Here is a 114,616-nt window from a genome sequence, read left to right as displayed (position 1 = left end):
CGCGTCGGAATCGATCGAACCTGCGATCACCTGCGGCTGATTCGCGACGACCGCCACCGGGTGCCCTCCCAAATGCGCCAACGCGCAGATGATGGCCCGTCCGAAATCGGGTTGCACCTCGAACCAGTCCTTCGTGTCGACCACCGCGTCGATCACGGCTCTCATGTCGTAGGTGCTGCGGTTGTCGCGGGAGATGATGTCGAGAAGCTCGGGAGTGTCGCGCGGCTCGGAGAACTCGTCGGGCTCGGTGGAGATGGGGTACGACCACGCGCTCGGCGGGAAATACGACAGGTAGCGGCGGATCTCGTCGAGCACCTCTTCGTCGGTGTCGGCCACGTTGTGGATCAGTCCGCTGGCCACGGCCACATCGGGACCGCCGAGATCCTCTTTCGAGACATCCTCCCCGGTGGATACTTTCACGACCGGAGGGCCGGCGGTGAAGATCGCGCCCTGACGGCTCATGATGGCGAAGTCCGAGACGGGTGCGATGAGCGCGCCGTGCCCGGCAGAAGGACCCAGAACGGCGGTGACCACCGGCACCTTCCCCGAGCACTGCGCCTGTGCGAGCAGATCGGTCGGGGTTCTGCCGTAGTGATCTCCGGTGGGGCGAAACCCGGCGCCTTCGAGGAGCATGATGAGTGGAACTTTGTTCCGGACAGCCAGTTCCGCCAGTCGGTAGCGTTTGGAATTGCTACCGGGCGAGATCGTGCCGGCCAGCGTGGTGAAGTCCTCGGCCCCGACCATCACCGGCATTCCGTGGATGAGTCCCGAACCGGCGACGATGGCGTCGGCGGCGATCTCACCGCCGACCAGCGTGCCGAACTCGTGGAAGCTGCCCTTGTCGAGCAGGTGATCGATCCGAGCACGAGCATCGAGTTTTCCTTTGCCGCGATGCTTCGCCACTCGCTCCGGGCCGCCCATTCCGTGCGCGTGTGTCCTGCGCCGGGATAGGTCCTCGAGGGTGTCGTCCCAGATCCGCGCCTGTCTCATGTGAGGTCCTTCGGATGTCGTCATGTGGCCGTCGAGTAACGGATCGGCAGGTGCTTGAGCCCGCCGACGAAAGTAGTTGCGGTCAGTTCGGGCTCGCCTGCGAGTTCGATCGATCCGAGGCGGGGCAGCAATTCGGCAAAGAACTTCTTCATCTCCATCCGTGCCAGGCCCGCGCCCAGGCAGAAGTGCACACCGAACCCGAACGCGACATGGTTGTTCGGGTCGCGCCGGATGTCGAATGTGAAGGGATCGTCGAAGACGGCTTCGTCGCGGTTGGCCGAGGCGTAGGACAGCAGAAGGGAATCACCCGCCGCAATGCGAACACCTCGGATCTCGGTATCTTCGGCCGCGGTGCGCATGAATGCCTTGACGGGCGTGACCCAGCGGATCATCTCCTCCACCGCGTGCGGCAGCAGGTCGAGGTCGGTGCTCAGCGCCCGACGTTGGTCTGGATTGTCGATCAGTGCATGAAGACCCCCGGAGATGGAACTGCTGGTGGTGTCGTGGCCTGCGGTCGCGATGATCGTGTAGTACGACATGGTGTCGATGTCGGAGAGCGGTTCGCCGTCGATACGCGCGTTCGCGATCGCGGACGCCATGTCGTCGGTGGGGTTCTCGCGCCGGGATGCCGTGAGAGCGCTGAAGTACTCGAACATCTCGAGGAGCGCGTTCATGGTTTCGTCCGCGGGCTCGGTGCGCTTCAGCTCGTCGTCGTCGCTCCCCACGAGCTCCTGCGTGAGGCGCAGCATTCGGGGAAAGTCGGATTCGGGCACCCCGAGCAGCGACATGATGACGTAGAGGGGGAAGTTCACCGCGACCTCGGATACGAAGTCGCATTCGCCACCGGCCGCGAGCATCCGATCGACGTGATGCTTCGCGAGTTCCTCGATTCGAACCTCCATGGCTTTCATGGCCTTCGGGCGAAACCAATCTGTTGTGATCGAACGAAGCACACGATGTTGCGCACCGTCGAGATGAATGAGGGTGCGAACACCGACCGCGGCCTGCATATCGTCGGACTCGGCTGTCATGAGCACCGGGCGGGGCCAGTTGGTGAAGAGTGTGTTCTCGCGTTCGACGGCCATGATGTCGGCGTGTTTGAGGAGGGCCCAGAACGGCCGATAGGACGGCGCCTGTACCCGAACCACCGGCTCCGTCGCGCGGGCCTCTGCAAGTACCGCATGCAGGTGGCTCTCGTCTTTGTATGCGGCCGGGTCCGCCAGGACCTCGGCACCTTCTCCGACGATTCGCTGGTTCACGAACGATGCTCCGTTCCCGCGCATTGAGGCGGCGTTTTCATCGACGCCGCAGGCCGTCGAACCCTGGCCTTCTTGCCCCAGAGTGATTTATAGTGTGCCTTACTGTCAAGCATTCTATATAGCTTTCGTCGGGTTGTTCCCGGAAAGGCGTGCAGCCACATGGCAACTGATCAGCGCAGGATCGTCGTCGTCGGAGCCGGGTCGGGAATCGGTGCCGCCACCGCCGCACATTTCCACGAACGGGGCGACCACGTACTCGCCGTCGATCTCCGACCGGACGGTGCAGCCGCATCGGACCATGCACAGCTCGACCTACGTGATGCGACACAGATCGAGACACTGCTCGGCACGATCGGAGGAGACTGGGATCTGCTCGCCTACGTCGCCGGAGTGCCCGGAACCGCACCCGCTGCCGACGTATTGAAAGTCAACTACCTCGGTATGCGACTGTTCGTCGAAGGCATGCTGCCGCTGCTACGCGAAGGTGGATCCGTCGTCACCGTCGCATCGGTCGCGGCACTCGGCTGGCAGGACCGCCTGAACGAACTCACCGGGCTCCTCGAAGCGACCGACAGCGAAAGCGTCGAACGCTGGCAGGCAGAGCAGGATCCGAACTACCCCGTGTACAGCACCTCGAAGCAGGCGGCGATCATCTACGCAAAGCGTCTCGCCCCCGCTGCGTGGCAGAAGTACGGAGTCCGGGTGAACACCGTGAGCCCGGGGCCCACCGAAACCCCCATACTCGGCGACTTCGAGGAATCGATGGGCAAAGATGTTCTCGACTCGGTGAAAGCCACCATCGGCCGTCACGCCACCGTCACCGACATCGTGCCGGTCATCGCGTTCCTCGGGTCACCGGCGGCGCGGTGGGTGAACGGTCAGGACATCCATGTCGACGGCGGGTTCGTCGCCCCGCTCACCGTCGGCGCACCGATCCAACTCTGACCACTCTTCGACATCCCGAGGTGACCATGCCCGACAACGCCGTGAGCTCCCCCGGACCGCTCCTCGCCGAACAGCACGCCGGCATCCTGACACTCACTCTCAACCGACCCGAACGGAAGAATGCGATCACGCCCGAGGTGTGGGCGCGTCTCCGCGACCGTCTCCGCGAAGTGAGCGCGAGCAACGAGGTCCGCGCAGTGGTACTCACCGGTGCAGGCAGCACGTTCTGCAGCGGCGCCGACATCGCCGACACCGCGGGCATGGACGAGTTCCCCGACCCGTCCGATCTGATCGACACCATCAACGACACCATCCGCCTACTCCACGAACTTCCGGTACCAACCGTCGCGAAGGTACGCGGGGCCGCAGTCGGGGCAGGCTGGAACCTCACTCTCGCATGCGACCTCGTGGTGGCTGCGTCGGATGCGCGGTTCTCCCAGATCTTCGCGCGACGCGCGTTGTCGCTGGACACGGGCGGGTCGTGGCTGCTTCCACGCCTCATCGGACTTCAGCAGGCGAAACGGCTGACCCTCCTGGCCGAGATGATCGGAGCCGACGAAGCGCATTCACTCGGCCTCGTCACGTGGGTGACACCGCCCGACTCGCTCGACGAGTTCACCAACGACCTCGCGACAAGGCTCGCAGCCGGGCCCCCGCTCGCACTTGCACAAACCAAAGACCTGCTCAACCGCGGACTCGACAGGTCGCTGCCCGAAGCGCTCGAGTACGAATCACGAGCGCAGTCGGCGAACCTACAGGGTCTTGATGTATTGGAGGCTTTCGCCGCATTTGCGGAGAAGCGCAATCCCGACTACACCCGCGCCGCGGCCACGCGGTGAGTTCACCGGACCCCGACCTCGTTGCAGAAGGAAGCACAGTGACGTTCGAGACCATCGAGTACGCAGTCGACGGCCACACCGCGACCCTCACCCTCAACCGGCCGGAGGCACTCAATGCGCTGAGCCCGCACATGATCACCGAGCTGCGTGCGGCGTACGACGAGGCCGAGAACGACGACAAGGTCTGGACTCTCGTCGTCACCGCCAATGGCCGGGCATTCTGCACGGGTGCGGACGTCAAAGAGATTCCCGGCGACGGCAAGGTGATCAACGAGCGACCATATCTGTCCACCTACGAGCAATGGGAAGCGCCGCAGGAAGGCACGCCTCCGTTCCGTTCGATGACCAAACCGATCATCGTCGCCGTCAACGGAATCTGTTGCGGCGCCGGCATGGACTGGGTCACCACCGGCGACATCGTCATCGCCTCCGAGAAGGCCACCTTCTTCGACCCCCACGTCAGCATCGGACTTGTCGCGGGACGCGAGGTGGTGCGCGCCGCACGAGTTCTCCCGCGAACCGTTGCGTTGCGCATGGCTCTGATGGGCAAGCACGAACGGATGACCGTCCAGCGTGCATACGACCTGGGCATGATCACCGAGATCATCGAGCACGACCTCCTGTTGGAGCGGGCACACGAGATCGCCGACATCGTGAACTCCAATGCACCACTGGCGGTTCGGGGAACCCGACTGGCCATCCTCAAGGGCCTGGACATGCCGCTGCACGAGGCCGAGATGCTCGCCGAATCGTTCCGCGAGCGCGTGACGCGTACCGAGGATGCACTCGAGGGCCCCCGCGCATTCGTCGAGAAGCGCGCACCCATGTGGCAGTGCAGATAGACGCCTCAGGGCAGATCGACGGTCACGTGAAATCCGAGCCGCCGTCGATGTTGATGTCGGCTCCGGTGATGTACGAGTTGCGCCGCGAGGCGAGAAATGCCACCAGTGGGCCCACCTCTTCCGGCAAACCCGCACGCGGCATCTGCGCGGGGTGCCCGAAATGCGTTCCGATAGCGTCCATCAAGGCGTATGGATCATTCGACTCGACTCCCACCGACCGCGCCCACTCGATCAGCGACGGGGTGACGATGGTTCCGGGGGAGACGACGTTCACCAGGATTTCGTCGGGCGCCAGGAGTTGCGACAGGTTCTTCGAGGCACTCGACAGCATCGATTTCGCCGCTGTGTATGCCACGAGCGGAACACTCTGTCGCTGAGTGGATTGCGCGGAGAAGTTGACGATGCGTGCCCATTCCGCAGCTCGCAGGAACGGGAGGGACGCCCTCACGCACCGCACCATCGACAACACGCCGTCTTCGACGGCCTCGCGCCATTGGTCGTCGGTCAGGATGTCGAATGCCCCCTGCACGTTCGGCCCCACCGTGTTGACGAGCACGTTGAGCCTCCCACCCCAGCGTTCTCCGAGTTCGGTGAAGAGCCCCGATATCGCATCGCCGTCGCGCGCATCTGCGACGAGTCCGACGGCATCGGGACTTCCGTACTGGGACAGGGCCTCCGCCGCAAGCTTCACATCCTCCCGAGACCGGCCGACGACTGCGACGCGCGCACCCTCTTCTGCCAGGCACCGGGCGGTCGCGAAACCCATTCCACGACTTCCGCCCACCACGACCGCCGCAGCATCTTCCAGCCCGAGATCCATGGGAATCCTTCCCGCAATCGCAATCCAGATCGATACCGAAGACTATACGGTAAGCATATCCACAAGTGAGTGCGTCGGCACACTACAGACGGAACGTACAAAGGCGGCATCCATCATGGCGAAGCGGGCACGGCTCGAGCGAGGGTCCCTCAATCCCGACGACATCCTCCGGGGCGCATTCGAACTCGCGGCGGAGGTCACCGTCGACAATCTGAGCATGCCCATGCTCGCGCGACACCTCGACATCGGCGTGACAAGCATCTACTGGTACTTCCGCAAGAAAGACGAGCTCCTCACCGCGATGGCCGACCACGTGCTGCGCGAATCCACACGTTCCATGCCCGCCGTGGAGGCAGCGAACTGGCGCGACACCCTGCGCACCCACGCACGCACGGTCCGCCGCACGTTCCTCGACAGTCCGATCCTGTGCGACCTCGTCCTGATCCGGCCGTCCCTGAGTTCCAATGCCGCTAGACTCGGTGCCAGACACAACGAAAATGTGATCACCGGTCTCGTCGAGTCGGGTTTCACACTGGCCGACGCGGTGAACGTCTACTCCTCCGTGCAGTTACACGTCCACGGCATGGTCGTACTCCAGCGACTACAGGACAAGAATCGGCAGTCGCAGGAACCGTCCGGGGCGTACTACGAGATCCTGCCGATCTCTCCCGAGACCACTCCCCTGCTCGCAGAAGCGAGCGAGTGCGGTCTCCAGAGTGGCGAGCCCAACGACCGGAACTTCGAATACGGGTTGGAGTGCATCCTCGACCATGCCGCGCACGCTCTCCGGACGCCGAACCATCAGGACGCGATTCGAGCGGCGTCCGAATAGTAGCCCGGCATCAACGCTCCTCCGCCCGGCTCGAGTACATCTCGTGCACGGTCATTTCGCGGTGAAGCGGGTTGCGTCGAGGATCATGACCACGCGGTCGTCGACATCGCCGGGTGGCTGCGGATCGGTCTGGCCGTACCGCCTCGCCAGTGACACGTAGAACGACCCCTCGCGGTCGCCTTCCACCGTCACGAGCCACCCGCGCACTTCGAGGCACCGCTCCCGATCTTCGGGGTCGGTGATCAGGAACGAGTAGTTGGGATTCGCCTGCAGACTCACGAATTTCTTGCGAGGGATGGTGTGACTCACCCTCAGATGCGCCCCATCCCAGGTGAATCGCATCGGAGTCAGGCTCGGCGACCCATCGGGACTGACCGTGCCGAGCACGCCGACGATCGGCCGTTCGAGAAGGTCCTCATACCCCGGCGGCACTTTCGACATCATGTCCCCAAGTTACCGTAAGGCCGACTGTTGACATAACCGTTGTGCGCTGCAAGGCTCGAAATCACACGCGGGCACGAACGAGGAGGCCTCCATATGACCGGGTCCGGCGACGCACCGATCTTCGATGCCGACACGCACATGTACGAGACATCCGAAGCACTGACTCGGTACCTACCCGACAAGTACGCACATGCCGTCCAGTACGTACAGATCGGACGTCGCACCCGCCTGGCGATCAACGGCAAGATCACCGACTTCATCCCGAATCCCACATTCGACCGGGTCGCCGCCCCCGGCGCCCACGAGAAGTTCTTCGCCGGGGAGAACGTCGACGGACTCACACTTCGCGAAATGCAGGGCTCCGCAATCGACTGCCCGCCCGCCACTCGCGGTCCCGAAGAACGCATCGCGGAGATGGACCGGCAGGGAGTACGGGAATCTCTGGTCTTTCCCACACTTGCCAGCCTTGTCGAACACTCCTCCGCCGACGATCCCGAATTGACGCTCGCAATCGTTCACGCCCTGAACCGATGGATGCTCGAGCATTGGGGCTTCGCTCACCAAGGCAGAGTGTTCACCACCCCCGTGATCAACTGCGCGGAAGTCGACGGTGCCCGTCGCGAACTTGCATACCTTCTGGAGAACGGCGCGAAGGTGGCGCTGATCAAGCCCGCTCCGGTCAAGGGCCTGCACGGTTGGCGCTCTCCGGCCCTCCCCGAATTCGACCCCTTCTGGCGCGAGGTCGAAGAATCCGGCCTGCCGATCGCGCTTCATGCGAGCCAGCCGCCGCTCGACGAGTACGTCAACAAATGGGAACCACCGAATACCCAGAACTTCATGTCCATGAGCGCATTTCGCTGGCTGGCACTCGGTCACCGCGAGATCGCCGACATGCTCGGCAGCCTGATCTGCCACGGAACCCTCACCCGCTTCCCTCGACTGCGGATCGCCAGCGTCGAGAACGGAAGTTCGTGGATCCGTCCGCTGTTCCACGACCTCGAAGATCTGACCAAGAAGATGCCTCAGAACTTCCCGGAAGATCCGCTCGAAGTATTCCGACGCAACGTCTGGGTCAGTCCCTTCTGGGAAGGGTCGGTGGCCGATGTCGTCGACATGGTCGGCTGGGACAAGGTCATGTTCGGCTCCGACTATCCACACCCCGAAGGACTTCCCGAACCCAAGGGCTACTGGAAGTACGCGGAGGGAATGGACCGCAGGCGCACATGGGATTTCATGGGCGACAACGCCCGCCGTTTCATGGGCCTGCAGATCGCTAATCCTGATCCGGATGCCGCGCAGCCACCGAAGCTCGCCACAGCAATGTAACCACCGACGAAGTGCACCAGCCCGCGTACGGCCCTCGGAAGGAACGAGCATGGACAAGAACGACATGATCCTGGTCAGCGTCGACGACCACATCATCGAACCGCCCGATATGTTCGCCAACCACCTCCCCAAGAAGTACGTGGACGAGGCACCGCGCCTGGTGCATATGGACAACGGCGCGGACATGTGGAGATTCCGCGACCGCGTCATTCCCAATGTCGCACTCAACGCAGTGGCCGGACGGCCGAAAGAGGAGTACGGCCTCGAACCCGAAGGCCTCGACGAAATTCGACCAGGTTGTTATGACGTGCACGAACGCGTCAAGGACATGAATGCGGGCGGCGTTCTGGCGCAGATGAACTTCCCGTCGTTCCCCGGATTCGCCGCGCGCCTCTTCGCGACAGAGGATTCGGAGTTCTCGCTCGCACTGGTACGAGCCTACAACGACTGGCATCTCGAAGAGTGGTGCGGCGCGTACCCCGGTCGGTTCATCCCGATGGGCCTGCCGGTGATCTGGGATGCCGAACTGTGCGCTCAGGAGGTTCGTCGGCTAGCAAAGAAGGGCGTGCATTCCCTCACCTTCACCGAAAACCCGGCTGCACTCGGATACCCGAGTTTTCACGACGAGTACTGGAATCCATTGTGGAAGGCGCTCGTCGACACCGACACGGTGCTGTCGATCCACATCGGATCCTCGGGCAAGCTCTCGATTCCGTCGACGGACTCTCCGCCGGATGTGATGATCACGCTCCAGCCGATGAACATCGTGAACGCCGCCGCGGATCTTCTGTGGTCGCGGCCGGTGAAGGAATACAAGGACCTCAAGATCGCGCTGTCCGAGGGTGGTACGGGCTGGATTCCGTATTTCCTCGAACGCGTGGACCGCACCTTCGAGATGCATTCGACGTGGACGCTGCAGGATTTCGAGGGCAAGCTCCCGAGCGAGGTGTTCCGGGAGCATTTCCTCACGTGTTTCATCAGCGACCCGCTCGGTGTGAAGCTTCGTCACGACATCGGAATCGACAATATCGCGTGGGAAATGGACTATCCGCACAGCGATTCGATGTGGCCGGGTGCACCCGAGGAGCTGAGCGGTGTCTTCACCGACGAGCACGTGCCCGACGGGGAGATCGACAAGATGACCCACCTGAACGCGATGCGCTGGTATTCGTTCGACCCCTTCGCACATGTCCCCCGTGAGCAGGCAACTGTCGGAGCACTGCGCGCTGCAGCGGCGGGTCACGATGTGAGCATCCGTGCGCTGAGCCACCACCAGACGAGCGCCGAGGAAAAGCTGGCGGCCTGGGAGCAGCAGATCAGCGCCGCCTCCCAGATGCAGCGATCGAGCTGAGCTCACCTCACCGGACCGTCAGGAGCATCCGTTGGACGTACCGTTCACGTGGAAGGTCACCGGCTGGTTCGTCATCGGCTGGTCGGAAGAGTTCGAGTCGGGACGCAGCAGAGCCCTCCGGTACTTCGGAGAAGACCTCGTCGCATACCGGGACGACTCGGACGAACTGCACGTCATGACCGGCCACTGTCGGCATCTCGGCGCACACCTCGGGCACGGCGGGAAAGTCGTGGGTGACTGCATCGAGTGCCCGTTCCACGGGTGGCGATGGGGACCGGACGGCACCAACCGGTACATCCCCTACGACCCCGACCGTCCCAACAAGGCATTGAAGCTGCGGGTCTACCCGATTCAGGAACAGCACGGAATCGTCTACATGTGGCATCAGCCCGACGGAAAGCCCCCGCAGTGGGAACTGCCCGACCCGTTCACGAAGTTCCCTGAGATCACAACCGGGCCCGACAGCTACTACCGCATCTATCCGGAATTCTCACGCCGCGCCGAATACGAACCGGTGCACCCGCAGATCGTGGCCGAGAACGGGCCCGACAGCGCACATTTCCGGTATGTGCACGGCGCGAGCGTGACGCCGGTGTCGCTCGGGTGGGAGGCCGTCGACAACGAATGGCGGTTCCTCACCGGCTGGCCGGACACCACCAGCGACGACCCCGACAAGATGGCTCTTCGTATCCACAGCCACTTCTCAGGACTCGGGTACGCCATGAGTGCATTCGAGGGCACCCAAAACTATCGGCTGATCTTTGCCTGCACACCCGTCGACGACGGACATTCCGATCTCTTCTATTCGATCTGGTGGCCGCGCAACGACGGGGACACATCAGAGGTTCCGCCGCCGGCCGTGCAGGAGAAGGTCGAACGCAGATTCCTTCACACCGTCTTCGAAGATCTCAGCATCTGGCGCTATCAGATCTACATCGAGAATCCCCCGCTCGGTCGTGTCGACGCCAAGCCGTACATGGCGATGCGCCGGTGGGCGAAGCAGTTCTACGAGGTACCGGCTGAGAGCAACGTCGAGGAGCCGGTGTGAGCGCACCGCCGCTGGCCGAGCTCGTGGATCCGGATCGCACAGCGATCGTCACCCAGGAGTTGCAGGGCGCGGTCGTCGGTCCGGATTCCGGAATGCCGGCACTCGCGCAGGAAGCGGGACGTCACGCTCTTCCCAATATCGCCCGGCTCCTGCCTGCGGGGCGACAAGCCGATGTTCGGATCGTGCACTGCCTCGTCCACCGCCGCGAGGACAACCAGGGATCGAACCACAACGCAAGACTGTTCGCGTTCGGGCGCCGCACGACGTCGATGGCCCCTGGAAGTCCGGGAGCAGCCCTTCTGCCGCAATTCGGTCCTGCCCGATCGGATCTGGTGTTGACCCGGATGCACGGTCTCGGTCCGATGGGAGGTACGGATCTCGATGCTGTCCTCCGCAATCTCGGCGTCGACACGATCGTGGCGGTCGGGGTGTCGTTGAACGTCGCGATCCCCAACCTGGTTATGGACGCGGTGAACAAATCGTATCGGGTGGTGGTCCCCCGCGACGCCGTCGCGGGGATCCCCGCCGATTACGGCACCGCGATGATCGACCACACCCTGAGTGTGCTGGCCACCGTCACCACGACCGACGACATCCTCGCCGCGTGGGGACGATGACCTGCGTGGTGCAGGTCCGACGCTCCAAGCGAGTACCCGTCTTGATCATCCGCCTACTCTCCGATTCTCACTCGTCAATGCAATCGGGCCTTCTCCCACCACAGAACCGATCCAGCCGAGGTCGACACCGGCGTCCTTCGCGGCTGCGTCACACGCGGCAACGTCCTTGCGCAGGAACGGAGACGCAACCTCGGAGAATGCTTCGACGCCACCGATCTTCCGGATCGAGGCGAGCGCATGACTGCTGCCACTACTCAACGACACAGCGTCGAGCAGTTCCGTGTGTCCGATTCCGAGCCGATCGCCGAGTTCCACTGCCGCTGCCGCAAGTTGCGCGTTCGCAGCAAAGAGAAGATTGTTGACCAGTTTCAGATTCAACGCAGTGCCGAACTCCCCGGTCCTGATCACCGGATCGGCATAGGCACTGACCACGGGTTCCACCCGGTCCAGCACGTTCTCGTCGCCGCCCAACAGGACGGTCAACGTTCCGGCCGCGATGTCGTCGGCCGAACCGCTCACCGGCGCATCGACAAGCACTGGTCCGCTCGGATGATCGGCGCGGATCTTCGCGAGTGTGCCGACGGTGCCCGTGGTGTGCGATACGACGATCGACGTCTCCTTCGCGTTCTCCATGAAACCGTCGGGGCCGCCGGCCAGGTCGATCAGTTGCTCATCCGAGAACAGGCAGACCAACAGGATGTCGGCTTGTCGTGCCACGTCGGCCACCGAGTCGGCGAGGTATGCGCCCGCGCTCCCGAGACGCATGCGTACCTCCTCGCGGCGGGCGTAGAGGCGGACGTCGTATCCGGCGACGAGAAGTCGGCGGACCATGGGTTCACCCATCTGTCCGGCCCCGAGGAATCCGATGACTTCGGGCATGGCGATACTCATCCTTTCCAGGGCACGGACTTCACATAGCCGCCGGCATCGATCCTCAGCTGGGTTCCGGTGATGAAACGCGACGCGTCGCTCGCGAGGAAGAGCACGGCCTCGGACACGTCGCGCGGTTCGATGTACGGAACACGCATCGCCTGCATGGCCGGAAACGCCATCTCCGCCTCCTCCCGGGTCGGGTGCTCGAGGTCGGGCCTGAACACCCGGTACATGCCCTCGTTGTGGAGCATGTCGGTGTTCACATTCGTCGGGTGCACCGCATTGATTCGGATGTCCTTCTTCGCCAACTGCACTGCGAGGTCGTTGACGTAACGTGCCACCATCTGTTTCGCGAGGCTGTACGCCGAACCGCCCGGCCCCTGATTGGTGGCGCTACCCAACTGTGCGGCCAGAGAGCCGGTCGCGATGATCGACGCGCCATTGCCGAGATGGGGAATGCTGCCCTGCACCACGTTGAATACGCCGGCCAGGTCGGTATCGATGGTGTCGGACCAGGATTGCAGCGTCTGCCCGTCGCCCATCGGGCAGATTCCCGCGTTGGCAACGACGATGTCGAGCCGTCCGAGATCATTCACTCCCTCGGCAATCGCGTGCCACACGTCGCGTCGTTCCCGCACATCGGCGACCACGGGGTGAACACGGACTCCTTCCTTCTCGACGAGACGTGCGGTCTCGTCGAGATCCTCTCGGCGCGCCAGGGGGTATGTGTTGCCGTCGAGGTCTGCGCAAAGGTCGAGAGCGATGATGCTTGCGCCGTCCGCGGCCAGGTGGACCGCGTGAGATCTTCCCTGTCCGCGGGCTGCTCCCGAGACCAGTGCAACCTTGTTGTCCAGCTTGCCCATCCGTATGCCTTTCGTAGCCGTATGATCAGCTCCCGCGCGGCAGCCTGCCTGCGACAGTTTTCGTTTCGAGATACTGATCGAAACCTTCTATCCCGCACTGCCTTCCGATACCGCTGTTCTTGTATCCACCGAACGGCGCGTCGGCCCCGTAGAACATTCCACCGTTGACGCCGACAGCTCCGGTACGCACGCGCCGGGCAAGTGCCATTCCTCGTTCGGCGGTGTCCGACATGACTGCGCCGGCAAGACCGAAGCGACTGTCGTTGGCGAGCCGTACGGCTTCGTCGTCGTCCGCGAACGGGATCAGTATCGCGACCGGACCGAACACCTCGTCCTGGGCGATGGCGGCGCTGTTGTCGACTCCGGTGACGAGGGTGGGCGCGACGAAGTGGCCTCCCCGCAGGTGCTCGGCCAGACCGTCGACCTCACCACCGCCGGTGAGGAATCGCGCACCGTCTGCGCGTGCCTGATCGAGCATGCCGAGCACCTTCTGTTTCTGGGCGGCGCTGATGAGTGGCCCCACGAACGTTCCCGGATCCACCGGGTCGCCGACCGGAATCTGCTGGTACGCCTCGGCCGCACCTGCCGCCAAGTCGTCGAACAAAGACTTGTGCACGAGGATTCGCGTATTGACTGCGCAGGCCTGCCCCGCGTGGGAACACGCGCCGATCGTCGCCATGACAGCCTTCGACAGATCGGCGCCGTCGGTCACGATGAGAGCGGATTTACCGCCGAGCTCGAGAAACGTCCGCTTCATCGTCGCGGCTGCTCGCTGCATCAGAATGCGCCCGACGGCGGTCGATCCGGTGAACGAGATGAGATCGACCCGGGGATCGTCCACGAGTAGACCTGCAACGTCATTGTCGGGTGTGGTCACCACATTGAATACGCCAGGGGGAATATCGGTCTTCTCCGCTACTAGCCGACCCAGACGAGCCGCGTTCCACGGTGTATTCGGATCAGGCTTGAGAATCACAGTATTGCCCGCAGCCAGGGCGGGTCCGATCTTGTTGAGGATCACTTCGATCGGGTAGTTCGACGGCGTGATGGCTGCGACCACTCCGGCGGCTTCCTTGACAACGGTGCGCACATTGCGCGGGCCGAACAGGCCCCCACCGTCGAGGGTCCGCTCCCATTCGAAGGTGTCGATCAGCGACGCAGGGTAACGGAGCGAATCAGTCAGTGGCCAGTCCAGCTGTGCGTCGGAGGTGGCCATCACCGGGCATCCCACCTCCGCGACGAGTTCGGCACGCAGGTCTTCCTTCTCGGATTCGATCGCGGTCTGCAGCTGTTCGAGGCAGTGCCGCCGCAGACCGCGGTCGGTCGACCAGGAAGTCTCGTCGAATGCACGTCGGGCAGCGCCGATCGCCCGTTCCATGTCCGGTGCGCTCGCCGCGGCAGCATCTCCGAGTACGAGCCCGGTGGCAGGACTGAGATTTCGATAGGTCGCACCGCCTGTCGCTTCGGTCAGCGCTCCGTCGATGAACAGACGGGTTTCTGCTCGGTGCGCGACGCGACGGCCCAATTCCACACTTGTCGCGGTCGCGAGGCTGTCAGCGACTCCACTCATACATCCTCCTCGACCCACAGACCGGATGACTAACTGTAATCAATACAGTAATGTCTTGGGAAGCTGTGCAGCCGACTTTCCGCAAGAAGGGAACGCCGATGTCCGATCTCCTCAACGGTGTCACTGTGGTGGAACTTGCTTCCTGGACCTATGTTCCGAGTGCCGGTGTCGTTCTCCGGGATTGGGGGGCCGATGTCATCAAGATCGAAGACACCCACGGCGGCGACCCCTGTCGTTACCTGACTGTCGGTGGCCTCGACCCCGCGGAGTCGCGCGTGAAGGCGAACTTCATGATGGAAATCGGCAACCACGGAAAACGCAGCATCGCGATCGACATCAAGACACCCGAGGGCCGTGAGATCTTTGCCAAGCTCATCGCCAAGGCCGATGTCTTGTTGACGAACTGGCTTCCCGGCGCGCTCGAACGCGCCGACCTGTCGGTGGACACCCTCCGCGCGTACAATCCGAAGCTGATCATCGCGCGTGGCAGCGGCCAGGGTCCCCTCGGCCCCGACCGCGACAAAGGCGGATTCGATGCCTCCGGATATACCGCTCGCGCAGGCGTTGCTTATGCACTCACCCCGGACGGCCAGGAGTTCCCGTTCGCCCAGGGCCCCGCATTCGGCGACTTGCAGGGCGGCAGCACCCTTGCCGGTGGCATCGTCGCCGCCCTGTTCCATCGAGAACGGACCGGAGTTGCACGCACGGTCGACGGATCTCTTCTGGCCCAAGGAATGTGGGCCGTGGCGCCGGACATCTGCGCTGCCGACTACTACGGCATCGACCGCATCCCTGCCTACGCGCCGGGCGAAGCACCGAATCCCGTCGTGAATCGGTACAAGACCCGCGACGACCGGTGGCTCCAACTCGTCTTCCTGCAAGCAGACCGCTACTGGAAGGGATTCTGCGAGCGGATCGGACATCCCGAACTCTCGGACGACGAGAGATTCACCCCGCTGGCCAATCTCATAGCCAACAAAGACGATGCCACCGCCATTCTGCGCAAGATCTTCGCCGAGCGCGATCTCGCAGAATGGCAGGAGATCCTCGCCGACGAGCCCGGCGTATGGGCGCCGCTCGCAACACCGGCGGAAGCACTCACCGACGCGCAGGCCGTCGCAAACGGGTATCTGATGACAGTCGCCGACGACGACGGCGAATTGTTCAAGACGGTCTCCGCCCCGATCCAGTTCGACGAGACGCCCCCGAAACCGGGGCGCTCACCCGAGCACGGGGAACACACCGACCAGATCCTCGAGGAGCTGGGGATGAGCTGGGACGACATCATCGCCGCGAAGGTCTCCGGCGCCGTTCTGTAAACCCCTTACACACAACTCCGGCCGGACCATACTGGTCCGGCCGGATTTCGCGTCGCGACGATTCAGCTCTTCACCGGCGCGTACACCGGCCGACCCAAGCCCAGCATGTACTGGCCGATCATGTTGCGGAACACTTCCAGTGTGCCGCCGTATATTCCACACAGAGGAGCCCACCGGTACAGGTACTCACTCGCGCCGTCGTCGATTGCCCCGTCGGTCTCCACCGGCAACACGGATGCGGGGCCCAGGATGTCCATCAACTCGGGGGCGACATCGCGCATCGTCTGGGCGATCGCCACGCGGCCGTACATGTTCGATGTACTGAGCGCCACCTCGATCCGGGCGACGGCCTTGCCCAGACGGTGTGCGACGGACTCGTCGTCGATGCGTCGCCGCCCGTCTGCCCCGGGGCGCTCGACGATGGTCGCGACCTTGTCGACAGCGGTACCCATGAACATGCCCTGATGCTGGAGGATCGCGATGTCGTCGAGACCGTCGGCGTCCGCCGCGACCACACCGTGCTCAGCGTCGAGCGGGCCGCGCAGAACGGCCCAGCCCCCGTTCACTTCTCCGAGCCGATACCTGTCGGGAATCCGCACCTCGTTGTAATAGACGATGTTGGTGCGATCGCCGTCGACGGTCCGCAGGCCCTGTATCTCGATACCCGGCGTATCCAGCGGGACCAGGAACATCGTCAGGCTCTTGTGCTTCTTCTCCGCGTTCGGATCGGTGTTCGTGATCAGGAAGACATACCGGCAATTGTGCGCGCCGGTGGTGAACATCTTCGAACCGTTGATCACCCACTCGTTGCCGTCGCGCACCGCCCGGGTCTTGCAGGTCGCGATATCCGAGCCGCCCTCGGGCTCCGTGTAGCCGAGGCACATACGCACGTGACCGCTGAAGACTCCGGGCATCACTTCTTCACACAGTTCCGGGGAGCCGTATGCCTCGACGGAATGCGCGACCAGGATGGTGGTTCCCCATGTCACCCACGGAACATGAGAACGTCGACGCTCGAGAGCCCACAGGCGACTTTCGACCCGCGAGAAGCCGCCCTCGTCCGCCTTGCGGTATTCGCGTTCCAGATAGCCGGCTTCGCCCATTGCGAGGTGGACACCCTCATCGAAGTTGTCGCCCGTTTCGCGATCACGTCGCCGGACTTCGTCGGTGACATGCTTGTCGAGAAATGTGCGGATCTCATCGAGAAACGCCTGTTCGTCGCCCGTCAGCTCAACCCGTGAAAAATCCATGGTCCCCTCCTCTACACCGCGACCGGAGCCGCATGAGCACTCGCCGACCGCTTCGCCGCCACGATCCGAGCAACGTGTCGGGCGGTGTCGGCCGGATCTCCGCCCGCCAGCGACCAGCCCCGCGCCCGCACCAGATACGAACTTGCCGCGGCCTCGGTGGATACTCCGAGACCGCCTTGAACATGTACCGACATCGTTGCTGCGCGCGACGCCTCGTCGGCCATGAAAACGAATGCGGCTCCGGCAAGCTCGGGGCGCACCTCCGGCTCGTTGTCGAGGAACCACGCTGCCTTGCGTGCCAGCGCCCGGCCACCCTCGACCGTGATCGCCATATTCGCCAAGGGGTGAGAGATGCCCTGCAGCGACGAGATGGGAACTCCCAGTGTGTAGCGCGACTTGGCGAACTCGGCCGCGATACGCATGGACTGCTCCACCAACCCGACGAGAGCCGAGGCCGTCAGCAGACGCCATTCGGCGAGAGCTCGATCGAATTCTTCGAGGGCAGCGGGCCCGCATGCAAGAGGGGTCCTGCGAGTTGCCTCGGCGGGGTCGACCCACGCCATCGGAAGCTTCCCGAGATTCTCGACCCGGTCCGGAGCGGGGTCGAACGTGAGAAGCACGATGTCGTCGCCGTCGCGGACGATGAGATCGTCGGCGACCGACGCGGTGGGTATCAATCGCGGGCCGGACAAGGCGCCGAGGTGCGGGTCGAGCCCGACGATTCGCTTCCCCGATGCGATCGCACCGAGGTCCTGGACGTCCAGACGCGCCAACAGACGTGCGGCACAGACGTGGTCGATCCACGGCACGGGTGCCAAGTACCGGCCTACTTCCTCGGCGACCAGCGTCAGATCGACCAGGGTCGCTCCGTCGCCACCTGCGTCCTCTGGAAGGGCCATCGTCGTGGCACCGGTCGAACAGAGCCGTTCCCAGAGCACGCGATCGAGCCCGTCGATTTCGGCTGCGTGCACCGTATCGATCGTGCAATGGGTCTCGAAGAACCTCGCATACGCGTTCTGCAGATCCAGTTGGTCCTCGCTCAGGCTGTAGTCCTCGCGCCGTAGCTCGTACCGATCCATCTCTACTCCTCTGTGTCTTGTCGAGATCAGGCTCGTGCCGAGATCAGGTGAGGGGCTCCCGGTCGCCGAAGAAGAATTCCTCCGCGTTGTTGAACAGGTAGTTGTCGAGCACGACCTCGGGTAGATCGAGCTCGAGCGCTTCGGGAACGATCCTGCGCTGCGTAAGAACCGGCCAGTCGGATGCGAAGATCACTTTGTTCTGTCCTCGTGTCCGCATGAAGTGCAGCAGATTCTCCGGCAGCCGCTTCGGCGACCACGCCGATGTCATGAGCCTCAGGTTCGGGAATCTGATCAGCATTCGGATTGCGACGTCCCACCACGGGTCCGCTCCGTGGATCATGCAGAGTTTCAGTTCCGGGAAGCGCACGCACACCTTGTCGAGATGTATGGGGTTCTGTGCTTCAGCGGGGAGCGGCGGGCCCGGGATCCCGGTGTTCACGCACAGCGGCAGGCCCATTTCGGCACACTTCGTGTACAGCGGGTAGTAGACCGCGTCGCTGGGCGGGTAGTCACCGTCGCCCCAGAAACTCGGTCCGATCGCGGCGTAGCTGACCGGCAGGCCCTGTGTTACCGCGGTGAGTTCGCGCAACATCCCGATCGGCCGGAGCAGACTGCCGACCCCCATCGCCAGGGAAAACCGTTCCGGGTGGGCCTCGGCGAATTTCCGGGCGGTCACGCGTGGCGTGACCAGGGAGTCCATCAAGATCGCCTTCTGGACGCCCATCTCGTCCATCTCGTCGAGCAGTTGCGACATGTCGACGGCCTCGAACATCGACTTCGGTCCCTTGAAATAATTGTCGCGGACCGCGGTCATCCACTTCGGTTGCGTCTCCGTCTCCCCGAAGTGGACGTTGACCAGACAGTCGATGACCTTGCGCGGCATATGAACTCCGTTCATGCGGAAGTGTGGACGATCGCGCGATAACCGCTCCTACTGTATACCTATCGGTATGATATACCGCAATATCTGACCAGGTGGCCCGCACGCCACCATTGCCAGTGCCAGCAACCCGAGGACGGACCGTGCAGAGAGCAATCGCCCCAGAGATATCGACTTGGCCCGACGACCGACCACAACTCCTCGCGAGCACGTGCGACGACTGCGGCGCTACGGTTTTCCCCGTGCAGCCGCTGTGCCCCCGATGCAGCCGCGATCAGATGACGGACGTCGCGCTGCCACGCACGGGGACACTCGTCGCCTGGACCACGCAGGGCTTCCTTCCGGGCGCGCCGTATCTCGGCGACGAGACTCCTGAGACATTCGTGCCGTTCGGCGTCGGACTCGTGCAGTTGGGCGACGTGGTCCGAGTGGAGGGGCGGCTCACCCAGAACAGCCCGGCGGTCCTCGAGTTCGGCATGGAGGTGGAACTGACGATGATTCCGCTCGGACACGACGAGAACGGCGACGAAGTCCTCACTTTCGCGTTCCGGCCGATCGATCCGAAGGGAGTATCGCAATGAACGAGGTAGCCATCATCGGAGTCGGGATGCATCCCTTCGGGCGATTCGACAAGACAGCGATGGAGATGGGCACCGATGCCGTCCGCGCAGCCCTCTCCGATGCCGGTCTCGAATGGAAAGACATTCAGTTCGCCGTCGGTGGCAGCTGGGAGGTCGCGAATCCCGACGCGATCGTGGGCCTGATGGGACTCACCGGGATCCCCTTCACCAACGTCTTCAACGCCTGCGCCACGGCGGCAAGCGCCACCGAGGCATGCGCGGATGCGATCCGGCTCGGCAAGTACGACATCGGCATCGCCATCGGACTCGACAAGCACCCCCGCGGCGCCTTCACCGTCGACCCCACCCTGGTCGGGATGCCCTCCTGGTACGGCGAGAACGGACAGTACCTCACCACACAGTTCTTCGGGATGAAGGCGAACCGGTACCTGCACGATCACGACATCTCCGTGCGTACCCTGGCGAAGGTCGCCGCGAAGAACTATCGGAACGGTGTGGACAACCCGAACGCGTTTCGGAGAAAGCCGATATCGGAGCAGCAGATCCTGGATTCTCCGATGCTCAATTACCCGCTCACGCACTACATGTTCTGCGCACCGGACGAGGGTGCAGCCGCGGTGATCATGTGCCGGGCAGACATCGCCCACCGTTTCACTTCGAAGCCGATCTATGTGCGTTCGGTGGAAGTGCGCACGCGGACCTACGGCGCGTACGAGGTCAACACCACCTATGCGCCCGTCGAGGAAGTCCCGTCGCCGTCGGTGTTCGCCTCTCGCGCTGCCTTCGAAGCCGCTGGGATCGCGCCGCAGGACGTCGGCGTTGTCCAACTCCAGGACACCGACGCCGGTGCTGAGGTGATCCACATGGCAGAAGCCGGCTTCTGCGCCGACGGCGACCAGGAGAAGCTCATCGCTGACGGCGCCACGGAGATCGGTGGAAGCCTCCCGGTCAACACCGACGGCGGACTGATCGCCAACGGCGAACCCATCGGCGCCTCCGGCCTTCGACAGCTGCACGAACTCGTTCTCCAGTTGCGCGGCGACGCAGGCCCACGTCAGGTTCCGGGCAGACCGACTGCAGGATTCGCCCTGCTCTACGGTGCTCCGGGCACCGCCGGCGCGACCGTCGTGTCCACATAGGCAGTGTCCACATAGGCCGTGTCCGCTTAGACGCGATCACACCTCACAGCGGGAGTAGACAGAAACAACCTTCCGGGAAGGTTGTTTCTGTCTACTCGCCCTGTGATCACTGTCCGCGTCGCTACCGCCGGGTGCGAACCCTGACCGGCACGTGGTCATACCCCGCCACGTTCTGCATGCTCACGCGGGTGCAGTTATCGAAGTCGACGTCGAACTCCGGCATGAAATCGAGTAGACGGCCGAGAGCAAGGGCGCTTTCCATCCGCGCGAGCGCTGCCCCGAGGCAACTGTGGATTCCCAGGCCGAAAGCGAGACTCGGCGGCCCTGAACGATCGCGCTCGATGTCGAACACGTCGGCGTCCTCGAACGCAGCTGGGTCGCGGTTCGCCGATCCCAGCAGCAGGAACACCGGCTTGCCTGCGGGAATGGTGACCCCGTGCAGTTCGACATCGCGCATCGAATACCGCACGTTGTACTGATTCGGCGACTCGAAACGCAGCAGTTCTTCGACCGCATCCGGAATCAAGGAGCGGTCCTCGCGCAGCTGGGCCCACTGGTCCGGATGTCGAGCAAACGTCACCGGCGCCCCACCTATCAGCTTGGCGACCGTCTCCGCTCCGGCTCCGCCGAGCAGCGACGCGAACATCGCGATCTCCATCGTGGTCAACTGCGGAGGCTGATCGTCGTCGCGTTCGATCTCGGCCGCGATGAGCTTGCTGATCATGTCGTCCTGGGGATTCTCACGACGTTCTTTGACGAGCCCATAGTAGAAGCGCATCACTTCGACGACGGCGTCGGTTCCGGCCTCGCTCATCTCGATCTGACCGATCTCGCGGTGCAGCGACGTATCGGTCCACAGACGCAACTGAGTCCGGTACTCCTGTGGGACACCGAGCATCTCCGAGATGATCTCCATCGGGAAGTATGCCGAGAAGTCCTGGACCATATCGAAACCCGCGGGATCCACACGGTCGAGAAAGCGGACGATCTGCGCGTCGACCATCTCACGCAGGTCGTTGATCGCACGAGGAGTGAACACCTTGCTCACGAGACGTCGCATGTGCCGGTGTTCGGGCGGGTCGAGGACGATGATGGACTTGAACGAGGAGATCTCGCCCTTGCGAACGGTGGCAAGATCGAGCCCCCGCGCCGACGAATAGGTGTCGAAATCTCGGTACGCCGGGGCGACGTCCTCGTACCGGCTCAGCGCATAGAAGTCGTATTCTTCGCTGTAGTAGACGGGGGCCTCGTCGCGCATCCGGGCGTAGGTGTCGTACGGACCGTCGAAGAACTCCTGCGAGAACGGGTCGAAGACGAGCTTCGTGTGGGTCACTGAATCCTCCTGTGGGAACTCACGTCAGGTCCGGTTCCGGGACGTGGAAGTGCTCGTCACGTAGACGGAATGCGTCCTTCGTCCCGTGCTGGGCGCGTGTCTTCACGAAATTGAACTCGCCGGAGGCGAACTGGAGATTGGTGCCGAATGCGTGGAAGAGGTAGCTCGCGACCTCCTCGCCCTGGTACGCCTGACTCTGTTCGACCAGACGGAATGCTTCCTTGGCGATGACGACCCCGTCGGCAGGCATCTTCGCGGCCTTCTCCGCCCAGTACCGTGCGCGTGCCGTCACATGTGCGGCCTCGCAGGTTTCCGTGAATACACCGCGATGCTCGACCGACTCCGCGGTCACGATGTCACCGGTGAGGAGCAATTGTCGCGCCAGGACCGGGCCGAGGCGATGGAAGAACATGTGCAGGCTCCCGAGCGCCGGACCGAGGAAGCGTGTCGCAGGCATGCCGATTCGCGTATCGCGCGCGATGACCGAGATGTCTGTCATCAGGGCCATCTCGAATCCGCCGCCCAGCGCGAATCCGCTGATCTCACCGACCGTGACCTTCGGGAAGCCCAGGAACTCGTGATAGAAGCCGAAGGTCTTGCGGTCCACCGTCAAGCGGCGCCGTTGACTCGGCCTGCGCTTCTCGGACATCGGAGTATCACCATTGCCGTCGCCGTACCAACCGTAGGCGTTGTTCATGTTTGCACCCGTGCTGAACACGCCTTCGGCTCCCCGTAGCAGCACGACGGTGATGTCGTCGTCGTCGACAACGATGTCCAGATACCGCGCGAGGTCGTCGCGCATCGCCTGGTCGTAGGAGTTCCGCTGCGCCGGATTGTTCAATGTGACGGTTGCGATTCGGGTATCGCGATCGATGTCGAACAGCACTCTGCCGTCGGACGCACTGGCCTCGGTCATCTGACAATCCTTCCGAATAGTGTGTTCCTGCGGCGAGATACGGTCGGATGCCGCGTCATCGGCGACAGCCGAAACCCGTGGTCTCCAGGTGATCGATCTGCTTCGCAACCGAGTCGAGTTCGGCGACACACAACACCTCGCCCTCCCGGATGAGACGTGCTTCGGACACGAGGCCTCGCTCGGTGGTCCGGCGGACGACATCGAAATCCAACGTGGTGAGCAACGGAGTGGGTCGCCGGTAACGGATGCTGAGCAAGCGCGTCTTACCCGCGACGCCGACCTCGCAATTGTGTTGCTGGATTACGCAGTCGAAGAACACTGCGAGAAATCCACCGTGGACGAGACCGGGTGGCCCCTCATACACCACGGGGAAATTCACCGTACCGGACGCGGTGTCGGTGTCGAACGTCCGCAGTTCGTATTCGGGAAAGGTCGGGTTGAACGCGCCGATGTCGATGGCATGGTCGAGGTAGATACGCCGCTCGCCGCTGAGGTCGTCGGCGCGGCGGAGCCGAGAACTGGCCGGCACGGCCGCTGCCAGAATCTGCTCCCACTCCGCGAAGCGGGTGAGCATCTCGTCGACCACGTCGTGTTCGTGTTCGAGCGACAGCAGCAACCCGGTGAGCCTGCGGAGTGACGCCGCAGCTTGTTGCGTCTGCGGCAGGGGTGCCTCGCCGAACCGCCCCGGAACATAGCGTCCGCCCGGGTGGGATGTCGGCTCCACCTCATTGCTGGTCATTGCGTCTCTTTCGGCCGACCCGGTTCCGTCGGCCCGGGTTCCTTGCTAACTTGTGTAGAACGCAACGGTACTACATACCGTATACGTAACAGTATAGGTTGTGAGGGGTGGTTGCCACGGTGAGGAACGAAGACGGTTCGCCCGGAAGATCCGGTGAAGTGCGCGTCGAACACGACGGGCAGATCCTGCGACTCACCCTCGATCGCGTCGACTCACTCAACTCGCTGAACCCCGCGATGGTGCAGACTCTCATCCGCGAACTCACCGAGGCGGCACACGATGATTCGCTCCGCGCGGTGCACATCACCGGTGCCGGCCCGAACTTCTGCGGCGGCGCCGACTGGGTCGCGACGAACCGGAAGAATGCGCCCCGACCGCGCGCCGGGAATCTGGTGCGCCGTGTCCCTCACCAGGCTCACCGCATCGTCGAGCTGGTCCACGACCTTCACCTACCCGTGGTCTGCACTGTCCGCGGGTGGGCCGTTGGGCTGGGCTGCAACCTCGCGTTCGCAGCCGACTTCACGGTCGCAGCCGACGACGCGGTGTTCTGGGAACCGTTCATCACGCGCGGGTTCAGCCCCGACTCGGGCGCCACCTGGCTCATCCCTCGACTCGCCGGAACGGCGAGGGCAAAGCAGATGCTGTTGCTCGGCGAGAAGATCGGCGCATCCGACGCGTGCGACTGGGGCCTCATCTACCGCTCGACTCCGGGAGCCGACCTCGACGCTGCCACATCCGAACTGTTGAATCGGCTCGCGTCCGGCCCCACCGTTGCCCTCGGCCTCGCCAAGCAGGCCATCAACCGCAGTCACACGACGTCGTTGACCGACGCCATGAACCAGGAGCTCTACTCGCTGGAGTTGGCGTGTCGTACCGATGATTTCAAAGAGGGACTACGCGCGTTCAAGGAGCGCTCCGAACCCGAATTCCGTGGCCGATAGCCCACAGCCGACCTGATCGAGAATCGGAGACCCGCAATGGCACAACCGACGACCGTCGACGAGTCGACGATTCCCGAGTTCGAGACGATCCTCCTCGAGGTCGATTCCGACGAACACGTCGCCACGATCACTCTGAATCGACCGGATCGGTTGAATTCGTTCGACCGCACGATGTGCAACGAGATGCGCGAGGCGTGGCGCATCGTCAAGTTCGACGAGCGGGTGCACGCGGTGGTCCTGCGCGCCGCCGGTGACCGCGCGTTCAGCGCAGGCCTCGACATCAAGTCCTCCTACGGTCAACCCGACAACATCTGGAACCACGAGGATCCGGGTGAGCTTCTCAGCCCGAAATGGCAGAAGATGTGGAAGCCCGTGGTGTGCGCCGTCCAGGGAATGTGCACGGCGGGCGCGCTGTACTTCGTCAACGAATCCGATGTCGTCATCTGCTCCAAAGACGCCACCTTCTTCGACTCTCATGTCTCGGCCGGGTTGGTCTCCGCTCTCGAACCCGTCGGGTTGATGCGCCGCGTGGGTCTCGCCGAGACCCTGCGGATCGCACTGATGGGCAACGACGAGCGTGTCGGGGCCGAGACGGCCCTCCGAATCGGGCTCGTCACCGAAATCACGTCGCGCGAACAACTGTGGACACGCGCTCGTGAGATCGCTGCCGGGATCGCAGCCAAGCCCCCGACGGCAACGCAGGGGACCGTGAAAGCCATCTGGGAATCCCTCGACAAGCCGTATCGGGCAGCGATGGATCAAGGCCTGATCTACACACGACTCGGCAATCCGATCGCGAAGGACGAACTCGCCACCCGCGACCCCGAGACGCAGGCATCCCGCGTCACACACTCACCGAGGATTCGCTGATGACCCGAACCGTGCTCGGCGAAGCCGTCACCGACCACCGGCTCACCCGCCGCATCGCGGCCGTGCTCGGCCTCGATCCCGGCGCAGGCGCGATCGAGTACGACGGTGAATGGGTCACGTGGGCACAGATTGCCCGGTTCGCCGACCGTATCAACACGATCTGTCGACAGTACGGTCCCGCCGATGGAGCGGGAATCGGCGTGCTGCTGCGCAACCGCCCCGTGCATGTGGCCACGCTCCTCGGAGTGCTGCTCTCCGGGCGGTGCCTCGTGGTCGTCAACCCGTCGCGCGGGGACGAGCGGACCCGCACCGACATCGCGGAGCTGGGCCTACCCGTGGTCATCGGTGAGGCCGACGACCTCGGCGCGCTCGTCGGCAGGCCGCCCGGTACGACCACGGTGACGGTCGGCGAGGTCTCGCACGAACCCGAAGTCGTGCCCGCAACCGAACGCCCGGGACCATCCGAGAACCGCCCCGGGACGGCGGTCCTCATGCTGACCAGCGGCACCACCGGACCCCCCAAGCGCGTCGAACTCACCCACGACATGCTCGTCCACAGTGTGCTCGGGCCTCCCACGGCCGGCGACACGCCTCCCCGCAAGCTCAGCTCGGGTGTTGCGATCGTCAACGCGCCACTCGTCCATATCGGCGGGGTGTATCGAACGTTGCAGTGCATCGTCGCGGCACGACCGTACGTTCTCCTGCCACGGTTCGAACTCGCAGCATGGGCGGACGCGGTCCGCCGACACCGCCCCCGCGCCGTCTCCCTCGTCCCGACGGCACTACGGATGGTGCTGCACTCCGATCTCACCCGCGACGACCTCTCGAGTCTCCGGGTGGTCACCTCGGGCACCGCCCCGCTGTCGGCAGACGACGCCGACGCCTTCACCGACAAGTTCGGTATCCCGGTACTGACGTCGTATGCCGCAACGGAGTTCGGCGGTGGTGTGGCCGGATGGAGTCTCGCCGATCACCGGCAATACTGGTCGACGAAGCGAGGGAGCGTGGGGCGCGCCGAATCCGGCTCTCTGCTGCGCGTCGTCGACGAGTCCGGGGCCGAGGTCGATACCGACACCGTCGGGCTGCTCGAGGTCAAACCCGCGCAACGCGGCGAGGCAACGGAGTGGATGCGGACCACCGATCTCGCACGCATCGATGCCGACGGGTTCCTCTGGATCCACGGTCGCGCCGACCAGGCAATCATCCGAGGCGGATTCAAGATCATGCCGGACGCCATCCGGACAGCACTCGAAACCCACCCCGCGGTCGAGAACGCCGCTGTCGTCGGTCGCCCCGATGAGCGATTGGGAGAAACTCCCGTTGCCATGGTCGAACCCCGCCCCGATGCACACGTCACGTCGGCCGATCTGGTGGTCTACCTGTCCACCCGGCTCGCCCGCTACGAGATTCCGACCGCGATCGCAGTCGTCGACACCATCCCGCGCACCCCCTCGGGCAAAGCAGACCTCACAGCCGTCCGCAGCCGGCTCCTCACACAAGCGCTCGCGGAGGACGGGGCGCAGCATGCCTGATCTTCCCCCGGGGGCCACGGTAGCGTCGCTGCTCCGCACACGGGCATCCGAAACACCGACGAAGGACATGGTGGTGGACCCGGTGAACAGGGTCGGCTACCGCGAACTCGACACCTCCACGCTCCGCATCGCCGCAGCACTCATCGAGGGCGGAGTCAGCGCAGGCACCCGAGTCGGGCTGATCATGCCGAACAACACCGGGTGGGTGCAGATCGCCGTGGCGATCACTCGGATCGGCGCCGTACTGGTTCCGCTGAGCACTCTGCTCACGGGAGCCGAACTCCGCGCACAGATCCGGACCGCGTCGATCGCCCACCTCGTCACCGTCGACGAGTTCCGCGGTCGCCGCTACCTCGACGCCCTCGCCGCCGAAATCGGACTGCCCGAACTCGAACCGCGCGATGTTCTCGACCCCGAACTACCGTCCCTGCGGAGGATCTGGCGAGTCGCGGACCTACTCGACACGCAGCCGGAGGCCCGTTCTCACACGGTTGCCACTGCCATGGGCGACGCCGTGGCGCCGTCCGACACGATGGTCATCGTCTTCACCTCCGGAAGTAGCGGTGCACCCAAAGGCGTCATGCACTCACACGGCAGTGCACTCGGTGCCGTCGCCTCCGGCTTGGCCGTTCGCTGCATCACCTCCGACAGCCGGCTCTATCTGCCGATGCCGTTCTTCTGGGTCGGGGGTTTCGGTGCAGGGATCCTCTCGGCGCTGATGGCAGGCGCCACCCTCGTCACCGAGGAGATACCGGTGGCCGCCACGACCCTGCAACTCCTCGAACGAGAACGGGTGACCTTGTTCCGGGGGTGGCCCGACCAGGCCGAAGCCTTGGCGCGCGCGGTCGACGAAGCGGGAGCCGACCTTTCGTCGTTGCGACCCGGCAGCCTCGCTGCACTGTTACCTGTCGGTGAACGCGGCGAACCCGGATCTCGCGCGAATCTGTTCGGGATGACCGAGACCTTCGGACCCTACGCCGGCTACCCCCTGGACACCGATATGCCGCGACCGTCCTGGGGCAGTTGCGGTATACCGTTCGACGGCATGGAAGTCCGTATCACAGACATCGAATCGGGCACGCAGGCGCTCACCGGCCGAGAGGGCCGGATCGAGGTCCGAGGACCGCATGTCCTGCACGGTATCTGCGGCCGCAGCCGCGAGGATGTCTTCACACCCGACGGCTTCTATCCCACGGGCGATCTCGGCTGTATCGACGATGCGGGTTTCCTCTTCTACTGCGGACGGATCGACGACATGTTCAAGGTCAGCGGAGCTACCGTGTATCCGAGCGAGGTTCAGGCGGCCTTGAAAAGGATCGACGGAGTGGACAACGCCTTCGTCACGCAGGTCGGCGACGACACCGGCCCACGAGTGGCTGCCGCGGTGATCTGCTCACGCCCGTTCGATCCGTCCGAATTACGCTCGGCAGCAAAAGAACTGCTGAGTTCGTTCAAGGTTCCGACGGTGTGGCTCGTACTCGATTCGGACGAGACCATTCCGCGCGGAGGCACAGGGAAAGTCGACGCGACTCGACTTCGGCACCTACTGACGACCGGCAATGCACAAACCACAGCCCGACCAGAGCGAAAGGACGACATGAAGAAACGATTGACCTGCCCATGCGGCGAGTACGTGCGCGGTACCGACGAGGACGATCTCGTCGAGAAGGTGCGGCAGCACCTCGGTGAACGCCACCCCGACCACGAGTACAGCCGCGACGAGATTCTGTTCATGGCGTACTGAACCTGAATTCCACCGATCCGGAAAGGAGTGACACATGCGTGTCGAAGTCGACAGCGACAGGTGCGTCGGACACGGCTTGTGCGAGGCCACCGCGCCAGACGTGTTCGAGGTAGGCGACGGAGGTTACGTGATCATCGATGACGAGGCCGCGTCTTCCTGCGACGAATCGGATCTGCGCACAGCAGTGAACAACTGTCCCTCTGCTGCACTGCGTGCCATCGAATGAGCTGACTTCCCGGCGGTGTTCCGGTATGAGCTACAGTGAGCCACCATGGGGTCGGCAGCACTCGGTGCCACCGGCAGTCCGTACTACCGCGGGCCGCTCCAGGCCTGCGCTGCCCGACTCTGCGGATCAACTGTGGACGGAAGTCGGAGAGCAATGGCGCGAAAAGTAGAACCTCAGAAACGCGAACGGCGTGAGCGCGGATCCATCAACCCCGAGGACATCATCGCCGGCGCGTTCGAACTCGCCGAGGAGATCCCGGTCGACAATCTGAGCATGCCGCAGCTCGCGAAGCACCTCGGGGTCGGCGTCACAAGCATCTACTGGTACTTCCGCAAGAAGGACGAGCTCCTCAATGCGATGACCGATCGCGCCCTCGAGCAGATGCAGGTCGAGGCCGTGATGGGCGACTCGGGTTCGGACTGGCGGGAGCGTCTCTACAATCACGCGCACGCGGCGCGCAAAGCCTTCCTGGAGAACCCGATCCTCTGCGACCTGATCCTCATCAGATCGTCGCTCAGCCCCCGAAACGCCACGTTGGGCGCGCGCGAGATCGAGCACATCATCGCCGATCTCGTGAAGGGCGGGCTGTCGCTCGACGACGCATTCGACGCGTACTCGGCCGTCCAGCTACATGTGCGCGGATCCGTCGTGCTCGCACGTTTGCAGGAGCGCGGCAAGAAGTACGACCCGACATCGCAGGCGTACTACGAGAATTTGGTCATCACCCCGGACAGCACACCGCTTCTGGCGGAAGCCGCAGCACGCGGCCGGGTCGGCGGGGCACCGAACGACTACAACTTCGAGTACGGCCTCAACTGCATCCTCGACTACACGAGCCGACTCCTCGAGCAGGAGAAGCCGGCTGCGAGCAAGACCAAGAAGACCACCGCGCGCGCATCCCGGGCAAAAACCGCGCCCGCAGAATAGGAGAGCAGTGTGTGCTCGCCGGGGGCGAGCACACACTCCCCGGAATCAGCGGGTGTACGAGATACCCAGGTAGTCGAGAACGTTGGTACGCATGATCGCGTCCTTCTCGGTCTCGTCGAAATCGTCCAGTTCTTCGACGAAATCCGTCGGCTTCGCGAGGCCTTCACCGTGCGGCCAGTCGGAACCGAACAGGACGCGATCTGCACCGACGAGGTCGGCCAGCGCTCGAACGTCGTCCTCGTAGTACGGCGCGACCCACAGATGCCGACGGATCGTGTCGGCCGGCGCCTCCGTGAATGCCCACGGGGTCTGGTTCGCCTGTTTGTTCAGTCGCTTGACCAGCAGCTGCACCCAGTCCGAACCGTTTTCGATGCTGGCGATGCGCAGCTTCGGATGGCGTGTGAACACACCGCCGAGGATCAAGCTCGCCATGGTGTCGTGAATGGCGCGATCGGAGACGACGATGTTCGCGAGTGGGTTCGACGTCTTGAACGGCACGAACCGTTCCGGCGCACCCCACGCTCGTGCGATCGAGCCGTTGTATCCACTGTCGCTGAGATGGAACGCGACCGGAATATCGGCTTCTTCCAGTTTCGCCCACACCTTGTCGTAGGTCAGGTCGCCCAGCGACTTCGATGTCCCGTGGCCGGCGGGCACCGGCGCGGGACGGATGTAGACGAGTTTCACGTCGCGTTCGAGAAGCCTGTCGATTTCCGCGACGGCCTCGTCGGGGTCTGCCAGCGCCAGCATGGGCGCGGAGAAGATGCGGCCCTTGTAGTTGAATCCCCAGTCCTCGTCCAGCCACTTGTTGAATGCCGTCACGCTCGCCATGGTTGCGGGGATGTCGTTCTTGAGCGCCTCCTCGACACCGCATGCGAGCGTCGGAAGCAGAATGACCCCTGACATTTCCTGTTGCTCGATCATGTCGAGGCGAACGTCGCGATCCTGGTAGGCGGGGTTGAGCGGCTCTACCTTCATCAGGCTTCGCGGGTCGACATCGTCCGGGACCTGCCCGCGGAACAGCAGGTCCAGCGCTCCGGGGACGATCACAGGATCGAATGTCGGGTTCGGTACGAACTCGAAAAGCTTTCCACCGGCCAGTAATTCGGTGTGGGTGCCACGTTTGATCACTTCGATGCCGCGATCCTTGAATGCAGGATCGAGGTGCCGTGTGAATGCATCGATCTTCTCGTAGTAGTGGTTGTCGCAGTCGACAGGCCGGTCGTACACGACTTCGTCGATGCGGGTTGAATTCTCGGACACGACGGTCATCGTCGTTCACCTCCGGTCGAAGTTTCAGTACACGGTGCGCGCGCAGATCAACCCCCGCGTCGAACCCAGACTACACCCTTACTGTTGTCAATACAGTATGTTGCCCCGCAGGCGCTTTGCGCTGCGGCGTCGGGCAATCCGCATCGTCAGTGACACGATCGCGCGCGGCACCCACCCGAACGGCGGTACAGCGCTCGACGTCGCGAGCATGAACGGGAGATCTGTCCCCACGACAGACCTGTGGTGGCTGAACGTGTCGAAACCCGCCTTGCCGTGATAGGCGCCCATCCCGCTGTTCCCCACACCACCGAACGGCGCGGCAGCCGGAAGCATGTGAATTCCGAACTCGTTTCGCGCCACCCCACCGGTGCGGGTACTACGAACGAACCTGCGGAAGTCCTCGTCATCAGGCCCGAACCAGTAGGCGACGAGCGGTGAAGGGTGCGTGTTCACGTAGTCGGCAACCTCGGAAAGATCGCGATAGGTGAGGAGCATCAGCGCCGGACCGAAGATTTCCTCCTGGGTGATCCGCATGTCGTCCGAGACACACGACACGAGGGTGGGGGGAATTTTGCGCGTCTCCGGATCGGGAAGCCGTTCACCGCTCGGCGCGACCGACTGCACGACCGCACCTCGGGATCGTGCGTCGTCGATCAAATGCACCACGCGACCGTAGTTCGCGGGGTTGACGCACGAGGGATATTCCGGGTTGGTGATCATGGTGGGGAATCTCTTACGCCACGCGGACAGCACTGCCGTGGAAAATCTTTCGGCCTCGCTCTCATGCACCATCACGTAGTCGGGACAGATGCAGACCTGACCGCCGTTGACCATGCGCCCGAGAGCCACTCGTTCGGCAGCCCGCTCTACATGTGCACGTGGCCCCACCACGACGGGGTTCTTTCCGCCGAGTTCGAGCGTGACCGGCACCAGATTCTGCGCTGCCGCGGCCTGGATACGCTTCCCGACATCGGGCGAACCGGTGAAGAAGAGATGGTCGAGCAGGAGAGCCGAGAATGCAGCACCTACGTCGGCGCCGCCGGTCGCGACGGACAGTTCCGCCTCGTCGAAGTACCTCGGAACGAGCGAGGCGAACAGGTCGGAGGTTGCAGGGGTGATCTCGGACATCTTGATCATCACCCGGTTTCCCGCCGCGAACGCTGCCGCTGCGGGCATGATCACGAGATGGAGCGGAAAGTTCCAGGGCCCGATGATTCCGACGACCCCGAGTGGCGACGGCACCACCTCGGCGCGCAATCCTGCCAGTCGTCCCACTCGCATCAGCGGCGCGGTTCTCATCCACTTCGCCACGTGCGCGCGGGTGTGCTCGATCGCGTCGATGATGCCGACGAATTCCATCGACATCGTGCCGATCCGCGATTTACTGCCGAAGTCCCGAACCAGCGCATCGACGAGTGCATCGGCGTTGTCGAGCATGAGTGCGACAAGCCGGTCGATGCGATGGCGCCGTATCTCCGCCGACGGAAACCCGTCGGCGACGAACGCATCCCGCTGCAGAGCGAGGATGCGCGACAACTCCCCGCCGGAATCGCTCGGTGTTGTGCGGTCGAGGTCCTCGATCGTGCTCATCGCAATCCCCGTTCGACTGTGAATCTCCCAGGACCGAACCCTACCGCAAGAGTTGCCGTATACATTACAGTCTGGCTCATAGTTCATGTGACGGGTTAGCTGATATCACAGGAGTCACCTTGACCGACCTCACCGCCCAGTCCGCGACAGTCACCAGAGAATTCACCATCCCGGAGCTCGTGGATGCTGTCGCGTCGTCCATCCCGGACAGAGACGTCGTCGCCTTCCGCGACCGGCGGATCACACAGGCCATGCTGGCCGATCGATCTCGACGACTCGCCGCCTACCTGGCTTCGCGTGGGCTCGGCGCCCACACCGAGCGCGACCGACTCGGCGGACACGAGATCGGCCAGGACACTCTCGGTATCTACGCCTACAACGGCAACGAGTACCTCGAGTCGATGCTGGGTGCATTCCGCTCACGTGTTGCACCGTTCAACGTCAACTACCGCTATGTGGAGAAGGAACTCGAGTATCTGCTTGCCGACGCCGAAGCGAGCGCAATCGTCTACAACGCGGCGTTCGCACCTCAGCTGGCGCGGGTCCTGCCGGCGCTTCCCCACATCGAAGTCCTCATCCAGATCGCCGACGACTCGGGCAACCCGCTACTTCCCGGCGCCGTCGACTACGAGACGGTACTCGCCGAAACCTCGCCCGACGCAGCGCCGACCGCGCAATCACCGGACGATCTCTACATCCTCTACACCGGCGGTACCACCGGCATGCCCAAGGGTGTGCTCTGGCGCCAGCACGACATCTACATGGCTTCGTGCGGTGGCCGGAACGTGTACACCGGCGAGTGCATCACCTCACCCGGTCAGGTGGCGCAGGCCGCGGCCGAGAATGCCGGATTCACGATGCTCGTGCTGCCCCCCTTGATCCACGGCGCTGCTCAGTGGGCGTCACTGACAGGCATCCTCACCGGACAGACCCTGGTGTTCTCACCGGTGGTCGACCGATTGGATCCGGCGGCAGTGGCGCAGACGATCGAAGCGGAGCGTCCCACCGCGGTGATGATGGTGGGCGACGCCATCGCACGACCACTCGCCACCGAGTTCGAGCAGACCGATGCCGACCTGTCGTCGCTGTCGATCCTGGCGAACGGCGGAGCGGTCCTGTCGCCCCCGGTCAAGCAGCGCCTCCTCGACGTCGTACCGGGCGCCGTGGTGATCGACGGTGTCGGTTCCTCGGAGGCCGGAACGCAGATGACGCACGTCTCGAGCGCAGGTTCTGTGTCGACCGGCCTTTTCACTCCCGGGTCGAACACCTGCGTCCTCACAGAGGATCTCGACGGACTCGCCGAACCCGGGCACGACGACCTGGGCTGGCTCGCCCAACGCGGGCATGTTCCGCTCGGCTACAAGGGCGATGCGAAGAAGACCGCGGCAACCTTCCCGGTTGTCGGGGGCGAGCGATTCGTACTGCCCGGAGATCGAGCGCAACGACTCGACGACGGATCGATCCACTTGCTCGGCCGCGACTCGGTGACCATCAACTCCGGTGGCGAGAAGATCTTCGTCGAGGAAGTGGAAATGGCGATCAGTTCGCACCCGGCCGTCGCCGATGTTCTCGTCGCCGGGCGTCCGAGCGACACGTGGGGCGAGGCGGTCGTCGCGATCGTCCAGCTTCTCCCCGACCACGCAGCAACGGCCGGCGAACTGATCGAGCACGCCGCGAAGTCAGTTGCACGATACAAGCTTCCGAAGTCGGTGATCTTCACTGAGGCGATCCAGCGGAGTCCCGTCGGCAAGGCCGACTACCGATGGGCACGGCAGCAAGCTGCATCGCTCGGTACCGAATGACCTCGGATTCATGACCCTCGGAGTATGCCACCAGAGCATGACCCCAGAGTCGGACTTTCCCCCTCTCCTCCGGGTTTCCGCCGGTTCAGAACCAACGGAAACCCGGAGGAGAGGGGGAAACTGCGTTTCGTAGGCGCCTCGTCTCAGCGAGTCTGGAACCGCTGCGCCCCGTCGAGACGCACGACCTCGCCGTTGATGTACGAGTTCTCCAGCAGATGCTGGGCAAGGAATGCGTACTCGTCGGGCGTGCCGAGGCGCTTCGGGAACGGGATGTTCTTGGCGAACTTCTCGAGCCCTTCCTCTCCGATCAGCTCGAGCAGCGGGGTACGCATGGTGCCCGGCGCGATGGAGTTGAGCCGGATCCCGACCGAGCTCAGATCACGGGCGCCCGTCAGCGTCAGGCCGATGACACCTGCCTTCGCCGCCGAGTAGGCCGACTGCCCCATCTGCCCTTCGAAACCGGCGATGGAGCTGGTCATGACGATGGCGCCCCGCTCACCGTTCGGCTTGGGCTCCAGCTTCGCGATCTTCGCCGCGGCCAGTCGGAGCACGTTGTATGTGCCTGTGAGGTAGAGCGAGATCGTGTCGGTGAATCCCTTGCGCGTATGCGGAGTGCCGTCGCGGTTGACGACTTTCTCCAACACCCCGATTCCGCCGTGCGCGATGACCGCGTACCTGAGGGTGCCCAGTTCATCGGCTTTCGCGAGTGTCGCCTCCACGGAGTCGTCGTCGAGCACGTCGGTCCGCATGTATACGGCCTTGTTGCCGAGTTCGTCGGCCAGCTTCTGCGCCTGCTCGTCGGCAATGTCGGCGATCACCACAGACGCCCCCTCGGCGTGCAGCTTCCGTACCGTCGCTGCCCCCAGACCACCGGCGCCGCCCGTGACCAGTACAACTTCACCTTCGAACGACATATGTTCCCCTCCTATGAAATCGACTTCTTGCGTCGGTCAGCTACCGGTCCAGTTCGGTTTCCGCTTCTCCGCGAACGCTTTCGCCCCCTCGGCGGCATCTTTGGACATGAACACCGGGATGAGGAGGTCCATCTGTTTCTTCCACTTCTCGTCGTCCGACCAGCTCCGCGACTCGGCGAGTATCTGTTTGGTTGCGGCCACTGCCAAGGGCCCGTTCTCGGTGATGCGTTCCGCCAACCGGATCGCTTCGGCCAGAGCCTGACCCGGCTCCGATACCACGTTGACGAAACCGTAGCCGGCGCCTTCCTCCGCACTGAATGTGTCGCCGGTCAACGCAAGCTCGACGGCCTTCTGATACGGAATCCGGTCGGGCAGCCGCAGGAGACCGCCACCGCCGGCCACGAGACCGCGCTTGACCTCCGGCAGACCGAACTTCGCGCTCTTCGCCGCGACAACGAGGTCGGTGGCGAGGACGATCTCGGTTCCTCCGGCCAGGGCGTTGCCTTCGACAGCCGCGATCAGCGGCTTCCGGGGTGGCTTCTCGGTGAACCCGAGACCACGACCTTCGACAGCGGCAATCTCACCGGCCGCGTATGCTTTCAGATCCATTCCCGCGCTGAAGTTTCCACCAGCACCGGTGACGATACCGACGGACAGTTCGGGACTCTCGTCCAACTCGTCCATCGCATCGGCGAGCCGCTGACTGACCGCGCGATTCACGGCGTTTCGTGCATCCGGCCGATTGATCGTGGCGATCAGTATGCGCCCGCGGCGCTCGACCAGTACTTCGTCCGACATACGGTTTCCTCTCAACCTTCGACTTCGAACACCACGGCACCGCCCTGGCCGCCACCCGCGCACATCGCTGCGACGCCGATCCCGCCACCACGGCGTGCCAGTTCGTAGACCATCGTCGTCACCATGCGTGCACCCGACGCCGAAATCGGATGCCCTAGGCTGCAACCACTTCCCGACACATTCACGATGTCTTCGTCGATGCCGAATTCTCGGCAAGCAGCAATCGGGACGGATGCGAACGCCTCGTTGATCTCCCACAGGTCGACGTCGGATACGGCGAGCCCGGCGCGGTCGAGGACCTTGCCGATCACCGCCACCGCGCCGAGTCCGCAGTCGCGCGGCGGCACTGCGGATGCCGCCCACGCCTTCACGGTCCCGAGCGCCTTCAGCCCCTTGTCGCGCGCGAGTTCGCGGCTCGCAAGAGCGATGACAGCCGCGGCGTCGTTGATACCACTGCTGTTGCCTGCAGTCACCGAGAACCCCTCGATCTCGGGGTGCAGGACGGGTAGAGCAGCGAGCCGTTCGACCGTGGTATCGCGGCGCGGGTGCTCGTCCACACTGAAATCGACGAGAGAGCCGTCTGCGCCGGCAACCTTGAGCGGCATGATCTCGTCGACGAACTTCCCTGCATCGATTGCAGCAACAGCACGCTGATGCGATCGTGCCGCCCACGCGTCCATGTCCTCACGGGAGATCCCGACGGCTTTCGCGGTGTTCCAGCCCACCGTCACCGCCATATCGAGAGTCGGCGCGTCGGGCGTCTCCGGGTGGCTCGGAGGAATCCACGGCTCACGGTATTCCGTACCACCGGGAGTCGGAACACGCCATTTCATCAGTGGGCCGGTCGACAGTGACTGGACACCGCCCGCGATGAGGGCTCATTCCATACCGGAGCCGATCTGTGCCGAGGCGTTTCCGATCGCGGTCAGGCTGCCCGCGCAGTGCCGATTGACGGCCTGTCCCGGAACACCTTCCAGGCCCGCGGCAACAGCGGCGTACCGGGCGAGGTCGCCCCCGCCATAGTTCGCTTCGGCCAGGATGATGTCGTCGATGTCCGCGGCATCGAGGCCGGACCGGCGAATCACTTCCGGGAGGACGGCGGTGGCCAGTTCCTCCGCTGATGTGTTGACCAGAGAACCTTTGAAGGAACGTGCGATCGGGGTGCGGACTGCACCGACGATGACTGGTTGTGGCATGGGTGAACCTCACGTAGTCGGGGGCGAGTGTGCCCCACCTCGGTTGTCGAAGTCGATCGGTGAGAGGTCAGAGTTTTCTGACCGACATCCTCTTGATTCCGTGAACGAAGTCGCTGTGCACGTATTCGGGCTCGGCTACCTCGATCTCCGGAAGCCTCGACAGGAGCTCTCGGAAGAGGTGTTTCAGTTCCAGGACGGCCAACTGTTTACCGAGACAGAAGTGCGGGCCGCCACCCCCGAAACCGACGTGCGGGTTGGGTGTTCGACCCACATCGAACTTGAGGGGCCGGTCGAAGACTTCGTCGTCGAAGTTTCCGGAGCAGTAGAACATGACGAGCTTCTCGCCTGCCTTGATCGGCGTGCCCGCAACCTCGGTGTCGACCACTGCGTGGCGCGCGAACTCGATCACCGGCGTCGACCATCTGACGAATTCGTCGACGGCCTCCGCGCCGCGTTCGTCCCAGTCGTCCAGCAGCCACGAGATCTGCTCGGGATTGTCGGTCAGCGCCTTGAAGGCGTGAGAGGTGGCCTGTTTGGTGGTGTCGTTGCCGGCGGATGCCAGCAGAACCATGAACGATCCGGCTTCGTCGTCGGTGAGTCGGTGACCGTCGACTTCGGCCTGCACGATGTTGGTCATCAGATCGTCCTGCGGATCGGCCCTGCGCTTCTGCGCGAGTTCGACGCCTGCCTGCGTCAGCACACCGAGTTGGGTCATCATGTGCGTTGCACGCTCTTCGATGCTCGCGTACTCGTCGTCGCTGGTGCTGAACAGCGCTTCCGCTGCGTAGGCGACGGCTTCGTGGTGCGCCGGATCGATACCGATCATCTGCGACACCGTCCTCATCGGCAGTTTCTTGGACACCGACCGGACGAAGTCGACGGGGTCACCCGAGTCGAGTTCGCGGAGAAATTCGTCGACGATTGCCGCGGCGTTCGCGATGATCTGCTCTTCGATCGTGCGCACCTGTTTGGGCGTGAACGCCATGCTGATCAAGCGTCGATAGCGCGTGTGCTCCGGCGGATCCATGGTGAGGAAGAAGCTGATCCCCTTCTGGATCTCGGCAGGCATGGGATCCATACTGATACCCGCCGACGAACAGAACAGCTCGGGATGGGCACTCACATAACGAATATCGGCGTGTCGCGTGACGGCCCAGTAGCCCTGTTCCTCATGGGGGAAGAGCGACTCGGTGGGGCGATGCCAGGTGAGCCCTTCGGCGGCACGCAACCGCGCGAACGTCTTCTCACGCTCGAAGAAATCCTGGTCCCAGAACCACGACGCGGAGATGTCCAGCGAGTGGTACGGCCGAGTCGACGCAGTGGAGACGTTGCTCATGCTACCTCCGGATACCGGTTGGTTATGGCGACGAAGCTGTGGGTGAAGCAACGGGCCCGCGCTCATCCGCGCGGGCCCGGACACCCATACCGTATACCATTCCGTAAGGAAGTCGATAGAACAACGGCTCACATTCTCCCGACCTGCTCCCGCGCGCCTTCCTGCTTCCCACAACGGCTACAACACGTGGCGGAAACTGGAAAGCGCGCGGGAAAGCCGATCGGCAATACCGAACGTCATGCCTCTCGACAGCGGCGCACCAGCCCCTTCGTCATATGCGCGAGCACCGCGCTCAGGCCCGCACCCGCAACCTTGTGCACAAAGGCAGGCCCTACCGGGTCCATCGCCGCACGCCAGGTGAAGCGGGTACCCACACCCTCGGGCTCGAGAATGTAGTCCTCTGCGAAGGCACGACAGATCGGCCGGCTGATGCTGTCGGCGGTGAACGTCATGCGACGGTTCTCGTCCCAGCGGTAGAAACGTTCCTCGACGGTTGCCGCGCCGAGAAGTGTCACGTTGCGAACGGCTCCGACGCCGCGGGTGACCGAGCCGTCCCACTCCGCCTGTGTCACTCCGGGGCTCCACGACTGCACGGCGTCGTCCGCAGACAGTTCCCGCCACAGTCGTTCAGGCGGGACCGGCACGAATGTGGTGTGGGAACCGCGCACAGGAGCCGTGTCGAAGAACGAGTCGTCGGTGGCGGTCAATGAATGCATACCGGTCATAGCGCTGTCCACTTCTGGGAGGTCTGTGTATTCGTCGAGTTCTCGAGGTTCGGAGCACAGGTGCCGACGCAGGAACGCGGCCGCGTCGACGACAGCGGCGTGCGCCTCGGGAAGCCGCCGGCACAGGGAGACGAACGAGTGCACCTGTCCGGGCACGGTGGACGTCGCGCTGGGAACACCCGCGTCGAGTAGCGCGGCATTCAGGCGCGCGGCGTCGGATCCGACGCATTCGGTGGAGCCGACGAAGCTGGCGATGGGTGGCATTTCGGCAAGCATCGACGGCGGGGCGTAGAACACGTCGATGTGCGGCGAGCTCCGATCCTCGTTGCCCACATAGACGTCCGCGCAGCGTTGCGCGAAGACCGGCGGCAGGAACGGGTCCCGGGCCAGGTTGTCGGCGCGCAGAGCCTCCTCACCGGATGTGTCGAGCAGCGGAGAGAACAACACGACCGCGCCGGGCCCGGCTTCGCCGTTCTCGATCAACGTGGTCAACATGCTCATCGCGAGATGCGCTCCGGCCGACACTCCGACGATCGCGATGCGGTCCGGTGAATGGCCGCGGGCGATCAGCGACCGGTATGCGGCGAGGGCATCCGTGCGAGCGGCGGGGAACCGGTGTGCGGGGGCGAGTCGGTAGTCGAGTGCGAGCACCCGCATTCCGGTCGCAATGGCGAGATCCGAGGTGACCGCCCGCTCGAGTCGCGCCGACCCTGCGACGTAACCGCCGCCGTGCAGGTACAGGATGATCTCGTTGTCGAGGGCATGCTCAGGCACGATCATTTCGCCGGGCACGACATCGTCGACGACCGCGGTGCCCGCGGCCGCGCTCAACCCACCGAGTACAGAACCGGCAGCGATCGCGCACCGCAGGATCGCGCGCCCGGGCCCGGACGGGTCGGCGTGCTCGAAGATCGGGCGCAGCAGCATGCGGGTGGTTGCCGCGAGCGCTGTGCTACGGCGACTCACGGTACTACGGCGACTCACGGTCATCGCCGATCGGCTCCGGTCATCGTCCGGCCGACTCACGTCGTTCGAGGTCCTCGATGAGTGTGTGCACCGTGCGGTTCCGCACGACCCACTCGTCGATCAGAGGGTTGACGATCCCACGCAACGCTGAATACGCAGACCACAGTCTCGGCGTGACGACCCGTGGCGCCCGCCGTTCGATCGCGCGCACAGTGACGGCAGCAGCGTGGTCGGGGCCCACCCGCCTGTTCATCGGCCACGGCAACAGCTGGCCGACACGCACTCCCAAGGGATCGCGGTCGAGCGTGTTGCGTGCCAGTTCCGTGTCGACGAATCCGTAGTAGGCCACCGTGACGGTCGCACCGGCGTGGGCCAGTTCGAGTCGCAGAGCGCGTCCGACCTGTTCGACGGCGGCCTTGCTCGCCATGTACGCGGAGCCGCCGAGACCCGGACTGAAGGCCGCAGCCGAGGACACGACGACGACGTGCCCTCTGCGCGCGACGATCCCGTCGAGAGCGGGGTGAATCGTATTTAGTGCGCCGGTGAGGTTGACCGCCATCACGCGGTCGAACTCGGCGAGATCGGAGGAGCGGATGGTCGCGGGCGGCGGGGTGATACCTGCGTTCGCGACGACCACGTCGATCGGCCCGAAGTCCGCCGCGGCTCGGGTGACGACGTCGGCCATCGCGTCACGGTCTGTGACGTCGGCGACTGCGACGAAGGTCGAGTTCACGTCGAGCGTGTCGGCGGCCTTCTTCAGCGTGGTCTCGTCGCGGTCGACGAGCACCACTCGGGCACCCCGTCCGAGAAGCTCTCGGGCCATGGACAATCCGATGCCCTGCGCAGCCCCGGTGATGAGGGCGACTTTGCCTGCCAGGTCAAGTGAGCGCGTCATACCGTCATCTCCTTCGAAGCGCGCCGCGCGGTGGAGCCGAGGACCTTGCCGAGCCGGTAGTCGGCGAGGTCGAATGTCGACATCCGTCGCCGGAACGACGCGTTGAAGCCGGGCCAGAACGTGAAGTTTCGGCCCGACGGACTCAGGTAGTAGCTGCTGCATCCGCCGGAGTTCCACACCGACCCGGTGAGACGACGGTCGGTATCCTCGACGAAATCGTGCTGGACATCGGCGCGTACCTCGACACTGTCGATTTCGGCGGCATCCATGGCATGTAGGCCCGCGAGTAGGTAGTCGATCTGCGTCTCGATGGTGACCACCTGGGAGGTGTAGACCACGGAGTTCGGGCCCAGCAGCATGAACATGTTGGGGAAATTCTCGATCGTCGTCCCCAGGTAGGCGCTCATCTCACCGCCCGCCCACTGCTCCGACAGCAGGCGGCCGTCACGGCCGCGCAGTCGGGAGAAGCCACTGTTGTTCGTGAGCTTGAATCCGGTGCCGAACACGATGGTGTCGACCTCGTGCCTGGCGCCGTCGACGGTCACGACCGCGTCGCGTTCGACGTGATCGATCCCGGCGGTGACGACGTCGACGTTGTCGGACGCGAGAGCCGGGTAGTACTTGTTGGAGAAGGTGGGCCGCTTACATCCGAATGCGTACGTGGGGGTGAGCTTCTCGACCAGCGCCCGGTCTTCGACCTGACGACGCAGGTGCCAACGTCCGAGTGCCGCAGCGCCACTGAGCAATCCGGGTCGGTAGACGAGCCCGGGCACGAGGGCTTCCTGGACGAGATCCAGGGCCTTGCGCGCCGCCCGCTGAGTGGCGGGCACCTTCGCGAAGAGTCGCTGTACACGCGGGGCCACCGGCCGGTCGGGGTGCGGGAGGATCCAGGTGGGTGTCCGCTGGAACACCGTCATGTGCTCGACCTGTGGTTGCAGGCGCGGGATGAACTGCACGGCAGACGCCCCGGTGCCGATCACCGCGACACGGCGTCCCGTGATGTCGTGCTCGTGGTTCCAGTCGGCCGAGTGGTAGGTGGAACCGTCGAACGAGTCGAGGCCGGGCAGGTCCGGCACGGAAGGTTCACTGAAAGGGCCCATCGCAGCCACGAGGATGTCAGCGGTGTAGTTCCCTCGACCGGTTTTCACACGCCAATGTTTCGCTGTGTCGTCCCAGGCTGCCTCGATCACCTCGGTCCCCAGATGCAGGTGGGGGCGAAGTCCGTGCTTGTCGGCGCAGTCCTCGAGGTACTGCTGGATCTCCTCTTGCAGCGGGTAGAGCCTGCTCCAGTCGGGCTTGGGCGCAAACGAGAACGAGTAGAGGATCGACGGTATGTCGCACTGAGCGCCCGGGTAGGTGTTGGCCTGCCAGGTCCCGCCGAGTGTCTCGGCGCGTTCGAAGATCGCAAAGTCGTCGATTCCGTCCTGCAGGAGCCTGATTCCCGCTCCCAGGCCACCGAATCCGGCACCGACGATGGCAACACGCAGGTGTGTATCAGTCATGATTCGGCTCGTTTCACAGATCGATTTCGAGTGCGGACCCCGCCGCGCGCGACACGCACGGGAGCATGGATTCCGCCCGTTGTTCGCCCAAGAGGCGCGTGTCGCGGTGATCGACGTCGCCGGACAGCACACGCACCTTGCAGGTTCCGCAGAACCCTTGCCTGCACGAGTAGGTCGCACCGGGGACGGCACGCCGGATGGCGGAGAGGGTGGTCTCGTCGGCAGCGACCTGGACGGTGCTGCCGGTCCGGGCGAGACGCATTTCGAAGGGTTCTCCTCCGACGACGGGAGGCGGGCTGAATCGTTCGGTGTGCAGCGAGCAGGTGGGCGCCACGAGCGGGGCCTGCTGGTGTGCGTCCTTGGCCAGGGGCGCCGGACCGCACAGGTAGATGGCACCGTGAGGTTGCGCGTGATCGAGTATTTCGGCGATCGGGGTGATGCCGAATTCGTCGTCGGGCCGGATCATGACGTCGCCACCGGGGAGTGCCGACAGTTCGTTCCGGAACGGCATCGTGTCGAGGGAGCGGCCGAGGTAGTACAACTTCCACGGCCTGCCGGCACCTGCGACACTGCGGATCATCGGGAGGATCGGGGTGATTCCGATCCCGGCGGCGACGAAGAGATACGACGGTGCCTCAGCGAGAGGAAAAGCGTTGCGGGGTCCGCGGACTCGGATCGTGCTGTGTTCGGCGATCGTCTCGTGGATCTCTGCGGAGCCCACGCCGTCGTCGACGCGGCGGACGGCGATTCGGTAGCGGGTGCGATCCGCGGGGTCGCCGCACAGGGAATATTGACGCTGTAGACCCGACGCCAGGAAGACATCGACGTGCGCACCGGGAACCCAGCTGGGCAGAACCCCGCCGTCCGGGGAGACCAGCGTCAGAGAGACGACTCCGTCGGCCTCCACGGTGCGCGTCTCGACGCGAAGCACTCGATCGTAGTCGCTGTGCCGCACGGGAGCGGGTCGAGACAGGATGGGCGCGAACCTGCTCTCGCTGAACAGCTTCGAGTAAGCTCTGGTTGCGTGCATCACCGCGCCGAGGAACGGCGACGGGGTGGTTGCGGTGCTCATGCTGCGGCCTCCCTGGCGGCAGGGGACTGCGCGAGGTAGCGAACAGCCTTGTCGATGTCGCCCATCCGCGACGGATGGAAGTCGCGCTTGAGATAGGGCGGGATCTGCTTCGCGAGGAAGGTCAGGGTCGGGATCATCGATGCCTTCGCCGAACGTCGATAGGCGCGGGGCCAGGACACACGACGCGTTTCGGTGGTGTCGATGCGGTACATGTAGGCGGTGGTGCTGAACCACAGGAGCGCCAGGCCCGCGAACGCGATGAATGCGGTGCGCACGCGGCGGGCGTAGCTGCCGTCGACGTACTGGAAGGCGTCGTACGCGACGTTGCGGTGCTCCATCTCCTCGGCGCCGTGCCAGCGCAGCAGGTCGAGCATCGTCGGATCGACACCGCGGCGGTCGAACGGTGTGTTGTCGATCAGCCACTCGCCGACGACGGCGGTGAAATGTTCGGCGGCGGCGTAGATGCCGAGGCGTTCGCGCAGCCAGAACCGTCCCGCGCGCCCTGTGAGGCCGTGGTCGCCGAAGATCTGGTCGACGATGTATCCGATTCGGTCGAGGACGGGCGCGATGTCGACGTCGTGCTCGGCGAGGTACCTGCGGAAGCTCTCGTGGGAGCTCGCGTGCGTTGCTTCCTGGCCGACGAATCCGACGACCTCTTCGTGCAGACGCGGGTCGTCGATGTAGTCCAGGGATCGACCGAAGACATCAGCCATGGCGCGTTCGCCTTCGGGTAGGACGAGGTGCATGACGTTCCAGAACTGCGTGGCGTACGAGTCGCCGGGAACGTACTGCAGGGGCACCCCCGACCAGTCGAAGCGCACGTTGCGGGCGGTGATCGCCAGCGCTTCCTCGGTGTAGGGCGTCGGAGCGCCGTGATGTGACGGCATGACATGTCTCCTCGGTCGGATACGTGTAACCACTCGATACACAGAAGATACATATGTACATGAGATGTTTCAATGTTCCAGCGCGACCGGAGGATAATCTGTATCGATGCCTGCCGAACAACCCGTCACACCCGCGCCACCCGCGATCGGCGCGACGAACCCTCCCGAGATCGAATCGATTCTCGACGCGGCAGAGGTCCAGTTCAGCGAGGTCGGTGTACGGCTCACGACGGTCAATGACATCGCGCAACGCGCGGGAGTCGGGCGGGTGACCGTATATCGCCGAATCGGAGGTCGCGACGAGATCGCGCAGGCCGTGACGGCACGCAGCGCAGCACGCCTGATCGAGGAGGTTGTCGCCACAGCCCGGGCGGCCGAGACCATCGACGACATGATCGGCAATGTATTCGCCGCCACCGTCCTGCGCATGCGTGAGCATCCGGTCTGGAACCGGATGCTCACCCTCGAGGCCGCGAGTTCCCTACCTCGACTGACGACCGACGGGGGCTCGCTCCTGACCACCGCGACCCACGCTGCCGTCGCCATCCTGCAGGAAGCGGTGGAATCAGGGCTGATGCCCGCCGTCGACGACCTCAGCGCACGCGCCGAGGTCGTCGTCCGGGTCGCCCATTCCGTAGTGCTCACGCCGCAGGCGGTGGTCCCCCTCGGATCGCGCGACGAACTGTCGTCCTTCGCAAGATCCCACCTACTGCCGATCGTGTTTCCTCACCGGCCGTGACGCAGCCCCAGCACCCGCCGCAGCACCGGCAGCACATACGCCTTGCGGCGAAGCGCGATCAACTCGAATCCGGGCAACGGGAAGCGCTGACGCACCACACTGCGCGTACGAACGAACTCACGCATCCCGTCGATCCCGTGGACACGCCCGAACCCACTGTCTCCGACCCCACCCATCGGGACTGCACCCATACCCGCGAACGCGACGACAGAGTTGATCGTGACCTGGCCGGCACGCAACCGCTCGGCGATCTCGACACCGCGCCGACGCGAGAACACCGATGCACCGAGCGCGAAGTCGCTCGCATTGGCTGCCTGCACGGCCTCGTCGACGTCCGTGACCGTCCGCACGATCACCACCGGACCGAACGTCTCCTCCCGGACCGCGACCGAGTCCTCGTTCGCATCGAGAATCACGACCGGTTCGATGTACCGCTGACCCACCGACTCGGACCCGCCGAGCAGCAGATGTCCACCGTCCTTCACGGCAGCTGCGATGTGACGACGTACCACGTCGATCTGGGCGGGCATCGTCATCGGCCCGTACGTGGCGTCATCACCATCGCCCGGGCGCACCTGGTCGAGCTGACCACGCAATTCCGCTAGAAACCTGTCTCGGACCTCACGAACGACGTAGACACGTTCGACACCCACACAGGTCTGCCCGGCATTGGAGAATGCTCCCCACGCGATGGCACGCGCAGCCGCCTTCACATCGGCGTCCTCCGCCACCACAGCCGGGTCCTTACCGCCGCATTCGAGCAGCACCGGCGTGAGGGTCTGCGCGCATTGCGCCATGATCTTCTTGCCGGTGCGCGTCGACCCGGTGAATCCGACCTTGTCCACCCCGGCGTTGCAGAGCAGGGCACCGGTCTCCCCGAACCCCGTGGTCAACTCCAGAACACCGGTCGGCGCAGCAGGATTCGCTCGATAGAATGCTTCGACGTACCACGCTGCGACGGCAGGTGTGTACTCACTCGGTTTCAGTACGACGGTGTTTCCCGCGGCGAGCGCGAACGACACCGAACTGTTCGGTGCGTAGAGCGGATAGTTCCATGGCGAGATGATGCCGACGACCCCGAGCGGCCTGTACTCCACGTCTGTCGCGTAATTGGCGAACAGCAGCCCCGGGCCGGACTTCGGCGGACGCAACGCGGCGGCGGCATTGTCCTCGGCCCAGCGCATATGCTCCACGGCCAGAACGACTTCGATGAAGGCGTCGTCGCGCGGCTTGCCGTTCTCCCGGTGGATCAGGTCGATGATCTCGTCTGCGTTGCGCCAGATCCACCTGCGCCACCGTCGCAGGTGGGCAGCCCGACCTCTGATCCCCTGGTGCTGCCACCACGGAAGCGCCGATCTCGCGCGATCGACCCGCAGCCGTACCGCGTGCTCGTCGTGGACCCGGAAACGCTCGACCTCCTCGTCCGTCGCCGGGTCGAGGGAGCGGAATTCTTCCTGCGACAGTCGGATGTCTGCGGTCATCCGATGCTCTCCGGCACTGCGGCGGGCCTCCCCGCGAGCGTTTCCCGGAGCTCACGCTTGAGGATCTTGCCCGCACCCGACATCGGGATGGCATCGACGAAGTCGAAGCTTCGCGGGGTCTTGTAACCGGCGATGTGCTCCTTGCAGAACGCCTGTAGTTCCTCGGCCGTGACCTCGGCACCTGCTGCCAGGATCACCACGGCGTGCACAGTTTCGCCCCAGGTCTCGGACGGCAATCCGATCACCGCGGACTGCGCAACTGCGGGGTGCTTGCTCAGTGCGCTCTCGACCTCGGCGGAGTAGACGTTCTCACCGCCGGTGACGATCATGTCCTTGAGGCGGTCGACGACGAAGACGAATCCGTTCTCGTCGAGGTAGCCACCGTCGCCGGTGTGGTACCAGCCGTCGCGCAGGACGGCGGCGGTCTCGGCAGGCTTGTTCCAGTAGCCCTGCATGACATGGCCACCGCGCACACAGATCTCACCGACCGTGCCGGTGGGAACCGGATTGCCGTCGGTGTCGACGATGCGCAGTTCCGAGTGCGGTGCGGCCTGCCCACCCGAGCGCAATGTGGCACCCTTGTGGTCGTCCGGCAGCAGGAGCGAGGCGACGGGCGCAACCTCGGTCATGCCGTACGCCTGGGTCATTCGCACGCCCGGGAACATCGTCAGGATCCGATTGGCCAATCCCTCACCGATAGGCGAACCGCCGTAGAGGATCCGCTGCATCGCCGACAGGTCGTGCTCGCCGACAGCCGGATGGTCGACGAGAAGCTGCAGCATGGTCGGGACGAGCAGGACGTCGGTGGGGCGATGCTGCTCGATTGCCTTCAGCACCGCAACCGGTTCGAAGAACGGCACGATGATGTGCGGTCCCCCGAGCATGACCTGACCCGCCCACGCGGCCAGGTCCGCGAGGTGGAACATCGGCGCCGCATGCAGGAAACGCGCGTCACCGGACAGCAGTTCACCGGTGGCAACCGTTCCGGCTGCCGAGGTCACCATGTTGGTGTGGCTGAGCATCACGCCTTTGGGGAAGCCTGTGGTTCCACCGGTGTAGAAGATGCCTGCCAGTTCGTCGCCGGAACGTCGTGCGTCCTCGACCGGTTCGTGGGTGGCGATCAGCTCTTCGTATGACACGGTGCCTTCGGGAGCGTCGTTCTCCCCCGCGTACACGACGGTGGTCAGGTCGGGGCATGCGGCACGCAGAGCCGGTACTGCTGCGGCGAATGCGTCGTCGACGAGGAGCACCTTCGTGCCCGAATCATTGAGCGAGTAGGCGATCTCGGCGGGGCTCCACCGGATGTTGACCGGGTTGAGGACCGCGTCGGCCCACGGGACCGCAAGGAGGTATTCGGCGTAACGGTCGCTGTTGAGTGACAGCATCGCGACGCGATCGCCGGAGGTCACACCGAGACTGTGCAGACCGGCGGCGAAACGAGCGATCCGGCCGATGTGTTCGCGGAACGTGTACGTGCGATCGCCGTAGATCGTGGCGGGCGCCTCGGGGGTGCACTGCAGGGCACGGTGCAAGCCTTGGGTCAGGTACATCGAAGCTCCAGGTGTTCGGGAAACGGTGAGGGTCTCAGAGGGAACGGGCGATGATGTCTTTCATGACCTCGTTGGCGCCGGCATAGATTTTCTGTACGCGGCTGTCGGTGAACATGCGCGCGATCGGGAACTCGGTGGTGTACCCGTAACCCCCGAACAGTTGCAGGCATCGGTCGACGATCGCGCACTGCTGGTCGCTGGTCCAGTACTTCGCCATCGCGGCAGTGGGGACATCGAGTTCACCGCGTAGGAACTTGGCGATACAGTCGTCGACAAAGGTCCGTGCGATGCAGGTGACCGTTGCGCACTCGGCGAGCTCGAAGCGGGTATTCTGCATCGCCATCAGCGGCTTGCCGAAGATGTTGCGTTCCTTGGTGTATGCAGTGGTCAGCTCGACAGCGTGCTCCATCATCGCGACGCTTGCCACCGCGCAGATCAGGCGTTCGTTGGGGAGCTGCTCCATGAGCTGGACGAAGCCCCTACCCTCCGCCGGGCCGAGGAGGTTCTCCGCGGGGATCCGAAGGTTGTCGAAGAACAGTTCGGCGGTGTCCTGCCCTTTCTGCCCGATCTTGTCCAGCACACGCCCACGTTCGAAACCCGGTGTGTAATCGGAGACTTCGGCCACGAGCAGCGACATGCCCGACGCGCGCGCCTCGGGGTCGGTCTTCGCAGCGATGATCAACAGATCGCAGTTCCGGCCGTTGGAGATGAAAGTCTTGGCGCCGGAGACGAGGTAATCGCCCCCGGTCGCGACAGCACGGGTGCTGATGGCCTGCAGGTCGGATCCGGTTCCGGGCTCGGTCATCGCGATTGCGCCGATCCACTCCCCCGACGCCAGCTTCGGCAGCCAACGCTGCTTCTGCTCTTCGGTGCCGTACGCGAGAATGTAGTGCGGAACGATCCCGGTGTGCACACCGAGTTGCATCGCACTGTCGCCGGAGCGGATCTGCTCTTCGAACAGGACTGCTTCGTAAGCGAAACTGCCGCCGCCACCGCCGTACTCCTCGGGAACGGACATGCACAGAAGTCCGAGTTCACCGGCCTTGCGGTACACAGATCGGTCGGGATAACCCTGCTCGACGAACTTCGATTCGAGCGGCGCGACTTCCTTGGCGAAGAAATCGCGCGCGAGTTCCCGAACAGCTGCAAGTTCGCTCGCATCGGGTGTGGTGACGACTGCTGTGGACACGCTGCCTCCGGTGTCGCGCGATGATCGGGTTCGCATTCCGTCCCCGTGAATGCACCTAAGGTAATGTCCTTGTTGGCACACTGTCAATAATAGATTTCGGGCAGATTCTCGGCCGCTCCGAACGGTTACGAGCAGAAGTGAGAAGGTATTTTCATGAGCTTGGATGCCGAACCTCGGCGACAGCGTCTAGAACCCGACGCGCGTCGCCGCCAGATCCTCGATTGCGCGATCCGGTTGTTCGGCGAACGCCCGTACGCGTCGGTGTCCGCCACTGAACTGGCGAAAGAAGCCGGGGTCGCGCGGGGCCTGATCAACCACTACTTCGGAGGCAAGCGCGACCTCTACCTCGAGGTCATCAAAGCGATGGTGACCGTGCCACCACCGGACCGAGTCACCGTCCCCGACGGCACTCTCGCCGAGCGGGCGGACGCCTTCATCGATTGGTTCCTGACCATCCTCGAGCGACACGGCAAGACCTGGCTCGTCGCGGTCGCCGGCGGGGGGATGGCAAGCGACCCGGACGTCGGCAAGATCCTCAGCGACGCAGACGACCTTGCCGCAGATCGCCTGCTCGAGGCCCTGGGGCCCACCATCACCGAAGAAGAGTCCCTCGCACTTCACCCGATGATCCGTGCCTACGGCGGCCTGATCAAGTCCACCGGCCGGGAATGGATCGAACGCCGATCATTGACCCGGGAACAGGTGCACACCTTGCTCACCGATACCCTCGTCGTCATCGTCGAATCGACCACCTCGGCATCCCGCTCACCGCGAGGGCATCGTCGGACACACACGGTGGACTAACCTGGAAACATGTCGGATCGGGACCGGACCGCAAACGGGAAACCGCAGAACGCAAGACCTCGCGACGCACTGGGTCGCCCCCTGCCCTACGGCGAGGAAGGGGTCGAGGGAATCCCTGAGGACGCAAGCTTCACCCCCGACGAAGCGATCACCGAGGGTCAACGGCTCTTCGACCACGGATATCCTTTCCACGCACACGAGGTGTTCGAGGCGGTCTGGAAATCCTGCGAACCCGAGGAACGACCGCTGTGGCAAGGACTCGCTCAGCTCTCCGTCGGCCTCACCCACCTGCTGCGCGGCAACCAGAAGGGCGCGACGTCGCTGCTGCAACAGGGGCAAGCGCGGATTCGCCATTACGAGGACGTGCCGCCTCACGGACTCGACATCGACGGCCTGGCCGCGTGGGCCGATCATCTGCTCACCGAGATCGAACGCGGCGACCCGGTCCCCGAACCTCCGACACCCCGGTTGAGGATGCCCTGATGCCGATTCACCCCATGTTTCCGCTGGGTACAGCACTGCTCCCCGGCGACCACCTTCCCCTGCGCGTGTTCGAGCCGCGGTATCAAGAACTGGTCCGCGACTGCATGGCCGCACCCGACGGTCCCCGTTTCGGGGTCGTACTGATCTCCCGCGGGCACGAGGTGGGTGGCGGCGACCAGCGCACCGATGTCGGCACCATGGCCCGCATCATGGTCGACAACGAGCTCGGCGGTGGGCGCCACACACTCGAATGTATTGCCGAAGAACGTATTCGAATCATCGAATGGCTTCCCGACGATCCGTACCCGCGTGCAGAGATCGAGGCGTGGCCCGATACCGGCTCCGGCGCTGTGGATCTGAGCGAACTGGCTGTGCATCTGGGCAGGCTCTACGGCCTGCTCGACAGGCTCACCGAGGGGCGCGCGGCGCCCCCGCCGGACGATCTCCCGACCGATCCCGGAGCGCGGCTGTTCGCTCTCGCTCGGCACATTCCGATGGGCGAGGCCGATCGCTATGCAATTCTCAGCGCACCGGGACCCGAGGAGAGACTCCCTTTGCTCATCGACTCCATCTCGAGCACAATTGATCTCGCGGAGTGGCGGCTGAAGAACGGCTGAACGGTGCCCACCTGACAACCGCGAACGTTACAGACAGATACGCCCCGCCGACGTCGTGTATCTGTCTGCCAGGTACGCGGCGGTATCGCCGAGGTGTTCAGACGATCACGACGTCGAGAGTCCGCGGACCGTGCACACCTTCGACACGTTCGAGTTCGATGTCGGAGGTCGCCGAGGGCCCGCTGATCATGGTGGTGGGCCGCTCGGGGACCAACCTTGCCAGTGCCTCCGGCACGCCCACCTCGACACTGCTCATCGGCACCACGCACACGTGCAGGTCGGGCACCAGCGTCAGAGCCCGGCGGCCCTGATCGGGGCTGCCGTCGAGGAAGATCGTGCCCGTCTCGGCACACGAGACCGTCGATGCCGTCACGACACCGTCGAGACCCTCGAGGGCCGGCGCCGGGACATCGACGCTGTCGACGACCACCTCGCCGTCGAACTGCGACAACCACGAAGAGTCCAGCCCCGCAGGTATTCCCACTCGGCGGACACCTCGGGCGGCCAGCACACGCGCGATCGTGGCGGGTAGCTCCCCGAGGGTACTGCGGTACACGTTCGCCTTGTAGTCGACGAGTCTGTCGACGAACAGTTCGTAGCGTTCGTCGTCGGGAAGCGTTCGACCGGTGCGGTACTCCCGCGGAACCTCCACGGACTCAGGAGGCGCGAGCACCGACGCGTCGCGGATGCGGCCGAGGATCGTCTCGCGCGACGTCATTGCGCGTCTCCGTTCTCGCGCGCCTGCGCGATCGCTGCTGCGCCCTCGTCGGACTGCCACCATTGCCGGAAGGTCTGTTTCGGAGGTGCCGGAATGTCGCGGGCTGCCGTCCATCCCGCGAGCGGGCCGGGCAGATTCGAGATCTTGCCCTTCTTGCCTGCGACGATCCGCAACGCCCCAGCGGCCTTCTGCGCCGCGGTCCAGCGAGCCGACGACGACATTGCCATCGAAGCCGCCTTCATCGCTGCCGCTTCGGGACCGAACTTGGCATGTTCGACCTTCTGGTGCCGCAATTCGACCAGAAGCGAAGGAATGTCGATCTTCACCGGGCAGGCGTCGAAGCACGCGCCACACAGGCTCGAGGCAAACGGCAAGGTCGCGTTGGGATCCCCGGGTTCGCTCATACCCGCCAGTTGAGGACTGAGCACTGCACCGATCGGGCCGGGGTACGTGGAACCGTAGGCATGCCCGCCGGTGCGCTCGTACACGGGGCACACGTTCAGGCACGCCGAGCACCGAATGCAGTGCAGTGCTTCGCGTCCCACGCGGTCGGCGAGTGCTGCGGTGCGGCCGTTGTCGAGGAGCACGAGGTGGAAGTTCTGCGGCCCGTCGCCGGGAGTGACCCCAGTCCACATGGAGGTGTACGGATTCATTCGCTCACCGGTGGACGATCGGGGCAGCAACTGCAGGAACACTTCGAGGTCGCGATACGTGGGCAGCAGCTTCTCGATACCCATGACGGTGATCAGCGTGTCGGGCAGGGTCAAACACATGCGGCCGTTGCCTTCGGATTCGACGACGGCGAGGGTGCCTGTCTCCGCGATCCCGAAGTTCGCACCGGACACCGCGACGGGAACGGTCATGAACTTCTGGCGCAGGAACTTGCGGGCCGCTTCGGCGAGATGCGCGGGGTTGTCGTCGAGATCCGGGTCCACATCGGCCATCTCGCGCAGGAAGATCTCGCGGATTTCGGTGCGGTTCCGATGGATGGCAGGCACGAGGATGTGCGAGGGCTTGTCGTGCCCGAGCTGGACTATGAGCTCGGCGAGGTCGGTCTCGTATGCGTGGATCCCCTCGTCTTCGAGATGCTCGTTGAGTCCGATCTCCTGCGTGGCCATCGACTTGACCTTGATGACCTCGTCGGAGCCGGTCTCCCGGACGAGCCTCGTCACGATGGCGTTGGCTTCTGCGGCATCGGCAGCCCAGTGCACGATGCCGCCGCGCGCGGTCACTGCGGCTTCGAGCTGTTCGAGTAACTCGGGAAGCCGGTTCAGCACATCGGTTTTGACAGCAGCACCGGCGTCGCGCAGCTGCTCCCAGTCGGGTACCTCGCCGGTGACGGCGAGACGTTTGGCGCGGATGGTGTGCGTCGCTTTGCCGATGTTGCGTCGTAGCTGACCGTTTGCGAGCTCGTGATGCGCCGCGGCCGGAAACGTCTCGGTTCCGCGTAGATTGCCGAATCCGCGCGGCGGGATCGAGGGCAGTCCGAGTGCTGTGACCGGGCGGGTCCGGGGGGCGGGTCGAGATGTTGTCATGCCGGAACCGCCTTCGACTCGGTGGCGCAGAGTATCTCCGCAAGGTGAATGGTTCGGGTTCCGGTCTGCAATCGCGACATGCCACCGCCGATGTGCATCAGGCAGGACGAATCGCTCGCGCTGCAGAACTCGGCACCCGTGGTCGAGACGTTGCGGATCTTGTCGGCCAGCATTGCGGTGGAGGTCTCCGCGTTCTTGAGCGCGAAAGTACCCCCGAAGCCGCAGCACGAATCGGCTTCCGGGAGTTCGACCAGGTCGATTCCCCGAACCGCACGGAGAAGCTGCAGTGGTTTGTCTCCGACACGCAGCATCCGCAACGAGTGACACGTCGGGTGGTACGTCACGCGATGCGGGAAGTAGGCACCGACATCGGTGACGCCGAGGACATCGACGAGGAACTCCGACAGTTCGTACGTCTTGGCCTTGACCGTGTCGACACGACCGCACAGGCTCGCGCTGCCGTATCGCGACGCGACGATCTCATGCTGATGCCGCACCGATCCGACGCAGGAGCCGGACGGCGCGACCACGGCATCGATGGAAGGGTCGCCGAACGTACCGGCGTAGTTTTCGACCAGCGGCAGCGCGTCGGGCTGGTAACCGGTGTTGACGTGCATCTGACCGCAGCAGGTCTGCGAGTCGGGGAACACGACCTCGTGCCCGAGCCTGGCCAGCAGAAGAGCTGTGGCTTTGACTGCATTCGGGAACAATGTGTCGCCCAGACACGTGGCGAACAGCGCGACTCGCATGGGAAACTCCGCATCGGCTTGTGTGGTCTGACCACACCCTAGCGGATGAACGTGGACGCCGTCACGGGATTTCGAATTTTCACGATTTCGCCCCCGGGGCTCGATTGTGACACGCATCATGGTGTAGCTTCCCCTGTGGTCTGACCACGTGGTCCGACCACACAGCCAGTCGCCGCACACTGCGGCCGCGATCTCAGGAGCCCCCTTGTGGAAACCGACCTGCTCGCGGTGACCTTCACACCGTCGACGACCGCCGTCGCCGACAGTCTCACCGCCTCCGCACTGCTCGGCCTGGTGCCGCTGCTGACATTCTTCGTCCTGCTCGCGGGATTCAAGCTCAAGGCCTGGTATTCCGGCCTCGGCGCGCTCGCCGTTGCACTGGTCGTCGCGGTACTGGGGTTCGGGATGCCCGCACAGCTCGCCGGACTATCGGCCCTGCAAGGCATTGCGTTCGGCCTGTTCCCCGTGATGTGGATCGTGGTCACCGCGATCTGGTTCTACGAGCTCACAGTCGTCAGCGGCCGGTTCGAAGATCTCCGGCAAGTGTTCAATTCGGTCGGCCGCGGCGACATGCGCGTGCAGGCGATGCTCATCGCGTTCTGCTTCGGCGGAATGCTAGAGGCACTCGCCGGTTTCGGCGCACCCGTGGCGATCACCGGCGCCATGCTCATTGCCATCGGAATGCCTCCCATCCGCGCCGCGGTCACCGTCCTTGTCGCGAACACCGCGCCGGTCGCCTTCGGCGCGATGGCAATTCCGATCACCACCGCCGGCAACCTCACCGGTATCCCGGCCACTGAGATCGCTGCCGTCGTCGGACGCCAGACCCCACTGCTGGCGTTGTTCGTGCCGATGCTGCTGCTCTTCCTCGTGGACGGTCGTCGCGGCTTCCGTCAGGTGTGGCCGATCGCGCTGGTCACCGGCGCTGCGTTCGCGCTTGCCCAGTTCTGGTGCTCGAGCCACTTCTCCTACGAGCTGACCGACGTCGTCGCCTCCCTGGTGGGCCTGGCCGCCGCAGTGATCATGCTGCGCTTCTGGGGCCCTCGCACCCCTGATGACCAACTCTCGCAGGCGTCGGCCGAAGCCATCGGCCCGACCCGCACGATGTTCGCCCTGTTCCCGTACCTGCTGGTGATCGTGGTGTTCGGCATCGCCAAGCTCTGGACACTCGGCGTGGACATCCCGAAGTGGCTGGCATCGACCGATATCAAGATCGAGTGGCCCGGCCTGTACGGGAATCTGCTGAACGAGGACGGCTCCGCGTCGACCGGCGCGATCTACACGCTGCCATGGCTGTCCACTCCGGGCACGCTCCTGCTCATCTCGGGCGCCATCGTCACCGCTGTCTACGCGATATGGAACAACGCCGGAAAGTTCCCGATGGGCGCACGCCTGGCCGTGGTCACCCTCGGGAGCACCGCATGGAAGATGCGCCTGGCCATCGCCACGGTCGCTACCGTGCTCGGCTTGTCGTACGTGATGAATCAGTCCGGGCAGACCGTCGCAATCGGCACGTGGCTCGCGGGCACAGGGGCCGTCTTCGCACTGTTCTCGCCGATTCTCGGCTGGCTGGGTACCGCCGTCACCGGATCCGACACCTCGGCCAACGCACTGTTCGCCCGCCTGCAGCAGGCTGCAGGTCAGACCGCCGGGATCGACCCGACACTGCTGGTTGCCGCAAACACCTCCGGTGGTGTGGTCGGCAAGTTGATCAGTCCGCAGAACCTCACCATCGCGGCCACCGCCGTCGACCGGCCCGGTAGCGAGCCGGAACTGCTGCGCAAGGTGGTCTGGTACAGCATCGGCATGCTCGCCGTCCTGTGTGTGCTTGTGTACCTGCAGTCGACGCCAGTGCTGTCCTGGATGCTGCCCTGACCTGCCCCGACACATAGGCTGTCGAGTCATGTCGCCACAGTCCGAGCCACGCGCGTGGGAACACGTGCTGAACCATCTCGAGCAGATGCTGGTCTCCGGGGAGCTCTCCCCGGGCCAGCGTCTGCCGGGTGAACGCGTACTCGCCGCCGAGCTCGGAGTGGGGCGGTCGTCGGTCCGGGAAGCGCTGCGCGTGATGGAGGCGCTGGGTCTACTCAAGTCGCAGACCGGGTCGGGGCCCACCTCCGGAGCGATGATCGTCTCGCGGCCGACGGGCGGGATGACGATGCTCATGCGGATGCAGGTCGCGGCCCAGAACTTCCCGGTCGCCGACGTCGTGCAGACCCGCCTCGTCCTCGAAACCGAGGTGATGCAGCTGCTCGCCACCCGCAACCCCACACCGGATCTGAGCAACGCCGAAGAACTGCTCGACGCGATGGACGACACCGCGCTGGAGGCGAACGAGTTCCTGGTACTCGACTCGCAGTTCCACATCGCTATGGCAGACGCCGCAGGCAACCAGGTGATCGCGGCGATGATGGCGGGGCTGCGCGAATCCATCGAGGGATACGTCCTGGCCGGGGCACCGCTCGCGATCTGGCCCACGACGTGCGGGCGGCTGCGGCACGAGCATCGTGGTCTGGTCGAGGCAGTGCGTGCGGGAGATGCCGAACTCGCGCGCCGACGGATCGAGGGTCATATCCGCGGGTACTACTCCGAAACGATCGGCGCTCCTCGCCTGTAGAGCGGCCCTGGTAATTGCTCCCCGAAACATCGTGTACTGTAGGTCAGGCAACGCGGGGTGGAGCAGCTCGGTAGCTCGCTGGGCTCATAACCCAGAGGTCGCAGGTTCAAATCCTGTCCCCGCTACCACGACTTCAGGCCCGGCTTCCCACGGAAGCCGGGCCTGAAGTCTTTTTGTGTCCACTCCCGCCGGGTGAATCCGAACGGTCCGCCCTATTACTTATTACTAGCAGTTACTGTAACCTTCGCTCACATGAACAACCGCAGCCGCGCGCACGGGCCGGACCCTTCCGTGAGCACTGTGATGCCCGTCGCACCCGATCGCGTACTCCTGCACGCCCGCGACGTCCATTTCGACTGGAGTGCGTTGCCCGCGCATTGGGTCCCCGGTGATCCGTTCAGCACCCACGTGCTCAACGTGCTGCATCTGCTCCTCCCGGCCGGGGAGGAGTGGTTCGTCGAGACCTTCGAACAAGCGCTCCCCCACATCCACGACGAGGAACTCCGCGAAGACGTCCTCGGGTTCATCGGGCAGGAAGCGGTCCACGCCAACGCGCACCGTGGCGTTCTCGAGCACCTTCATGCCCGAGGACTCGATCCCACACCGTTCACCGACCAGATCCAGTGGCTGTTCGGACGCCTCCTCGGCCCACGCCCCCTAACCGGCTTGCGCGCCGAGAACTACCTCGTCGAGCGGCTCGCCATCATCGCAGCAATCGAGCACGTCACGGCGTTCCTCGGCGACTGGGTCCTCAACGCACGAGGACTCGACGCAGCGGGAACGGATCCCACGATGCTCGATCTACTGCGGTGGCACGGCGCGGAAGAAGTCGAGCATCGCAGCGTCGCCTACGACCTGATGCGCTACTTCGACCCCAGTGAGGCACGCCGCCTGCGGACGCAGATCATCGTCGCCCCAATTCTCACCTGGCTGTGGATCCGCGGAACCCGATTCCTCATGTCGCACGACCCCGAGCTCACCGATGCTTCCGCGAGGGCGCGCACACCGCACGTCTCGGACTGGCTCGCCGCAAGCAGGCGCGGCACCATGCCAGGGCCGTCCGACCTCGTCAGGCGACTGTCCCGGTACTTCGATCGCATGTACCACCCGAGTCGGGAGGGGTCGACTGCCCAGGCCGTCCGCTACCTCGCATCCTCCCCCGCAGCCCGCGGAGCACACCGGTGACCGGCCTGGCTGTTCGGCAGGAACGTCCGCACGACCTCCGTGGACGCAGGCGCCCCGACCGCGCGATGGGACTCCTGAAAGTGCTCGTCGACCGGTACGTCGGCGTGGTCGCCCCACTCGGCAGCGGGACCGGACACCTTGCGCAACCGGACCCGGAGATGCGACTCACCGTGTCGCGCAAGGAGGTCGTGGCCGCCGACGGGGATGTGGTGCAGTTGACACTGCAGGCACCGGATGGCGCCGTGCTGCCCCTGTGGCACCCGGGCGCGCATCTCGACGTGCACCTGAAGTCCGGACGGCGCAGGCAGTATTCACTGTGCGGCGATCCCGCTGACACCGGCAGCTACGTCGTCGCGGTGCGCCGTGTGCCCGACGGCGGTGGCGGCTCACTCGAAATGCACGCGCTCGAACCCGGAGACACAGTGTCGGTGCGGGGGCCCCGCAACGGATTTCCGTTCGTTGCCGACGGACGAGTGCTCTTCCTGGCGGGCGGCATCGGGATCACGCCGATCCTGGCGATGGTGCGCGCTGCCGAGTTCACCGGAATCGACTGGCTCCTGACATACACGGGCCGAAGCCGCAGCGCGATGCCGTTCGTCCGCGAACTCGAACAGCGCTACGGTGAACGGGTTTTCATCCGTCCCGACGACGAATACGGTGTCCCCACCGTCGACGACCTCCTCGGCGCAGCGCCTGCCGGCGGCGCCGTCTACTGCTGTGGACCCCCGCCGATGCTCGACACCGTACAAACCGGATTCGGCAAGACCGGCGCCCACGCGCTGCACTTCGAACGGTTCGGCGCACCTCCCATCGTCGACGGCCGCCCGTTCGAGGTGCAACTGGCGAGCACAGGGGCAGTTCTTCCGGTGTCCGCAAACGAATCTGCACTCGATGTGATCCGCCGACACCGTCCCGATGTCCCCTACTCGTGCAGGCAAGGTTTCTGCGGCACGTGCCGCACACGCGTCTTGTCCGGCAGTCCCGACCACCGCGAGAACCGGCTCACCGCAGACGAACGCCGCGAGGAGATGCTCGTCTGTGTCTCCCGCTCCGATGGCCGGCTCGTACTCGACCTCTGAGGAACCGCATGCGCACACGTATCGTCACCAACGGGCCGATCCGCCTTCACACCGTCGAAGAGGGAAACCCCGACGGGCCGGTCCTGATCCTCGTCCACGGCTGGCCCGACACCCATATGCTGTGGGACCGGGTAGTGCCTCACCTGGCCGATGAATTCCGCATCATCCGATTCGACAATCGTGGTGCGGGCGCCTCCACAGTTCCCCGGGATGTCGCCGCCTACCGGTTGACGCACCTCGCCACCGACCTGTTCGCGGTGATCGACGCGATGAGCCCCGATACCCCCGTTCACCTGCTCGCACACGACTGGGGTGCAGTGCTGTGCTGGGAAGCGGTGTGCGAACCGGGGGCCGCCGAACGCATCGCGTCGTACACCTCGGTGTCGGGGCCCAATCTCGACCATCTCGCGATGTGGATGCGGCGACGCCTCCGGCAAGCACGCCCGCTCGGACCACTCGAGCAAGCACTGGCCTCCGCCTACACCGTTCTCTTCCAGATTCCGGGGCTACCCGTGCCCGCGCTTCGATGGTGGTTCTCCCGGCACTGGCCGGGCTTCGTCGGGGCCTTCGATCGCACCGATCCCGCGGCGATCGGGCCGCTCGCACCCACCGTCGCCGACGACATGGTGCACGGACTGAAGCTGTACCGGGCGAACGTGCGCCGGCATCTGCTCCGGCCGCGCGAACGCCGAACCGACGTTCCGGTGCAGCTCGTCCAGAATCTTCGTGACCTGGCAGTACGCCCTGTCGGATACGAGGACACCGAACGGTGGGTGACGGATCTGCACCGCGAGCCGCTCGACGCGGGGCACTGGTCGCCGCGGTCGCACGCAGGCGAACTGGCGGAGCTCACAACCCGCTTCCTCCGGACTGTCGAAGCCGGTACCGCCGCGCAAAGCAGGAACGCCGAGTAGATTTCGCGTCAGAGCAGATCGCCCGAGGAGGTGCGATGAGCAATGACGCCGATACTGCGGACCGTCCACGTGCGCCTCGGTGGTTACGACCGACGATCATCGCAGTGCTCTTTGCGATCGCGTTCTACCAGATGTCGGGTTGGTTGTTCCACAACCTGAAAGGCTTTCTCGGCCTGATCTTCCTGGCGTGGCTGTTCAGCGTCACCATCGAGCCGATCGTCGACCTGCTGGAGCGTCGAGGCCTCCGGCGAGGGGCCGGTACCGGGTTGGTCATGGTGAGCCTGTTCGTGCTCACCGTCGGGTTCTTCGCGCTGTTCGGCACCATCCTCGCCGAACAGGTGGCACAGTTGCTCACCACACTTCCCGACGCTCTGTCGCGTGTGACCGATTGGGCGAACCGCACATTCGACACCAACTTCAAGACCGGCGACGACCTGCTCCACCTCACGCCGGACACGATCCGCGATCTCGCGCAGCGATTCACACCGGGCGTGCTCGGCGTCGTGAGCACCCTGGTCGGCGCGCTCTTCCAGTTGCTGACGATCCTCCTGTTCGTGTTCTACATGTCTGCAGAGGGCCCGAAGATGCGGCGGGCGATCTCGAGTTGGTTTCCCGCGCGGCAGCAGAAAGTGATCGCGGAGGTATGGGAAACGTCCGTCGAGAAAGCAGGCGGCTACGTCGTGTCGCGGTTGATCCTCGCTGCGGCGAGCACCATCGCGACCGGGATCTTCCTGCTGATCATCGGTGTGCCCTACTGGTTACCGCTCGCGATCTGGACCGGAGTCGTCTCCCAGTTCATCCCGACGCTCGGTACTTATCTGGCGATCGCACTGCCCGCGATCATCGCTGCCGCATCGCAACCACTCGATGGGGTGTGGGTGGTCGTGTTCGGCACGCTCTATCAACAGGTCGAGAACTATGTGCTGCATCCCCGGATCACGGCACGCACCGTGTCGATCCATCCTGCGGTGGCCTTCGGTTCGGTGATCGTCGGGGCGACCCTGTTCGGCGCGGTCGGAGCACTCGTTTCGGTGCCGGTGGTCGCAATCCTGCAGGCTCTCGTCGAGTCCTACGGAACGCGCTACGCGCTGATCGAACAACCCGACTCGACGGCGCCACCCCCCGATCCGGACAGCACAGCGCCTCCGGGCCCAGAGGACCCGAAGGCGCGCTGACGCGGCAAGGCCAGGCCGTCAGACGATGAGCTTCGCGGCCGTCGCAGCGACCACTTCTTCGGTGGTGACACCGGGCGCGGTCTCGACGAGCTTCAGCCCCTCGTCGGTGACATCGATGACGGCGAGATCGGTGATGATCCGCTGGACGCACCGTTTGCCGGTGAGCGGCAGTGCGCATTCCTCGAGAATCTTCGGGTCGCCCTTCTTGGTGACGTGATCCATCATCACGATGACGCGCTTGGCGCCGTGCACGAGGTCCATCGCGCCGCCCATGCCCTTGACCATGGCGCCCGGAATCATCCAGTTGGCGATATCGCCCCTGGCCGAGACCTGCATCGCACCGAGCACTGCGACATCGATCTGACCGCCGCGGATCATGCCGAACGATTGCGACGAGTCGAAGTACGAGGCACCGGGGATCGCGGTGATCGTCTCCTTACCCGCGTTGATGAGCTCGGGATCGAGCTCCTCCTCGGTGGGGTACGGACCGACGCCGAGCACACCGTTCTCTGCGTGCAGGATGACCTCGATGCCGGGCTCGATGAAGTTCGGCACCAGCGTGGGCATGCCGATACCGAGGTTGACGTACTGACCGTCGCGCAGTTCTCCGGCGACGCGCGCGGCCATCTGTTCGCGGGTCATGCCCTTTGCCGACTGTGTCATGAGCGCACCGTCCGATTCTCGATTCCGACCTCGATCTTGCCGACGTGCACCACTCGCTGCACGTGGATACCGGGGGTGTGAATCTCGTTGGGATCCAGTTCGCCCGGCTCGACGAGGTGCTCGACCTGAGCGATCGTGATCCGCCCCGAGGCCGCGGCGGGCGGGTTGAAGTTGCGGGCCGAGGCCCGGTAGACGAGGTTGCCGTGCCGATCGCCCTTCCAGGCGTGCACGAGTGCGTAGTCGGCGGCGATACCGCGTTCCATCACGTAGGTCTGGCCGTCGAACTCGCGGGTTTCCTTGGGCTGCGAGGCAAGCTTGATGCCGCCGTGCCCGTCGTAGCGCAGCGGCAGGCCGCCTTCTTCGACCGCGGTACCGACACCTGCGGGAGTGAAGAACGCGGGGATACCGGCGCCACCGGCCCGCATCCGCTCGGCGAGTGTGCCCTGCGGGGTGAGCTCGACTTCGAGCTCACCCGAAAGGTACTGACGGGCGAATTCTTTGTTGGCACCGACGTACGACGAAATCGTGCGACGGATACGGCCCTTCTCGAGAAGAAGACCCAGACCGAAACCGTCGGTACCGCAGTTGTTGCTGACAGTCTCCAGGTCGGTTGCGCCCTGCTCGAGAAGCGCGTCGATGAGGATCTCGGGGATGCCGACCAGGCCGAATCCACCGACGGCGATGGTCACACCGTCGGGGATGTCGGCTACTGCCTCGGCGGCGGAGGCAACGACTTTGTCCATGCATGCCAGAATAACCGGCGACGTACGTAATGTGAACCCTCGTCCGCAATACGAACATCTCCGCCCAAGACCGTTGCTTCACGCTCAGGACCGCACTAGCCTGTCCGCATAGCGTCCATCCGTCCTCATTGCGAACAAATGGAGCATGCATTGACTGTCACGCTGCACTACGAACAGCACGGAGACCCGTCCGCGCCGACTGTGCTCTTTCTCGGCTCGCTCGGATCCGACCTGTCGATGTGGCAGTCGCAGATCGACGCACTGTCCTCGACCTGGCACGTCGTCGCTGTCGACCACCGCGGGCACGGTTCGTCGCCCACACCGCCCGGCCCCTACACGATGAGCGCACTGGGAGCCGACATCCTCGCGCTGCTCGACTCCCTGGACGTGCAGTCCATGCACTACGTCGGACTCTCCCTCGGGGGTGCCGTGGGCCAGTGGCTCGCGGCGAACCATCCCGAGCGCGTCGACTCGCTCACGCTGTTGTGCACGTCGTCGGCGTTCCTGCCCGCCCAGCCGTGGCTCGATCGCGCCCGCACCGTGCGCGCCGACGGACTAGGCTCCATCGCCGCATCCATCGTGTCGCGCTGGTTCAGTCCCGGTCGCGCCGAGAGCGATCCAGACCTCGTCAGCAGGCACGTCGCGATGGTCGAGGGCACCACCGACGAGGGCTACGCCGCATGCTGCGAAGCCCTCGCGACCTGGGACGGCCGCGACGGTCTTGCCCGCATCACCGCACCCACTCTCGTGATCGCAGGCGAAGAAGACCCCGCCACCCCGCCCGCCGTGATGCAGGCCCTGGCCGACGGCATCGCCACCGCCGAGTTCCACGTCGTCGCACCCGGCGCGCATCTCGCGAACGTCGAACAGGCAGACACGGTCACGCAGCTGATCACCGAGCACTTGAAGAAGAACCTGTCGTGACCGATACCGATACGAGCCCGGTCGCGAAGGACGCCTCCCCCGACTACGTTCAATCCCTCGCCCGCGGGCTGTCCGTCATCAAGGCGTTCGGCGCGGAGAACCCGCGCCGCACCCTGTCCGACGTCGCGCGCGCAACCGATCTCACCCGCGCGACCGCGCGCCGATTCCTGCTCACGTTGACCGAGCTCGGGTACGTGCGCACCGACGGATCCCACTTCTGGCTCACCCCGAGGGTCCTCGAACTGGGATACAGCTACCTCTCGGCCCTGTCGCTGCCCGAGGTCGCGCGACCGCACCTCGAGTCGCTCGCCCAGAGGATCCACGAGTCGACGTCGGTGTCGGTACTCGATCGCGGCGACGTCGTCTATGTCGCCCGTGTTCCGGTCAACCGCATCATGACCGTCACCATCACCCTCGGCACTCGCTTCCCCGCCTACGCCACGTCGATGGGCCGTGTCCTACTCGCAGGCTTGCCCGACGGCGAACTCGACGACTACCTCGCCCACGCCGACCTGGAACCCATAACCGGTACCACCGTGCAGACCCGCGACACGTTGCGCACAGAACTCGAGAAGGTGCGCCGCGACGGATTCTGCATCGTCGACCAGGAACTCGAAGAGGGACTGCGGTCGCTCGCCGCACCGATCCGCGACGCATCCGGCGCCGTTGTGGCCGCGGTGAACATCTCCACCCATGCCGCCCGCTACTCGATCGAAATCCTCCGCGACCGGCTGGTCCCCGCCCTCGTTTCCACGGCGGACGAGATCTCGTCGGATTACGCCCGCACCCAGACGAATTGATCGGAGAGAGAACTGATGACCGACGTAGTGATCTGCGAACCGCTTCGTACCCCGGTGGGCCGCTTCGGCGGCGTCCTGAAGGACATCGCACCGGAAGACCTTGCTGCCACCGTCATCCGCGAGATCGTGTCGCGTACCGGTATCTCGGGATCCGACATCGACGACGTCATCCTCGGGCAGGCGTCCCCGAGCGGCGAGAACCCGGCGATCGGACGTATCGCCGCACTCAACGCCGGCCTCGGCGTCGAGGTTCCGGGCATCCAGGTAGATCGACGCTGCGGCTCCGGTCTCCAAGCGATCCTGCAGGCCATCATGCAGGTGCAGACCGGCGGCAGCGATCTGATCCTCGCCGGGGGCGCCGAGTCCATGAGCCAGGCAGAGTTCTACGCGACCGGGATGCGCTGGGGCGTCAAGGGTGAGGCAGTCGCCCTCAACGATCGGCTCGCGCGTGCCCGTGTCACCGCCGGCGGCCGCGACTTCCCCGTCCCCGGCGGCATGATCGAGACCGCCGAGAACCTGCGCACCGAATTCTCCATCAGCCGTGAAGACCAGGACGCGCTCGCCGTGCAGTCGCACCAGCGTGCCATCGCCGCGCAGAAGAACGGTGTGTTCGCGCAGGAGATCGTGCCGGTGACAGTGCCTCAGCGCAAAGGTGATCCGCTGATCGTCGACACCGACGAGCATCCCCGCGCCGACACCACCGTCGAGACCCTCGCGAAGCTGCGCCCGATCCGGGGCAAGATCGATCCCGAGTCCACCGTCACTGCGGGCAACGCGAGCGGCCAGAATGACGGCGCCGCACTCGCGATCGTCACCACCGCGGACAAGGCCGCCAAGCTCGGCCTGCGTCCCCTCGCCCGGCTCGCGAGCTGGGCGGTGGCCGGAGTTCCGCCGCGCACCATGGGAATCGGTCCGGTCCCTGCCAGCGAGAAGGCGCTGGGCCGTCTCGGCCTGACTCTCGCCGACATGGACGTCATCGAACTCAACGAAGCATTCGCCGCGCAAGCACTCGCCGTGACCCGCACGTGGGGTATCGGTGCGGACGACAGCCGGCTCAATCCCAACGGTTCCGGCATCTCGCTCGGTCATCCCGTCGGCGCGACCGGCGGCCGAATCCTCGCTACGCTGCTGCGCGAATTGGACCGTCGCGAAGGACGTTACGGGCTCGAAACGATGTGCATCGGCGGCGGACAGGGTCTCGCCGCGGTATTCGAGCGCATCGCCTGATCGGTGCCCGGTCGCGCCGGCGCGGACGTCACCGCTCCGGCGCGACCTGCACCAGCAGCTTCCCGAAGTTCTTTCCCTCGAGCAGACCGATGAACGCCTCGGGGGCGTTCTCCAGACCGTCGACGATGTCCTCGCGGTACTTCAGATCGCCGCTACGGACCCAACCCGACGCGTCGTGCAGGAAGTCGCGGTACATCTCGGACACGAACTCCGATTGGATGAATCCCCGGATCGTGAGGCTCTTGACGAGCACGAGCGAGAAGAATCCGGGCAGCCGGTCGCGACGTGCGAGGTCGGCACCGTTGTACTGGGCGACGAGCCCGCACACCGGAATCCGCGCGTAGAGATTCAGCAGCGGCATCACAGCGTCGGCGACGTGCCCGCCGACGTTCTCGAAGTACACGTCGATGCCATCGGGTACCGCGTCGGCGAGTTTCTGCGCGAAGTCGGGGTCGCGGTGGTCGACAGCTGCGTCGAATCCGAATTCGTCGAGCAGCGCCTTGCATTTCTCCGGTCCGCCCGCGATACCCACTGCGCGGGCACCCTTGCGTTTCGCGATCTGGCCGACCGCGGATCCGACAGGCCCGGTCGCAGCCGCCACGACGACGGTCTCGCCTTCCTTCGGCTGCCCGATCTTCAACAGTCCCGAGTAGGCCGTGAACCCCGGCATCCCCAGTACACCGAGTGCCGTGGACAACGGCGCTGCACCGGGGTCGAGCTTGCGCACCTCGTCACCATTGATGACTGCATGGGATTGCCAGCCTGCGCCCGCGAGGACATAGTCGCCGACAGCGAGGCCCGAGTGTCGCGATTCGACGACCTGGCCGACCGTGCCCCCGACCATCACGTCGTCGAGCTCGACCGGCTCTGCATACGACTTGGCGGTACTCATCCGGCCGCGCATATACGGATCGAGAGACAGGTAGACGGTCCGCAGCAGGACCTGCCCGTCGGACAGGGCGGGGAGGCCGACGACCTCGGTTCGGAAGTTGTCGGTCGTGGGCGTCCCGTCGGGGCGAGACGCAAGGACGATACGTGTGCTCTGGATCTCCGACGATGCGCTCATACTCTCGCAGTCTGCCCTAACTGTCTCGTCGACGTCAGGCCGCTCCGGGACGATCACCTCGCGGAGGCTCGTAGTTCGAGAACAAGCGGGAATGGATGGCCTCGGTGAACGAAGGACCGTCGTGCTCGACGGTGCGGTGCGGACGCTGATGCTGGGTCTGCGACCTGACCTTGGCGTTGGACGTGGATCGGATCGACACATCGACTCCTCTCGGATATGGGAGGAGGGTGCTGACTACCGCACACCATGCGTGACCTGGTGTGCGCCCCCCTTTCGCATACATATACCCGGTCGGGTCGCGGGGCGCACACGTCAGTCCCGCACCGCACTCCCATCAGCCGATCAACGTCTCCAAGCATTCACGGCCTCACACGGATTCACGTGCGATAGGCATCGGCGCGGTGGGAAGTCGCCAGCGCACCGAGCGCGCCATCACCAACCGATACCGGTCATCTGGCGGCGTAGTCACTCTCCCGACGACCGGGCATCGCGCATCATCCGGGACAGGTCCTGAGCATCGACTACTTCCCCGCTCTCGACTTCGTCCCGCCCGGTGCGATGCGCCGCCAGCAGGTCGGTATCCGACAACACTGCGATCGTCTCCCGCAACGCGTCGTAGTCGTCGGCACCCAGTAGGACCGCAGCACGGCGTCCGTTGCGGGTGATCTCGAATCGTTCATGGGTGTGTTCGGCCGCATCGACCAGGCGCGACAGCTGCGCCCGGGCATCGGCAACAGGAAGAGTCGACATGTACATAATTCTGGCCTAACCCTCGCGCACGTCGATCCGAACTCAACGGCCGCCTACACAAAACGCTCGGCTGGGATACCCAGCCGAGCGTCTTCGCGATCTGATCACCACCGACCGGCAGCAGTGTCGGGTGGCCCCTTGCAACTGTCTGCGATCGGGCCTCGTTCGTGGAACTTTCGTTGAGGCGCCGGGGTTCCTACGAGACCGGGACAGGTTCCCGTGCGGCCGCCGCAGCCTTCTTCTTCGCCCGTTTGCTCAGGTTCTTGGTTGCGCCCGTCTTGGGCGCAGCAGCCTTCGATGCGTCCGACTTCGGCGCGTCGGCCGGCTTCTCTTCTTCGGCAGGGGCTGCCGGTTCGAGTTCCTGCGCGTAGTAGAAGTGCGGGCGACGGTGGCCGAGGAACGAACCGCACCACGACATCACCGCGATGTACCGGTTGCGGAATCCGACGAGGTACACCAGGTGCACAGCGAGCCACAGGACCCACGCGATGAACCCGGTGAGTTCGATCTTGCCGACGCGGGTGATCGCCCGGAAGCGGTTGATGATCGCCATGCTGCCCTTGTCGCGGTACTGGAACGCGGTCCCCGCGGGCGCCTTGCCGAGGATCAGCTTCGCGACATGCCGGCCGCCCTGCATCGCGAACGGCGACTGCGCGGGCAGGTTGTCGAGCGTGACCATGTCGCCGATGGCGTAGATGTTGTCGGCGCGTCCGACGGTGAAGTCGTTGTCGACGAGAAGTCGCCCGCTCCGGACGGTCTCGCAACCCGTGCGCTCGGCGAGCACGTCGGCGAAATCGTTGGCCTGGATTCCGGCCGACCAGATGATCGTCTCGGCCGTGAGGCGGCGGCTCTCGCCGGTGTCCGCCGTCTTCAAGGTGGCGCCGTGTTCGTCGATGTCGGTGACCATCGTGCCGACAACGACATCGACACCGGCCTTCTCGAGCGATTCCTTCGAATACTCGCTGAGCTTGCCGCCGAACGGCGGGAGCACCTTGTCGGCGCCCTCGACGAGCGTGACGGTGACGTCCTCGCCCTTGATGTTGCCGATCGACTCCGCGAAGTAGCGCTGGGCGAGTTCCTTGATCTGCCCGGCCAGTTCGACACCCGTCGGGCCTGCGCCCACGACGATGAAGCTGAGCAGGTTCTTGCGGAGCTCCGGGTCGGTCGTGATGTGCGCTTCCTCGAAGCAGCGGATGATCTGGCGACGCAGGCGTTCGGCGTCGTCGACCGTCTTGAGAGCGAAGGTCAGGTCGGCGAACTCGTCGCGGCCGAAGTAGGCCTGCCGAGCGCCGGTCGCGGCGACGAGGTGCTCGTAGCCGAGGGTGTGACGCTTGCCGCCGGCCTCGTACACGACGGTGTTGTCGTCGGGGTTCACATCGACCACGCGGCCGAGACGCACATCGGCGTTCGGGTACTTCGCGAGGATGGCGCGCACGGAGGGAGCGATCTCGCCGGGCGAAATGACGCCCGTCGCGACCTGGTACAGCAGGGGCTGGAAAAGGTGCTCGGTGGTCTCCGAGATGAGGACGAACGGCGTGCCTGCCTTGCCGAGCTTCTTCGCCACGGCGAGAGCACCGAATCCGGATCCGACGATCACTACCTCGGTCCGGTCGACGACGGTCGTCACTCCCTTGCCTGCACCACCCATGCTGTCGATACCTCCACATTGAAGTTCATGTATGACCTCCAACCTAGGTATCTACCTCCCTTGGTATCCAGTAACCTGGGATATTCGAAAAACTGTTATCTGTTCTGCTCATAAATGAGGTGAGATGGACTTCCGGCAGCTACGTTATTTCCTCGCGGTCGGCGAGGAGTCCAGCTTCTCCCGCGCGGCCGAGCGGTGCTTCATCTCGCAGTCCGCGATCAGCCACCAGATCGCGAAACTGGAGCATGAGCTGGGCACGAGCCTGTTCGACCGCTCGACGCGATCGGTCAAGCTCACCGCTGCCGGCCTGCGGCTGATGCCGATCGCGTCGGAAGTTCTCAGCCTCGAAGCGCGCGCCTTCGAAGTCGCCACCGAACCTCGCGACAGCATCCGCATCACTGCCAACATGAGCTTCGCAACGCAGAGCCTCGACGCAATCTCCCAGGTCCGCGAGCGTTACCCCCACATCGACGTCGAGTTCGTCATCAAGGATTTCACCGACCGCGTCAACGCTGTCGCCTCGGGCGAAGCCGACCTCGCCCTGATCCGCGGCGAGGTGGATCGCCCGGGCCTCGAAACGGTGCGACTCGGCATCGAGGATCTGGTGATCGTGACCTCGGGCCACCATCCGCTGTCCGCATTCTCGACCGTCGACCTGGGCGAGCTGGCCCACTTTCCCCTGTTGCTGCCGCCGCGGAACAGCCAGGTGCTGCTGCACCGCGTCATAGAGGACGCGTTCGTCGAAGTGGGGCGACGTGTCCGCCTCGGTCCGGCGATCGCAAGCGATCACACGGCCACCCTCGAGGTCCTCACCAATCCGCGCGCCTGGACGGTGCTGTACGCCAGCACCGCCTCCGAGACCCCCAGCAAAGGGCTGAAGTTCATGCGCGACAACCGTCGTCTGCTGCGGGTGCCGGTATGCGGCGTGGTACGGAGCGGCACGGCCCCGACCCCCGAACTCGAGTTCTTGGTCCAGGCCCTCGCGTATTCGATCGTGCCTGCGAGCAACAGTGTTGTTCCCGCGCGCGACGCCGGTAGCTGACTCCTCCGACCGACGGTCCGTCCCCGAAGTCGGGACTTCCAGCTCTGGACGAGTGACCGAGCATCTGACAACATCAATTGTCACAGTTCGGACGCTGAAAGGCTGCGCATGACCACTCCGATTCCGTCGCGCCACCCCGACGCACCATGCGCTGTTCCCACAGGGATCAAAGCGTTCGGCCTGATCATGGGGCTGCGCAAGCCCGACGAGGCACAATTTCGCCGCATGGGCGAATGCCTTCTCGTCGGGGACGCACCCGCCGACCGCCTCGTCGACTGGATGTACTCGGTCGGATCGGCAGACACCAGACCGCTGTTCGAGAAGGCGCTCGCCGACGGCATCGACAGCATCGACGACGCGCCCCCGCCACTCCGAGATTTCTTCACCGAAGTCGAAACCGTGCCCGACTGGGTCGACTGGGACAAGATCGAACTCGGGGCGCGCGTGATGCGCAGCGGCGGCGCCGATGGTCTGTACATCGCCCGCGACGTCGCCTTGCTCGGCGGCTACATGTTCTCCGGATTCAACCGGACACTCCTGCGGACCGGAGCGCTCGAGAAAGGGTCGAACGCGCGATTCGCCGAAACATCCCAATGGGCGATCGACGTCATCAGCCCCGGCGGGCTCACCCCGCGAGGCATCGGTTACCGCTCGACCGTTCATGTCCGGCTCATCCACGCGATCGTCCGGCGCCATGTCTCGGCCATGCCCGACTGGAGCACCGAAACGTGGGGTATACCCATCAATCAGACCGACATGGCCGCGACCCTCGTCGGCGCGCTGGTCGCACCGGTCATGGGCGGAATCGGCATGGGCATGGTGAATCGCCCCGCAGAGTACGAAGCCGTCGCGCACCTGACCCGATACGTCGGGACGCTGATGGGAGTAGCCGACGAGTTCCTGCCCATCGGCTTCCGCGATTGCGTCCGAGTGCTTCTCCACACGTCGTATGCACTGTCGACGCCGGACGAGACCACGAAGCAGCTTTCCGTCCCCATGGCCGACGACCCACTGGCCTGGAACTATCCGACCGGGCAGAGCTTTCGCCGCCGGCTCGCGCGATCGCAGCACCTGTCGATCACGGCGGCCTTCCTCGGCCCCGGCGCCATGCGGGAACTCGGCCTGCCGATGTTCGTCCTGCCCTGGTACCCGGTACTCAAACTGCCACTCAACCTCCTGCGGTCGTGTGCTGCGCTACGCCGTGACGGACGCGAACGTGCCGCCGCGCGGGGTGTGCGCGAACAGCAGCACTTCATGAAGACGATGCTCGACGGGGGCGCGACCATCGGCCACTCGGCGACACTCACCCACCCCGCTGCGTAGGGTCTGCGGCCCGGGCTCCTGTACGAAGCCTTCCGCTCCACTGCTCAGTGCGAGTAGTCCTCTCGTCCTGCCCAGCACCGACTTCGAGATGATGACACCCCATATCAGCCTTCGGATGACATGATCCGACCATGACTGCACCCATCGCACTGCCCCGCATCATGCGTATCGGTGGCGGCGCCGTCGGCGAGATCGGCGACGTCGTCTCGAGCCTCGGCCTGTCACGCCCACTGGTGGTGACCGATTCGTTCCAAGTGGGTACCGGCGCCGCCCAGAAGATGCTCGGCAACCTCGAGGAAGCCGGCGTCACACCACGCCTGTTCGCCGACGCCGTACCCGACCCGACTACCGACTCACTCGCGGCGGGTGTCGTCGCGCTCACCGAGCACGACGCCGACTCGGTGATCGGGTTCGGCGGCGGCAGCCCGATGGACACAGCCAAGGCCCTCGGCATTCTCGGCCGACAGGGCGGGCAGATGCGCGATTACAAAGCCCCGCGCAACAACGTCGGCCCCGCCCTGCCGATCATCGCCGTTCCCACCACCGCCGGTAGCGGTTCGGAGGCAACCCAATTCACCGTGATCACCGACAGCTCGAGCGACGAGAAGATGCTCTGCCCGGGCCTCGCCTTCCTGCCGACGGCTGCGGTGATCGATTACCGACTGACTCTGTCGATGCCGCCGCGACTGACCGCCGACACCGGTGTCGACGCCCTCACCCACGCCATCGAGGCCTACGTCAGCCGCAAGGCCAACCCGTTCTCCGACAGCCTTGCGCTCATCGCCATCGGCACGATCGGCCACATGCTGCGACGTGTGTATGTCGATGGCAGCGACGCCGAAGCACGCGAGCAGATGATGCTCGCTGCTACCCAGGCCGGCATCGCGTTCTCCAACTCGTCCGTCGCCCTCGTGCACGGTATGAGCCGACCCATCGGTGCGCATTTCCATGTCGCGCACGGACTGTCGAACGCGATGCTCTTCCCCGCCGTCACCGCCTTCTCTGTCGGAGCAGCAGAATCCCGCTACGCCGACTGCGCACGAGCACTGGGCGTGGCCACCAGCAGCGACGACGACACAGCCGCGGCGAACAACCTCGTCGAGGCACTACGCGAACTGTGCCGCGATGTCGAGGTCCCGACTCCCAAGGCCTACGGCATCGACAAAGCGCGGTGGGACGAGCTGATCCCCCTCATGGCCGAGCAGGCCCTGGCCTCCGGGTCGCCGAACAACAATCCGCTAATCCCCACCGACGCCGAGATTCGCGAGATCTACGCGCAGGTGTACGGCTGAGAAAGTGTGGATTCGAGCCCGGATTGGACGGGCTCGAATCCACACGACTTCAGGAAGTCCTTTCCAGCTCGAGATGCGGCCAGTCGGCGATATCCCGTCGCAGCTGCCGGTCGTGTGTCGCGAGCACGACCACCGCATCGGTCACTCCGAGCGCCTCGGTCAGCTCGTCGACGAGCGTGATCGACAGATGGTTGGTGGGCTCGTCCAGCAACAGCACATGGGGGCGGGCGGCGAGTACCATCGCGAGATCCAGTCTGCGTTGCTGCCCCATCGACAGATCCCGAACTCGTTGATCCAGGTCATGATCGGTGAACAGACCCAGCTCCTCGAGCGCCACCACCTCCGCGCCCGGCACGACACCTGCGGATTCGAGCGCGCCGACGTGCCTGTCGTAGACGTCTCTCACGGACGCCCCGGACGGCATCTGTGACTCCTGGGCGAGCCGCCCGACCCGCACGTGCTCGACGATCTCCAGATCTCCGGAGGTGGGCGGTAATTCGCCTGCGAGCACACAGAGGAACGACGACTTGCCGGCCCCGTTGGGCCCGGTCACGGCGAGCCGGCTGCCCGCGCCGAGCGTGAGTGAGACCGGCGTGCGGAGACGACCCGACACGGCAACGTCCTCTGCTCGAATCAGCGGGGCGTCGGTACCGATCCCGTCGAGCTCCGCGCCGAGCGCGGGCATCGAGAATTTCAGCGGCGGTGGTGGAGTGGTGACGGCATGCTCGTCGAGCGTCTCCTGTCGTCGATGCACCGACTGCACCAGGGCGGGGGCGCGGGTGGCGCGCTGGTGCTTGCCGGTCCCCTTGTCGGGGCGCCAGCCGGAGACGAGCCGGTTCCGGGCTGCCTCGAGATCGACGGCAAGACGCGCATGCTCCGCCTGCTGACGGTTGTACTCGTCGACCCACCGCTCGTACTCCGCGACTCGCCCCTTGCGATATCCGGCGTACCCGCCGCCGTACAGGCGTGGACGACCGTCGACACTGGGGTCGAGGTCGAGGATCGACGTCGCGACGTCAGTGAGCAGAGCACGATCGTGACTGACGAGGACGACACCACTGCGCGTGCTACGCAGCCGCTCGGTGAGGTACTCGAGCCCTGACGCATCGAGGTGGTTGGTCGGTTCGTCGAGGAGCAGGAAATCGTGCTCGGCGCCGAGCAGAGCAGCCAGCCGAACGCGGTAGCGTTGCCCCACCGACATCTCGGTGAGCAACCGCGACCGATCGGTTATCGCTCCCAGGGCATCGAGGGCGGAATCGACGCGCCGGTCGGCGTCCCACGCTTCGAGCTGCTCGGCTGCATCGAGGACGTCGGCATACACCTCCGCCGCACCCGGTCCCTGCTCGGCGAGGGCAACTGTTGCCTCGTCGAGCAGGCGCAGCACTTCACGAACATGGACGAGCTCGATGTCGATGAGGTCACCGACCGTGCGGGTCTCGGTGACGGCCATCTCCTGCTCGGCGACCCCGAGCGACCCGAAGCATCGCACTGTGCCCGCATCTGGTTCGAGCCGTCCTGCCAGCACATTGATCAGCGTCGTCTTCCCGCGACCGTTGTCGCCGACGACACCGAGCCTCGCACCGGGCGTCAAGGCGAGGTCGACGCCCTGCAGTACAGGACGGCCACCGCGAGCGATGTGCACGCCGGTCGCTCCGAGTTGCGCACGCGCGCGCCGGGGCAGGGTGATAGTGATGGTCATTCTTCCTCCGGATGGAGGCGCGTCGACCACAGCAATATGGACGACTGCGCTTCTGACGAACGGCCGCGTAGGCGGCCTGGGGACACGCGTCGGCCCCGCCCAGCTACATCACGGGTCGCGGGGCTTACGTCGTCAGTTGAAAAGAAGCGCTTGAATCACGTCGTCCAGGGTACGTCCGTCCTGCACCGTGTCAATCGAATTACGCACCGTCGTGGCGCCGCGCATCGAGATTCCTCTGGTCTCGGCTTACTTACAAGACCGCACCTGGTACACGTGCAAGGATGCGAGGACAGCACGTCGACCAGCCGGTAGGAGATGCCCATGCAGCACACCGAGTCCTCGTTCAACGGAGGCAACGACACTCGGATCGTGTACGACCTGTGGTCGCCCGACAACGCCGAGATCGCAGGCGTGCTGGTTCTCACGCACGGACTCGGTGAGCATGCACGCCGCTACGATCACGTCGCGCAGCGCCTTACCGAGCTGGGGCTGGTCGTGTTCGCTCCCGACCACCGCGGCCACGGCCGCTCGGGCGGCAAACGACTGCACGCACGGGAGATGTCGGATTTCACCGACGACCTCGATTCGCTGGTCGATATCGCAACGCAGGCGTATCCGGGCCTGCCGGTCTTCCTGCTCGGCCATTCGATGGGTGGAGCTATCGCGTTGGCGTATGCGCTCGACCACCAGGATCGTCTGACGGCGCTTGCGCTGTCCGGACCGGCGGTGATCGTGACGTCCGGGACGCCGGGCATCGTCGTGGAGATCGGCAAGGTGATCGGCCGGTTGCTCCCCGATCTGCCGGTGCAGAAACTCGACAGCAATGCCGTGTCGCGGGATCCCGCGGTCGTCGCGGCGTACCAGGCCGATCCGCTCGTGCACCACGGATTGGTTCCCGCCGGGATCGCGCGCGTCCTGATCGACAACGAGCAGAGCCTGCCTCAGCGTTTGCCGTCGCTCACGTTGCCGGTGCTGGTGCTGCACGGCACCGCGGACACGCTGGCCGACCCCGCAGGTGCTCAGCTCATCGCCGACCGCGCGGGCTCGCGAGATCTGACTCTGAAGCTTTACGACGGGTTGTTCCACGAGGTGTTCAATGAGCCCGAGAACGACCGGGTGCTCGGAGAGCTCGTCGAGTGGTTGCGTCCTCGCATCTCTCCGGAAAGGTAAGTGACTTTCATGACCCCGCACATGCCGGTGGCGTTCATCGGCCACGGCAGCCCGCTCAACGCTCTCGAATCGAACCGGTACACGCAGGCCTGGGCCGCGTTCGGGAAGTCAGTGCCGACGCCGCGTGCGATCCTGTCGATCTCGGCTCATTGGTTCATCAATGCCACAGCCGTGACGGCTATGCCGTCGCCGCGCACGATCCACGACTTCTTCGGATTCCCGCAGGAGTTGTTCGATGTCGAATATCCCGCACCCGGACTGCCCGAGCTGACAGAGGAGATCGCCGACCTGGCCCGTCCGAAATGGGTGGGTGGCGACGTCGATTCATGGGGCATCGACCACGGCACGTGGTCTGTGCTCACCCATATGTTTCCCAACGCGGACGTACCGGTGGTCCAGCTGAGCCTCAACGCATTCAAGCCTCTCGAGTACCATTTGGAACTCGGCGCGAAACTCGCGGCGCTGAGGGATTCGGGTGTTCTGATCGTCGGCAGCGGCAATATCGTGCACAACCTCCGCATGCTGGATGCAGGTGAACCGAACGAGGGCTTCGATTGGGCGAAGCGGTTCGACGAAGCCGCCGGCGAACTACTTCGCGAGCGACCGGGCGACGCACCGTCGTTGGCCGAGCATGCCGATTTCGCGAAAGCTGTTCCGACACCGGATCACTTCATTCCGATGATGCATTTCGCAGGTCTGCTCGCCGCCGCCGGAGAACAGCCCGACACCCTCGTCACCGGGGTGAACTACGGGTCGTTGTCCATGACGTCGTACACCGCCGGCGCTCAGCATCTTTCGATTCCCGGCAGCGACGACCACAGTGCCGGAATTCCCGATTCGACGGATCCACTCAACACCAACCTGTGACAGATCAGGCGGCGCGTCCATTGTCTACGGCGACGATGGCACGCCGCGCGAATCGGATGCTCAGCCCGATGAGGTCCATCGCCTCGGGCAATGCGCGCGCGAGGACCGGCCACGCGTGGATCTGTTCGCGCCACAGGTGCGTCTCCACCACGTTTCCCGCCTCTGCGAGGCGCTCGGTCATGTCCTCGACGTCGGGCCGGGTGAGTTCGAATTCGGCTGCACACAGGAACATCGGCGGGAAGAGGTCGGGGTCGGCGTCGACAGGGTTCATCTCGCCCTCGATCGCTTCCTGCCCCGCCAGCCAGCGCGGGCGCAGCTTTTCGAGCGCCTCGATCGGCAGGTAGGCATCCTTCTTCATGTACTCGAGGTCGTGACCGGAGTCGTCGAGGTCGAGGCTCAACAGCGGCGAGTAACCGATGACGGCGGCCGGTCGCTGGAGGCCGCGGCGGGCGGCGATCTCCGCGACCTTGACGGCGAGATACCCACCGGCCGAGTCGCCGCCCACGATGATCCGGGTGGGATCGACGGCAGTCTCGAGCAGTGCGGTGTACGCGTTCATTGCGTCGTGGACCGATCCTGCAATGGGAACCGCCGGGACCTGCCGGTAGTCCATCGAGTACACGGGCGCCCCCGAATCGAGCGCGAGTTGCACGCACAGCTGCCGGTGCGTCGACGGCCCACAGAAGATGAAACCGCCGCCGTGGAAGTACAGGATGGTGGCGTCCTCGAGAGGATCGTCGACGGGTTTGGGAGAGATGATGCACTCGCCGGGCACTCCGCCGAGATCGGTGTCGACGATCTCCACCGATCGGGGCCTGGGGGTGACCTTGTCGACCACCCACGAGAGCCTGCCGAGAAGGCCGATACCGAAGTCGTTGCTCGGCCAGATGCTCAGAATCGGCTTGACGAGGATCCGGACGATCCATAGAAGGATCAGCGCGATCCGACTCGTCCGATCATGCCAGGTCACAGAAGCTCTGAAGCTCATGTGCACACACTATGTGACAAATCGGATTGCGGGTACGCGACGTTGCCCACGTCGCGACCCGTTTTGCGGTTCACCACACTCGGCTCCCACTGAAGACCCCCGCTGGTCACTGAAGACGTAGCAGTGGCACGAATAGTTCGTCGTCGGTGAGTGCACCATGTTGTCCGGGCAATTCCGACATCACTCGCTCACCGTCCGTACGGATGACGGACGACTCCCCCCTCCCGATCGCGACGATGTCGCCTATGCGTCCGACGAGCGACGGCGTGGGTTCGGGGCCGAACAAGCCGGCGGCGAGCACGTCGTCGCGGGTGCCGACCCACATGTCGTCGCCGAGTTCGTTCCGCCAGCGTTCGAGCACCTTGCCGACGCTGTCGGTGTAGACGTGCCGGCAGCGAGGTTCACCGGCGATGACGCTCACCTCCTCACCCAGTCCCGAAGTGTGGTCGAAGTCGACGCGACGCCCTCTGGAGGCATCGATCATGCCGTGGTCTGCGGTGACGAGCAGACGCGCGTCGCGGGGCAGCGCAGCGGCGAGTTGCTCGACGAACCGGTCGACGACGGTGAGCTGCGCGAGCCACGCATCCGATTCCGGCCCGTACACGTGGCCGAGCGTGTCGACCTCGCCGAGGTAGCAGTAGACGAGGCTGCGTTCGTCGGCTCCGATCGCCGACACTACGCGCGCGAGGAGATCACCGTAGGCGGAGACACCGACGAACGTGCCGCCGCGCAGAACCGCGCGGGTCAGGCCGCTGCCGTCGAAATGCCTCGGCACGACGGTGGTGACGGCGATCCCCGCATCAGTGCCGCGCTCGAACGCAGTCGGGTGCGGTTGCACGTCCTCGGGGACCAGTTCGTCGCGCTTGTCGATGGCGGTGCCCGCGAGTGTCCAGCGCAACCAGTTGACGGGTGCTTCGATCTCGTCGACGTACGACTGGTAGCCGGTGATGCCGTGGCGGCCCGACGGAAGGCCGGTGCCGAGCGACGCGATGCTCACCGCGGTTGTGGTAGGGAACCCGGCGCGGATCGAGTGTCCGGGGGCCGAGGTGAGGAACGGGGCTGCCTTCCTGTTCCGTTGCAGTAGCTCCCACCCCATACCGTCGACGAGCAGGACGACGGTCCGGGAGCACTCGGCAAGTCCGAGGCGGTTCATCTCACCGGCAACACCCGCGGAGGCGAGCACCGACGGCAGGAGGTCGGCGAGAGTGGGTTCGTCGTACACGTCGCGCAGCGGCAGGCTCATACCCCGAGTATGGCCCGAGCTCCCGCATGCCGTCAGTACTCGCTCGACAGCTCCCTTCTCTGCCGGCACCTCTCTCGACGACACCTATCCGGCCCAAGCCCTCCCGCTCGGATAACTATCTGCACGGCAACATCATTGATCCCCTCTCGAGGACCGACTCCCAGTACGGTCATTTCCCATGGCCGATGGCCGGCGCCGCGCAGGGAGGGGACGGAATGTTCGAGCAGCTGAGCGAGGCACAGATCGTGGGGGTGTCGCTGGTGATCCTCGGTGCCGTACTGGTGTTCGCGTGGTTCGTGCGAAGTCGGGTGCGCGCGCTCAGCGCGCTCTTCATACCGGCGAGTGTCGTCGCGGGGTTCGCCGTGTTGCTGCTCGGCCCACAGGTGCTCGGCGAACTCACCGGCACCAGCGGCCTGATCCCCGAATCCGTCATCGAGGTCTGGCGGGTGATCCCCGGACTGATGATCAACGTCGTGTTCGGCGCGATCATGATCGGAAAGACGCTCCCGAAGCCTCGGCAACTGTGGGACGCCGCCGCGCCACACGCCCTCTTCGGCGCATTCCTGTCGTTCGGACAGTTCGCCCTCGGCGGTCTGGCCGTCATCGTGCTGCTCCAGCCTGTGTTCGGGCTACCCGCCGAGGCAGGCTCCCTACTCGAAATGTCGTTCGCAGGCGGTCACGGAACGATCGCCGGCATGGGTCAGCTCTTCGACGACACCGGGATCCCCGAACTCGTCGACATCGGGCTGGGGCTGGCGACGATCAGCATGGTGACGGGCATCGTCGGTGGCTCGGTGCTCGTTCGGTGGGCGGTCCGCAGCCCGAAGGTCACGGTGGTGCGCGACGAACAGTTCGGATCCGATGAGCGCTACGACGTCGACGACATCCACGTCGCACCGATCGACGAGAAACCGTCCACGGACACCGGTCTCCACCCGACGACACTCGCGTTCGCGCTGATCGGTGTCGCAATACTCCTGTCGGTGGGAATCCTGTGGTCGGCGAGGGCCTTGGTCTCTGCGCTGGGGTCGGACATTCTCGACAAGATGCCGCTGTTCCCGGTCGCCGTGATCGGTGGGTTCCTCGTTCAGTGGCTGGTGACCAAGACCGGGCACGCACATCGGGTCGACAAGCGCGCCGTGGAGGGAATCTCCTCGATTGCCCTCGACATCCTGCTCGTGTGTGCCATCGGCACAATGTCGTTGGCAACGATCGGATCCAACATCCCGGCGATCGTCGTGTTCACCTTCATCGGGGTCGGGTGGAGCGTGGTGTCTCTGGTGTGGCTGGGACGACGATTCCACCGCACGCACTGGTTCGAGCATGCGATCGCCGATTTCGGGCAATCCCAGGGCAACGTGGCCACCGGTTTCGTGCTCGCCGACATGGTGGATCCCCAGCGCCGGACTGCCACAGCGAACGCCTACGGATACAAGCAGCTGCCGTACGAGCCGTTTCTCGGCGGCGGGCTGCTCACCGCACTGTCCGTTCCGCTGATCACCTCGATCGGACTGCCGTTGTTCACTGCCATCAGCGTGGTCGCAGTTGCGGTGATCGGCGTGTGGGGTATGCGACGGAAGACACCCGCCCGTTCTGGAGGTAGCTGACGACCCGCACCACGCGGTCAGGACACTTCGCCCGTATCGCGGTAGACGATGACAGTCCTGTCCGCACGATGCAGCAGATTCTGACTTGTCGAGCCGAGCAATGCCGCTGCGATGCGGCCGCGGCCGCGACTCCCCACGACGGCCAATTGGGCGTCGTCGAGGGCTCGCAGCAGTTCCCGCGGTGCCGAACCGCGGGCCGACACCGCATCTACAGGCACGTCAGGGAAGCGACGTCGGAAGGGTGCAAGGATCTCGGTAAGCCTTGTCTCCTCCGTGCGGGCGACAGCATCCCAGTCCACGAGCAGAGACGTAGGGCCCGACGGGCGCAGCGTTTCGGGTCTGGCGGCGCCGATCGCGTACTCATCGGTCCAGGATCGAACCGCGGTGATGGGTACACCGAGCAGGTCGGCGAATGTGAACGCAAACTCGGCGGCGGCGGTAGACGTAGCGCTGCCGTCGAGCCCGACCACGAAAGGGCTCGTATCGGGCCCGGGATCGGCGGGGTCGCCTCGCCAGACGACGACCGGGCATTCAGCGTGGTTGACCACCCGCACCGCGGTCGATCCGAGCAACCAACGCTCGACGGTCCCTCGGCCCGTCGCTCCGAGCACAACCATGGTGGCGCCCTTCGCGGCAGTGAGCAGCGCTGTCGCAGCGGGTTCGTCGCCGAGTACCGTCATCAGGCGACTGCCGGGTGCGTATTCGCGGACGGCGGCGACCGCAGAGGAGAGCACCTCGACCCCCTCAGCGGCGAGGCTGTCGATCAACTGTTGCGATAAGTCGTCATCGGACGTGCGGGCAGGGCTCGGCGCGGAATGCACGAGGTGCAGTGGCTGACTTAGCTTTTCGGCTACCGCAATGGCCCACTTCGCAGCGCCCAGTGAAGTGTCGGACCCGTCGAGCCCGACCACGATGTGCGTTCCGGCGTTCATGAACGGTATCTCCATCTCGTTTCGGCAGCAGGCCACCCACGTGCCGTGGCTCGTGGCGCGAACCACGACATGAGACGACAGTATCTGTCCGCCGCTCTTCCTTCGTCAGATCCGTTCAGACACAGAAATCACTTACTTCGCCCGGCGCGTCGAGCTGCGTCAGCACTGCTGAGGCACACACCCACCGCGGATACCTACGCAAACAAACAAATGTTCGAGTTGACGGGCATCGTCGCACGTGGGACTATCCCTGCACCGACCTGAAAACAGGTCGACCCCGGCTGGTGCTACCAACACCGAACCGGGGTCTGGGCACACGACAGATCGGAAGCTGTCATGCACCGTAGGGTGGAGTCTATCCACACGCCCCCAGGGGGCGCTTCTCATGGTTCGGCCTTCGACGCCGATTCCCTCCTTCTCGCCCCACCGGGGTCTTCACTGACGTCCTGACTTCACGAGCCTCTCGCCACATCCATCGAGGGGCTCGAGGTGTTTCGCTTCGACGTGTACGCGGGCCGTTCCGGTAGCCGCGGCACGTCGGGCATTCGTCGCTCATCACCCGAGGTCCGACGTCAGTGCATCGACGCTGCGCGCAGGGGTGCCATTCCCGTGCGTGAAACCGACTGGGCGCCAGTACCTTCGTCTCCATTCTGGCGGTGGAGCACCCGCTCGTGAGGGTCGACACGAACGACCGGGTCCAGCGTAAGCCGCACGTCACTTCCGACGTGGGGCCAGATGCGTTGGCCGAGATGGTCTATCGGGGTATGGCGACCGGGCAGCGTTGGGGAAGGGGCCGAAGGCAAGCACAGGGACCCGCAGGGTCTCCGTACGGTTTGGCGCAGCCGCCCGCAAGGCGTCCTATCCATCCCCACTCTCAGGCTGTTCGGCTTGACAACCATTCGGGCATCAATCAAGATCGACCGGAAACCGGCGGGAGGGGGAAACCCGCCAGGTCACTATCAGGGGAATTGGACTCAGCAGGCAGCCCGACATCTGCCCAGGCACTGCGCCAGTCAAGACAAGCCCGCCGGGCCGGCGGGCGGGGGGAAACTTGAATACATCCGAATCATCTGTGCCGTACGGAAATGTCCTCGTCGACGGCCTACGAGCACAGCGCGACAACCGACCCGAGCACACGGCGGTAACAGACTTCCGGACGTCGACGCAGCGCTCGTTCTCAAACCTGTGGCTCGCCGCCGAATCGGCAGCGATGCACCTGTACCGTTCCGGCGCACGACCAGGGCAACACGTGGTGATGACGCTGCCGCTCGGCTCCGAACTTATCGCATACTGTTACGGCGCAGCAATACTCGGTGCTGTTCCCGCATTCGTCGACCCCAATCAGCCTCTGGAGTCACTCGCCCCCTGTTTGGCTGATCTCGATGCTGCAGTATGGGTATCGTCGATTCCCGATCCGGCGCGAGGACTGTACCGCGGCTCCATATGGCCACCCGACCACACCATTTTCGACGCGGGCGACAGCGACTCTACCAGCAAGAAACAACCCTGGGAACAGCGCGCGTGGAGTGTGAACGACACCGTCCTGATGCTCTACACCAGCGGCACCACAGGGATTCCCAAAGGAGTACCCTGGACCTCCCGCGAGCTCTCCTCTCAGATGCGGTACTACGGCGACAATGACATTCGCTCAGAATTCTGTCTTTTCCCTCACCTGGCCTTGGTATCTCTGGCGATCGGTCGCCGAGTCGTATTACCTGACCTATCCACCGCTCAGCCGGCTCATCTCGATATCGACGCGTTCTATCGCCAACTGGCCGGCTCGGGCAGCGACTATCTCTTCGCCTCGCCTCTCGTATGGCACCGCCTCGTCACCCATATACAACGCCACAGTCTGCCTGCTCCGAAACTTCGTCGGGCCGCGACCGCCGGCTCAGCGATCGGCGTCCGGTTGATCGAACGAATGCGCGCCGCACTCGATCCGACAGACGTGGTCGTCCCGTATGCAAGCACCGAAGCGTTGATGCCGATCACTGTCGTCGGCGCCGACGAACACATCTACCTGTCGCAGTTGAAAACCTGGAACGGCAAGGGGACACCGCTCGGTCGTCCAACCGAGGAGATGCAAGTCCGCATCATCTCCCCGTCGTCGAAGGGCGCGAATTTCGACGTGACAACTGCAAGTCTCGACACCGGCGTCGCAGGTGAGATCATCGTTGCGGGACCGCGGGTGGTCAGAACCTATCATCGCCGTGACGATGCCGTGGCCGCATCGAAGTTGCGGGATTCCCCAACGGGCGAAATATGGCACCGCACTGGAGATCATGGATATATCGACGACTCCGGGCTTGTCTGGTACCTGTGCAGGAACAGGGATGTGGTCGACTCCCCGCATGGGCCCATCTACCCCGACGCACTCGAGCAGATGTGGAACATGGTGACAGGGTTTGCACTCAGTGCTGTGGTCTACGATGCCGATGCGGACCGGCTCTTTTATGTCTTTCCTCATGACGAGGATCCGTCAGCCGTCGACATCGGCACCATGTCCATCCTCGCACAGCGCTTGCATTTTCCCGGCCCCACACCGCTACAGTTGCCCGGCGCGTTGCCAACAGATCCTCGCCACAACAGCAAGATCGACCGCGATGCTGTGACTAGGCTGGTCAGGCAGATCACCGCGTCGGGGTGCTCGTGACAAACACATTCGCCGTGGATCATCCGGCCGAGGTCATCGATATCTATCTGAATGTCTGCGCCGACGAGAATCGCTTTGTCGCACAATCGATCGCGGCATTCGACACAATCGGATTGAACGGGCCTGTCCTCGATTGCGCTGTCGGAACGGGGTTCGGGACCATCAGGCTCCTGGAGTTGGGCTATTCCCTCGTATGTTCCGACGGAAGCACCGAGATGCTCGACCGATTTCGACACAACTGCACCGAGGCAGGGCTTTCCAACGATGCGATCTGCGCTCGCTGGGAAGACCTCGGCCGGATGTTTCCCGAGGTGTTCGACATGGTGATGTGCCGCGGAAACTCCCTCGCATACGCCGACACGTGGGATTCCGACTCAGCGCTCGAGTTCGACCCCGGTCGCGTGATCACCCATGTGGCAGGTATGGCAGGCGCCCTCCGTCCCGGCGGCGCACTTCTGGTGGATCTGCCGTCCGCTCGGCCGGACACTTCCCCCTCTGTTCTCGAGCATCAGGGGTTCTGCCCTGCGGGACGACCGGTAACCGTCATCGAAGAGATCTCCACCGACCACGAGACCCGCATCCGGCATTGGGATGTCGCGATGACCGTGGGACATCGAAACTACCGGTTCGCGCGATCGTCTTATCTTCTCGATCTGAACACTCTGCGAGATGCACTCGACGCATGCGGATTCACATCGGTCAGGTCACTTCCGGGCTCATCGGTGCGCGATCACTACCAGACTGTCGTTGCGATCAAACAGCGATCACAACCGACCCGCCGGATCGCCGCAGGGCGGTGACGTCACTACTCCGACCGCGGCGGTCGAGTCAGTCCTTGACGTCCGACCCGTGCTTCGTCAGCGCCATGACCTCGATGTCCATGTACGGGAACAGCGGCAGGTTGAACAGGATCTCGTGCAGCTCGTCGGCCGAGTCCACGTCGAAGATGGAGATGTTGCTGTACTTTCCGACGATGCGCCAGATCTCGGGCCACTGACCGGCCCGCTGGAGTTCCTGACTGTAGGCCTTCTCCTTGGCGATCGTCTCGGCGCGCACCTCGGGGTCGAGGTCGCGGGGAATGTTGACGTCCATCCGAACGTGGAACAGTGCCATGGGTTTTCTCCTTCTTCGAGTGTGGGTTCAGTCTCGCGCGTACTTCTTGACGACGTCCATGTCGAGTTCGACACCGAGGCCGGGGCCCTCCGGCAGGTGCACCTGGCCATCGGAGTATTCGAGGGGCTTCTTCAGCAGCTCGACCGCGAACAGCTGAGGACCGAACAGCTCGGTGCCGTAGTTGATCCCGGGCTCGGAGCATGCGAAATGGATGGACGCGGCGGTACCGATCGGGCCTTCGATGGACGTCGCGCCGTGGCAGCGCAGACCAGCGGCCTTGGCGACCGCGACCACTTCCTTGCTGCGCTGCAGACCACCGCACTTGGTGGTCTTGAGGGCGATGACGTCGGCCGCGGCGAGCTTGGCGACCTCGTATGCGTCGTGCGGGGTCTGGACGGATTCGTCGGCCATGACGGGGGCCGAGACGCGGCGGTTGATCTCGGCGAGGACATCGAGCTGGTCGGCCGGGGTCGGCTGCTCGATGAGTTCCACACCACCGTCGACGAGCTGCGGTACGTGACGCAGCGCGGTGAAACGATCCCAGCGCGCGTTCACATCGATGCTGAATCCGACCTTGCCGTCGAACGCCTCCACGATCTTCACCACGCGGTCGGTGTCGACGACGGGATCGAGCGCACCCATCTTGAGCTTGAACGAGAAGTTGAGGCGCTGCTCCATCTTGTGGGTGACCTCTTCGACGATCTCCTCGAGAGGCGCCGCGCCGAGCGCCCAGCGTACGTCGACTCCGGTGCGGAACGCGCCACCGAGCAGTGATGCGACCGGCACGCCGAGGCTGCGGCCCCACGCGTCATGCATCGCCACATCGACCGCAGCCTTCGCGAAACGCGCGTTCGCGACGATCCGTTCGATGTCGAGCATCACGCCGCTGATCTCGTCGACACCACGACCGATGATGTAGGGACCGATGTAGCGATCGACGATCTGCTTCATCGTCTCGACGGATTCGCCTCCCCACCACGGGCCTCCGGGCACGACGCCTTCGCCGTAGCCGGTGACTCCGCCGGCAGTGGTAACGGCGACGAAGAGGATCGGTTGCACTTCCGATGTCGTGGTCGCGAACTTGTGCGGACGAATCAGGGGCACGTCGACGATCGTCGATTCGACGGAGACGATCGCCAGGTCGGGGTCGGACATCTTCGGTCAGCTCACAATCAGTTCTGGGTGTGACGGTCGATACTGTGCAGGTGCACTCGCGGCGAATGCCGGCGCCCCTGTGGGACACCGGCATTCGAGATCAGATGTGGATCACGCTTCGGGATCGAGAGCGAAGTTGTACGTCACCTCTGCGATGCCGTCGGCGTTCGTCTGCGGATCCAGGATCAGCTCCGGCTTGGTTGCGGTCGCGACGTCGTTCTCGACCCACTCACCGCCCTTGAAGTAGAGCTGAGTGGTGACGGCACGCTTGCCCGGGGCCGACACCAGCAGGTGCAGGTGGGCGGGACGCCACGGGTGGCCACCGTACGACTTGATGAACCAGCCGGTCGGGCCGTCGTTCGGAATCTGGTACGGAGCCGGCTTGAGGGTGGTGATCTCGTAGTTGCCGTCGTCGTCGGCCTCGATGGTGCCGCGCAGGTTCCACTCGGGGATGTCGGGGGCGAACTGCGAGTAGTAGCCGTCCTCGTCCGCGTGCCACAGTTCGACGGTGGCGCCGGCGATGCCGTTGCCTTCGAGGTCGGTCACCTTGCCCTTGAAGATCAGCGGAGGCGCGACCTTGTCCTTCTCGCGCATCGGCATGGTGCACTTCGACGGCAGCTTCGGAGCGTTCGGCACATAGTAGGGGCCTTCGATGGATCCCTTGGTGCCGGTGAAGTGCTTGCGGTTGTAGTGCACTTCCTCGACCTCGTGCTCGACGAAGACGTCCAGCCACAGCGGCCACTCGCCGTACTCGCCGACATCGATCATCCACTGCTTGAGCACCCGGTACTCGTCGTACGTCACCTCGTGTTTGTGGACGACGCCGGCGAGGGCCTCGAGCACGTCCTTGTAGATCGCGGCCGCACGCTCGACGGACGTGTCGGACGATGCCCGCTCGGACTTGAACTTGTCGGTGGCGGCGTTGCCGGAACCGTGAGCGGTGGGGTTCTCGGTGGTGGTCATGGACTCTCCTCGTCGGGGCTGAGAACGGTGTGGAAAGCGGTTGGCAAAAGCATTGGTCCGGTCGGTTCCAGGGCTTCGAACCGACGAAGTACGCTGTGCGTACTTGTGGATCGCAATGCGTACACCACATACTGTGCGTGTTGTCACATCGCTTGTCAACACCGAATGAGGCAACATCGACGAGTCCCGCAGGTAGGAGATGCAATGCCGAGCACCGACCTAGGCAACAGCCGGAGTAACGACCGCGATTTCGTTCAGAGCATCGAGCGTGGTTTTGCGGTATTGCACGCCTTCGACGACAAGGATCCGAAACCGACCTTGGCCGAGGTTGCGACCAAGACCGATCTGTCGCGGCCGGCGGTGCGTCGAATCCTGTTGACACTGCAGCGGCTCGGTTACGTCACATCGACCGGAACGCGCTGGTCACTGACTCCGCGAGTCCTGAGCATAGGGCAGCACTACACGGCCTCGCACACCCTTGTGGATTCCGCGCTGCCCAAATTGGTGGAGATCGCCGACCATACGCACGAATCGGCGTCGCTCGGCGTACTCGACGGGACCGAGGTCGTGTACGCGGCCCGCGTACCGGTGCGACGGATCATGAGCATCAACGTCTCGGTCGGCACTCGCGTACCCGCATACGCAACGTCGATGGGTCGCGCGTTGCTCGCCTGGTCACCACGCGAACAGCTCGACACCGTGATCGCAGAGACCCGGTTCGAGAAACTCACGCCCACCACCATCGACAACGCCGACGCCTTCCGCGTCGAACTTGCGGAGGTCCGCAGCCAGGGTTACGCGATGGCATCCGCCGAGCTCGAAGACGGCTTGATCTCGCTCGCGGCACCCGTGTTCGACCCCGCCGGCCATGCAGTGGGCGTGCTCGCGTGTTCGACGTCGACGGGACGCCACACCCTCGATTCCTTCCGGGATCTATGCGCCAAACGCGTGGTGGACTGCGCCGAGACATTGAGCGCAGAACTCGGCTACCGACACCGCTGACCAGTACCGATACCGAATCAGGCGCCCATCGTTTTCAGGAACGCAGCGTGGCGGAGGGCGCTAGTCCGTACTTGCGTTTGTACGCCGCAGAGAACCGCCCGGTGTGTGTGATCCCCCATTTCAACGCCACATCCGTCACCGACAGATTGCTACCGGATCCCGCGGAGAGTTCCTCGTGGATGCGCGACAACCGCAGATCGAGCAGGTAGTCGCGGGGGCAGACACCGAGGTACTCCCGGAAGCCCTCTTGCAGACGACGCACACTCACCCCGGCGACCTCCGCCATGTCCGCTGACGTCCAGGGCAACGACGGATCGTCGTGCACCCGGTCGAGGACCCGCTTGATGATCCGAGGCCGCGCACCTCCCGTCGGATCGGCGTCGTCGGGCATCACCGCGAGAATGAACGACGAGGTCAGGGCGCCGGAGAGTTGATCGGACACCAGTGGGTTGTGCCAGAGGGATTCGTCGGATTTGAGCTGCTCGATGACCGAACGCAGTAACGCCATCCAACTCTGCCCCGCGTCGGTCGACAGGTCGACCTGAGGGGGAAGGTGCAGGTCGGGGCGCCCGAGGATGCGGGCCATCTCTCGGTGCAGGTAGTCGCGTTCGAGCTTGACCCCGACGATCTCGCAGTCGCCACTCCACCGACGGATCGTCGCGTCGATGTCCGGTTCGAAGACGGTTGCCTGCCCCACCCCGGATGCGGTCTCGACGCCACTGGCGATCGACTCGATCGTGCCCGACAAGGGAATGTTCACGGCATAGGCGCCCGGGTGCGAACTGTGCACCGACGCCTCGGCACCCCAGCCGATCCGGGCCAACCGGATCGGCCCCAAAGGCAATGTGCGCAGGTTCAGGCGAGGTTCGACCTTCTCGAGGGGGGTGAGGTCATGCGAGAAGTACGCATGCGACACCACCTCTTCCACCTCGTCCCAGTCGGACGGGTGTCGAGTCGAATCCTCTGCCATTCTGTGATCCACCCTCGCGTTTTCGGATACCGGGGACCTTGATTCCAGTGTGATCAGGGACACGTCCCCTGGCAAACAAGGACTTTATACCTACCCGCCGCGCCAGGTGGATAGTGACCGCGCTCACTGGATCGCACATCCCTTCCGGTGTCCATATGGTCTGTGTCACACCAGATCGAACCGGACAGGGAGGACGCAGACATGGAACAGCGAGACCTGCGAAACATCTTCGGACAGTTCGCAAGTGGCGTCACCGTCATCACCTGCGCCAACCGGGACGGCGAACCGCACGGCGCCACTGTCACCGCGTTCACCGCAGTGTCGCTCGAGCCGCGACTGTGCCAGGTCACCTTGACTCGCACCTCGAAGGCGTGCGGGTTCCTGTCGGGTGCACCGTTCGCCGTGAACGTCCTCGCCGCCGACCAGGTCGACACCGCGATGCACTTCGCAGGCAGGCCGCAGTCACCCGAGCCGACATGGGAGGACGGCCCCACCGCACCGGTCCTCGCCGGTACCGCCGCGACGATTTCGTGCATCCCGTGGCGCGAATACGACGGCGGTGACCACATCATCTACATCGGCGAGATCGTCGATGCCTCGAGCCGCGACGTCGATCCCCTCCTCTTCTTCCGCAGCACCTTCCACGACCTCGGCGCCCCCAGCGCGTCTGCGGCCTGGAACGGCTGCCTGGACGATCCGCACAGCGGATGGTTCGACGCCCAGACGAAGTTCACCCCGCTTCACCTGGCCACATCCCCGGCCTGACCACCACTGACACAGCGAATCCCTGCCCCACCGGACTAGGAGAAATTCCATGACCACCACCGAACCGCGCCCGGACACCCTCGACCGCTCCAAGGTCAATGTCGCCGCAGAGTGCGAAGCGAACCGGACGAAGAATTTCGCAACCCGCCCCATGACCGGCGACGAGTACATCGCCTCGATCGACGACGGCCGCGAGATCTTCCTGCACGGCGAGAAGGTCAAGGACTTCACGAACCACCCGGCGTTCCGAAACTCCATCCGGATGACCGCGCGCCTCTACGACGCGCTGCACACCGGCGAGCACGTCGACACGCTCACCACCCCCACCGACACCGGCAACGGCGGCGTCACGATGCCGTTCTTCCGCACCCCGAAATCCTCTGCCGACCTGGTCAAGGACCGCGATGCCATCGCCACCTGGGCACGCCTGACCTACGGCTGGATGGGCCGCTCCCCCGACTACAAGGCGTCCTTCCTCGGCACCCTCGGCGCAAACGACGAGTTCTACAACCCGTTCCAGGACAACGCGAAGCGCTGGTACCGGGAATCGCAGGAGAAGGTGCTGTACTGGAACCACGCGATCATCAACCCGCCGGTCGACCGCCAGCTGCCCCCGGACCAGGTCGGCGACGTGTTCATGAAGGTCGAGAAGGAGACCGACGCCGGCCTCATCGTCTCCGGAGCGAAAGTCGTCGCGACCGGCTCGGCCATCACCAACTACAACTTCATCGCCCACTACGGCCTGCCGATCAAGAAGAAGGAATTCGCGCTGATCTGCACGGTGCCGATGGATGCACCCGGCATCAAACTGATCTCCCGCGCCTCCTATTCAGAGAACGCCAACATCGTCGGCTCGCCGTTCGACTACCCGCTGTCGAGCCGCATGGACGAGAACGACGCCATCTTCATCTTCGACAAGGTCCTCGTCCCGTGGGAGAACGTCTTCATGTACGGGGACGTCGAGAAGATCAACCAGTTCCTGCCGGGTTCCGGCTTCCTCCAGCGCTTCACCCTGCAGGGCTGCACCCGCCTCGCCGTGAAACTCGACTTCATCGCCGGTCTGCTCATGAAGGCCCTCGACGCCACCGGCGCCGGCGGATTCCGAGGAGTACAGACCCGCGTCGGTGAGGTCATCGGCTGGCGCAACCTGTTCTGGTCGCTGACCGACTCCATGGTCAACAATCCCGAACCGTGGATCGGCGACACCGTCATCCCGAGGCTCGAATACGGCCTGACGTACCGGATGTTCGCGATGCAGGGCTACCCGCGCATCAAGGAGATCATCGAGCAGGACGTTGCCTCGGGCCTGATCTACCTGCCCTCGTCCGCCGCCGACTTCAAGAACCCCGACGTACGCCCGTACCTGGACAAGTACGTTCGTGGATCCGACGGCATCCAGGCGGTCGACCGTGTCAAGGTCATGAAGGCTCTGTGGGATTCGATCGGATCCGAATTCGGTGGTCGTCACGAGCTGTACGAGCGGAACTACGCAGGCAACCACGAGAACGTCAAGGCCGAACTGCTGTTCGCAGCCGAGACCCGCGGTGATGTGGCTTCCATGAAGGGCTTCGCCGAGCAGTTCATGAGCGAGTACGACCTCGACGGCTGGACCGTGCCCGACCTGGTCGGCAACGCCGACGTCTCCGCGTTCTACAAGTAACGACACCCCACACCACCGCGCGCAGGCGGACGACCCCCACCTACCCGCCTGCGCGCGGTACCCAACCATCCACCCCACGCGAAGGAGCGTCCGAGATGTCCGCCGCTTCGAATTCCGGTGCCCCTGCCCCTATCCCGGAGTTCGACGCCGTGATACTCGGGCGCTCCTTCGCTTGCCGGCGTGCGGCGGACCGCCTTCGTGACGACTTATATCTGTCGGTCTGCGAGCTGGTCAGCGTAACCTCGGCCACATACGACGACATCGACAATCGCTGGGAATTCCACGTAGGAAGCTTCGTCATCGCCCGCGCCAAGTTCGTGATCGATGGCGACGGCACGATCCACCTGCAGGGGCGTGAGGACACCGCCATCGATCCTGCAGCCGTGACCGCGCACGGATTTCCCAACCTGTTCCGCCCGGTCGGCACCGACCGGATCGATTCCCTCGGTTACACGGTGGCGTGCATCGAGTACATGCGCACGCACGGCCACGACTACTCGGAGCGGCGGTTGCGGACACCGGTCGCCGATGACGACTTTCCCGAGTTGTCCTTCGACCGGCCGATCCCGGCCATGTGGATCGGATAGAACGTGTCAGCGCCCGTAGTGATACCGGCACGCCGCAATACGCACCTCGGTGTCGGCGACCTTGTAGACAAGACGGTGTTCGTCGGTGATTCGCCTGGACCAGTACCCGGCGAAGTCGTGCTTCAGCGGCTCCGGTTTGCCGATGCCGGCGTTTCCGTTTCGTAGGATGTCCTGCACAAGAGAGTTGATGCGCTTCAACACCTTACGGTCCTGAGTCTGCCACCAGAGGTAGTCCTCCCAGGCGTTGACATCCCACACCAACCGCATCGTCAGTCGTCACCGTCGATCAGCTCGTGCGGCTGACCCTCTCCGGCTTCGAGTCGCTCCATCGCGTCGAGCAGGCGTCGCGCATTTGCCGGTGAACGCATCAGGTAGGCGGTCTCGCGAAGCGACTCGAAATCCGCCAGCGACACGATCACCACGGGCTCGTGGCCCGATCGGGTGATCACGATTTCCTCGCGGTCATTCACCACCGAATCCAGAACTTCGGCGTAACGAGCACGGGACTCGCTGTAACTCATGGTCCTCATGACAACCTCCTAACTGTACGGAAAATTGTACGTCTTATCGGACATGGCAGCAATGACCACGACACATCGGCACCGATTCCGCCGAGACGTCCGCGATCGGCTCGGATGACGCAGTCCTGCTGTCAGGAGTCGCGCAACGCTTGACTCGGCGTCATCCCGTACCGCTTCTTGAACGCCGCCGCGAATCGGGCGGGGCTGCTGAAACCCCACCGGAACGCAACGTCGGTCACCGTGACGCCGGAGCCACCGGCCGCGAGTTCTGCGTGCGCGCGGTCCAATCTGATGTCGAGCAAGGTCGCGGACGGGCTGCTTCCCACATAGTCGGCGAACGTCTCCTGCATCCGCCGCACGCTGGTGCCTGCAATCTCGGCCATATCGGCCGCGGTCCATGGACGTGACGGATCGTCGTGCAACGCGTCGAGGACACGTCGGACCATCCCCGGCCTAGCCGCCGGGGCGGCATCTTCGCTCGGAGGTGCCACCGCCAACACGAACGCGGTCGTGACGGCACCCGCGAGTTGCTGCGACACGAGGGGGTTGGCAAGCGAACCTGCGCCTTCTGAGAGCTGATCCGACAATGAGGCAACCAGGCGGCGCCAATCACCGGCCGAGCCGGTCAGATCGATCTGATCAGGCAGAACGAGCCGGGACCGCAAGGGGGCGCCCAGAATGCGGTCGGCCTCTCGCTCGAGATGATCGCGGTCGAACTTGACGCCCAGAACGGAACATGTTGCGTCCCAACGCGTGATCCGATTCGGAGTATCCGCACTGAACACGGTGGCCTGCCCCGGCCCGGAGACGACCTCACCGCCCTCACCCCTGGATTCCAGGGTGCCCGCGAGCGGAATGTTGATCTCGTACGCTCCGGGATACTCGCACTCGATCGCCACATCGACGCCCCACGCGAGCCTGCCGATCATCACCGGACCGAAATCCACCGACGACAAATGCAATTCGGGTCGCTCGGCGCCGGACATGACGGTCAATTCGTGCGGGAAGTACACGTCGGCGACCACTCGGGAGACATCCTCCCAGTCCTCGAACTCTGCCACCTCAATCACCTCCCGACTCCTGCTCGGCGACTTTCCGCGCGATGCGTATCGACTCCGCGCAATCGGTGTAGAAGCGAAGTGATCTGAATCATATGGTCCTCATCACAGCGTACGGAAGGCCCGAGCGACAGGGCCCCACGACCCACCCGAGGAGCATCACATGACGAGCACTCTCTCCTGGATCGACGAAGTCACCATGGCCCAGCTCGAGCGAAACCCGTACCCGATCTACGAGCGCCTTCGGGCCGAAGCTCCTGTCGCATTCGTACCCGTGCTGGGGGCATTCGTCGCGTCGACGACGCACGCGTGCCACACGATCGCGAACAGCGACGACTTCGAAGGAATCATCACTCCGGCCGGTGGCCGCACCTTCGGGCATCCGGCGATCATCGGAGTCAACGGTGATATCCACAAGGATCTGCGATCGATGGTCGAGCCTGCGCTGCAGCCCAGCGAAGTGGACCGCTGGGTAGAGGACCTCGTCCGACCGATCGCTCAGCGCTACCTCGAAGAGTTCGAAACGGACGGCAAGGCCGACCTCGTCACTCAATACTGCGAACCCGTCAGTGTCCGCGCACTCGGAGATCTGCTCGGTCTGAAGGACGTCAGCTCGGACAAACTTCGCGAATGGTTCCACAAGCTGTCCGACTCGTTCACCAATGCCGCCGTCGACGCCGACGGCAACTTCACCGATCAGAAACGGTTCGACGAGGGTGACGCCGCAAAGGCCGAGATCCAGTCGATCGTCGATCCTCTGATCGACCATTGGATCGAGCATCCGGACGACAGCGCCATCTCGCACTGGCTGCACGACGGCATGCCCGAGGGACAGACCCGCGACCGCGACTACATCTACCCGACTCTCTACGTCTTCCTCCTCGGTGCCATGCAGGAACCGGGGCACGCCATGTCGTCGACGCTGGCCGGACTGTTCACCCGCCCGGAACAGTTCGAGGCCATCGTCGACGAACCCGACCTGATTCCCCGGGCCATCGCCGAGGGAATGCGCTGGACGTCGCCGATCTGGTCCGGCACCGCCCGAATCGCCAAACGCGACACCGTGGTGTCCGGAATCGAGATCGCCGAGGGGTCGGTGGTCATCCTCTCGTACGGATCGGCCAACCACGACACCGACACTTTCGAGGCACCCACCGAGTACGACATGACCCGACCGCCGCTTCCGCATCTCGCGTTCGGCACCGGCAACCACGCGTGCGCCGGCATCTACTTCGCGAACCACGTCTGTCGTATCGGCTTGGAGGAATTGCTCGAAACCATCCCCAACCTCGAACGCGACACCGGTGCAGACGTCGAGTTCTGGGGCTGGGGCTTCCGCGGCCCCACCTCACTGCACGCAACCTGGGAGGTTTGACATGTCGTACACCGTCACCACCGGCACGACGTCGGTCGACTGTGGCCCTGAGCAACCGATTCTCGACGCGTTCCTGCGCAGCGGAGTGTGGATGCCCAACTCGTGCAATCAGGGAACGTGCGGCACGTGCAGGGTCAAGGTGCACTCCGGGTCGGTCGATCACCGGAACTCGCCCGAGGGCACCCTTTCGCAGGCCGAGCGATCCGACGGCTACGCACTCGCGTGCCAGGCCACACCGTGCAGCGACACGTCGATCGACCCCCCTGCCGCCGACGAGGTCGCGACCACTCACGCGCTGCGCGACTTCGTCGCCACGGTCTCCGAAGTACGAGACATCGCCGACGACACACGGCGGGTGCTGTTGACTCTCGACGAACCGCTCACGTTCTCGGCCGGACAGTACGTGGAGGTCACCGTCCCAGGAAGTTCGGCGAAGCGTCAATACTCCCTCGCGAACCCTCCGACAGAACCGAAGCTGCTCGAACTGCATGTGCGTCGGCAGCCGGGTGGCGTGGCCTCCGAGTGGCTGTTCGGCACGGTCGAGGTAGGCGATCGGATCGACATCACCGGCCCGTACGGCGACTTCACGTTCGATGAGGACGCCACCGGCCCGATGGCGCTGCTCGGCGGCGGCACCGGCCTCGCACCGCTCAAGGGCATCATCCGTCATGCGCTCGCACTCGACCCGGAACGGGAGATCCTGCTTTACCATGGGATTCGGACCTGCGCCGATGTGTACGACGCCGACTTCTTCCGCGAGCTCGAGGACAAGCACCCGGGCCTGCGATACGTCACCTGCGTAAGCCGTGAGAACGGAGGCGACCGGGAAGGCTACGTCACCGATGCCTTCGTGAAGGATGTCAGCTCTGCGAAGGAGTTCACCGGCTACATCTGTGGGTCGGAGAAGTTCGTCGAAGCCGCGGTGAAGTCGTTCAAACGGCGCAGGATGTCCCCGCGCCGGATCCGGCGCGAGAAGTTCACCGCAGCCGGGTAAGGTCCCGCGCCCCGAATGGGCCGAATGTCACCTTCATGCAGCTCGAGCTCATGAAGGTGACATTCGGCCATTCTGTTCGTCCAGGGTCCTTCGTCCTCCGACCGCGGGGTCCTAGGTATCACTAGGCATTTACCCGGTGTGACCGCAAACACAGGATGTCAGGGTAGTAGTAATGCCGGACACAGCCCGTCCGAGCCCCACCCCGACACAGCCTGTCCGACCGCCGCCACGGCAACTGTGTTCGGACCGGAATCGGACACCGACGCTGTTCGTCCCGGGAACTACGCCGACACTGGAGGATCCCCATGACCGACATCGTGGAGCACGTGCGCACTCATCTCGACGGAGCCCTCGTCGAAGACCCCGCAACCGGACGGCACCAGGTCCGACGCGACGTCTTCACCGACGAAGAGATCTTCGAACTCGAGATGAAGTACATCTTCGAGGGCAACTGGGTGTACCTCGCGCACGAGAGCCAGATCCCGAATGTCGGCGACTACTTCACCACCAACATCGGTCGTCAGCCCATCGTCATCAGCCGCGACAAGGAAGGCGAACTGCACGCCCTGATCAACGCGTGCAGCCACCGCGGCGCGATGCTGTGCCGCCGCAAGACCGACAACCGCACCACCTTCACGTGCCCGTTCCACGGCTGGACCTTCCGCAACAACGGCAAGCTGCTCAAGGTCAAGGATCCTCGCGACGCCGGCTACCCCGAACAGTTCAACACCGACGGCAGCCACGACCTGCGCAAGGTGGCGAAGTTCGAGAGCTACCGCGGCTTCCTCTTCGGTTCGCTCAATCCCGACGTCAAATCCCTCGAGGAACACCTGGGCGACTCCGCCAAGATGATCGACATGCTCGTCGACCAGTCCCCCGAAGGACTCGAGGTGCTGCGCGGTTCCTCCACCTACACCTATGACGGCAACTGGAAGCTCCAAGCGGAGAACGGTGCGGACGGCTACCACGTTTCGGCGACGCACTGGAACTACGCGGCCACGACCGCGCGTCGCACCGCCGGTGAATCGGCCAACGAAACCAAGGCCATGGATGCAGGCACGTGGGGCAAGCAGGGCGGCGGCTACTACTCGTTCGAGCACGGCCACCTGCTGCTGTGGATGTGGTGGGGCAACCCGGAGGACCGCCCGCTGTACCCGCGCAAGGACGAGCTCGCCAAGGAATTCGGTGAGAAGAAGGCCGAGTTCATGGTGGGTGCATCGCGCAACCTGTGCCTGTACCCGAACGTGTACATCATGGACCAGTTCTCGTCGCAGATCCGGCATTTCCGCCCGATCTCCGTGGACAAGACCGAGGTGACGATCTACTGCATCGCACCCAAGGGTGAGAGCGCCGAGGCACGCGCAGGCCGCATCCGCCAGTACGAGGACTTCTTCAACGCCACCGGCATGGCCACCCCCGACGACCTCGAGGAATTCCGGTCCTGCCAGAAGACGTACCTCGCGACCGCAGCTCCGTGGAACGACATGAGCCGCGGCGCCACCCACATCCTCAACGGCCCGGATCAGGTCGCGAAAGATCTCGGCATGGACAACGTCCTGTCCAGCGGCGTGAAGACCGAGGATGAAGGCCTCTATCCGATCCAGCACGGCTACTGGCTCGACACGATGCGCAAGGCCGTCGACGCCGAAGCTGCAGCATCCGCCGCCGGCGAGCCCACCGCGCTCTGAGAGGTACGAAATCATGACCACAGCAACAAATTTGACGCAGAACGACATCGAACAGTTCCTCTACAAGGAAGCGCGGTTGCTCGACGACCGCGAGTTCGAGCAGTGGCTCGAGTGCTACCACCCCGAGGCCGAGTACTGGATGCCTGCGTGGGACGACAACGGCAAACTCACCGAGGATCCGCAGTCCGAGATCTCGCTGATCTACTACCCCAACCGAGGCGGACTCGAAGACCGCGTATTCCGCATCCGCACCGACCGTTCGTCGGCGACGTCGCTGCCCGAACCGCGTACCGGCCACAACATCACCAATGTCGAGGTCCTCGAGCGCCGCGGCACCGAGATCGATGTGCGCCACAACTGGTTCTCGTTGTACTTCCGCTACAACACCACGGATACCTACTTCGGCACGACCTTCATCACGCTCGATGTCTCGGGTGATCAGCCGGTCATCAAGAAGAAGAAGATCGTCCTGAAGAACGACTACATCCACCACATCGTCGACGTCTACGTCGTCTAGTACCCGGAATCACGAGAGGAGGCTTGGGCACCATGACATTCCAGGTGGCATTGAGCTTCGAGGACGGGGTCACCCGCTTCATCAAGGTCAAGCCGAACGAGACCGTCGCAGACGCGTCGTACAAGGCGCGGATCAACATCCCCCTCGATTGCCGCGACGGCGCGTGCGGCACCTGCAAGGCGTTCTGCGAATCCGGCACTTACGACGGCGGCGACTGCATCGAGGATGCGCTGACCGACGAGGAAGCAGAACAGGGTTACTGCCTGCCGTGTCAGATGATGCCCGAGTCGGATCTGGTGGTGCAGATCGCCAGCACCTCGGATGTCGCGAAGACCGCGGCGGCCTCGTACACCGCGACGATCACCGAACTCAATCGATTCTCCGAGAGCGTCGTCGGCTTCACCGTCGAGATCGACAACCGGGACGACCTGGTGTTCCTGCCCGGGCAGTACGTCAACATCGGGGTTCCCGGTAGCGACGACGGCACCGGCAAGCTGGCGACGCGGTCGTACTCGTTCAGCACCGGCCCCCACGACAATTCGCTGGCATTCCTGGTGAAGATCACCGAGGGCGGCCTGATGTCGGAGTACCTGCGCGACCGCGCTCAGGTGGGCGACACTCTCGAATTCACCGGCCCCTTCGGAAGCTTCTTCCTCCGCGAGCGCAAGCGCCCGTCGCTGCTGCTCGCCGGCGGGACCGGACTCGCCCCGCTGTTGTCGATCCTGTCGAAGATTCAGAGTGAGGGCACCGATCATCCGGTGCACCTCATCTACGGCGTCACGTTCGACCACGACCTCGTCGAACTCGAGAAGCTCCAGGCCTATGCGGAGTCTCTGCCGAACTTCACGTTCGACTACTGTGTCGCCGACAAGGATTCGTCGGCCCCGAACAAGGGCTACGTGACCGGACTGTTCGAGCCGCAGCACCTCAACGACGGCGACGTCGACATCTACCTGTGCGGACCACCGCCGATGGTGGAAGCGGTGCGTAATCACCTGTCGGAGAACAGCATCACTCCCGTGAACTTCTACTTCGAGAAGTTCAACACCTCTGCTACCCCGGGCGGGGCGACCGCCCCGGCCCCCACCGACGCGGAGAAGGCAGCTGCCGAGAAGGCCGCTGCCGAAACAGGACGGCCCGTCGCACTCGAGACCCCTGCATCGCCGGGCAACTACGAGATCGGCGAGGAGCACCCGCCCGTCGCCGAGTCCGACGAGCAGTTCGACGCCCGCATGGCGCTCGAACTCGGTGTCCTCGAGCTCACCATCGGCCGCCTCACCCCCGAGCAGCTCGTGGAGTTCCGGATTCTCGCTGAGGCATCCGGCGCGTCCGTCGAAGGTGATCACTTCACCGACGCCGCCGCGTTCACAGACACCACCGCGGCGTTCCACGAGTACTTGTTCCGCTGCTGCACCAATCCGGTGCTGCTCGAGGCCTACAACCGCCTCGAGGTGACACAGTTGATGCACCAGGTGCTGCGTGACGCGCACTGGATCGAGGGACACATCATCGACGAGCACCTGCAGCTCGTCGAGGCGTTCGAGAAGGGCGACAAGGCCGCAGCACGCGACCTGATGATCGCGCATTCCGGCCACGCCAAGGAGACGATGCGTCGAGCGATCGCCGAGGGCGCAGCAGCGGGTGCACGATGAGCGACGTGAAGTTCTTCCCGGGACGGTTCGACGGCCGGTGTGTGACGATCACCGGCGCCGCACAGGGCATCGGTCTCGCAGTTGCGACCCGCGTCGCGGCCGAAGGCGGGGAGGTCGTCCTCGTCGACCGCGCCGAACTCGTCCACGAGGTCGCCGAAACACTGCGCGCCGACGGCGGCAAGGCACATTCCGTGACCGCAGACCTCGAAACCTTCGAGGGGGCGGAGGAGGCACTCTCGTTCGCGGTGCAGGCGGCCGGACGACTCGACGTGCTCATCAACGTGGTCGGCGGCACCATCTGGGCCAAGCCGTACGAGCACTACGCGCCCGACGAGATCGAGAAAGAGATCCGCCGGTCGCTGTTCCCCACGTTGTGGTCGTGCCGCGCGGCTGCGCCGTACCTGATCGACCAGCGTTCCGGCACGATCGTGAACGTGTCGTCCGTGGCGACGAGCGGGGTGAACCGGGTTCCGTATGCCGCGGCGAAAGGTGGCGTCAACGCCATCACCTCCGCGCTTGCGCTCGAGCTGTCGCAGTACGGCGTTCGCGTCGTCGCCACCGCCCCGGGCGGGACCGTCGCGCCGGAGCGGCGGGTCGCGCGGGGGCCTGCCCCGCAGACCGAGCAGGAGAAGGCCTGGTACCAGCAGATCGTGGACCAGACCGTCGATTCTTCGCTGCTCAAGCGGTACGGCACGCTCGAGGAGCAAGCCGCGGCGATTACTTTCCTGGCCTCCGATGAGGCCTCGTACATCACCGGTTCGGTCCTTCCCGTAGCCGGAGGCGATCAAGGCTGACAGCCGTTCGACCGGGCCTCGCCAGTGGGCCTTCCCCTGCTGGTGAGGCCACTTTTCTGCCCGAATTCATTTGTGACCTCTCACACAAACCGGAGCATGTAATGACCCGAACCACACAGACCTGGGCCAGCCCACAGCACAAACGAAGCGTCATCTGGATCGTCGCTCTCGCCACCGTCGCGATCATCTTCGACGGATACGACCTCGTCGTGTACGGAACTGTTCTTCCGACACTCATGGGCGACCCCACCCAGCTCGGCGAAATCTCCGCGCAGCAGGCCGGGGCACTCGGCTCCTACGCCCTGATCGGTGTCATGGTCGGTGCTCTAGTCACCGGCGCGTTCGGCGACCGCGTCGGCCGCCGCAAGATGATGCTGATCAACATCGTGTGGTTCTCGGTCGGTATGGGCGCAGCAGCCTTCTCGACGAGCATCGCGATGTTCGGTGGCCTCCGGTTCTTCACCGGTATCGGTGTCGGCGGCCTGGTCGCCACCGCCGGTGCCGTCGTCGCGGAATTCGCCCCGCCCGGCAAGCGCAACCTGTTCAACGCCATCGTCTACAGCGGTGTCCCCGCCGGAGGTGTCCTCGCATCACTGCTCGCGATCCTGTTGCGTGACGTCATCGGGTGGCGCGGACTGTTCCTGATCGGCGCTCTGCCGCTCGTCATCCTGTTTCCACTCGCGCTGGCCAAGCTCCCCGAATCACCCGCGTGGCTGGCCTCCCGCGGTCGCCTCGACGAAGCGAAATCCACCTGCGACAAGTTCGGCTTCCCGATGCCCACGGCCGCGCCTGCCGCACCCACCGAGAAGGTCGGCTTCGCTGCGCTCGCCACCAGGAAGTACGCGCTCGGCACCGGTCTGCTCGGCCTGATGAGCTTCGCCGGCCTGCTCCTGACCTATGGCCTGAACACATGGTTGCCGAAAATCATGGCCGACGCCGGCTACAACGCCGACGGCTCGCTCGCATTCCTCCTCGTCCTCAACGGCGGTGCCATCATCGGCGGCCTCATCGCATCGAAGATCGCCGACGGTCGCGGTCCGCAATCCGTCATCGTGACCACCTTCTTCCTCGCCGCCGTTGCCCTGGTGACGCTCACGCTCGGGTTCCCTCTGTCCGTACTCCTCACCGCCGTCGCGATCGCCGGTGTCGGCACGATCGGCACCCAGGTGCTCGTCTACGGGTTCGTGTCCAACTACTACGACACCCCCGCTCGCGCAGCCGGTGTCGCATGGTGCGCCGGGTTCGGCCGACTCGGCGGGATCTTCGGCCCGATCATCGGTGGCCTTTTGATCGGCGCCGGCTTCGCGAACAACGTGAACTTCTACATCTTCGCGGTGATCGCTCTCGCCGGTGGCCTCGTCACGTTCTTCGTTCCCCGACCGCTGCAGCACAACACGCGGATCGACGTTCCGGACGCCTCGACCGGGACTACCGTGGATGCGTGACGGACAATTCGATGCTGGTAGGACGTGACACCGAGCTCTCGCAGCTCGACCGACTACTCGACGGGGCGCGCGCCGGGTCTCCCGTGCTCGCCCTCGTCGAGGGTCCACCCGGCATCGGAAAAAGCGCTCTCGTGCGGTCTTTCACGAGCAGGCACCGTGATATACACGCACAGTTCGCATCAGGGGCGCCGTGGGAGTCGGACCATCCGTGGGCGGTCCTCGAACAGTTGACGCACGCCCCGGAGCCGGGGGCCGACCCCATCGATGCTGCGCATGCGTACCTGGACACGATCCACAGCACCACGATCATCGTCGTCGATGACGCCCACTGGTCGGATATCGAGTCGTTGCAGTCGCTTTCGTCGATGATCCGCCGCGCACACCAACGCCCGATCCTGATGTTGTGGGTGATCCCCGACGTCCTGCCCGACGGCATCGACGACACCACCGCACGAATCCTGTCGTCGCAACGGGCCGACACCATCCATGTCCGCGCCCTCACCTCCGGCGATGTCGCCCAGCTCGCGCTTCTCCGCGCGGGCGTGGACCTCTCACCCTGGACGGCTCAACGCCTGCACGAGCACACACTCGGGAGTCCCCGGCCGGTGTTGCAACTCCTCGACGAGATCCCGCGCGCCCAATGGCAGCGGTGGCAGGCGCGGTTCCCCGCACCTGCGCAACACGCCGCAGCAGTCCGACGCGTCCTCACCGCCTGCTCACCCGACACACGCGCCCTCATCGAAGCAGCGGCGATCCTGGGCACCGGATCGCCGCTCGCTCCGGCTGCCGCACTTGCCGAAGTCGACGACCCCACACCGTTGCTCGACGAAGCACACACCGCCGGTCTGCTGACGATGCGGGAACGGCAGGGCATCGTCACCCTGCTGTTCCCCGACCCGATGACCAGCGCCGCCGTCACCGACGAGATCGGGCCGGCGCGGTGGCGCGAACTGCATGCGCGAGCGGCCACACTTGTCGACGACGAGGGCAACGCCCTGTTCCATCTGGTGTCGGCCACACCCGCCGCCGACGGCACCCTCGCGGACAAACTCGATCGGTTCGCTCGGCAACGCGCTGCCGACGGTGCATGGGCGCAGGCCGCCGAGGCGCTCATCACGGCAGGTCGCATCACGCCCGAACGCGACCTCCGCACACAACGTTTGATCCGCGGGGTCGACGCACTCACCGGCGCCGCCGATCTCCCCCAGGCTCAGACCTTCGTTCCCGAGATCGAAAGCGCCCCCGGAGGTCCGATGCGCAACGCGGTCCTCGGCTACCTCGCAATCCAGCGGGGCCGCGCCGCCGAGGCGCACTACCTGCTCTCGGAAGCCTGGACGATGGTCGACGAGTCGGAGAGCGACCCCGAACTGGCAGCGATGATCTGCCAGCGGATGGTTCTGCACTCGCTGGCCAGGATGCGCGGCGACGAACTCGTGGCCTGGGCCGATCGCGCCTCGTCGCTGGTCCCGGGCAATGCACCCGCCGTCGTGGAGTCCAACGCCATCCGGGGCCTCGGCCTGGGCATGACCGGACGCATCGACGAGGCCCGTGCTTCGTACGCCGGCCTTGCCGACCACGTCCGTCTCGGAGCACAGAGCCAGCGCATCCGCATGGCCGAAGGCTGGCTCGCGTTGGCGTTGGATGCGCCCGATCGTGCCCGTACCGAACTGGAAGCCTCCGAACCCACCACGTTCCGCGGTGGCTCTCTCCGGATCTCCCTGTGGGCGCAAGCGTGGCTCGCCCGCACCCAGTTCACCCTGGGGGCGTGGAGCGATGCCCTGCGCACCGTGGATCGGGCCGCTGCACAACTCGATTCGACCGGTCTGGATCTGCTGCGGCCACTCGTCCATTGGACGGGAGCCCAGGTGCATGCGCTGCGCGGCAACTGGGATGCCGCGCGCGAGCACCTGCGGCGCGGCCGCGCCGGGAGCAATGACTACACGCTCATGCTCGTCCCCTCCTGCATCTCCGCAGCCCAATGCGCAGAGGTAGCAGCAGATTACGACGGGGTGCTCCGCCAACTCGACCCCCTCGTGACCCTGCGGCACAGAGAAGCCCTCGACGAACCCGGATTCTGGCCGTGGCCCGATCTCTACGGCAACGCGCTGGTGATGACCGGCCGCGTCGACGACGCCGACGCCTTCCTGCGCCCCCACGAAGAACGTGCCGCCGAGCGAGGTCACCGTTCCGCGAAAGCACGACTCGGGTACGTGCGCGGACGCATTCACGGCGCGCGCGGCGACATCGACGCAGCCCGCGACTCCTTCGAGAGTGCATTGTCCGAAATCGACACCCTCCCATTGCCGTACGATCGCGCACGCATCAATTTCGCGTACGGGCAGACCTTGCGCCGCGCCGGACGGCGACGTGACGCAGACAGTGTGATCCGCACCGCGCGGGAGCTGTATGCCGTGCTCGGCGCGGGCTCGATCGTCGCGCGCTGCGACCGCGAGCTCAAAGCGGGCGGGTTGAAGTCCGGCGACGCGGTGAGCATTCGGAATCACACCGACGTGTCCGCGTTGACACCGCAGGAACGTGCTGTCGCCACACTCGTCGCGTCGGGCCACACCAACAAGGAAGTGGCGGGAGAACTGTTTCTCTCGGTCAAGACCGTCCAGTACCACCTGACCCGCGTCTATGCGAAGTTCGGCATCCGCTCACGCAGCGAGCTCGCAGCACGTTTCCGCCAAGAAGAGTAAGGAAGAAGCAGCCCGATGACAGCTGTCGACGACGTCACACGCCCCGACACCGACCTGTTCGAGCGGCCCCCTCGGCCATGGCTCCGGCCCGCGGCGGTGTTGCGTGACTTCGGACCCAGGTACGTATCGAACGGGCTCATCGGACTGATCTTCTCGTGCACCGGGCCTGTCGCCGTGATTCTCGCGGCAGGCGCCACCGGCGGGCTGTCACAGGCGGAGTTGGCGTCGTGGATCTTCGGGGTCTTCGCGCTCAACGGCATCCTCACGATCGCCATGAGCCTCGCCTACCGGCAGCCGCTCGGCTTCTTCTGGACGATCCCCGGCACGATTCTCGTCGGCGGGTCCCTCACCCACCTGAGCTGGGCCGAGGTGGTCGGGGCGTTCTTCGCCACGGCCGCATTGATCACCGTGCTGGGAGTGACGGGCCTCGTCCGCCGCACAATGGAAGCGCTCCCCATGCCCATCGTGATGGCCATGGTCGCGGGTGTGTTCCTGTCGTTCGGGACGAACCTGGTGAAGGCCCTGGGCTCCGATTTCGCGATCGCAGTGCCCATGATTGTGGTGTTCCTGCTGCTCAGCACGGTAGGAGCACTGGGCCGGTGGATGCCGCCCATCCTGGGGGCACTGCTCGCCGGCGCCGTCGCGGTCGCGTTCTCGGGCCGGTTCGAACCGCAGCCCGGCAGTGGAAACGTCTTTGCAGCACCGGTCTTCACCGCGCCGGTCTTCACCTGGTCGGCACTTCTCGAACTGGTGGTTCCGCTCGCGATCACCGTCATCGTCGTTCAGAACGGGCAAGGTGTGGCCGTGCTGCGCTCGGTCGGGCACAACCCGCCGATCAACGTCTCCACGATCATGTGCGGGCTGTGGTCGTTCCCCGCTGCCTGCGTCGGAGCAGTGTCGACCTGCTTGACCGGCCCTACGAACGCGCTGCTGACCTCGTCCGGTGAGCGGTCCCGCCAGTACACAGCGGCGTTGACGTGCGGCGCGCTGGCAATCATCTTCGGGCTGTTCGCACCACTGTTCGTGCGTTGGATGATCGCGGCCCCGGCGTCGTTCGTCGCGGTCCTGGGTGGCCTCGCAATGCTCAAGGCCCTGCAGGGTGCGTTCGTCGCCGGGTTCAGTCGCCGCTACACAATGGGTGCGCTCGTCGCGTTCATCGTCACGGCGTCCGACGTGATGTTCTTCAACATCGGTGCGGCGTTCTGGGGGATCGTCGGTGGTGTCGCGGTGTCGTGGTTGCTCGAACGCCAGGATTGGACGGATCCCCACGGCGAGTAGGAAGTCCGGCTTCTGGCAGCATGCGTGAATGGCCTTCCGCTCCCGCGTCACAGCGCTGATCGTGTCGATCGTCGTGCTGGTACTGATCGTCGCCGCATTCACGGCGTATCGCCTCATGGATTCGAGGAGCACGCAACTGTTCGGCACCCTCGTCGACCGCGTGGACACCGACGAGAAGGTCGTGGCGCTGACGCTCGATGACGGGCCGAGCCCGCTCACACCCGAGGTGTTGCAGACTCTCGCGGACGCCGATGTACCTGCCACCTTCTACGTCACGGGCACAGAGATGGCCGAGCGACCCGAACTCGGTCGAGCGATTGTCGAGGCCGGTCACGAACTCGGGAACCACACCGCAACACACCGCAGGATGGTTTTCGTCGGCCGCGACACCGTCGCGGAGGAAATCGAGAGCACCGACGCTGCAATCCGCGACGCCGGTTACGACGGAGAGATCACCTTCCGGCCGCCCTACGGAAAGAAACTGATTGCGCTTCCCCGCTATCTCGACGAACACGACCGGACCACCGTCATGTGGGACGTCGAACCGGACTCGGCCTCGTCCGACACCGGCGAGATCGTCCGGACAGCACTCGAGGAGACACGCCCCGGTTCGATCATCCTGCTGCACGTGATGTACCCATCCCGGACGTCGTCGCTCGAGGCGATTCCCGACATCGTCGACGGTCTGCGCGCCGAGGGGTACCGGTTCGTGACGGTGTCGGATCTGCTCGGCCGGTGAGCTCGACGCAGCGCGAACTGGACGAACAACGAAGGGGATACCGGCACGATGTCGGGTAAAGAGCACTCACGACAGCGCAGTGCCTGACAATCTGTTCTTCGAAGACCACCGACGGAAGGATTCCGATGGCACGTCCGGTTCGCGTCGTCGTTCTCGGTTCCGGATCGTGGGGCACCACGGTCGCGGGGCTCGCGGCTCGCAACACCCCGACTCTGCTGTGGGCGCGCAACCCCGACACTGCAGCCGAGATCAACGAGACCCATCGCAACAGCCGGTACCTCGGCGACCGGGAACTGCCGAAGGATCTGCGTGCGACATCGGATCTCGTCGAGGCGGCCCACGAGGCCGACGTGATGGTGGTGGGTGTGCCGTCGCACGCGGTGCGCGCGACCCTCGAACCGATCGCCGACGAAGTGCGGGCCTGGGTGCCGTTGCTGTCCCTGGCGAAAGGACTCGAGCCTGGCACCCGGCTGCGGCCGACGCAGGTGGTCTCGGAATGCCTGCCCGGGCACCCGGTCGGCCTGCTGTCGGGGCCGAACATCGCCAGCGAGATTGCCGACGGCATGGCTGCGGCATCGGTCGTGGCGATGCAGGCCGAGTCGGTGGCGACGGCGCTACAGCCGCTGTTCGCGTCGAAAGTGTTTCGTGTGTACCGCAACACCGATGTACTCGGGTGTGAACTCGGCGGCGTGTTGAAGAACATCATCGCGATCGCCGCGGGAATGGCCGAGGGGCTGGGGGTGGGCGACAACACCCGGGCGATGGTGCTGGCGCGTGGCCTCGCCGAAATGACCCGGCTCGGGGAAGCAATGGGTGCCGATCCGCGCACGTTCGCGGGCCTGACCGGGATCGGTGATCTGATCGCCACCTGCATGAGCCCGGCATCGCGGAACCGGCGTGTGGGCGAGTCGCTCGCACGCGGCCTGACATTGGACGAAACCCTCGCCGAGCTCGGTCAGGTCGCAGAGGGCGTCAAGACCGCACCGACGGTGATGGAACTCGCGCGCGAATACGACGTCGTGATGCCGATCGCGGCGGAGGTGGAGGCGGTGGTCGCGGAGAGGCGCTCGCCTGCCGAGGCGTACCGAGGGCTACGGAGGGTTGCGGCCGGACACGAGCAGGACATCGTGTGATTTCCACTGTCCGGCCGCTGCATGTCAACTGCGGGACCGTAGCCGCTCCACGACGGACGATAATGCGCTGATCTCACTCCGGTCCAACGCAATTCCGAGTTCCAGTACCGTGTCGACGACTTCGGCGACCGATAACTTCGTGTGTTCGGTGGCCCTTCCTGGGGTTCGGGTCGTGCGCGCAGCTTCGGTGAGTGTGACGTGAGCGTGCGGCATGTGGCGCATGACCATGAGGTGATTCACGAACGGCGAATTCTCCTCGCGCGAGGTGATGAAATGCCCGGTCCTGACGTCGGCTGGATGGACCGGGCTCTCGTCGACGTAGTGTTCGGCGTCGCCCTCCCGTGTGAGCGCCCAGACGGTGGTGCCCTGATCGGTGAGCCCTCGCACGCCGAACTGCCGGTCTCCCTCCGCGCGTGTAGCACCGTCCTTCAGCGCGATGGGTCCGGTAATGCTGAATCCGAAACCCGGGTCGCACAACCATCTCTCACCATCGAGCTCGACGTGGATCGTCATGTGGGTCCGGGTATTGGTCGGCTCGTGCACTCGCCCCAATGCCCGGCGCACAGAGAATCCGAGGTGTTCGAGCGCCGCTGCGAAGATCTGCGAATGCTCGAAGCAGTAACCACCTCGGCTTCGTCGCACCAATTGTTCCTGGATCGCGTCGGGCGCGACGCCGGGATGGGTGCCGAGCAGCACGTCCACGTTCCCGAAGGGAAAGGTACGCACGTGGGCGCCGTGCAATTCCTCGAGCAGGTCGAGGGTCGGCGCGGTGGGCCGAACTCCGACGGCGGCGAGATACTCCGGGACATCGAAGAGGTCGGTGCGCCACGACCGTCCCATGAGCGGCTGTTCGTCCATTCCCACGCCCTTCTGCGAGACATGCGGTCGGCGGATATTCCTGCAGTCTCACACAGCGTGGCTCTCGGCGACAGAACGCACGTCCCCATGGGAATATTCCAATATCTCAGCTGTGCGCTAGATATGCGTATATTCCTCGATTCTTCGCATGCAACCGGTGGTGGATCGAGGCGCAAGCCGAGGACGTCGACCATCCTGGTCCGCACGCCGGATCACCGACCCTGAACGAGCGCTAAGTCCTCGCTTGTGCCATCGTGGTCGACATGACCAGCAACGCAGAGATGTTGTCGACCCTCCTCGACTCCCGCTACAGCTGCCGCGGCTTCCTCGACAAACAGGTACCGCGCGAGGACATCGAACGCATGCTGCAGATGGGACAGCGCACCGCGTCGTGGTGCAACTCCCAGCCGTGGCGCGTGCATCTCGTCAACGGAGACGCCATCGAACGCCTTCGTGAGGCGCTCTACGCGCAAGCCTCGTCCGGCGAACTCGACCCCGATATCCCGGGTCCGGTCGAGTACCGGGGCGAGTACGCCGAACGCCGCCGCGGAGCGGGATACGCGCTGTACAACGCGCTCGGCATCGCCCGCGACGACTACGCGCGCCGCACCGAGCAGATGCTCGAGAACTACCGATTCTTCGGCGCACCGCACGTCGCGATCATCACCACCGACAAGGCCCTCGGTGTGTACGGTGCGGTCGACTGCGGTGGCTATGTCTCCACGCTGCTGCTCGCCGCGGAGTCCCTCGGCATCGCTGCCGTCCCGCAGGCCGCCGTACCCATGGCCGGGACGGCGTTGCGGCGCGAACTGAACATCGGCGACGACCGCGACGTCGTCTGCGCGATCGCCTTCGGGTACGCAGACGACGCTCATCCGGCCAACACGTGCCGCACCGATCGGGCATCGCTCGACGACACCGTCGAGTGGGTGGACGAATAACCCACCCGAGGGTCGGTATTGCTCGGCCACGCCGCGACGGAAGGTGGTGTGACATCCACACCACCCGAGAGGACCACCGCCGTGGCCGACAAGAACACCGAACTCCTGCTCCGCCACTGGGTACCGCGCGCCGTCGCCGGCGAGCCGCACGCCGTCGGCACCGTGGTGAGCTGTGTACGCCCGCACATCCTGCAGTTCTGCACCGCCCGCATGGATGAGCAGACCCGGGCACACACACCCGCCGAAGACGTCGCGCAGGAAACCTGCCTGGCCCTGGTACGCGCGCTGCCCCGATACGACGATCGAGGCGGGTCGGTGTTGCGGTTCGCCTTCGCGATCGCAGCAAACAAGGTCGTCGACGCCCGGCGCAAAGCACCGCGCCCGGTTGCGCCCGTCCACGAGGTACACGAACCCTCACCCGACGAGGATGTACTCGACAGCGAACTCGCCGCTGCTGCAAGTCGTTTCGTCGACCTACTGCCGGAGCAACAACGCCAGATCGTGATTCTGCGAATCTTCCGCGGCTACAGCACCGAACGCACCGCACTCATGCTCGGCACCACACCCGGCGCTGTGCGCGTGGCGCAGCACCGTGCCTTGACGCGTCTACGCACACAGATCAGTCTGTTTGAGCACGAAGATACTTCCCGAAGTGCGGCACGGTGAAGCCGATGAATCCTCGTTCGGCTGAATAGATCAGGCCCTTCTTGATGAGTCCGTCGCGAGCCGGCGACAGCGACGCCGGTTTGCGTCCGAGTTCCACTGCGATCTTCGACGTGGGCACCGGGCCGTCGTCGCCGGAGAGTTCGGCCATTGCGCGCATGTATTCGCGTTCGGCGGGTGTTGCCCGCTCGTAGCGGGAGCCGAAGAAGCCGACGGCAAGTTCCTCCTCCGCGTCGGGGGACCCGACTCGCACATCGTCGGGGGTGATCGGACTGGCCGCGGCGACGTCCCACGTGGCTTTTCCGTAGGCCTGAACGAAATACGGGTAACCATCGGCCATTTCGTACAGCACGTCGAGCGCTTCCTGCGTGAATTCGACGTCTTCGCGTTCCGCAGGGGCGATCAGTGCGTGGTCTGCCGCTTCGCGGTCGAGTCGGTCGATGCGGTGATAGGTGAACAATCGCTCGGAGTACGACTTGGACGCCGACAGCACGGCGGGCAGATGCGGCAGCCCCGCGCCGACGACGATGAGCGGCGCAGCATCCTGACTCAATTCGTGGCACGCGCCGCAGATCGCGGAGACGTCGTCGGGGCCGAGGTCCTGCATCTCGTCGACGAACAGGGCGATCCCGACGCCCACGTCGCGCGCGAGTCCGGCAGCGTCGACGAGCAGTTCGACGAGATCGATCTCGATGTCGCCGGAGTCGGCGCGACCCTTGACCGCAGGGGCGTCGATGCCGGGTTGCCAACGTTCGCGCATGCCCTTGTCGGCGGTGGCGCGCAGCGCAAACGACTTGAGGACGCCGAGGAAGTAGTCGACCGATTCCGGATCCGGATGGCCCGCAGCTATCTCGCGGACAGCCATGTGGAGCGCGGACGACAGAGGCCGGCGCAGACCTTGATCGGGGCGGGCTTCGATCTTGCCGGTACCCCAGCTCTTCGCGATCGCGAGCGAGCGCAGGTGGTTGAGCAGGACGGTCTTGCCGACTCCGCGGAGGCCGGTGAGCACGACGCTGCGCTCGGGTCTTCCTCGTGCGATGCGTTCGAGCACCACGCCGAAGGCTGTGAGCTGTTTCTCTCGGCCGGCGAGTTCGGGTGGGCGCTGCCCCGCGCCGGGGGCGTACGGGTTGCGGACCGGGTCCATCGGTCGATGGTAACGACGATGTCAGGGGATTCTGAGTTCCTCTAGCGCGTGTCTTGACTTCCTCCTCCGCGTGAACACGAAGGATTCCTACGCAGCCTCACCATCCGGCAAGATCTGTTCAGCGGGTTCCTGCTTCACCGGGTCCGCGCATGCAAGCACACGTCTTACGCTCCCTCCACAAGCGTTTACCCTCTCCACCAGCCCAGCGGCGAGCATCACATTCACAGCGGCGTTGTAATCCCGATCCAGCACCAACCCACACGACGAGCACACCCACACCCGCACATCCAGCGGCTTCTTCCCGTCCCGCACCCCACAGCCCGCGCACACCTGCGACGTCGGTTCCCACTGACTGATCGTGTGCACCACCGCGCCATACCGGGCGGCTTTCTCCTCGATCAACCGCCTGAGGGTCGACCAGCCGGCATCGTGTACCGACTTCGCCAACCTCGTGCGCGCCAAACCCGCCACCGACAACCCCTCGAGGGCGACCGCTTGGTTCTCGCGGACCAACCTCAGTGCCAGCTTGTGGTGGTGATCCAGGCGGGTCTCCCGCACCTTCCGGTGCGCCGCCGCGACCTTCCGGCGAGCCTTATCCCGATTCTTCGACCCCTTCATGGTGCGTGAGTATGCCCGCTGCGCACGGGCCAATCCTCGCTCCTTCGACCGCAACCAGCGAGGATTGTCGATCTTCTCGCGAGTACCGTCGTCATAGACGATCGTCGCCAGATCCGTCAACCCCACATCCACACCGGCAGCCCGAGCCGGCGAAGCCGGAACCACCGCCGGCGCCGGCTCATCAACGACGAAGGACACATAGTGCCGACCGTCGGCCTCCCGGATCACCGTCACACTCGACGGGTCCGCCGGCAACGGCCGTGACGACTCGTACCGCACCCGCCCGATCTTCGGCAACCGCACAAACCCGGCACCGGCGCCCGGCTCGAGGACACCGAAACCCGCGTTACGGGTGAAACGAGCGGACTGGCGATGTGTCCGCCTCTTGAAGCGTGGCGCACCGACCTTGCGGCCCTTGCGTTTCCCGGTATGGGAATCGAAGAAATTGGCGTACGCGCGATGCAGGTCCGCCAGCGACTGCTGCAACGGCACCGAGGACACCTCGGCCAACCACGCCCGTTCGGGTGTCGCCTTCGCGGCGGTCAGCGCTGCCGACAACTCGCCTTTACTCGGGATCGGCCGGCCCGCCCTGCGGGCGGATTCCCGCGCGGCGAGGGCATCGTTGAACACCACCCGGCAGCACCCGAACAGTCGCGACAGCGCCCTGTGCTGCTCCCCTGTGGGGTAGGCACGGCAGCGGTATCGCTTGAGCACACCCCGACGATAACTTTTGGTGTCATGGATGAGATTGGGTTTGTCAGATGTGGCAGACACGCAGTGTGGGACTGTCACGCACATTTGGTGCTCGTCACGAAATATCGGCGTGGCGCGTTCACCGGCCCGATCTTGGCGGACTGCGAGGAGGTGATGCGGGAGGTGTGAGTGGACTTCGGATGCGAACTGCCGGAGTTCTACGGCGAGGACGATCATGTGCACCTGCTGATCAGCTCTCCCGCGACTGTGCAGCTGTCGAAGCTGGTGAACTCGCTCAAGTGTGTCATCGCGGCACTTGCGGCGCGATCACGCGGAGCACCTTTCCCGGTACCTGTGGGGCGGGCATTTATGGTCCCGCTCGTATTGCTGCGGGACCGCGGGCGGTGCCCGTTGTCGGTGGTAGCCGACTACGTGAAATCCCAACGTCGCCCTGGGTGACAGTAGAGACACGAATGCAAGAGTACGCATTATATACTTTGACATTCATTTTCATTAATGACTGAATTCTCACCATGAAACCGATCCACCACGGCAGCCTCGCGCTGTCTGCAGCGCTCGCAGCCGCACTGGTTGCAGGCTGCTCCTCATCGCCCCAGCCAGCCGATGCCGCACCGATCAACGCAGCACCGGCCGTCGAGGTCACCTCACCCGAGCCGCGATTGGCCCTCACCTACGACGGCGGCATCCTCGTCGTCGACGCGACAGAACTCGACATCGTCGCGAATCTGCCACTCGACGGATTCAACCGACTCGGTCCCGCGGGCGACGACCGCCACGTGTTCGTTTCCACCGCCGGAGGCTTTCGCGCCTTGGACACGGGCAGTTGGAGCGACGCCCACGGCGACCACAGCCACCACTTCGCAGGAACACCGGCGCTCACCGACCTGACGTTTCCCGCCGACAAGCCCGGCCACATCGTCGCCCACGCGGGCACAACCGCACTGTTCGACGACGGCACAGGAAATATCGCACTGTTCGATTCCGACGAACTCGACCCCAGCGGCCCACGCCCCGACACGGATACGTACACGACACCCGACGCCCACCA

The 114,616-nt window shown here is 64.7% G+C and carries 105 protein-coding genes, 1 tRNA gene and 3 pseudogenes (2 of these 109 only partly in view); 59 read left to right on the top strand and 50 right to left on the bottom strand.

The window, feature by feature from the left end:
* Positions 1-990, bottom strand: the 5' portion of a protein-coding gene (locus MWU77_RS13595) for an acyl-CoA carboxylase subunit beta (RefSeq protein ID WP_169689565.1). Its footprint begins 507 nt before the window's first position; 990 of the gene's 1,497 nt are visible here — the first part of the coding sequence; its start codon is at positions 988-990; its stop codon lies beyond the left edge, outside the window.
* Positions 991-1,010: 20 nt separating this feature from the next.
* Positions 1,011-2,249, bottom strand: a complete 1,239-nt coding sequence (locus MWU77_RS13590; RefSeq protein WP_247273947.1) for a cytochrome P450 — start codon at positions 2,247-2,249, stop codon at positions 1,011-1,013.
* Positions 2,250-2,408: 159 nt separating this feature from the next.
* Between MWU77_RS13590 and MWU77_RS13585 the strand changes: the two genes are divergently transcribed.
* From MWU77_RS13585 to MWU77_RS13575, 3 genes are read left to right on the top strand one after another with little or no spacing between them, the layout of a single operon-like run.
* On the top strand, positions 2,409-3,194 hold the full coding sequence (locus tag MWU77_RS13585) for a coniferyl-alcohol dehydrogenase (RefSeq protein ID WP_169689563.1): 786 nt from the start codon (positions 2,409-2,411) through the stop codon (positions 3,192-3,194).
* A 26-nt stretch (positions 3,195-3,220) separates the two neighbouring features.
* Positions 3,221-4,033: an enoyl-CoA hydratase/isomerase family protein gene (locus tag MWU77_RS13580; protein ID WP_247273946.1), complete on the top strand. Its 813-nt coding sequence runs from the start codon at positions 3,221-3,223 to the stop codon at positions 4,031-4,033.
* Between the two features lie 38 nt (positions 4,034-4,071).
* Positions 4,072-4,875 carry an enoyl-CoA hydratase/isomerase family protein gene (locus MWU77_RS13575; RefSeq protein ID WP_169689561.1) on the top strand — a complete coding sequence of 268 codons (804 nt, stop codon included), beginning with the start codon at positions 4,072-4,074 and terminating at the stop codon, positions 4,873-4,875.
* A 22-nt stretch (positions 4,876-4,897) separates the two neighbouring features.
* Here MWU77_RS13575 and MWU77_RS13570 read toward each other — a convergent pair whose 3' ends face one another.
* On the bottom strand, positions 4,898-5,695 hold the full coding sequence (locus tag MWU77_RS13570) for an SDR family NAD(P)-dependent oxidoreductase (RefSeq protein ID WP_169689560.1): 798 nt from the start codon (positions 5,693-5,695) through the stop codon (positions 4,898-4,900).
* Positions 5,696-5,810: 115 nt separating this feature from the next.
* Between MWU77_RS13570 and MWU77_RS13565 the strand changes: the two genes are divergently transcribed.
* Positions 5,811-6,527: a TetR/AcrR family transcriptional regulator gene (locus MWU77_RS13565; protein ID WP_247273945.1), complete on the top strand. Its 717-nt coding sequence runs from the start codon at positions 5,811-5,813 to the stop codon at positions 6,525-6,527.
* Between the two features lie 51 nt (positions 6,528-6,578).
* On the opposite strand, the gene MWU77_RS13560 is transcribed toward MWU77_RS13565, so the two are convergent.
* A complete protein-coding gene (locus MWU77_RS13560) occupies positions 6,579-6,971 on the bottom strand; it encodes a pyridoxamine 5'-phosphate oxidase family protein (RefSeq protein ID WP_169689558.1) in 393 nt (130 codons plus the stop codon).
* Positions 6,972-7,064: 93 nt separating this feature from the next.
* Here MWU77_RS13560 and MWU77_RS13555 point away from each other — a divergent pair, with 93 nt between their 5' ends.
* The 4 genes from MWU77_RS13555 to MWU77_RS13540 are packed head-to-tail and all read left to right on the top strand — an operon-like array spanning position 7,065 to position 11,313.
* On the top strand, positions 7,065-8,297 hold the full coding sequence (locus tag MWU77_RS13555; protein WP_169689557.1) for an amidohydrolase family protein: 1,233 nt from the start codon (positions 7,065-7,067) through the stop codon (positions 8,295-8,297).
* Positions 8,298-8,346: 49 nt separating this feature from the next.
* A complete protein-coding gene (locus MWU77_RS13550) occupies positions 8,347-9,648 on the top strand; it encodes an amidohydrolase family protein (RefSeq protein WP_169689556.1) in 1,302 nt (433 codons plus the stop codon).
* Between the two features lie 31 nt (positions 9,649-9,679).
* Positions 9,680-10,696 carry a Rieske 2Fe-2S domain-containing protein gene (locus MWU77_RS13545; protein WP_169689555.1) on the top strand — a complete coding sequence of 339 codons (1,017 nt, stop codon included), beginning with the start codon at positions 9,680-9,682 and terminating at the stop codon, positions 10,694-10,696.
* Positions 10,693-11,313 (top strand): cysteine hydrolase, encoded by a 621-nt coding sequence (locus tag MWU77_RS13540; protein WP_247273944.1) that lies wholly within the window; start codon positions 10,693-10,695, stop codon positions 11,311-11,313. Before MWU77_RS13545 ends, MWU77_RS13540 begins: the two co-directional genes overlap by 4 nt.
* Before the next feature lie 45 nt (positions 11,314-11,358).
* Here the strand turns inward: MWU77_RS13540 and MWU77_RS13535 are convergent, their stop codons facing one another.
* The 3 genes from MWU77_RS13535 to MWU77_RS13525 are packed head-to-tail and all read right to left on the bottom strand — an operon-like array spanning position 11,359 to position 14,619.
* The gene (locus tag MWU77_RS13535; protein ID WP_169689554.1) at positions 11,359-12,192 is read right to left on the bottom strand and encodes an NAD(P)-dependent oxidoreductase; all 834 of its coding nucleotides are present in this window, start codon (positions 12,190-12,192) and stop codon (positions 11,359-11,361) included.
* Between the two features lie 8 nt (positions 12,193-12,200).
* A complete protein-coding gene (locus MWU77_RS13530; protein WP_247273943.1) occupies positions 12,201-13,049 on the bottom strand; it encodes a mycofactocin-coupled SDR family oxidoreductase in 849 nt (282 codons plus the stop codon).
* Between the two features lie 25 nt (positions 13,050-13,074).
* Entirely contained in the window at positions 13,075-14,619 is a 1,545-nt protein-coding gene (locus MWU77_RS13525; protein WP_247273942.1) for an aldehyde dehydrogenase family protein, read from the bottom strand.
* A 98-nt stretch (positions 14,620-14,717) separates the two neighbouring features.
* On the opposite strand from MWU77_RS13525, the gene MWU77_RS13520 reads away from it, so the two are divergent.
* Positions 14,718-15,938 (top strand): CaiB/BaiF CoA-transferase family protein, encoded by a 1,221-nt coding sequence (locus tag MWU77_RS13520; RefSeq protein WP_247273941.1) that lies wholly within the window; start codon positions 14,718-14,720, stop codon positions 15,936-15,938.
* Between the two features lie 62 nt (positions 15,939-16,000).
* On the opposite strand, the gene MWU77_RS13515 is transcribed toward MWU77_RS13520, so the two are convergent.
* From MWU77_RS13515 to MWU77_RS13505, 3 genes are read right to left on the bottom strand one after another with little or no spacing between them, the layout of a single operon-like run.
* On the bottom strand, positions 16,001-17,188 hold the full coding sequence (locus MWU77_RS13515) for an acyl-CoA dehydrogenase family protein (protein ID WP_247273940.1): 1,188 nt from the start codon (positions 17,186-17,188) through the stop codon (positions 16,001-16,003).
* An 11-nt stretch (positions 17,189-17,199) separates the two neighbouring features.
* Complete coding sequence (locus MWU77_RS13510; protein WP_169689550.1) at positions 17,200-18,267, bottom strand: acyl-CoA dehydrogenase family protein; 1,068 nt, start codon at positions 18,265-18,267, stop codon at positions 17,200-17,202.
* 43 nt (positions 18,268-18,310) lie between these two features.
* Positions 18,311-19,150 (bottom strand): amidohydrolase family protein, encoded by an 840-nt coding sequence (locus MWU77_RS13505; protein ID WP_169689654.1) that lies wholly within the window; start codon positions 19,148-19,150, stop codon positions 18,311-18,313.
* A 140-nt stretch (positions 19,151-19,290) separates the two neighbouring features.
* Between MWU77_RS13505 and MWU77_RS13500 the strand changes: the two genes are divergently transcribed.
* Positions 19,291-19,728, top strand: a complete 438-nt coding sequence (locus MWU77_RS13500; protein ID WP_169689549.1) for an OB-fold domain-containing protein — start codon at positions 19,291-19,293, stop codon at positions 19,726-19,728.
* On the top strand, positions 19,725-20,867 hold the full coding sequence (locus MWU77_RS13495; RefSeq protein ID WP_169689548.1) for a thiolase family protein: 1,143 nt from the start codon (positions 19,725-19,727) through the stop codon (positions 20,865-20,867). The genes MWU77_RS13500 and MWU77_RS13495 overlap by 4 nt, the downstream gene beginning before the upstream one ends.
* Before the next feature lie 121 nt (positions 20,868-20,988).
* Here MWU77_RS13495 and MWU77_RS13490 read toward each other — a convergent pair whose 3' ends face one another.
* From MWU77_RS13490 to MWU77_RS13480, 3 genes are read right to left on the bottom strand one after another with little or no spacing between them, the layout of a single operon-like run.
* Positions 20,989-22,200, bottom strand: coding sequence for a cytochrome P450 (locus tag MWU77_RS13490; RefSeq protein ID WP_247273939.1), 1,212 nt, complete (start codon positions 22,198-22,200; stop codon positions 20,989-20,991).
* Between the two features lie 19 nt (positions 22,201-22,219).
* Positions 22,220-23,116, bottom strand: a complete 897-nt coding sequence (locus MWU77_RS13485; RefSeq protein ID WP_247273938.1) for an enoyl-CoA hydratase/isomerase family protein — start codon at positions 23,114-23,116, stop codon at positions 22,220-22,222.
* Between the two features lie 55 nt (positions 23,117-23,171).
* Positions 23,172-23,855: a hypothetical protein gene (locus MWU77_RS13480; protein ID WP_247273937.1), complete on the bottom strand. Its 684-nt coding sequence runs from the start codon at positions 23,853-23,855 to the stop codon at positions 23,172-23,174.
* Between the two features lie 119 nt (positions 23,856-23,974).
* Here MWU77_RS13480 and MWU77_RS13475 point away from each other — a divergent pair, with 119 nt between their 5' ends.
* From MWU77_RS13475 to MWU77_RS13450, 6 genes are all read left to right on the top strand, one after another.
* Complete coding sequence (locus MWU77_RS13475; protein ID WP_247273936.1) at positions 23,975-24,796, top strand: enoyl-CoA hydratase/isomerase family protein; 822 nt, start codon at positions 23,975-23,977, stop codon at positions 24,794-24,796.
* Positions 24,797-24,832: 36 nt separating this feature from the next.
* Positions 24,833-25,666 (top strand): enoyl-CoA hydratase/isomerase family protein, encoded by an 834-nt coding sequence (locus MWU77_RS13470; protein ID WP_169689543.1) that lies wholly within the window; start codon positions 24,833-24,835, stop codon positions 25,664-25,666.
* On the top strand, positions 25,666-27,198 hold the full coding sequence (locus MWU77_RS13465) for a class I adenylate-forming enzyme family protein (RefSeq protein ID WP_247273935.1): 1,533 nt from the start codon (positions 25,666-25,668) through the stop codon (positions 27,196-27,198). The genes MWU77_RS13470 and MWU77_RS13465 overlap by 1 nt, the downstream gene beginning before the upstream one ends.
* Complete coding sequence (locus tag MWU77_RS13460) at positions 27,191-28,942, top strand: class I adenylate-forming enzyme family protein (protein WP_247273934.1); 1,752 nt, start codon at positions 27,191-27,193, stop codon at positions 28,940-28,942. Before MWU77_RS13465 ends, MWU77_RS13460 begins: the two co-directional genes overlap by 8 nt.
* A gap of 34 nt (positions 28,943-28,976) precedes the next feature.
* Positions 28,977-29,168: a ferredoxin gene (locus tag MWU77_RS13455; RefSeq protein ID WP_247273933.1), complete on the top strand. Its 192-nt coding sequence runs from the start codon at positions 28,977-28,979 to the stop codon at positions 29,166-29,168.
* A 153-nt stretch (positions 29,169-29,321) separates the two neighbouring features.
* Positions 29,322-30,095, top strand: coding sequence for a TetR/AcrR family transcriptional regulator (locus tag MWU77_RS13450; RefSeq protein ID WP_169689539.1), 774 nt, complete (start codon positions 29,322-29,324; stop codon positions 30,093-30,095).
* A 45-nt stretch (positions 30,096-30,140) separates the two neighbouring features.
* Here the strand turns inward: MWU77_RS13450 and MWU77_RS13445 are convergent, their stop codons facing one another.
* Together MWU77_RS13445 and MWU77_RS13440 are read right to left on the bottom strand one after the other, a co-directional pair.
* Positions 30,141-31,367, bottom strand: coding sequence for an amidohydrolase family protein (locus MWU77_RS13445; protein ID WP_169689538.1), 1,227 nt, complete (start codon positions 31,365-31,367; stop codon positions 30,141-30,143).
* 87 nt (positions 31,368-31,454) lie between these two features.
* A complete protein-coding gene (locus MWU77_RS13440; protein WP_281499322.1) occupies positions 31,455-32,957 on the bottom strand; it encodes an aldehyde dehydrogenase family protein in 1,503 nt (500 codons plus the stop codon).
* Positions 32,958-33,076: 119 nt separating this feature from the next.
* Here MWU77_RS13440 and MWU77_RS13435 point away from each other — a divergent pair, with 119 nt between their 5' ends.
* On the top strand, positions 33,077-34,759 hold the full coding sequence (locus MWU77_RS13435) for an acyl-CoA synthetase (RefSeq protein ID WP_247273932.1): 1,683 nt from the start codon (positions 33,077-33,079) through the stop codon (positions 34,757-34,759).
* 143 nt (positions 34,760-34,902) lie between these two features.
* Here MWU77_RS13435 and MWU77_RS13430 read toward each other — a convergent pair whose 3' ends face one another.
* The 9 genes and pseudogenes from MWU77_RS13430 to MWU77_RS13390 form a co-directional block, all read right to left on the bottom strand.
* On the bottom strand, positions 34,903-35,673 hold the full coding sequence (locus MWU77_RS13430) for an SDR family NAD(P)-dependent oxidoreductase (RefSeq protein ID WP_169689535.1): 771 nt from the start codon (positions 35,671-35,673) through the stop codon (positions 34,903-34,905).
* 36 nt (positions 35,674-35,709) lie between these two features.
* Positions 35,710-36,471 carry a crotonase/enoyl-CoA hydratase family protein gene (locus MWU77_RS13425; protein ID WP_247273931.1) on the bottom strand — a complete coding sequence of 254 codons (762 nt, stop codon included), beginning with the start codon at positions 36,469-36,471 and terminating at the stop codon, positions 35,710-35,712.
* Positions 36,472-36,482: 11 nt separating this feature from the next.
* Positions 36,483-37,667: pseudogene (locus MWU77_RS13420) on the bottom strand (thiolase family protein).
* A gap of 67 nt (positions 37,668-37,734) precedes the next feature.
* Complete coding sequence (locus MWU77_RS13415; RefSeq protein WP_247273930.1) at positions 37,735-39,003, bottom strand: cytochrome P450; 1,269 nt, start codon at positions 39,001-39,003, stop codon at positions 37,735-37,737.
* Between the two features lie 236 nt (positions 39,004-39,239).
* Complete coding sequence (locus MWU77_RS13410; RefSeq protein WP_247273929.1) at positions 39,240-40,694, bottom strand: alpha/beta hydrolase fold domain-containing protein; 1,455 nt, start codon at positions 40,692-40,694, stop codon at positions 39,240-39,242.
* A gap of 40 nt (positions 40,695-40,734) precedes the next feature.
* Complete coding sequence (locus MWU77_RS13405; RefSeq protein ID WP_247273928.1) at positions 40,735-41,589, bottom strand: short-chain dehydrogenase/reductase; 855 nt, start codon at positions 41,587-41,589, stop codon at positions 40,735-40,737.
* Positions 41,586-43,091, bottom strand: a complete 1,506-nt coding sequence (locus MWU77_RS13400; RefSeq protein ID WP_247273927.1) for an NAD(P)/FAD-dependent oxidoreductase — start codon at positions 43,089-43,091, stop codon at positions 41,586-41,588. The genes MWU77_RS13405 and MWU77_RS13400 overlap by 4 nt, the downstream gene beginning before the upstream one ends.
* A gap of 13 nt (positions 43,092-43,104) precedes the next feature.
* Positions 43,105-44,163 carry a PDR/VanB family oxidoreductase gene (locus tag MWU77_RS13395; protein ID WP_169689529.1) on the bottom strand — a complete coding sequence of 353 codons (1,059 nt, stop codon included), beginning with the start codon at positions 44,161-44,163 and terminating at the stop codon, positions 43,105-43,107.
* A complete protein-coding gene (locus MWU77_RS13390) occupies positions 44,160-45,050 on the bottom strand; it encodes a metal-dependent hydrolase (RefSeq protein ID WP_169689528.1) in 891 nt (296 codons plus the stop codon). The genes MWU77_RS13395 and MWU77_RS13390 overlap by 4 nt, the downstream gene beginning before the upstream one ends.
* A 106-nt stretch (positions 45,051-45,156) precedes the next feature.
* Between MWU77_RS13390 and MWU77_RS13385 the strand changes: the two genes are divergently transcribed.
* Positions 45,157-45,789, top strand: a complete 633-nt coding sequence (locus tag MWU77_RS13385) for a TetR/AcrR family transcriptional regulator (RefSeq protein WP_247273926.1) — start codon at positions 45,157-45,159, stop codon at positions 45,787-45,789.
* Here MWU77_RS13385 and MWU77_RS13380 read toward each other — a convergent pair.
* Genes MWU77_RS13380 through MWU77_RS13370 form a run of 3 tightly spaced genes read right to left on the bottom strand, consistent with a single transcriptional unit; the run spans position 45,777 to position 50,009 of the window.
* Positions 45,777-47,270 carry an aldehyde dehydrogenase family protein gene (locus tag MWU77_RS13380; protein WP_247273925.1) on the bottom strand — a complete coding sequence of 498 codons (1,494 nt, stop codon included), beginning with the start codon at positions 47,268-47,270 and terminating at the stop codon, positions 45,777-45,779. The genes MWU77_RS13385 and MWU77_RS13380 overlap by 13 nt on opposite strands.
* Positions 47,267-48,820: a long-chain fatty acid--CoA ligase gene (locus tag MWU77_RS13375; protein WP_247273924.1), complete on the bottom strand. Its 1,554-nt coding sequence runs from the start codon at positions 48,818-48,820 to the stop codon at positions 47,267-47,269. The genes MWU77_RS13380 and MWU77_RS13375 overlap by 4 nt, the downstream gene beginning before the upstream one ends.
* 34 nt (positions 48,821-48,854) lie before the next feature.
* Positions 48,855-50,009 carry an acyl-CoA dehydrogenase family protein gene (locus tag MWU77_RS13370; RefSeq protein WP_247273923.1) on the bottom strand — a complete coding sequence of 385 codons (1,155 nt, stop codon included), beginning with the start codon at positions 50,007-50,009 and terminating at the stop codon, positions 48,855-48,857.
* Positions 50,010-50,162: 153 nt separating this feature from the next.
* Here MWU77_RS13370 and MWU77_RS13365 point away from each other — a divergent pair, with 153 nt between their 5' ends.
* From MWU77_RS13365 to MWU77_RS13355, 3 genes are read left to right on the top strand one after another with little or no spacing between them, the layout of a single operon-like run.
* Positions 50,163-50,813, top strand: coding sequence for a TetR/AcrR family transcriptional regulator (locus tag MWU77_RS13365; protein ID WP_247273922.1), 651 nt, complete (start codon positions 50,163-50,165; stop codon positions 50,811-50,813).
* Positions 50,814-50,822: 9 nt separating this feature from the next.
* Entirely contained in the window at positions 50,823-51,296 is a 474-nt protein-coding gene (locus MWU77_RS13360; protein ID WP_247273921.1) for a DUF309 domain-containing protein, read from the top strand.
* Complete coding sequence (locus tag MWU77_RS13355) at positions 51,296-51,913, top strand: LON peptidase substrate-binding domain-containing protein (protein WP_247273920.1); 618 nt, start codon at positions 51,296-51,298, stop codon at positions 51,911-51,913. The genes MWU77_RS13360 and MWU77_RS13355 overlap by 1 nt, the downstream gene beginning before the upstream one ends.
* A gap of 97 nt (positions 51,914-52,010) precedes the next feature.
* Here MWU77_RS13355 and MWU77_RS13350 read toward each other — a convergent pair whose 3' ends face one another.
* Genes MWU77_RS13350 through MWU77_RS13340 form a run of 3 tightly spaced genes read right to left on the bottom strand, consistent with a single transcriptional unit; the run spans position 52,011 to position 54,915 of the window.
* Positions 52,011-52,631, bottom strand: a complete 621-nt coding sequence (locus tag MWU77_RS13350; protein WP_247273919.1) for a lactate utilization protein C — start codon at positions 52,629-52,631, stop codon at positions 52,011-52,013.
* Positions 52,628-54,166, bottom strand: a complete 1,539-nt coding sequence (locus tag MWU77_RS13345) for a LutB/LldF family L-lactate oxidation iron-sulfur protein (RefSeq protein WP_247273918.1) — start codon at positions 54,164-54,166, stop codon at positions 52,628-52,630. The genes MWU77_RS13350 and MWU77_RS13345 overlap by 4 nt, the downstream gene beginning before the upstream one ends.
* Positions 54,163-54,915: a (Fe-S)-binding protein gene (locus MWU77_RS13340; RefSeq protein WP_247273917.1), complete on the bottom strand. Its 753-nt coding sequence runs from the start codon at positions 54,913-54,915 to the stop codon at positions 54,163-54,165. The genes MWU77_RS13345 and MWU77_RS13340 overlap by 4 nt, the downstream gene beginning before the upstream one ends.
* 207 nt (positions 54,916-55,122) lie before the next feature.
* On the opposite strand from MWU77_RS13340, the gene MWU77_RS13335 reads away from it, so the two are divergent.
* The 7 genes from MWU77_RS13335 (at position 55,123) to MWU77_RS13305 (ending at position 61,885) form a co-directional block, all read left to right on the top strand.
* Positions 55,123-56,790, top strand: coding sequence for an L-lactate permease (locus MWU77_RS13335; RefSeq protein WP_169689517.1), 1,668 nt, complete (start codon positions 55,123-55,125; stop codon positions 56,788-56,790).
* Between the two features lie 28 nt (positions 56,791-56,818).
* On the top strand, positions 56,819-57,532 hold the full coding sequence (locus MWU77_RS13330) for a FadR/GntR family transcriptional regulator (protein WP_169689516.1): 714 nt from the start codon (positions 56,819-56,821) through the stop codon (positions 57,530-57,532).
* A 51-nt stretch (positions 57,533-57,583) separates the two neighbouring features.
* Positions 57,584-57,660 (top strand) — tRNA-Met (locus tag MWU77_RS13325).
* 175 nt (positions 57,661-57,835) lie between these two features.
* Entirely contained in the window at positions 57,836-58,717 is an 882-nt protein-coding gene (locus MWU77_RS13320; RefSeq protein WP_247274124.1) for a metal-dependent hydrolase, read from the top strand.
* A 65-nt stretch (positions 58,718-58,782) separates the two neighbouring features.
* Complete coding sequence (locus MWU77_RS13315; RefSeq protein WP_281499379.1) at positions 58,783-59,796, top strand: PDR/VanB family oxidoreductase; 1,014 nt, start codon at positions 58,783-58,785, stop codon at positions 59,794-59,796.
* An 8-nt stretch (positions 59,797-59,804) separates the two neighbouring features.
* Positions 59,805-60,710, top strand: coding sequence for an alpha/beta fold hydrolase (locus tag MWU77_RS13310; RefSeq protein WP_247273915.1), 906 nt, complete (start codon positions 59,805-59,807; stop codon positions 60,708-60,710).
* 35 nt (positions 60,711-60,745) lie between these two features.
* A complete protein-coding gene (locus tag MWU77_RS13305) occupies positions 60,746-61,885 on the top strand; it encodes an AI-2E family transporter (RefSeq protein WP_247273914.1) in 1,140 nt (379 codons plus the stop codon).
* An 18-nt stretch (positions 61,886-61,903) separates the two neighbouring features.
* Here the strand turns inward: MWU77_RS13305 and MWU77_RS13300 are convergent, their stop codons facing one another.
* Together MWU77_RS13300 and MWU77_RS13295 are read right to left on the bottom strand one after the other, a co-directional pair.
* Positions 61,904-62,548, bottom strand: coding sequence for a CoA transferase subunit B (locus MWU77_RS13300; protein ID WP_169689513.1), 645 nt, complete (start codon positions 62,546-62,548; stop codon positions 61,904-61,906).
* Positions 62,545-63,291, bottom strand: a complete 747-nt coding sequence (locus MWU77_RS13295; protein ID WP_169689512.1) for a CoA transferase subunit A — start codon at positions 63,289-63,291, stop codon at positions 62,545-62,547. Before MWU77_RS13295 ends, MWU77_RS13300 begins: the two co-directional genes overlap by 4 nt.
* Before the next feature lie 150 nt (positions 63,292-63,441).
* Here MWU77_RS13295 and pcaD point away from each other — a divergent pair.
* The 3 genes and pseudogenes from pcaD to MWU77_RS13280 form a co-directional block, all read left to right on the top strand.
* Positions 63,442-64,197, top strand: a pseudogene (gene pcaD / locus MWU77_RS13290) (3-oxoadipate enol-lactonase); the annotation flags it as partial.
* Between the two features lie 14 nt (positions 64,198-64,211).
* The gene (locus MWU77_RS13285) at positions 64,212-65,015 is read left to right on the top strand and encodes an IclR family transcriptional regulator (RefSeq protein ID WP_247273913.1); all 804 of its coding nucleotides are present in this window, start codon (positions 64,212-64,214) and stop codon (positions 65,013-65,015) included.
* A 15-nt stretch (positions 65,016-65,030) separates the two neighbouring features.
* Entirely contained in the window at positions 65,031-66,242 is a 1,212-nt protein-coding gene (locus MWU77_RS13280) for an acetyl-CoA C-acetyltransferase (protein ID WP_247273912.1), read from the top strand.
* Positions 66,243-66,270: 28 nt separating this feature from the next.
* Here the strand turns inward: MWU77_RS13280 and MWU77_RS13275 are convergent, their stop codons facing one another.
* The 4 genes from MWU77_RS13275 to MWU77_RS13260 all read right to left on the bottom strand — a co-directional run bounded on the left by MWU77_RS13275 (position 66,271) and on the right by MWU77_RS13260 (position 69,706).
* Complete coding sequence (locus MWU77_RS13275; protein WP_247273911.1) at positions 66,271-67,308, bottom strand: NADP-dependent oxidoreductase; 1,038 nt, start codon at positions 67,306-67,308, stop codon at positions 66,271-66,273.
* A gap of 34 nt (positions 67,309-67,342) precedes the next feature.
* Positions 67,343-67,507 (bottom strand): hypothetical protein, encoded by a 165-nt coding sequence (locus tag MWU77_RS13270; protein WP_169689507.1) that lies wholly within the window; start codon positions 67,505-67,507, stop codon positions 67,343-67,345.
* Between the two features lie 266 nt (positions 67,508-67,773).
* Positions 67,774-68,058, bottom strand: coding sequence for a type II toxin-antitoxin system Phd/YefM family antitoxin (locus MWU77_RS13265; RefSeq protein WP_240959757.1), 285 nt, complete (start codon positions 68,056-68,058; stop codon positions 67,774-67,776).
* Between the two features lie 196 nt (positions 68,059-68,254).
* Complete coding sequence (locus MWU77_RS13260; protein ID WP_247273910.1) at positions 68,255-69,706, bottom strand: NAD(P)/FAD-dependent oxidoreductase; 1,452 nt, start codon at positions 69,704-69,706, stop codon at positions 68,255-68,257.
* Between the two features lie 124 nt (positions 69,707-69,830).
* Between MWU77_RS13260 and MWU77_RS13255 the strand changes: the two genes are divergently transcribed.
* The 3 genes from MWU77_RS13255 to MWU77_RS13245 all read left to right on the top strand — a co-directional run bounded on the left by MWU77_RS13255 (position 69,831) and on the right by MWU77_RS13245 (position 73,363).
* Complete coding sequence (locus tag MWU77_RS13255; RefSeq protein ID WP_169689505.1) at positions 69,831-70,748, top strand: LysR family transcriptional regulator; 918 nt, start codon at positions 69,831-69,833, stop codon at positions 70,746-70,748.
* A gap of 108 nt (positions 70,749-70,856) precedes the next feature.
* The gene (locus MWU77_RS13250; protein ID WP_169689504.1) at positions 70,857-72,071 is read left to right on the top strand and encodes an oxygenase MpaB family protein; all 1,215 of its coding nucleotides are present in this window, start codon (positions 70,857-70,859) and stop codon (positions 72,069-72,071) included.
* 131 nt (positions 72,072-72,202) lie between these two features.
* The gene (locus MWU77_RS13245; protein WP_247273909.1) at positions 72,203-73,363 is read left to right on the top strand and encodes an iron-containing alcohol dehydrogenase; all 1,161 of its coding nucleotides are present in this window, start codon (positions 72,203-72,205) and stop codon (positions 73,361-73,363) included.
* A gap of 49 nt (positions 73,364-73,412) precedes the next feature.
* Here the strand turns inward: MWU77_RS13245 and MWU77_RS13240 are convergent, their stop codons facing one another.
* Positions 73,413-75,062: an ABC-F family ATP-binding cassette domain-containing protein gene (locus MWU77_RS13240; protein WP_247273908.1), complete on the bottom strand. Its 1,650-nt coding sequence runs from the start codon at positions 75,060-75,062 to the stop codon at positions 73,413-73,415.
* 321 nt (positions 75,063-75,383) lie between these two features.
* On the opposite strand from MWU77_RS13240, the gene MWU77_RS13235 reads away from it, so the two are divergent.
* The gene (locus MWU77_RS13235; protein ID WP_247273907.1) at positions 75,384-76,232 is read left to right on the top strand and encodes an alpha/beta hydrolase; all 849 of its coding nucleotides are present in this window, start codon (positions 75,384-75,386) and stop codon (positions 76,230-76,232) included.
* Between the two features lie 9 nt (positions 76,233-76,241).
* Positions 76,242-77,099 (top strand): 4,5-DOPA dioxygenase extradiol, encoded by an 858-nt coding sequence (gene ygiD / locus MWU77_RS13230; RefSeq protein ID WP_308198796.1) that lies wholly within the window; start codon positions 76,242-76,244, stop codon positions 77,097-77,099.
* A 4-nt stretch (positions 77,100-77,103) separates the two neighbouring features.
* Here ygiD and MWU77_RS13225 read toward each other — a convergent pair whose 3' ends face one another.
* Positions 77,104-78,087: an alpha/beta hydrolase gene (locus tag MWU77_RS13225; RefSeq protein WP_247273906.1), complete on the bottom strand. Its 984-nt coding sequence runs from the start codon at positions 78,085-78,087 to the stop codon at positions 77,104-77,106.
* Between the two features lie 106 nt (positions 78,088-78,193).
* Positions 78,194-79,330 carry an alkaline phosphatase family protein gene (locus tag MWU77_RS13220; RefSeq protein ID WP_247273905.1) on the bottom strand — a complete coding sequence of 379 codons (1,137 nt, stop codon included), beginning with the start codon at positions 79,328-79,330 and terminating at the stop codon, positions 78,194-78,196.
* 215 nt (positions 79,331-79,545) lie between these two features.
* Between MWU77_RS13220 and MWU77_RS13215 the strand changes: the two genes are divergently transcribed.
* Positions 79,546-80,937, top strand: coding sequence for a sodium/glutamate symporter (locus MWU77_RS13215; RefSeq protein ID WP_247273904.1), 1,392 nt, complete (start codon positions 79,546-79,548; stop codon positions 80,935-80,937).
* A gap of 17 nt (positions 80,938-80,954) precedes the next feature.
* Here the strand turns inward: MWU77_RS13215 and MWU77_RS13210 are convergent, their stop codons facing one another.
* Positions 80,955-81,869: a universal stress protein gene (locus tag MWU77_RS13210; protein WP_247273903.1), complete on the bottom strand. Its 915-nt coding sequence runs from the start codon at positions 81,867-81,869 to the stop codon at positions 80,955-80,957.
* 1,072 nt (positions 81,870-82,941) lie between these two features.
* Here MWU77_RS13210 and MWU77_RS13205 point away from each other — a divergent pair.
* The gene (locus tag MWU77_RS13205) at positions 82,942-84,522 is read left to right on the top strand and encodes an AMP-binding protein (RefSeq protein WP_247274122.1); all 1,581 of its coding nucleotides are present in this window, start codon (positions 82,942-82,944) and stop codon (positions 84,520-84,522) included.
* The gene (locus MWU77_RS13200) at positions 84,519-85,322 is read left to right on the top strand and encodes a class I SAM-dependent methyltransferase (RefSeq protein WP_169689496.1); all 804 of its coding nucleotides are present in this window, start codon (positions 84,519-84,521) and stop codon (positions 85,320-85,322) included. Before MWU77_RS13205 ends, MWU77_RS13200 begins: the two co-directional genes overlap by 4 nt.
* A gap of 28 nt (positions 85,323-85,350) precedes the next feature.
* On the opposite strand, the gene catC is transcribed toward MWU77_RS13200, so the two are convergent.
* The 3 genes from catC to catA all read right to left on the bottom strand — a co-directional run bounded on the left by catC (position 85,351) and on the right by catA (position 87,753).
* Positions 85,351-85,635 carry a muconolactone Delta-isomerase gene (catC, locus tag MWU77_RS13195; protein WP_247273902.1) on the bottom strand — a complete coding sequence of 95 codons (285 nt, stop codon included), beginning with the start codon at positions 85,633-85,635 and terminating at the stop codon, positions 85,351-85,353.
* Positions 85,636-85,662: 27 nt separating this feature from the next.
* A complete protein-coding gene (locus MWU77_RS13190) occupies positions 85,663-86,790 on the bottom strand; it encodes a muconate/chloromuconate family cycloisomerase (protein ID WP_247273901.1) in 1,128 nt (375 codons plus the stop codon).
* Between the two features lie 111 nt (positions 86,791-86,901).
* Positions 86,902-87,753 carry a catechol 1,2-dioxygenase gene (gene catA / locus MWU77_RS13185; RefSeq protein ID WP_169689493.1) on the bottom strand — a complete coding sequence of 284 codons (852 nt, stop codon included), beginning with the start codon at positions 87,751-87,753 and terminating at the stop codon, positions 86,902-86,904.
* Between the two features lie 204 nt (positions 87,754-87,957).
* On the opposite strand from catA, the gene MWU77_RS13180 reads away from it, so the two are divergent.
* A complete protein-coding gene (locus MWU77_RS13180) occupies positions 87,958-88,755 on the top strand; it encodes an IclR family transcriptional regulator C-terminal domain-containing protein (protein WP_169689492.1) in 798 nt (265 codons plus the stop codon).
* Between the two features lie 34 nt (positions 88,756-88,789).
* Here MWU77_RS13180 and MWU77_RS13175 read toward each other — a convergent pair whose 3' ends face one another.
* Complete coding sequence (locus MWU77_RS13175) at positions 88,790-89,725, bottom strand: AraC family transcriptional regulator (protein ID WP_169689491.1); 936 nt, start codon at positions 89,723-89,725, stop codon at positions 88,790-88,792.
* Between the two features lie 201 nt (positions 89,726-89,926).
* Here MWU77_RS13175 and MWU77_RS13170 point away from each other — a divergent pair, with 201 nt between their 5' ends.
* From MWU77_RS13170 to MWU77_RS13160, 3 genes are all read left to right on the top strand, one after another.
* Positions 89,927-90,490 carry a flavin reductase family protein gene (locus MWU77_RS13170; protein ID WP_169689490.1) on the top strand — a complete coding sequence of 188 codons (564 nt, stop codon included), beginning with the start codon at positions 89,927-89,929 and terminating at the stop codon, positions 90,488-90,490.
* A 49-nt stretch (positions 90,491-90,539) separates the two neighbouring features.
* Positions 90,540-92,150 (top strand): 4-hydroxyphenylacetate 3-hydroxylase family protein, encoded by a 1,611-nt coding sequence (locus MWU77_RS13165; protein ID WP_247273900.1) that lies wholly within the window; start codon positions 90,540-90,542, stop codon positions 92,148-92,150.
* A gap of 95 nt (positions 92,151-92,245) precedes the next feature.
* Positions 92,246-92,737, top strand: coding sequence for a hypothetical protein (locus tag MWU77_RS13160; protein WP_247273899.1), 492 nt, complete (start codon positions 92,246-92,248; stop codon positions 92,735-92,737).
* Positions 92,738-92,743: 6 nt separating this feature from the next.
* On the opposite strand, the gene MWU77_RS13155 is transcribed toward MWU77_RS13160, so the two are convergent.
* The 3 genes from MWU77_RS13155 to MWU77_RS13145 all read right to left on the bottom strand — a co-directional run bounded on the left by MWU77_RS13155 (position 92,744) and on the right by MWU77_RS13145 (position 94,325).
* A complete protein-coding gene (locus MWU77_RS13155) occupies positions 92,744-93,004 on the bottom strand; it encodes a Txe/YoeB family addiction module toxin (protein ID WP_169689487.1) in 261 nt (86 codons plus the stop codon).
* A 2-nt stretch (positions 93,005-93,006) separates the two neighbouring features.
* Complete coding sequence (locus MWU77_RS13150; RefSeq protein WP_169689486.1) at positions 93,007-93,267, bottom strand: type II toxin-antitoxin system Phd/YefM family antitoxin; 261 nt, start codon at positions 93,265-93,267, stop codon at positions 93,007-93,009.
* Positions 93,268-93,389: 122 nt separating this feature from the next.
* Entirely contained in the window at positions 93,390-94,325 is a 936-nt protein-coding gene (locus MWU77_RS13145; RefSeq protein ID WP_374229877.1) for an AraC family transcriptional regulator, read from the bottom strand.
* 154 nt (positions 94,326-94,479) lie between these two features.
* Here MWU77_RS13145 and MWU77_RS13140 point away from each other — a divergent pair, with 154 nt between their 5' ends.
* The 11 genes from MWU77_RS13140 to MWU77_RS13090 all read left to right on the top strand — a co-directional run bounded on the left by MWU77_RS13140 (position 94,480) and on the right by MWU77_RS13090 (position 108,630).
* Positions 94,480-95,691 carry a cytochrome P450 gene (locus MWU77_RS13140; protein ID WP_169689484.1) on the top strand — a complete coding sequence of 404 codons (1,212 nt, stop codon included), beginning with the start codon at positions 94,480-94,482 and terminating at the stop codon, positions 95,689-95,691.
* A 1-nt stretch (position 95,692) separates the two neighbouring features.
* Positions 95,693-96,685: a 2Fe-2S iron-sulfur cluster-binding protein gene (locus MWU77_RS13135; RefSeq protein WP_247273898.1), complete on the top strand. Its 993-nt coding sequence runs from the start codon at positions 95,693-95,695 to the stop codon at positions 96,683-96,685.
* 305 nt (positions 96,686-96,990) lie between these two features.
* Positions 96,991-98,373 carry a benzoate 1,2-dioxygenase large subunit gene (gene benA / locus MWU77_RS13130; RefSeq protein ID WP_169689482.1) on the top strand — a complete coding sequence of 461 codons (1,383 nt, stop codon included), beginning with the start codon at positions 96,991-96,993 and terminating at the stop codon, positions 98,371-98,373.
* A 13-nt stretch (positions 98,374-98,386) separates the two neighbouring features.
* Positions 98,387-98,890, top strand: coding sequence for a benzoate 1,2-dioxygenase small subunit (gene benB, locus MWU77_RS13125; protein ID WP_247273897.1), 504 nt, complete (start codon positions 98,387-98,389; stop codon positions 98,888-98,890).
* Positions 98,891-98,922: 32 nt separating this feature from the next.
* Positions 98,923-100,542: a benzoate 1,2-dioxygenase electron transfer component BenC gene (benC, locus tag MWU77_RS13120; RefSeq protein WP_247273896.1), complete on the top strand. Its 1,620-nt coding sequence runs from the start codon at positions 98,923-98,925 to the stop codon at positions 100,540-100,542.
* Positions 100,539-101,336: a 1,6-dihydroxycyclohexa-2,4-diene-1-carboxylate dehydrogenase gene (locus MWU77_RS13115; protein WP_247273895.1), complete on the top strand. Its 798-nt coding sequence runs from the start codon at positions 100,539-100,541 to the stop codon at positions 101,334-101,336. The genes benC and MWU77_RS13115 overlap by 4 nt, the downstream gene beginning before the upstream one ends.
* A gap of 101 nt (positions 101,337-101,437) precedes the next feature.
* Complete coding sequence (locus tag MWU77_RS13110; RefSeq protein WP_054715625.1) at positions 101,438-102,781, top strand: aromatic acid/H+ symport family MFS transporter; 1,344 nt, start codon at positions 101,438-101,440, stop codon at positions 102,779-102,781.
* Between the two features lie 11 nt (positions 102,782-102,792).
* The gene (locus MWU77_RS13105) at positions 102,793-105,480 is read left to right on the top strand and encodes a LuxR family transcriptional regulator (protein ID WP_169689647.1); all 2,688 of its coding nucleotides are present in this window, start codon (positions 102,793-102,795) and stop codon (positions 105,478-105,480) included.
* 15 nt (positions 105,481-105,495) lie between these two features.
* Positions 105,496-106,758 carry a benzoate/H(+) symporter BenE family transporter gene (locus tag MWU77_RS13100; protein WP_169689478.1) on the top strand — a complete coding sequence of 421 codons (1,263 nt, stop codon included), beginning with the start codon at positions 105,496-105,498 and terminating at the stop codon, positions 106,756-106,758.
* A 28-nt stretch (positions 106,759-106,786) separates the two neighbouring features.
* On the top strand, positions 106,787-107,497 hold the full coding sequence (locus tag MWU77_RS13095) for a polysaccharide deacetylase family protein (RefSeq protein ID WP_247273894.1): 711 nt from the start codon (positions 106,787-106,789) through the stop codon (positions 107,495-107,497).
* Positions 107,498-107,622: 125 nt separating this feature from the next.
* Positions 107,623-108,630: an NAD(P)H-dependent glycerol-3-phosphate dehydrogenase gene (locus MWU77_RS13090; protein WP_169689476.1), complete on the top strand. Its 1,008-nt coding sequence runs from the start codon at positions 107,623-107,625 to the stop codon at positions 108,628-108,630.
* 24 nt (positions 108,631-108,654) lie between these two features.
* On the opposite strand, the gene MWU77_RS13085 is transcribed toward MWU77_RS13090, so the two are convergent.
* On the bottom strand, positions 108,655-109,488 hold the full coding sequence (locus tag MWU77_RS13085; RefSeq protein WP_206040244.1) for an arylamine N-acetyltransferase: 834 nt from the start codon (positions 109,486-109,488) through the stop codon (positions 108,655-108,657).
* A gap of 263 nt (positions 109,489-109,751) precedes the next feature.
* Here MWU77_RS13085 and MWU77_RS13080 point away from each other — a divergent pair, with 263 nt between their 5' ends.
* Both MWU77_RS13080 and MWU77_RS13075 read left to right on the top strand, forming a co-directional pair.
* A complete protein-coding gene (locus tag MWU77_RS13080) occupies positions 109,752-110,429 on the top strand; it encodes a nitroreductase (RefSeq protein WP_169689475.1) in 678 nt (225 codons plus the stop codon).
* Between the two features lie 81 nt (positions 110,430-110,510).
* Positions 110,511-111,095, top strand: coding sequence for a sigma-70 family RNA polymerase sigma factor (locus MWU77_RS13075; RefSeq protein WP_247273893.1), 585 nt, complete (start codon positions 110,511-110,513; stop codon positions 111,093-111,095).
* On the opposite strand, the gene MWU77_RS13070 is transcribed toward MWU77_RS13075, so the two are convergent.
* Both MWU77_RS13070 and MWU77_RS13065 read right to left on the bottom strand, forming a co-directional pair.
* Positions 111,049-112,236 (bottom strand): ATP-binding protein, encoded by a 1,188-nt coding sequence (locus tag MWU77_RS13070; protein ID WP_169689473.1) that lies wholly within the window; start codon positions 112,234-112,236, stop codon positions 111,049-111,051. The genes MWU77_RS13075 and MWU77_RS13070 overlap by 47 nt on opposite strands.
* Before the next feature lie 87 nt (positions 112,237-112,323).
* Positions 112,324-113,568: a transposase gene (locus tag MWU77_RS13065; protein ID WP_247273892.1), complete on the bottom strand. Its 1,245-nt coding sequence runs from the start codon at positions 113,566-113,568 to the stop codon at positions 112,324-112,326.
* A gap of 24 nt (positions 113,569-113,592) precedes the next feature.
* Between MWU77_RS13065 and tnpA the strand changes: the two are divergent.
* Together tnpA and aztD are read left to right on the top strand one after the other, a co-directional pair.
* Positions 113,593-113,971, top strand: a pseudogene (gene tnpA / locus MWU77_RS13060) (IS200/IS605 family transposase).
* A 109-nt stretch (positions 113,972-114,080) separates the two neighbouring features.
* Positions 114,081-114,616, top strand: the 5' end (the start) of a protein-coding gene (aztD, locus tag MWU77_RS13055; RefSeq protein WP_247273891.1) for a zinc metallochaperone AztD. Its footprint extends 685 nt past the window's final position; only the first 536 of its 1,221 coding nucleotides appear in the window; it begins with the start codon at positions 114,081-114,083; its stop codon lies beyond the right edge, outside the window.

This window comes from Rhodococcus sp. F64268 (genome assembly GCF_023015605.1).
In the GTDB taxonomy this organism is placed as follows: Bacteria; Actinomycetota; Actinomycetes; order Mycobacteriales; family Mycobacteriaceae; genus Rhodococcus.
Note: the sequence above shows the minus strand (reverse complement) of the source record. Positions and strands in the feature narration are given on the sequence as shown.

What these genes read in the sequence shown, in the direction of transcription:
- MWU77_RS13495 (WP_169689548.1), top strand. Translation starts at nt 19,725, where the DNA reads ATGAACGAGGTAGCCATCATCGGAGTCGGGATGCATCCCTTCGGGCGA.
- MWU77_RS13085 (WP_206040244.1), bottom strand. Translation starts at nt 109,488, where the DNA reads ATGGACGAACAGCCGCTCATGGGACGGTCGTGGCGCACCGACCTCTTC.
- MWU77_RS13245 (WP_247273909.1), top strand. Translation starts at nt 72,203, where the DNA reads ATGACTGCACCCATCGCACTGCCCCGCATCATGCGTATCGGTGGCGGC.
- MWU77_RS13255 (WP_169689505.1), top strand. Translation starts at nt 69,831, where the DNA reads ATGGACTTCCGGCAGCTACGTTATTTCCTCGCGGTCGGCGAGGAGTCC.
- MWU77_RS13455 (WP_247273933.1), top strand. Translation starts at nt 28,977, where the DNA reads ATGCGTGTCGAAGTCGACAGCGACAGGTGCGTCGGACACGGCTTGTGC.
- MWU77_RS13450 (WP_169689539.1), top strand. Translation starts at nt 29,322, where the DNA reads ATGGCGCGAAAAGTAGAACCTCAGAAACGCGAACGGCGTGAGCGCGGA.
- MWU77_RS13225 (WP_247273906.1), bottom strand. Translation starts at nt 78,087, where the DNA reads ATGAGCTTCAGAGCTTCTGTGACCTGGCATGATCGGACGAGTCGGATC.
- MWU77_RS13360 (WP_247273921.1), top strand. Translation starts at nt 50,823, where the DNA reads ATGTCGGATCGGGACCGGACCGCAAACGGGAAACCGCAGAACGCAAGA.
- MWU77_RS13365 (WP_247273922.1), top strand. Translation starts at nt 50,163, where the DNA reads ATGAGCTTGGATGCCGAACCTCGGCGACAGCGTCTAGAACCCGACGCG.
- MWU77_RS13405 (WP_247273928.1), bottom strand. Translation starts at nt 41,589, where the DNA reads ATGACGCGCTCACTTGACCTGGCAGGCAAAGTCGCCCTCATCACCGGG.
- MWU77_RS13100 (WP_169689478.1), top strand. Translation starts at nt 105,496, where the DNA reads ATGACAGCTGTCGACGACGTCACACGCCCCGACACCGACCTGTTCGAG.
- benA (WP_169689482.1), top strand. Translation starts at nt 96,991, where the DNA reads ATGACCGACATCGTGGAGCACGTGCGCACTCATCTCGACGGAGCCCTC.
- MWU77_RS13550 (WP_169689556.1), top strand. Translation starts at nt 8,347, where the DNA reads ATGGACAAGAACGACATGATCCTGGTCAGCGTCGACGACCACATCATC.
- MWU77_RS13210 (WP_247273903.1), bottom strand. Translation starts at nt 81,869, where the DNA reads ATGAACGCCGGAACGCACATCGTGGTCGGGCTCGACGGGTCCGACACT.
- MWU77_RS13155 (WP_169689487.1), bottom strand. Translation starts at nt 93,004, where the DNA reads ATGCGGTTGGTGTGGGATGTCAACGCCTGGGAGGACTACCTCTGGTGG.
- MWU77_RS13110 (WP_054715625.1), top strand. Translation starts at nt 101,438, where the DNA reads ATGACCCGAACCACACAGACCTGGGCCAGCCCACAGCACAAACGAAGC.
- MWU77_RS13310 (WP_247273915.1), top strand. Translation starts at nt 59,805, where the DNA reads ATGCGCACACGTATCGTCACCAACGGGCCGATCCGCCTTCACACCGTC.
- MWU77_RS13250 (WP_169689504.1), top strand. Translation starts at nt 70,857, where the DNA reads ATGACCACTCCGATTCCGTCGCGCCACCCCGACGCACCATGCGCTGTT.
- MWU77_RS13510 (WP_169689550.1), bottom strand. Translation starts at nt 18,267, where the DNA reads ATGGATCGGTACGAGCTACGGCGCGAGGACTACAGCCTGAGCGAGGAC.
- MWU77_RS13505 (WP_169689654.1), bottom strand. Translation starts at nt 19,150, where the DNA reads ATGCCGCGCAAGGTCATCGACTGTCTGGTCAACGTCCACTTCGGGGAG.
- MWU77_RS13260 (WP_247273910.1), bottom strand. Translation starts at nt 69,706, where the DNA reads ATGGGTGGTGCAGGCAAGGGAGTGACGACCGTCGTCGACCGGACCGAG.
- MWU77_RS13340 (WP_247273917.1), bottom strand. Translation starts at nt 54,915, where the DNA reads ATGCGAGTCGCGCTGTTCGCCACGTGTCTGGGCGACACATTGTTCCCG.
- catC (WP_247273902.1), bottom strand. Translation starts at nt 85,635, where the DNA reads ATGGCACTGTTCCACGTTCGGATGGACGTCAACATTCCCCGCGACCTC.
- MWU77_RS13530 (WP_247273943.1), bottom strand. Translation starts at nt 13,049, where the DNA reads ATGGGCAAGCTGGACAACAAGGTTGCACTGGTCTCGGGAGCAGCCCGC.
- MWU77_RS13240 (WP_247273908.1), bottom strand. Translation starts at nt 75,062, where the DNA reads ATGACCATCACTATCACCCTGCCCCGGCGCGCGCGTGCGCAACTCGGA.
- MWU77_RS13385 (WP_247273926.1), top strand. Translation starts at nt 45,157, where the DNA reads ATGCCTGCCGAACAACCCGTCACACCCGCGCCACCCGCGATCGGCGCG.
- benB (WP_247273897.1), top strand. Translation starts at nt 98,387, where the DNA reads ATGACCACAGCAACAAATTTGACGCAGAACGACATCGAACAGTTCCTC.
- MWU77_RS13480 (WP_247273937.1), bottom strand. Translation starts at nt 23,855, where the DNA reads ATGACCAGCAATGAGGTGGAGCCGACATCCCACCCGGGCGGACGCTAT.
- MWU77_RS13070 (WP_169689473.1), bottom strand. Translation starts at nt 112,236, where the DNA reads ATGGACCCGGTCCGCAACCCGTACGCCCCCGGCGCGGGGCAGCGCCCA.
- MWU77_RS13320 (WP_247274124.1), top strand. Translation starts at nt 57,836, where the DNA reads ATGCCCGTCGCACCCGATCGCGTACTCCTGCACGCCCGCGACGTCCAT.
- MWU77_RS13300 (WP_169689513.1), bottom strand. Translation starts at nt 62,548, where the DNA reads ATGACACAGTCGGCAAAGGGCATGACCCGCGAACAGATGGCCGCGCGC.
- MWU77_RS13470 (WP_169689543.1), top strand. Translation starts at nt 24,833, where the DNA reads ATGGCACAACCGACGACCGTCGACGAGTCGACGATTCCCGAGTTCGAG.
- MWU77_RS13350 (WP_247273919.1), bottom strand. Translation starts at nt 52,631, where the DNA reads ATGACGTCGCGCGAGACGATCCTCGGCCGCATCCGCGACGCGTCGGTG.
- MWU77_RS13580 (WP_247273946.1), top strand. Translation starts at nt 3,221, where the DNA reads ATGCCCGACAACGCCGTGAGCTCCCCCGGACCGCTCCTCGCCGAACAG.
- MWU77_RS13160 (WP_247273899.1), top strand. Translation starts at nt 92,246, where the DNA reads ATGTCCGCCGCTTCGAATTCCGGTGCCCCTGCCCCTATCCCGGAGTTC.
- MWU77_RS13175 (WP_169689491.1), bottom strand. Translation starts at nt 89,725, where the DNA reads ATGGCAGAGGATTCGACTCGACACCCGTCCGACTGGGACGAGGTGGAA.
- catA (WP_169689493.1), bottom strand. Translation starts at nt 87,753, where the DNA reads ATGACCACCACCGAGAACCCCACCGCTCACGGTTCCGGCAACGCCGCC.
- MWU77_RS13170 (WP_169689490.1), top strand. Translation starts at nt 89,927, where the DNA reads ATGGAACAGCGAGACCTGCGAAACATCTTCGGACAGTTCGCAAGTGGC.
- benC (WP_247273896.1), top strand. Translation starts at nt 98,923, where the DNA reads ATGACATTCCAGGTGGCATTGAGCTTCGAGGACGGGGTCACCCGCTTC.
- MWU77_RS13275 (WP_247273911.1), bottom strand. Translation starts at nt 67,308, where the DNA reads ATGAGCGCATCGTCGGAGATCCAGAGCACACGTATCGTCCTTGCGTCT.
- MWU77_RS13390 (WP_169689528.1), bottom strand. Translation starts at nt 45,050, where the DNA reads ATGCCGTCACATCACGGCGCTCCGACGCCCTACACCGAGGAAGCGCTG.
- MWU77_RS13265 (WP_240959757.1), bottom strand. Translation starts at nt 68,058, where the DNA reads ATGTCGACTCTTCCTGTTGCCGATGCCCGGGCGCAGCTGTCGCGCCTG.
- MWU77_RS13220 (WP_247273905.1), bottom strand. Translation starts at nt 79,330, where the DNA reads ATGAGCCTGCCGCTGCGCGACGTGTACGACGAACCCACTCTCGCCGAC.
- MWU77_RS13135 (WP_247273898.1), top strand. Translation starts at nt 95,693, where the DNA reads ATGTCGTACACCGTCACCACCGGCACGACGTCGGTCGACTGTGGCCCT.
- MWU77_RS13215 (WP_247273904.1), top strand. Translation starts at nt 79,546, where the DNA reads ATGTTCGAGCAGCTGAGCGAGGCACAGATCGTGGGGGTGTCGCTGGTG.
- MWU77_RS13525 (WP_247273942.1), bottom strand. Translation starts at nt 14,619, where the DNA reads ATGAGTGGAGTCGCTGACAGCCTCGCGACCGCGACAAGTGTGGAATTG.
- MWU77_RS13150 (WP_169689486.1), bottom strand. Translation starts at nt 93,267, where the DNA reads ATGAGGACCATGAGTTACAGCGAGTCCCGTGCTCGTTACGCCGAAGTT.
- MWU77_RS13115 (WP_247273895.1), top strand. Translation starts at nt 100,539, where the DNA reads ATGAGCGACGTGAAGTTCTTCCCGGGACGGTTCGACGGCCGGTGTGTG.
- MWU77_RS13190 (WP_247273901.1), bottom strand. Translation starts at nt 86,790, where the DNA reads ATGTCCGACCCCGACCTGGCGATCGTCTCCGTCGAATCGACGATCGTC.
- MWU77_RS13080 (WP_169689475.1), top strand. Translation starts at nt 109,752, where the DNA reads ATGACCAGCAACGCAGAGATGTTGTCGACCCTCCTCGACTCCCGCTAC.
- MWU77_RS13380 (WP_247273925.1), bottom strand. Translation starts at nt 47,270, where the DNA reads ATGACCGCAGACATCCGACTGTCGCAGGAAGAATTCCGCTCCCTCGAC.
- MWU77_RS13375 (WP_247273924.1), bottom strand. Translation starts at nt 48,820, where the DNA reads ATGTACCTGACCCAAGGCTTGCACCGTGCCCTGCAGTGCACCCCCGAG.
- MWU77_RS13445 (WP_169689538.1), bottom strand. Translation starts at nt 31,367, where the DNA reads ATGACCGTCGTGTCCGAGAATTCAACCCGCATCGACGAAGTCGTGTAC.
- ygiD (WP_308198796.1), top strand. Translation starts at nt 76,242, where the DNA reads ATGACCCCGCACATGCCGGTGGCGTTCATCGGCCACGGCAGCCCGCTC.
- MWU77_RS13105 (WP_169689647.1), top strand. Translation starts at nt 102,793, where the DNA reads ATGCTGGTAGGACGTGACACCGAGCTCTCGCAGCTCGACCGACTACTC.
- MWU77_RS13090 (WP_169689476.1), top strand. Translation starts at nt 107,623, where the DNA reads ATGGCACGTCCGGTTCGCGTCGTCGTTCTCGGTTCCGGATCGTGGGGC.
- MWU77_RS13570 (WP_169689560.1), bottom strand. Translation starts at nt 5,695, where the DNA reads ATGGATCTCGGGCTGGAAGATGCTGCGGCGGTCGTGGTGGGCGGAAGT.
- MWU77_RS13140 (WP_169689484.1), top strand. Translation starts at nt 94,480, where the DNA reads ATGACGAGCACTCTCTCCTGGATCGACGAAGTCACCATGGCCCAGCTC.
- MWU77_RS13560 (WP_169689558.1), bottom strand. Translation starts at nt 6,971, where the DNA reads ATGATGTCGAAAGTGCCGCCGGGGTATGAGGACCTTCTCGAACGGCCG.
- MWU77_RS13165 (WP_247273900.1), top strand. Translation starts at nt 90,540, where the DNA reads ATGACCACCACCGAACCGCGCCCGGACACCCTCGACCGCTCCAAGGTC.
- MWU77_RS13400 (WP_247273927.1), bottom strand. Translation starts at nt 43,091, where the DNA reads ATGACTGATACACACCTGCGTGTTGCCATCGTCGGTGCCGGATTCGGT.
- MWU77_RS13315 (WP_281499379.1), top strand. Translation starts at nt 58,783, where the DNA reads ATGGGACTCCTGAAAGTGCTCGTCGACCGGTACGTCGGCGTGGTCGCC.
- MWU77_RS13555 (WP_169689557.1), top strand. Translation starts at nt 7,065, where the DNA reads ATGACCGGGTCCGGCGACGCACCGATCTTCGATGCCGACACGCACATG.
- MWU77_RS13485 (WP_247273938.1), bottom strand. Translation starts at nt 23,116, where the DNA reads ATGACCGAGGCCAGTGCGTCCGACGGCAGAGTGCTGTTCGACATCGAT.
- MWU77_RS13415 (WP_247273930.1), bottom strand. Translation starts at nt 39,003, where the DNA reads ATGAGCAACGTCTCCACTGCGTCGACTCGGCCGTACCACTCGCTGGAC.
- MWU77_RS13345 (WP_247273918.1), bottom strand. Translation starts at nt 54,166, where the DNA reads ATGACAACATCTCGACCCGCCCCCCGGACCCGCCCGGTCACAGCACTC.
- MWU77_RS13095 (WP_247273894.1), top strand. Translation starts at nt 106,787, where the DNA reads ATGGCCTTCCGCTCCCGCGTCACAGCGCTGATCGTGTCGATCGTCGTG.
- MWU77_RS13330 (WP_169689516.1), top strand. Translation starts at nt 56,819, where the DNA reads ATGTCGCCACAGTCCGAGCCACGCGCGTGGGAACACGTGCTGAACCAT.
- MWU77_RS13180 (WP_169689492.1), top strand. Translation starts at nt 87,958, where the DNA reads ATGCCGAGCACCGACCTAGGCAACAGCCGGAGTAACGACCGCGATTTC.
- MWU77_RS13235 (WP_247273907.1), top strand. Translation starts at nt 75,384, where the DNA reads ATGCAGCACACCGAGTCCTCGTTCAACGGAGGCAACGACACTCGGATC.
- MWU77_RS13565 (WP_247273945.1), top strand. Translation starts at nt 5,811, where the DNA reads ATGGCGAAGCGGGCACGGCTCGAGCGAGGGTCCCTCAATCCCGACGAC.
- MWU77_RS13460 (WP_247273934.1), top strand. Translation starts at nt 27,191, where the DNA reads ATGCCTGATCTTCCCCCGGGGGCCACGGTAGCGTCGCTGCTCCGCACA.
- MWU77_RS13355 (WP_247273920.1), top strand. Translation starts at nt 51,296, where the DNA reads ATGCCGATTCACCCCATGTTTCCGCTGGGTACAGCACTGCTCCCCGGC.
- MWU77_RS13295 (WP_169689512.1), bottom strand. Translation starts at nt 63,291, where the DNA reads ATGGACAAAGTCGTTGCCTCCGCCGCCGAGGCAGTAGCCGACATCCCC.
- MWU77_RS13425 (WP_247273931.1), bottom strand. Translation starts at nt 36,471, where the DNA reads ATGTCGGACGAAGTACTGGTCGAGCGCCGCGGGCGCATACTGATCGCC.
- MWU77_RS13280 (WP_247273912.1), top strand. Translation starts at nt 65,031, where the DNA reads ATGACCGACGTAGTGATCTGCGAACCGCTTCGTACCCCGGTGGGCCGC.
- MWU77_RS13515 (WP_247273940.1), bottom strand. Translation starts at nt 17,188, where the DNA reads ATGGATTTTTCACGGGTTGAGCTGACGGGCGACGAACAGGCGTTTCTC.
- MWU77_RS13440 (WP_281499322.1), bottom strand. Translation starts at nt 32,957, where the DNA reads ATGAGCACGATCGAGGACCTCGACCGCACAACACCGAGCGATTCCGGC.
- MWU77_RS13465 (WP_247273935.1), top strand. Translation starts at nt 25,666, where the DNA reads ATGACCCGAACCGTGCTCGGCGAAGCCGTCACCGACCACCGGCTCACC.
- MWU77_RS13585 (WP_169689563.1), top strand. Translation starts at nt 2,409, where the DNA reads ATGGCAACTGATCAGCGCAGGATCGTCGTCGTCGGAGCCGGGTCGGGA.
- MWU77_RS13395 (WP_169689529.1), bottom strand. Translation starts at nt 44,163, where the DNA reads ATGAGCACCGCAACCACCCCGTCGCCGTTCCTCGGCGCGGTGATGCAC.
- MWU77_RS13430 (WP_169689535.1), bottom strand. Translation starts at nt 35,673, where the DNA reads ATGTCGTTCGAAGGTGAAGTTGTACTGGTCACGGGCGGCGCCGGTGGT.
- MWU77_RS13535 (WP_169689554.1), bottom strand. Translation starts at nt 12,192, where the DNA reads ATGCCCGAAGTCATCGGATTCCTCGGGGCCGGACAGATGGGTGAACCC.
- MWU77_RS13520 (WP_247273941.1), top strand. Translation starts at nt 14,718, where the DNA reads ATGTCCGATCTCCTCAACGGTGTCACTGTGGTGGAACTTGCTTCCTGG.
- MWU77_RS13305 (WP_247273914.1), top strand. Translation starts at nt 60,746, where the DNA reads ATGAGCAATGACGCCGATACTGCGGACCGTCCACGTGCGCCTCGGTGG.